The following is an 88429-nucleotide window of genomic DNA, read 5'->3' on the forward strand; positions in this document are numbered from 1 at the left end:
ATCTGTCGTCGCTATCTCGGCTGGATCCGCAGCTTCGTGAGCACCTGGTTCACAAAGAGGCGGCGTCCAATAAGGCGTCGGTGTCGATTGGCGTCCACGGGCTTGGTGTCGATTTTCCGGCAGGTCATTTCGACATCCATGGTCCTAAGCTCGCTGGCAGGCCGGCACTGGACGCCGTTCTGACCAAGCACTTCTCAGAGCGCTGCTACTTGGCGCAATCCACGCTGGCGAGACTGCTGGAATTCTACGAGGACAAGGGGGTAAATGGCACGGCGTTGACCCGATTCGTCAAGGAGTTGCTGGGGCTGGATGCGCTGGATGCGCTCATTGACGGCCTGCACGATGCAGGTAACGTTCGCCGGCTTCGCGGCCACGCAGTGAGCTTCTGGGACATTCGCGAGCAGCTCCCGAGTTTGGACGACGAATTGAGCCGCCTAGCCAAAGAACTCGCAGCCGCTGAGGGTCAAGTGGCCCAGCTGATGCAGACAGCGGAGCAGCTACTTGCACCACACTGGCCAGAAGTTGCCAATTTCTCGGCAGAGGCAATGCTTGACCTGCTGAAGGATCAATCACAGGAGCGCGAACTGCAACGCTTGACGCAGCTCAGACGAGAGATCAACGACACGGTTTCGCAAACTCAGAGGGTGGTATCAGGTGATGCCGCCCAGCAGCGGGAGGCCGTCGAATCAGCCGCCGGTTCCGCCGACGCGGCACTCCGAGGCTGGCTGGAGACCAGCGGCAAGCGCATGACTGAGCTCTTCGAGAAGCTCGGTGGCTACTTTTCTGATTTGCCGTCACCAATTCAAAGCCGACCAGAATACGCCCGCGCCCACACGCATCGGGCAGTTACTGCTGAGGTGACGAGATGCGCACAGGTTCAGCGCAAGGATCAAGCGGCACGAGAGCGGGTTTCGTCCATTCAAGTGGACCGTCAAGGCCTCGCCAAGCGGTTGGTAGAGATCGACAAGCAGATCGTGGAGCATTCGGGCGAGGCAGGCCAGCTCGCGCACGCGCTTTCTGCCCTGGTGCCACATGTGCATACGGAGGAATGCCCGGTCTGTAGTCGGAACTTCGGTGAAGTTTCGTCGTCACCATTGCTCGGCCATCTCACCGCCCGGATTGCGTCCCTGACCCAGTCGGCAGGCCTTCTCTCGGCGTTGTCGCAGGAGCGGGCGAACACGGTGAACGCGATCGCGGGCAGAGATCGAGAGATCAGTGTCGCTCAGGCGCAAGTACTCACGGCCGAAGCGAGAGCGGAGTATGGGCAACGGCTTGCATCCCTTGAGCAGGCCTTGCTGGCACTGTCTGCCCTGGAGGCGGAAGCCAAGGTTGGAGAAGCTCTGTTCGGGCAAGCTGCCAACGCCGCACAAGCTCTAGCATCGATTAACGCCGGCGATCAGCAATCAGCAGCCATTCGTGACTCTGCTGGTCGGTATGCCACAGTGCTCTCGATGGCTTCCATTGGCGCGAGTGAGCCCTTGGAAGCGGCGCTGGAGCGATTCCTGGCTGAAGTGCTTGCTCGGCTGGCGCGGTTGACGGCAAAAGAGTCGGCACGCCGCGACGGCGAGGCAGCACTAAGGGAGCTGCAGCTGAAGCAGCAGCACACTGCAGGGATCAAGGTGCGGCAGCTAGAGCGAAGCAATGCTCGCCGAGGTCTGCATGCGGCGAAAGAAGCGGGGGAGCGCGCAATGGAACAGGCTCGCGAGCTACTCAAGCTCGCTCAGATCGAGCGGTCCCGTGTTGTGGGTCAGGTCTTCAACGATTCATTGAACGCGGCATGGAGGGACCTCTTCGTCCGCTTGGCGCCGGATGAGCCATTCATCCCGGCCTTCGCTTTGCCCCAGGCGATGAAGGGCGAAGTCGAAGCAAAGCTGGAAACCCATTACCGAGACGGGAGTAAAGGCGGAAATCCAAGGGCCATGCTCAGCGCCGGGAATCTCAACACGGCAGCGCTGACGCTTTTCCTTGCGCTTCACCTGTCTGTGAAGCCGCAGCTGCCGTGGTTGATCATTGATGACCCGGTGCAAAGCATGGACGAGGTTCACATCTCGCAGTTCGCTGCGCTGTTGCGAACACTCTCCAAAGAGCATGGACGCCAGGTGATCATTGCTGTGCACGAAAAGCCCCTCTTCGACTACCTCTGCCTGGAGCTCAGCCCAGCGTTTGAAGGGGACCGATTGATCACAGTAGAGCTCGGGCGTACGGCCACCGGAGACTCGGTAGCAAACACTGTGGTTAGAGACTGGAAAAAGGATCTGGCGATTGCGGCGTAGCTATCTGTCCGCACACCATACTTCCCGAACTCTGAAGTGGCCGCATGGATGAGGCGTTATGTCGAGCTCGACGCGATCGCCCGGTTTGAGTGCACCAACGACCGGTGTCAGTGGGCTTGCTGAATGGGTGCTTCTGGCCGGAAGCGGACCCTAGTCCAACGGGTAGGGCAAGGGGGCTACTATCCAATATTGGGACTAGAGATGTTTATCAGGGGTAGGGAGGAGGGGACTCCGACCCCAGGCGGGCATCCAGTGTGCGTGAGAAACTGACCGGTCCAGTGCACCCGCGCCAGTCGCGGCTAATGTGGTGAATAACCTAAGGGGGGCGACATGCAGGCCAATCCACGAACTATTCCCTTCCTGTTCGGCTCACAGCTGCGCTACGTGGTGCCGATGTTCCAGCGCAAGTATGTGTGGCAGGAATCGCCGCAGTGGCAAACGCTATGGGAAGACATCACCGAAAAGGCCTTGCTCCGCCTCGAGGGAAAGGAGCAGCGGCCGCACTACTTGGGAGCGTTGATTATCGAGGGGGTCAAGCCAGAATCTCCGCAAGAGGTCAAGCGCTTCTTGGTCATTGATGGGCAGCAACGCATGACGACACTTCAGTTGCTGCTGTGCGCTTTTCGCGACTACGCGCGTCAGCAAGAATGGCGCGCTATTGAAAAGCCGCTGACTCGCTTCGTGGAAAATCCTGATCGTGAGGTAATGGAAAAGCCTGACGAAGAATTCTACAAAGTTTGGCCAACCACCATAAACCGTGAGGTCTTCTGCTCGGTAATGACGGCCGGCAGCCGCGCAGAAGTAGAGAAGCGCGAGCCGCTGCAGTACCTGCCTAGAAAGCGAAAGCCTGAACCACGCAGCGCTTTGGTCGAGGCTTACCTTTATTTCTCCAAGCAAATCCAAGCCTGGATTGAGTCCACGGCGACCAGCAGCGGCAAAGAATCGTCTGCCTGCGCCTTTGCGCTGCTACAGTGCCTGCAAGAGGATTTTTGTGTCGTGGAGATCGCCCTGTCGGACGGCGATGACTCGCAAGAGATCTTCTACTCGCTAAACTCCCAAGGCTCGCCACTATCCCAGTCAGATCTGCTGCGCAGCCTCATCTTCATGCGTGCCGAGAAGGAGAAGCAGAATCGCGACGAGATCTTCAACGACTACTGGAGCCGGTTCGAGACGCCTTTTTGGAGCTACGAGTCCACCCGTGGTGGCCGCACGTTCTCGCGGCTGGACTTAGGCTTGCGCTTTTTCCTGATCGCCAAGACTGGGGCGGCGGTCGATGCTCGACGCGTAAACGAGGAGTATCGACGGTGGGTTCAGGGCGAACCTTCCAAGTACGCCACAGTGCGCGAGGAGCTGTCGGACTTTGCCAAGCACAGCCAAGTTTATGAATATTACACGCTGCCGACTAACACGGCGCTACCCTCGACCGATTTCCGGCGCGTGATCACCGACCTGGACGTTTCCACCGCCTTGCCACTGATCATGTTCCTAGAGGCCGAAGCCGGGCTGGATGCGGCCCAGAAAATTGTCTGTTTGGCCGCGCTCGAGTCGTACATTGTCCGTCGGTATTTCACCGGCGAGGAAAATAAGGAATACAACAAGTTGTTCGCCGACTTGGTCTACCACCTGCGTGGCAAGAGCGGTGACGAGGTCATGTCGGCCTTGAACCATCGCCTGCTGGCCGGCGCAGGCACCACCCGTGTGTGGCCAAGCAACGACGAGATGATCGACGCAGCCATAAATCGCAACGTTTACCACAACTTGTCGCGCCCAGGCCTACGGCTTTTGCTCGAGCGCGTGGAGTTGCGACTTCGCACCAAGAAATCGGAAGAAACCGATATCGCTCTAAACCTGCAGATTGAACACATCCTGCCACAACAGTGGTCGACGCACTGGCCGCTGGAAGGCAAGCAGGTGCCTAACCTGATGGCGATGTACCCGCACACGGCCAACGACGAATTTCAGCCCCTGCAGGACGCCATTCGCCGGCGTAATGCCGCCTTGCAGACGATCGGCAACCTGACTTTGCTCAACCAATACCTCAACCCGGCAGCGAGCAACGGCGGCATCGATTTGAAGCTCGACGAGTACCGTAATTCCGTTCTCCGCCTGAACCGCTACTTCGCAGATATGGCCAACTGGGACGAAGCAGCAATTGCCAAGCGCAGCCAGAGCATCGGTGAAGCCCTGTGCGCGATCTGGCCGCGCCCTGAGTCAATGGCCGTACCGGCTAGCCCGTCGCCGCCGGCGCAGATGTCACCATGAGCCGCCTCGGGGGATAATTCATGTCACCACATGGAAAGCTGATCTTAGTGCTGGGTCTGGCTGGCTCAGGAAAGAGTCATCTGATATCTCTCCTCAAGAATGAGTTTTGCATTGAGGAGGGGTTCGCTCTTGATGAGGAAAATAATATACAAAAACTATTGAATGGACTGTCGGAGGGGAAGTGCTGCGTCGTATCAGAGCGGAAATATCGCTCAACCAAAGAGAGGGATGCGTTCCTCCGAAGAATAGTTGATGCATCGTGCCCCGCTCCGGAAGTCCAGATAATTTGCTTTGAGAAAGACCTGGAGTCAGCCAATCACAACTGTAGATTTCGAACAAATAAGAGCCGCGATCGGAATGGGGAGGATCATATCCAGCGGAACGCACGTGATTACGAAGCCTACGAAATCCCAGTAGATGCGATTGTTGTGAGGATCCACCGAATCAGCGAGTACTTAAGCGGGCCGCGTCCCACCCCGCCGCCGGTCGTTTCACTGTGTCAAGTAAGTTAGATCGTGATTAAAAATTGGCTTAGGCCGAAATAATCTTTCGGCTCGGCATAATTTAAGTGCTAGACGGAACCAGAGAGGCAAAGCGTGTCGCCTCCTCTTTTGCGGTGATCGTTGCTCCTGCCCGGAAGAATTTCCTGGAGTGAGGCTAAAATCGACCCGGTTGCTAGTGCTGAGACCGGCAGAGCCTAAGTTTACCGGCTCCTCCTGGGGGCTGGGTTGAGGCTTGCCGCCGAGCGTAGACGCAACCGTTCATTCTGACGCTCGCAGGTGGCGAACCGTGTGTCGGTGCATGTCCCGCATCTATCGCAGACAAGCCGGCCGCAAGCGCAAGTCTCCTTCGCACCAAATATTAACGGACGGTTTCCACACTCTGCACCGTTTTGGAATCTGCCACCGCAGTGCGCCAACAGTGTCTTGCGCTGACCATCAGGGAACGTCCCAACCAGTATGCCGTTATAGAAATGGGTGATGTCAGATAGCGCCACGAACTTATCCTGTGGCAGCCGCTTCTCGAGGACGCCTAGGGAGTCTATGAGGCGCGATAATGTATTTGCTGGATCGACAACTCCACTTCCCGCGACTGCTGACGGGGTATTTATTGACCGCGCCAAGGCCCCGAAACGTGTGGGGATGCCATCCGCGTCGAGCTCACTGCGGTCCAATGAGCTGGCTCTAATATTCGCGGCGGCCTTCGCAGCATCACTAGGCGAGTGCGCATGCCACTGGAATAGACGCAGCAGACCTTTGGTATCCGCTAACGCATTTCTGCTTCGCCAGCTCGCCCACAGGTGGAGAATGAACAGGTAAAGCCACGGTAGGCGGGGAACACAGCCGCCCGGTCGGTCAGATCGTTGCTCGAATAGGGAGGTGCGCAACCGCTCCAGAAAGTCGCGCTGTTGTGGATTGAACTGCCCCAGGCTTGGGGCCGGAAGGTCCCAGAAACTGAAGAACACCGGCGGCAGCGCAGCGAGAGTGCGCCGGCCGATCACTGTGGATTGCAGCGAGCCCAGTGTCTCCCGAAGCACAATCATGGAATGATTGCGTATATGGTATTGGGCGTGTGGGTAGTCCCAAGCCCAAGCTGGTAGCTCGAGCAGCTTCGACGCAGGGTTTGTCCGCAGCGCAAATATCGAGGTGAATCGTCGTGCCAGCGAGGTGATCTCGGTAGCGGTGGTTACGCCCAGCACCCTCATGTCCTCGCCATCCTCGCAGGTCAGCTTGCTGTTGCTAAAAAAGGTGTATGGGCTGCTGACGCCGCACAGCGTTACCTTCGTGCCTGCGGCGTCCGTCTTGAATGACTTCACCTTCCAGCGACTTGATTGCATGCCGCCGTGAATGGTTCTACGCAGGCATTTGACGTCAATGCCGTGCCGCCCATTGATCCGAAGATCCATTTTCTGCCAGTCTCCGCCGTCTGCACCCAACTGCTCGCTAGCGATGTCCTCGACCGAGAGTTTTAGCTTCCGAAAGTAAGCTCCTGCGCAGTTCTCAGCGGCGCGTGCAGTCCACATCTGGGCGCGCACAGCATCTATCCTTTCCTTGCTATTCTCGCCGTCAAGTCGCGGAGCCCAAAGCTCTGCGAGCAAGCAGTCCCGCTCGTCCAATGCCGACAGCTGTTGACCTGCAGTCATGCACCCAATGTCCCCAGAATGAGCTGCTGTTTCCTCAAGTGCCGCTATTGCCTGTAGCACATTCTTCGATTCCCACCGCTTTAGGGCGATCTTGACCAGAGGCCAAGGCGCCTGTCCCCATCCGCTCCACTCCTGCCAGCTTGTGTCGAGGGTGAAACTGCTCTCCATTGCCTTCTGCAGAACGCTCCACCAACCGGCGACCGTTGCGGGATCAGCGGATGTACCAAGAGCAGCGTTGTGGTCTATTGCCGTTCGAGCCCAAGTTGCTGCCTGCAGCGCGGTAAGCCTGCTGCTAACGGCGTACGCAGTGTTCAAGACATCGCCGCGCTGCGCGGGTAATGCATCCCACAGCAGCTTTAACCAGGTCGAGGGACAGTACCTGTCGATGGTGCGATGGACCTCCCGTTGCAATGCACGTAGAGCCCGCGCCGGCTCCGCCAAAATGTGGCGCGGGAACGCTCTCCGCCAAGCGGTAGGTGGACATAGCTCCATGACTTTGAGCAGGGACGGCGAGCACCACGCATCATCTGGCAGTGCCAGGGCAACCGGGCCGACCTTGCGATCCACGGCCGGGTCAAAACCCCATAGTAGCTCCAGCAAAGGTGCCGGCAATGCAGCCGCTTCCGGCGATCCAAGCTGGCGTGCCAAATGCCGGCGCGCTAGGTCCACGGTTCCGGGCGCGGTAAGATCGAGCCTCCACGCGCGGGTTGCAGACCATCTGCCATCAGCCTGCTGCGTCGTGCGCATTTGGATGAGCAGACCGTCGGCTTGAGGCGAAGAAATGTCAAGGTGAGCGATCCGAGTTTCGTTCAGGAACACATTGCGTGTTCTGTCGCCGGTGAGGCTTGTGGCGAAGCCAAACCCTTTAGCGGTGATCACTTGCAGAAGGCCGATATCGTCCAAGTTGGCATCGTTGCTTCGTTTGGTCGTCTTCCCTGAGCTATCGCGCATACTTGATCACGCTCTAAGTGTCTAAACGTCATTGTAGGTGAATCTGACGGGAGTCGAGGGCGGCAAGGACATGAGAGGCTAGGCCAAGATTCCTCTTTTCATTCGCGTAGCCCGTAACCATGACAAGGCCGAAGTTAATGCATAGAATTAAATAAGGTCCGCTTATGGCCGGAAGCGGACATCAGCACTACGTCGGCATTAGTCCGGTGCTATTCTCCGCTTCCTACCCAAAGCAGACATTCTCCTCCGATGCCGAGAGCTGTCATAACTGTCCTGTTCGGTAATGGTGACGACGCCGGATCCGAGGCTACGTTCAATGCCGAGTGGGAGCTTGTCGAGCAATGGTTGGACCGCTGGCGAGACAATATGGCTACCTGCCCCGAAAACTTTGAGGGGTGCGGTTGTTGCTTCGTGTATTGGGAAGTGGATGCACCGCAGTGTGCGCTAGAGGAGCTTCCTTCTCATCTCTTGACTGGCAAATTGGTAGCCGACAACCAACGTCCGCTTCTGGCCGGAAGCGGACATACGCGCAGGCAACGTCAATTGCGCAACGGCAGCCACAGGCTCTCGGGCTCAAGCGTGTCCACGAGGTACATTCCCGCCAACTTGCTGTCTTTGGTGCACGGCCAGACACGGTCCCGCCCCTCTTCGTGCCAGTACATGCCGCTGCCACCGCCACCATAATGGCGCCGCTTGCTGCCCTCCATGAACGTAGCAGTGCTCCGACCTGCAATGGCCGAAATCAGCATCGGCGCGTTGCAGGCACGTGCCCATGCCCGAAGCGGCTCGGTCCAATACGGTGTGCGCAAATCACTGCCAAACGTGGAGACGATGATCGGGCACGAAGGACCGGCACCCAATGAGGCAGCCTCTCCCAGCATCTGCGCTGCACGGCCATCAGGTTCATTCCACGGGACGCAGACGTCTGCACAGATAAGTGGAATGACCTGATGCCCATTCCAGCTCCACCTCAGCAGGGCTGTGCCAGGCTTGAAGGGCTCGTCCAACCAGGGAATGCGCTTGAAGTAAGGTGCGTGCACCTTCCCATCATGGACAAAGAAGCTAGCGTTTCGCTGGTCGCCTCCCTCCAGGATGTGTCCGCCAACGATGAAGGCCAGCGACGGAGGCGGGATTTTCCGCAGTCCGGATATGGCCTCGTCGAGCGACGGCGCGGCGGCTGCCTCATTTCCAGCTATGAACGGGAATCCCTCAGGGAACACAGCCAGGTCGGCGTCATAGTCTTCTGCCATGCTGAGTAACTGCGATATGCGATCGGTGGGCACGCCGGTGCTCGCACAGGCCTCAACCTCGTGCGCATCGAGCTGGAACAAAGCGATCTTCATTGCTTTCCAAGGTGGCAGAGAGCTTAAAGTTGATGCTTTATAAGCGACTTCGTCAACTCTCGCTCAAGTACGCCGATTCCTGAAATACCGCTCGCCTGAGGTGACCAAACGCGATCTGTTGGCAGAGCTTTGAGCCTTTGACCTCCCCGGTGCTCATGCCGCGCACAATTACGCGAGAAAACGGACGGGCGCCTTGGCAGCGCTCCGCCCTCGACCGGACTTGATCAGGTCAGTTTGTAGCGACCTTCGATTATGGCGAACAGCTGAGCAGCCTCCTTTGTTGCGCGCGTGTTCTCCTCGGCCGCGAGTGGCGCCAATTCGATTCCGTCGTGGCCCCCAACGTACGCTGGTCCGCCGACGTCATCGTCATACTCGCTACCGTCCTCGGTGATCGCTACATGTCGGTCCTGGCTCAGATCACGACCCAGAAGGCGCGAGAGGTGCATCCAGACCCAAGCGCGGAAGAGTGTCTCACTGCGGTCTTCAATGAGCGCACGCATGGCGTATACATCACCCTCTTCTGCGAGCACGGTCAGCCATTGGTAGGCCAGCTCGGGTCGGCCATGCGCATCGGCTAGGTCAGCCATCTCGTACGGATCCATATCATCCGACGGCTCAAGGTCGAGCACACCAGGATCACTGTAGCTTTCAGCCGTAAGCAGCATTGCGCGCCTATCCCCACCTCGTGCCGCTGCAAGGAGGTGGTACCGATGTTTGGCCACCACCCGAACGAACCTGTCGGTGCCTGCGGCGATCTCCGCGAAGCCTACGGGCTCGGCCGACCACTGACCACGCCGGCGCAGTTCCTGGCCGAAGCGGCGATCATCCTCGTGTGACAGACCCGCATACGGCTCGACCAGGTAGGCGATCGCAAGGTGCGCAGAGGCTACGCCCCGCGCTGCGGCCGCCTCCAACCCTTCGAGCAGCAAGGGGAACTCGCCGAGCATTGCATCAAACCCTTGCTGTATACGCCCCACAAGGTCGGTCGACACCCAGTCGGCAGCGACGGCGGGGCCCGGTTCCTCAGCCTCCTCCCAATCGTCTCCATCGCTTGCGAACGCGGCAATCAGCTCCTCCAAGCGCACCGGGGCGTAGCCGGATGCGCTGAGGAAGCTGACCAAGCCTTGGGCTGAGCGCTCAGCCTCATCCGGCGACATCCCAAAGTGGAGACACCTCTGGATGACCCCGTACTCATCCGGCGTAGGGCCTGTATCGCGCCATGCCACATCGCACCACACGGCTTGGTGATGGAACGCAGCATGGGTGGCAAATCCGGCAGCGGCGGCCAGCAATTCATGGATCTGGCTGCGGGTAAGTGACGTGGAGCCCTGCGCACTAAGGTGCGCATGGGCAAGAAACGCATATTGCTTGATGGTCATGACTGATCCTCGATGGCCAAGCCGATCCGGGTCAGGCGCACACGTTTAAGTCCCCGGCAGCTGGCCAGAAGAAGAGTCGATCAGGGAGTACGGCCTGTTTTTGCTCGTGTGCAAGCAAGGCGGGCGCCGCGGCTAGTGTATGCGCTCTGCTGCCCTGATTCCAAGGGTGCGCTGAATCTCCGTCGCGGGTTCCCTGAGACTCGTCCCCGCTGTGGGTGACTCGAGCAAATCCGGCCGACGAAGCCCGATTCTGAAGCGAAGGGGGCGGCGCATGAGTCAACTGCAGATCTCAGCTGGAGCCGACCTACCCATGGTGCAATGCGGCTGCGTCGCCGCTGGAGGGCGATCATTGCAGGCCGAGCTTCGCAGCCTCGTAGTAGCGAGGTCGGCTGAAGCCATGATCTGGTTCGATATGCGGCTGTAAGTCGCAATAATTCGTAGCAAATGTTCTGTCGCGTTAAAAAGAATGGGATCGCTTGAGTCGTAGCGTGACATCCCACTTCCCTATCCCAGTACTTGGCGGAGACTCCATGGCAACCTTCACGCCGATCACGCTGAACGCCGATGCTCTGTCGCTACTGACAGCGGCGGGGTTGCCGGTGGCTGACCTGGAAGACGGCATGTCCCGGGTGTTTGTTGGGGGTTACGAAGAGGATGAGCTTGTTGGTGTTGTTGGTGTTGTTGGTGTGGAGCTTCATTTGCCAGCAGGCCTGCTGCGTTCTTTAGCGGTCGCCCAGAGCCACCAGGCACTGGGCACTGGCGCCGCCCTGGTGGGCCTTGCGGAGCGTTTGGCAGCCGATGCGGGTGTTGCGGAGTTGTTCCTCCTGACTGCAACGGCAGCGCCCTTGTTCGAGCGCCGCGGGTACCGTCATGTGGCACGGATCGAAGCGCCGGAATCAATCAGACGCTCACGCCAATTCGCAGGGATATGTCCTGACACTGCGGCGTTTATGGTCAAGCGCCTTTAGCGAAAATGTCTGCTATTGGCCGGAAGCGGAGGTCTGGCTCGGACGATATCCTCGAGCTCTTTTCAAAGTGATCAGTGAGGAGCGAGTCGCCTTTGAGCAGCAAGTGGGCGTCGGCTGCGCTACTGCAGATTGAGAGTTTGGTTCTGAGAGCGGAGGCGTCAATGAGCAGTCTGAGTCGCATCAGGAGTGCAAGTGTTTCCGACGCAGCCGCTGAACCGCGCAGGCCGTTCATGCCTCTATGGATTGCCACCACCGGGCAGATTCGAATCCCATGGGGCCAGCGGCAGGAAACAGTCCAAAAGTTCATCCACTGTCACCCGGATTTTTGGGGCGAGATTGCGTGTCAACGGCCACATAGCCTGTATTGGAGGGCCTCGTACACCCTGGGCAGCCAGCACGGCCACAAGTGCGCCGCTCCTCAGCTCATCGGCTACTAGCCAGGTTGGCAGTTGCGCAATGCCCAGCCCATCGAGGGCGGCTGAACGTAGCGCCTCTCCGTCACTGATGGTGTGCCGGCCGTCGATCATCAAATTTGTAGCGCCTGCCGATCCTTCCGGCAGCGTCCAAGGCAGCACGCCGCCAGCGCTCGCGAACGTGAGGCAGTCGTGGGCAGCAACATCGGACGTGCATGCAGGCAAGCCGCGGTCCGCCAGGTAAGCAGGCGAAGCACAGGTCACGATCCGCTGATGCCCTAGGCACCGTGACGCAAGGAAGGCACTGTTACCTGGCTCGCCCAGCCTCACCACCATGTCGATGCCTTCCTCGAGAAGATCGACAACCCGGTCGGAGAACCGTACATCCAAGTGCAGCTGGGGATGCTGCTTTGCGAGGTTGAGCAATGGAGACATCACCCATCGCCTGCCAAAACTCACCGGCAAGCTGATTCGCAGGGTGCCCGCCACCTCCCGCCGGCGCGACGCTGCCCGTGCCTCCGCTTCGTCCAGTTCGGCCAGCACCCGGACACAGCTTTGATAAAAGTCCGCGCCTTCCTCTGTGAGCGATAGGCGGCGAGTAGTGCGCTCCAGTAGCCTGACACCCAGCCGCTGCTCCAGCGTCGCCACGCTCTTGCCAACCGCTGATTTGGTCACGCCGAGCCGTTGGGCGGCCGCAGTGAAACTGCCGGCATCCACGGCGTGGACAAACACGCTGATTCCTTGAAGCCGTGAAGCGCTGTACGTCGTCATGCGCTGTCGAATTGGGGAAAGAAGGTTGTCAGTCTATCGCCAATAAGTCGGCCAGGGGTAATGCATATCGCCAATAAACTAGTGGCTCGTGAACGACCGAGCCACCTGAGAGCCGATGATGAGTGAGCTGATGAGCGTGTGGCAGCTGCCGCGTATGGGAATGGCGCACCTAGAGATAGCGCACCGACCGGTGCCGCAGCCGGGACCTAATGAACTGCTGGTCAGAGTCGCCGCGGTGTCGTTGAACTATCGCGATGCACTGGTCATCAGCGGCGCTCTGCTGCAGACGCCCCCGGCGATGCCCTTCGTACCGGTCTCCGACGTGGCGGGTACGGTGGTGGTGACGGGGCCGGGCACAACGCGGTTCAGGGTCGGGGACAGAATCATTGGGAACTTCTGGACCCAGTGGCTGGACGATCTGCCGCCCGCTGAGATGCTTCGACACGGACTCTCGCTCGGCGGCCCGCTGCCGGGCATGCTCGCAGAGTACGTGGTCATCCACGAAGATGTTGCCGTCCGCGCGCCCTGCTCGCTCACCGATGAAGAGGCCTGCACCTTACCGGTCGCTGCGCTCACCGCTTGGTTTGCACTGATCGAGGCCGCCCATGTAAGTGCAGGGCAGACCGTAGTCGTCCAAGGCACTGGAGGCGTATCGTTATTCGGCCTGCAATTCGCCACCGCACTGGGCGCACGGGTAATCATCACATCGCGTAGCGAAGAAAAACTGAGCAGGGCGGCGGGCCTTGGCGCGTGGGCGACCATCAACACCCTGCGGACGCCCGAGTGGGCACGCGCGGTGGTTGAACTGACAGGCGGCGAGGGCGCTGACCATATCCTGGAGATGATCGGCGGAGACAATCTGCGCCAGTCGGTGGAGGCGCTCGCTGGTGACGGCCACATCCTCCAGATCGGCTTCTTGGAGGACACCGAGATTCGCCTGCCGGCAATTCCGCTTCAGCTGCGGCGTGCCACATTACGTGGCGTCTCTGTTGGACATCGGCGGGCGTTGGAAGACATGAACCTTGCCTTTGATACATTTTGTATCAAGCCCGTGATCGATCAAGTGTTCTCCTTTGATGAAGCACCGAATGCATTCAATCGGCTTCAGGAGGGACCGTTTGGGAAGGTCGTAATTCGGGTTGCTTGAAGTCTTTAGATCGTAGGCAACCCCAGGCTGGCCGAGAATAGGTAACGCGAGCAGGGCGAGAGAGGTTTCCTGCTGTGGGAGGTCGATGCTGACAGCGCGGCTTTCCAACACGTGCCCACCCCGGCGCGGCTTACGTTGAATCTATGCTTCGAAGGCAAGCCCGAGCTGGAGACCATCTGCTGCGCGGTTGCCGAGCAGGAAGTCGCCGGCGTGTACGTGCGGGTGCGCTGGAGCATCGCCGAGAAGGATCGCCATGAGGTGGATCGCGAAGCGACTGCGCGCCTGCTGGCCGGCGCGGACGAAACCACGCTGGAGGGTGGATCGTGCCGGTGATGCGAAGCCGGGCCGCCGGCATCGCCGGACTGGCGGGCTTACCGGAGAAGATCCGGGTCTTGGACCAAGGCGACTGAGGTCCGGCTAGAGCCCCTGCTGGCTTGCTTGGCGGCGCTGGAGCAGCAATCCCCGGAGCAACTGGTCCACGCGGTGCTCCAGGACGAGGGGCGACGGGGCAGGGGCCTGAATGGTTAGCGCCACCTCCCAGATGGCTCAGGGGAGGTGAGGCGCTGTGCTATTGACTGTTCTAAAACTGTGCGTATATTGTGCAATTAAAGTCGGAAGGAGGATGCTATGTCCGCAGTCAGCTATGCAGAGTTTTCCGAGTCCCTGCGGGAGCCCGGAACCACGGACTTGTCCCCGACGGCGATCGGCGAAGTGCTGGGCTTGGGGCAGCAGGAACTGGCGCAACTGGCGGGGGTGCATCGGAACACCATGCGCCTGCACCCGGATTCGCCACGTGTGCAGGCTTTGTTGCGCAATTTGGCGCGCGTGCTGACCGCGATGACGCAGATCCAGCCGGATATCGTAACGGCGGTCTACCACATCAAGAACACGCCCATCCCGGCGTTCAAGTACCGGACGATGTTCGAGGTGATTGTTGCCGGTCGGACGGAAGACGTGTTGACGTATGTGCGGTCGGCGTCCTCGGGGGCGGCCGGTTGAAAACGTCCGGGTTGGCCTCGGCGACCACCCTGTACCGGGCATTCACGCCGCGCTGGGCGGCCGAACCGCTGAGTGGCGCCGGGGCGGCGCTTTCCGGTGGCCGGTTCAACCGGTACGACGTTCCCGCGCTGTATCTGTCGTTGGAGCTGGCAACCGCAGTCGCCGAATATCAGCAGGCCGCTCCGTTCGTTCCGCCCTTCACGATGGTGACCTACCTGGCGACCCTGCCGGCGCTGGTGGATGTCCGCCTGCTGGACGCGGAGTGGGACGAGCTTTGGATCGACTGGGACGACGATTGGAGGGCGCTGCTCGTCAGCGGCATCGAGCCTCCCAGTTGGGTGTTGGGCGACATGGCGCGGTTCGCCGGGTATGCCGGGATCATCTTCCCGAGTGCCGCCGCGGCGGGCGGCGTGAACCTGGCGCTGTTCATGGACTCAGTGACGGCAGCCGATGTGCTGATGATCCAGGACGACGGGCGGCTTCCTCGCGACGGCAGCAGTTGGGAGTCTAACAAGGGCTAAGCAAGAGTTGGCGGCGAACGGGTCGCGTGTCCACCGCCAAACCAGTGCCGATGCGGGGCGCCGGCGATCAGTTACTCGCCACCGAGACCAGGATCTGCGCAAGCTCCAGTGGCCGTGAGTAGAATGCCGAGTGGCCCGAATCCAGCGTGTGGACTTCAGTCTTGCTTTTGACGCTGGCATCTACCGACGAAATCATGAAGTCCTGGGCCGGAAGCGGCACGACTCGGTCTTGTGCGGTGCGGATGTAGTGGCGAGGGACTCGTCCAAAGCCCTTGTCCGTTGACCGTGCCCCGGCCATGAACACGCTGACGGGCTCGTCGCAGTGCAGATGCGACACCGCCTCCATCATGGCCGTAACCTCCACATCCGCATACAGCGTTTCTCTCACCTTTTCGAGATAGTCCAGATCGCCGCTCCTGGGGTTGACCCGCAGCGCGCCCACGGTGGACGGATCGGCCACCAGCAGCGATGTGATTTGGCTCTGCGCCATGGATTCATGCCGGACTATGTCCAGGACCGAGAACGTCTTCGGCAGCATGAAGGCGGCAAGATAGACGGCTGCACGCACGCGATCCGGCGCCGATTCCGAGACCTCGGCAACGGTGACGCCGCCGAGCGAATGGCCGACAAGCACGACCTCCCCGCCGAGTTCATCAATGGCGCGGATGACCGCCTCATTGCGCTCGTCCTGGCTAACGCCTGCATTGGGCGAGGGTTCAGTGGCGAAGGCGCCTGGATCCACCGGCGTCTGGAAATAGGCTTCCGGCGCCCGGGCGTGCGCACCGGCGCCTGGCAGGTCGAGCACACTGACGCGACAGCCCTGCGATTCGAGTATCGGCGTGACTTTGGACCATGTCGATGAGTCGTGCCATGCGCCATGGATCAATAGGAAAGTTGGTCTACTGCTGGACATCATCGTTTCTCCCTAAGGCAGGTGTGCGGAGCAGGCGGCTTGATGCGAACGAGGGGGCACCGTCGGCCTGCGCGGCGGCGAATTCCGGAGTACTTGGCGGAGCGAAGAAAGGGCGTCCGGCTGGGTCAACCGCACAGGCATCTCGTAGCGGCTACATGCTAGAAGCGAAACACGACGCCGGAATGGACGAGCAGCGGTTTGATGTCGATGTCCGCTTGCACGGGCAGGTCTCCCAACTGCCCGTGGGCCTTGGTGCTCAATTTCCCTTTGGTGGCCGCAAGAAACAGACCGGTATGGGCGGAGAGGCGATACTCGGCCCCGACCTGTAGGGCGCTGCCCCAAGCCCCCTCGATATCAAAATTCTGCAGAGCCCGATCGGAGGTGCTGAACACGATCAGCCGCACCACGCCAAACCCGACGTAAGGCGTGAATTTGCCTCCGGCGTTGAAGCGGTATTGAACGCTCAGGACAACCGGACCGTACTTGGCCTGGCTGAGTTCACCGACGTCACTGATCGAGCCGGTGCCGCTGAAGCGAGCCTTCAGCGGTATGCCGAAGGTGAGGCCCACTGACCACTGTGGCGTTGCCTGAAACCCGACCTCCGATATCAAAGAGGTGTCATTGGTCATGCTGGCGTGCGCTTGAGGCAAGGTCTGCCCGAACACCGAGATGTCGATACTCTCGTTGAGATTCAGGTGACCCGGTCCCAACCGTAGATACCATCGGGCATCATCGGCCGCAAGCGCGGCGCCTGACTGACCCAACAAACATATTCCCGCTGACACTGACAAGCCGACTGCTGACAGTCTGTTCTTGATTGCATCTGCCCTCCCGGGGAATGCCTAGTTGTTGTTCCATCGCCTCACTTCGACAGCATCCTCCCGCCGGGTGGCCTGATGGTGTGGCTTGCTTACTGCATGGTTACTACTCTCCTCGTGGAACACTTGTGGGATCGCTGGATTTCAGCGGCCTTTGAACTCGAATACGGGGCGCGGCCGGCCCGCCTTGAATGCCTCGACCGAAGCGGGAAGCGCCAGTTGCACGTCCTCGCTGTCGAACAGCGGCAGAGCGATGTCGAACATCGCCTCGTCGGCGGCGCTCACGCCGCCCGTGGCCCAGATTCGCAGCAGCGCCTTGTGGGCCGCGTGCGCCTTGGTCGGGCCACTGGCGAGCTTTTTCGCGAAGGCGGCCGCCTCGTTGGTCAAGTCCACGTCGGGGATGACGCGGTTGACTACGCCGAATTGGGCCATGGTTGCCGCAGGAACTTGCTCGGAGGTCAGTGCCCACTCGATCGCTTTCGAACGACCCGCGCGCTCTGCGACGCGATAAGTGCCGCCAAGCAGGGTCACGATCGCCAGCGATTGTTCGGGATGGCCGAAGCGCGCGGACTCGGCGGCGAAGATCAGGTCGGCGCGCACCGCCAGCTCGAGTCCCCCCCCGAAGCAGAGGCCGCGAACCGCTGCCACGGTCGGGATCGGAAGGCGTTCAAACCGATTGAACGCATTCATGTAGTTCTCAAACAGCGAGCGCAGTTCGCGGCGGGTCATTTCCGGCCACGGAACGATGTCCCCGCCGAAGCTGAAATCATCGCCCTCGGCCGATAGCAGCATCGCCCTCGCTTCACTTTCCTCGATGGCATCGAGCGCTTGGTTGAACTCGTCGAGCATCTGCGGGGACAGACGATTTTGGGGCGGATTGGTCAGCTTGATGGTGGCGACGCCATCGCTGATCCCGTAGGTCAGATGCGGCATGTCCGGGTCTCCAAAGTTTAGGCGAGGTGCTGCTGAAACCAGGCCAGGGCGGCGCCGCTGGAGGTTTCGAACTGCGACAGGTATGGATCGAAGTGGCCGCCGGCAATCGTAACCAGTTGCTTGGGATGCAGCGCGCGTTCGTAGGCGGCCAGCGCGAGGTCGGTGACGGTAATGGTGTCCTGCAGGGCTACCACCATCATCAGCGGCGTTGGCGATACGCGCGGAACCCAGAGGCCGGGCTCGTACATCCGCGCGGCGCGGGTAGAGCGGATCGTCACCGAGTTCTCCCATGTACCCTGTGGAACCGGCTGCAGGTAGAAGTCAATCGCGTCCCGACTGCGATACGAGGCAGGAACGGTGATGTCGTCGCTGACGATCAACTGCCGGCGCGGCGGCTCGCCTCGCAACTGGGCGCGATCCTCCTCTGCGAAGGCACGCTCCAGCGCGGCAATCCCGTCCGGTGGAATGCGCCGCAGCCCCTGTTCGAAGCCGCTGATTGTTGGAACCTGCGCGACGACCGCGCGCAGGCGGCGGTCGGTGGCGCCCAGAACAATGACGTGGCCGCCTGCGTAACTGGTACCCCATATGCCGATGCGCTCAGCATCTACCTCCGGGCGGGATTCCAGATAGGAAATGGCTTGGCGCCAGTCCGTGATCTGTTGCCAGGGATCGACATCGCCGGGGGTCTCGCCCTCGCTTGCACCGAAGTTGCGATGGTCATGCAGCAGCACGACGAAGCCGGCTTCGGAGAAGCGCTTGGCGAAGCGCTCGATGCCGTGTTCGCGGGTGCCCGCGTATCCATGCGCCATGGTGATCGCCGGGAACGGTCCTTTGCCCTCGGGTACGAATAGCCAGCCGCGCAGTACCAAACCGGACTGGACCTTGAACTCGACATCGCTGCGTGTAACCACGTTCGTCTCCTAGTTGCAAATACAGGCATATGAGTCTAATTTAGATCACGATGCAGCGCGACGCAATGATGGTGTGCGTTTTGATCAGAACGGGAGGCGACGAAAATGGGGGGGCAGCCCCTACAAGCCACAATTCCGTGGCGGGAACACGGTGAAGGCGCCATCGTCTTCATCGACGGCTTTCTCGACGCCAGCGCGCTCTGGGACGATGGGATATCACTGCCCGCGTCCGTCGAGTTGTTCAAGGCTGGCAAGCCGGATATGAAATTTGCCCTCAAAGGACGCTAGAACTTCGGCCAACAGCGCCCCCAGCGCGGCCGCAGCGCCTTCTCACTGCAACTTGAACGCCGCAAGCCGGCGCGAGCAATATGGGAGAAATGCATCATGATGACGCCAACTAAGGCAGCTTTACCTACGAATGTCTGCGGTGAGGGGCGTCCCGTCGCGCTACTCATTCACGGATTTCTCGACGCTGGACAAATCTGGTCTGAGGTTGCAGAGAACCTCAGCGGCGAGGGCATAACAACCGCCGCCATCGATCTGCCAGGCATGGGGGGATCGGAGGCAGAGCCCGAGTCGATCAGTCTCGACTCCTATGCGCAGGACCTCGCTTCGGTTGTCGATTCAATCGACGGCGAACTCGTGATCGTCGCCCAGAGTATGGGCGCGCAGGTGGCTGAGCTCGTCGCGCGACTTCGCCCGGCCGCCGTTAAAGGACTGGTTCTTATAACCCCCGTGCCGCTGGCGGGCGTCGGCGCGCCTGACGAGGTAGTCGCGCCCTTCCGCTCCTCTGGCGGGCAAGCGGATATTCAGCGTCAGCTGCGCACTGCACTGTCGCACGGTCTGTCAGACGATCGGCTGGACATGCTCGCCACGCTGGGGCTTCTGGTCCGCCCCGATGTCGTCGCTCGTCTGGTCGACGTCTGGAACGGCGGCCACGAAACGGGCCAATCCAAGAGCGACTTCCCTGGCCCCGTACTTGTAATCCGGGGGGCTTCGGATACGTTCGTCACCGAAGACATAGCGTCTCTGGTGACGGATCACTTCGAGCATGGTGTGCTGGAAACAGTGGCCGAGGCCGGCCACTGGGCGCATGTCGAGCAGCCGGCCGAAATCGCACGGCTCGTGGCATCCCTGATCCGAAGCGTCGGCCTTGCCGGAGGTGAGGTTCATGCCTCGGCTGCCGATTGGCGCTCTGCCTTCGCCAAGAAGACGCAAACGGCCTTCGGGCAAGCCCTTGCAGCCAATGTCGTGCTCGAGGCGGTAACGCTGATCAAGCCGGTCCAGGGCCGCGAGAACGTGCAGCGCGTGATGGAGACGGGAAGCAAGATCTACAGTTCGCTGACCTTCACCGATCAGAGCTCGGCCGGAAACAAGCAGTATTTAGAATGGACGGCCGAGGCCCATGAAGGGATGAAATTCGCCGGGATCACGATCCTGACGCGTGATGATGATGGGGCAATCGCCCATATCGCCATCCACCACCGGCCGATGGAGGCTGCGATCTTCTTCTCCAAGAAGATGGGTCAGACGCTCAAGCCCTTGCTCGGCCCCGGCTATTTCCTCGAAAGCGAAGACGCTCAGGGAGAGGTCGCGTGATCATCAACGCCGACGATCTGGATGTCGAACACACCTACAAGCTTCTGATTGCGACGATCGTGCCCCGCGCCATCGGCTGGGTCAGTACGTTGTCGCGCGATGGCGTGGCCAATCTCGCTCCGTTCTCCTTCTTCACCGTGGTCGGCCGCAAGCCACCTGTGCTCTCGCTCACTATGCAGCACCGCTCGGACGGCGTTACGCTCAAAGATAGCTTCGTCAACATCCGCGATACGGGCGAGTTTGTTACCAACCTCGTTACGCTTCCGCTCGCCGGCGCGATGCACAAGACGGCTATGGAGTTTCCATCCGAAGAGGATGAGTTCGAGAAGGCCGGCCTCGAAAAGGCCCAGAGCGAAGTCGTCAGAGTGCCGCGTGTGGCGCTCGCCCCGATATCGATGGAGTGCAAGCTCGAGCGGTACTTCACGGTCGGCGACTATGAAGATCATGTCGTCTGGGGCCGCGTTGTGCGCTTCCACATCCGCGATGACGTCTATCTCGAAGGCGGACGCATCGACACCGCCGCGCTGGCGCCGGTCGGTCGGCTCGCTGCGGAATATTCGCTCGTCAATAACGTGTTCACCACGCCGCTTGATCCGCAAGCCATCGACGTTTGGTCCACGCGCCGGATGGAGCGGCTCGACGGCAAGCCTTCCGATTTTTCGGCGGTCGCCCAGAAGAACTGGTCCGCGTCCGGGAGTGTGCTCAGTGATCAAGAAGCCCCATAGGAGAGGAACTATGCGCTCCTACCAGCTCGTGGAATTCAATGGCCCCATCGTCTGCAACGAAATCGCGGACCCGACGCCGACAGGATCGGAGATCGTGGTGGACGTCATCACCTGCGGTCTCTGTCACTCGGATTCCCACTTCCATGAGGGGCATGTCAGTCTCGGGGGCGCGGGCAATTTGCCCGTAGCCATGCTCGGCATCAATCTTCCCACATCGCTGGGCCATGAGATTTTCGGGCGGATCGCCGCTTTCGGCCCGGACTCGGGTTACACGCAGGCCGATATCGGCAGACCAGTCGTGGTCTACCCATGGATCGGCTGCGGTGAATGTCATGCCTGTCTTGCTGAACGCGACAACGAATGCCCTGTGCCGCAATCCCTGGGCATGCAGCGCCCGGGCGGGCATTCCGAGAAGCTGGTCGTGCGCGACCGTAAATATCTGGTTCCAGCCGAGGGCCTGAGCGAAGACTACGCAGGGATCTTCGCGTGCTGCGGCCTGACCGCCTATGCTGCGCTCGCCAAGCTGCCTCGGCGGGATGGCTGGATCGGAATCATAGGTGCTGGCGGCGTCGGCACGATGGCGCTGTCCATCGAAAAGGGCTTGAACGAAAGCAAGGTCGCGATCTTCGACATTGACGATGCGAAGCTGGCTACCGCGACCAACAACTTCGGGGCGGACAAGGCGGTCAACAGCCGCGCCGAGGGTGTCGGTGAGCGGCTTCTCGCCGATACCGGCGGGTTTATCGGCATCGTCGACTTCGTCGGCTCTCATCAAACAGTCGAGCTAGCGCTCTCTCTGCTCCGCAATGGTGGCGCCTATGTGGGCGTTGGTCTGTTCGGCGGCCTGATCGAGCTGCCTGTCGCCGCGCTCTCCTCGAGGCAGCTCAGGATCCAGGGCTCATATTGCGGTTCGCCCGCCGAGCTGCGCGAGCTCGTGGACCATGCGCGGGCCGGGCGCATCAAACCAATCCCGACTGCCGTCGCACCGATCGAGTTGCTGAACCAGGGCCTAGCCGAACTGCGGGCGGGGAAGATCGATGGAAGGCTGATCCATCGTCATATCCGGGCGATAACGGCCTGATCAACGGGTCCCGGTGCATAACATGCCGGGTCCAGCTCACACCTGAGGTCTGGGAGAAGTAGCGTGGCGAATTTGTTCGATCCTCTGCGGCTGGGCGCAATCCAAGTCCCCAACCGAATTTTGATGGCGCCCCTGACCCGCGGGCGTGCCACCCGAGCACACGTGCCGACCCCGCTGATGGCCGACTATTATCGACAGCGCGCCGAGGCCGGACTCATCATCAGCGAGGCGACAGGTATCAGTCGTGAGGGGATGGGCTGGCCCTATGCCCCGGGTCTTTGGGAGGAGGAACAAGTCGAAGGGTGGAAGCCCGTCACCCAGGCGGTGCATGACGCCGGCGGCCGCATCATCGCCCAGCTCTGGCACATGGGCCGGGTCGTCCATCCAAGCTATCTGGACGGTACGAGCCCGGTTTCCTCATCGGCGACCACCGCACCTGGGCAAGCCCATACCTATGACGGCAAGCAAGACTATGCCTCCGCACGACCGCTGGCCGTCGCTGAAATGCCACGCCTGCTCGATGACTATCGCCGTGCGACCGCTAACGCGTTGCGCGCGGGGTTCGATGGGGTGCAGCTCCACGCCGCCAATGGCTATCTGATCGACCAGTTCTTGCGCGACAGCAGTAACCTGCGCACGGACGACTATGGTGGCCCCATCGAGAACCGCATTCGGCTGCTCGGCGAGGTCACGCGAGCGATCGCCGAGGTCGCCGGTCCCGGGCGCACCAGCGTTCGGCTTTCGCCCAACGGCGAGACGCAAGGCGTCAATGACAGCCATCCCGAACCTCTCTTCACGGCCGCTGCCGAGCTCCTCTCGGATATCGGCATCGGCTTTCTCGAACTGCGGGAGCCGCAGGGGGAGAGCACCTACCGGGCGATCGCAGCGCCGCTGATAGCCCCCGCTATCCGGAAGGTCTTCTCAGGCCCGCTCGTGCTCAATTCCGATTTCACCGGCGAAAGCGCGCTTCGCGCGGTCGAACGCGGCGAAGCCGATGCAGTCGCCTTTGGCCGTCCCTTCATCGCCAACCCGGACTTGCCTCGACGAATTGCCAAAGGATATGCCCTACGCAAACCAACCGTGGAAAACTACTATAGCCGAGGAGCGGAAGGATATTCTGATTATCCCGGGATCGGCGGCGCGTGAGCGGTCGTACTCTGCCCCAGGCAGAATGATGGGCGGTCATTTTGGAGCGTAGGGATCCGCGTGAGCTGTACCGCGCGCGACTCCGGCGTGAGTCTCCACGTTGCGGCGGACTGCCCTTGGAACGTGTTCACCGCGCCGTTGGACAAAACGCTGATCGAGGCGAGGAAGCACTCGTGAATGCGGCCGCTGGACGGGCGTGCCGGCGATTATTCCGTGGTGGATCAGAAGAACTTGTCGGTTTCCGGAATCGTGTTGAGCGAGTAGTATCGCGGGGATGAGGCCGCAGTCCGGCCGCTCCCCCATAGCGCTGATTCATGATTGACAAAAACTACATTCCTGCCCGCTGCAACTGTGCCAACATAAGGAAGGCTGCGCGGCACATCACCAAATTCTACGATGCCTGCCTTGCACCGGTAGGTATCCGTGCCACGCAATTTACGATGCTCGGACACCTGAAGCACGGGGGGCCGGTGACGATGCTGCAACTTGCGCGATTGATGGTGATGGATCCTGCGACTATCGGTAACAACTTGCGGCCGCTGCAGCGGGATGGGCTGGTGAAGATCAGCGTCAGCAAAGCGGACCGCCGGGCGCGTATTGTCGAGGTGACGGAAGCCGGATTGGATAAGGTCGCCGCGGGCCGCAAGGAGTGGGATCGTGCGCAAGCCGAGTTTGAAAAAAAATTCGGCAAGACCCAAGCCAAGGCATTGCGCCAACTCATGGACAGCGTGGTCGACTGTGAGTTGATCGCATAGCAATCGATACATGCCAGGGCGTCCCGGGAGCCCTGCCGCTGCTGCACTTAAGTAGCCGTTGTCCTTCGGTGCTGACTGAGCGGCATCTGGTGCCCGTTTGGAACCAACTCCCCCAGGCCCCGCGATGCGATGTCTTTCCGGCTTCGCCCTTGTCGTCGAACCGGCCGTCCTAGTAGTCGAGCACTCGTAAACGCTATGGCGAGGAGTTCAAGGTGCAGACTCTGGAGCGCGCTCGGCGCGATGGTGCAGCCCAGACCGCACAAGATCTCGGCCTGCAGGCTCAGCAGCTCTACACGCGGCGAGCCCGCCTACAAGAGATTCGCTCAGCGAGGAGCAACGCACGGCCCAGGCGGACCTGACCAAGCTCAAGCGCGAGGTGGCGCGGTTGTCCGAAGAGAACGACTTCCTAAAAAAGTGTTGGCACATTTCGCGTAAGGTTCCAAGTGAAGTGCGCCATGCTCGCCGACCATATTGGTGAGCACTCGGTAGCGCTGATGTGTCGTGTGCTTGAGGTTTCTCGAACCGGCTTCCACACATGGCATCGCCGCAAGCCCTCGACCAGAGCAAGGCGACGACCAACCCTCGGCACAATCTTCCGGTGGCTGAAAACCTGCTCAATCAGAGCTTCAGCACCGAGCGGCCTATCTAATCCTGGGTCAGCGACATCACCTATATTCACACCGACGACGGCGGGATGCACCTGGCCGTGGTGCTGGACCTGTACTCCCGCAAAGTCGTGGGTTGGGCTTCGGAGCGCTCTCGACTCACAGCGCGTCGTTCAACACCTTGGCAGCCACGTCCGGCCGCTCGAGGACGATGAAGTGACCAGCACCAGGCACCTGGAGAAAATCGGCCGCGGGCAGGAGCTGCTTGTTGGCTTGCCGGTCGGAGAGTCTTGACCAATCCGTCTCTCCGTAAATGAGATGGATGGGCGCCTTAACTTCGGGATAGCGAGCGCGGGCCGCGATAAGGCTTGGCAGGTTGCCGTACACGGCGCGGGCGACGACTGGATAGCCGGGCCGTCTTCCGACCTTCAACAGTTCATCCAGGTAGTCATCGCGCAGGGCGGCCTTCTCGCCAAGGCCCGCACGGAGCACGGCGCGCACAATCGGCTTGGGTTGGACGCCCGCGATGGCCTGGCCGACGACCGGCGCCAGCGCGCCGGTCACGACGAACCGGGCCAGCAGGCTGGAGCGCTTGATGCCGGCGGCATAGTCATAGGCATTGATCGCCACCACACGCCGCACTCTCTCGGGCAGATCGGCCGCGGTGGTGAGGGCGAGTGTCGCGCCCATCGACTCGCCGAGCAGCGTTACGTCACGCAAGTCGAGTCGGGTGATGAGGCTCTTGACCGCCTCGCGCATGGCCGGCTCCTCGTAAGAGGCGCCCGGCACGATCTGCGAGTAGCCCATTCCAGGGAGGTCGAGCGCATATACCGTGTACCGCCCTTGGACCAGCGGGATTAGGTGACGGAAGTGCTCGGCCTGGGTGCGCACGGTGTGCAGCAGGACCAACGGCGGCCCCATTCCACCCGAGAGATAGCGCAATTGCCCCAGGTCTCTCCCGTTTGATCCGAGCGGATCGAGAAAGTTTTCCTGGGTCCCGGGAATCGTGATTGCGGAAAGTGAGTCATTGCGGGTAATTGACACTGGGGCTTCCTTGAACTGTCTGAGGGACGTGGCCCAGGGGCCATGGATGCGGGCATGCTTACTGGCGCACCATGCGCCTTCATGCTGATGTCAGCGCAAGGGTTGGTAGCGAGATGCCGCTTCGTTGCTCGACAGGTGCGGGGCCATCGCCTTGCGCGCGCCTTCGTAGGCATCCCAGAGGGCGCTGTCCTGCAGTGCAGGGAGCGTCACCGACTCGCCGCGCTCGAAGCCCTGCAATGCGGCATCCACCAGGTCTTCGGCACGCATCACGATCTGCGCGGGTAGGTGCTCCACTGGAAGGCCGCCGCGTGCCCAGAACTCGGTGGCCGTCGCACCTGGCAGCACGGCTTGCACCCGCACGCCCTTGCTGGCCAATTCGTGCTGTAGCGATTGGCTGAAGGCCAACACGAACGCCTTGCTGCCGCCATACACGCCATTCAAGGTCTCCGGCGAGACGGCTGCGAGGGAGGCGATGTTGATCAACCCACCGTTGCCGCGCGCCACAAAGCCGGGCACCGCCGCGTAGCTCAGCCGGATCAGCGCAGTGACGTTGAGCTCGATCATGCGCGTCATCTGGTCCACGTCGCTCTCCAAAAGCGACGTGTGCGTGCCGATGCCTGCGTTGTTGACCAGCAGGGTGACGCTGGCATCGCGCTTGAGCTTGTCCTCCACGCTGCGCAGGGCCGTCGGATTATTCAGGTCGGCCGGGAAGACCTCCACCGCGCGTCCGTGGCGGCTGCTGATCTCCGCAGCCAGCGGGTTCAATCGCTCGCGGTTGCGGGCCACGAGGATGAGGTCATAGCCGCGCCGCGCCAGGCGGTCGGCGTAGAGGGCCCCGATGCCGGAGGAGGCTCCGGTGATGAGGGCGGTGCCTGGGTTCGTCTGTGTCATGGTGGCATTTGGTTGGTGGTTGCGGTGAGCCTATCTTTCGCCTCCCGGCGCGTGGCGTAAATGACGCGTATAGTCATGTTTTATGCCATTGGCTACGGAGATGGAGAATGCATAGAGTGGGGTACGTCCTGCCGGCCGGCTTCCAGATGATGGCGCTGGCCACGCAGGCAGTCTTTGAGTTCGCCAACTTTGTGGCGGGCGAGTCCTTCTACGAGGTGACTTGCCACTCGGTGCCCGGCGGCAGCGTGAAGACATCGCTAGGCACGGCATTGCAGACGCGTCCCTTCACCGCACGCAGCACGGCCGACACCTGGCTGGTTGTGGGCGTGATCGACCCGTTGGCCGAACCCTCTCCATCCGAATTGCTGCATTCGTTGCGAAAGTGCAGCGCTCGGGCACGTCGGACGGTGGGGCTGTGCACCGGAGCCTTCGTATTGGCCCAGGCCGGCCTGCTGGCAGGGCGACGCGCCACGACCCACTGGGCCTATGCGGACGCACTGCAACAGCGGTATCCCGATGTCCAAGTCGAGCCAGACCGCATCTTCATTGCCGATGACCCAATCTGGACCTCGGCGGGCATGACGGCCGAACTGGACCTGGCGCTCGGCCTCGTCGAGAAAGACCTGGGCGACGACGTGGCGCGATCAGTGGCGCACCGCCTGGTCATGCATCAGCGCCGCTCGGGCGGCCAGTCGCAGCATTCGGAGATCCTGAATCTTGCGCCGCGCTCGGACCGCATCGCACGGGCGCTGGAGCATGCACGCAGCCACCTGGCGCAGTCGCTGAGTGTGGAAGAACTCGCCGCGGCCGCGAACCTCAGCCCCCGCCAGTTCAGCCGTGTGTTCACGGCCGAGACCGGCCAGTCACCAGCCAAGGCGGTAGAGCGTCTGCGCTTGGAGGCGGCGCGTTTGATGATCGAGCGCAGCCGTTATCCGCTGGAGGTGGTGGCACGCGAAACGGGCTTTCGCGATCGTCGCCATCTTCGCGAGGCGTTCATGCGGGGCTTCGGCAAGCCGCCTCAAACACTTCGTCGCGACGCCCGCTAGCCTGGGATCTTGAAACCTGTCGAGACGACGGTGCTGGTCAGACACGGGGGTCTTGGCACGGACCCAATGGTTGAACATGATCAGCGGGATGCCTTCCCGCGAACCCAAGGTGCGATAGGTGAATGGATTCTGCCAACCTCATGCCTCCAGTGTGTGGGCACACGCAGTGGCTTTACGTCAGCAGCGGAGGTGGCTGCTCTGGCGCAGGGGGCCACTTGATTCCTAGTGTCGAGAGCGAAGGCGGCTGGCGGCTTTCGCCGCCAGCCTACGGACGCGGGAGGGGACCCGCCCGGTTCGTTAGAAGTAGTAGGCAGCTGAAAACGCCACGATGTCCGTGCCGACATCGTATTTGCCTTTCAGCGTGCTGCCCGTCGCCGACACCAGCGACACCTTAGGCTCGTCGAGGAAGAGGTGTGTGTAGCCAAAGCTGTATTCAGCCGACTCGGACGCCCGATAGGTCGCTCCCAGGGAAACCCATTTGCGGTCGGTATCTGGTACGCGGACATCGCGGATGTCGTCGGTAACGGGGCTTTGATCAGTCGCCAAGCCCGCGCGCAGCGTCAGCTTCTCGTTGTAGCGATACTCTGCGCCGATCGAGGCGAAGGTCGTATCGCGATAGCCGAAGTCTAGCGTCCGCGTCGGCTGGGCTGAGTCAAAGTCCAGCCGGACTTCCGCAAACTTGGACCAGCCTGTGCGGGTGACATCGGCCATGACCGTCCAGCGATCATTGACTCGATGACTGATGCTGCCGGTCAGCGTGGCGGGAAGATTGAGCGCTGTGCTGGCTTGTGTGTCGACAAACCATCCCGGGCGGGCCGCTGCCAAGAACGGGGCGGCACTGCCTGGAACGCCGAAGCTGATATCCGCATCGTTGAGCTTATGGTCGACCTTGGACCGGTAAGCAATACCGATATTGGTTCCTTCCACTGGCGTGAAAAGACCGCCCAGCGTGAAGCCAACGGCATCGTCCTTGGCCTCGATGCGGGTGTAGCCATCGGCACTTCCTGGAGAAAATCCAGGCGCTCTCGCACCGGCCAAGACCGCACCAAAGTCGACGGCATCGTAGAGCTCGGCTTCTGCGCGTTCGAGGAAGACAGAGGCCCCGAAGGACACGTAGGGATTTACGTCATAGGAGAACGAGACGCCTAGGTCGACGGCCTTGATCTCCGTCTTGATCCCGTTGTATCGGCCAATCCAGTTGCTGTCGTATTCGGTCTTGAAGCCAAAAGGTGCCGTCACCGAAAGCCCAAGGTGAGCCTTTTCACCCAAAGGGGTGTGAAAATACAGTGCAGGGACCGGACTCGTGTCACCCGCGTCACCCCCATCACTTCCCGATTGAGGACGGCCCAGCGCGTCGCGGCCTTGGCCCTTGAAGTCGATCGTGTAGTTCACAACGCTTGCATCGGCTTGAAATACCCGACCATCCAGCAAGCGCATTGCTGCAGGGTTGTCGGCAATGACCGATGCGTCCCCTGGCGCGCTGATAGAGCCCGCGAACGCCCGTCCTAGCCCCTTGGCGCTCTTTTCTTTCAACTGAAATGCAGCGGCGCTTGCGTTGTCAGACACGCTGGCCAAAGCACCCAACAACGCGAGTGCGAGTATCGTTTTCGTGGTCATTGCTTGCCCTCCACAGGCAAATGTCGGTCCGACAGTTCGCGCGTGAGGAGATATCTGGGACCCAGACGTCATTCCTACCGGCGTGATTGGCCCGGCGTAGTGTCGAGGATTGCCTGATGTCAGGTTCCCGTCATCCAGCAGGGTTTCCCGGATTTTTCGTCGAGTGACCAAGGAAGTCAAGGGTCACGAATTTCCGGCCTGGTGTGAACTGATTCCCGAATGGTCACCATTTGCTCGCGTCCCCGCGCGGCGATGATGATGCGGTCGCCATCCAGGCGGTTCTCCGGCACGGTCGGCTCGGCACCGACGCCCAGTAGCGTCCTCATCGCCGCGCCGGCGAAGATGCGGCCGCAGCGGTAGTCCACGTCGTCTTCCAGCCCGGCATAGCCGGCCGCGCCGCCACCCACCTCATCGGATTGCGCGAACTCCAGGTCGTGCAGATCGTCATGCAGTCCCTTGATCTGCTGGGATAGCGGAATCTCGAACAGCCGCGTCTCGACCTCAGGTTCTTCCTGCCGACAAAGTGCAAGCAAAGCCGGCAGGCGCGAGGGCGTCATGCCGTCGGACAGGGCAACGCGCAACTGGCGGCGGAAACCGTTGACGGCGGCCTTTACGCTGTCGCGGGCCTGTTGCAAGGCAGAGAAGACGCGAGGCACATGCTCAAAGAACAGCTTGCCCGCACGGGTCAGCTGTGTGCTGCGCGTCGTTCGTGCGAACAGCACCACGCCCAGTTCTTCTTCCAGTTCCTTGATGGCCCGTGACAGTGGCGATTGCTCGACATGCAGTTTCTCCGCCGCACGGGCGCAGTGCAGTTCTTCGGCAACCGCGTGAGAAAAATGCAAATGCTGAAGCTCCATCATTCACCTATCCATGAAGTCTTCCGGCCAAGAACGCGGGACGCCGCATCTGCCAGAGCATCCAAGCGATACCCAGCCCCACCGCAACCGCACCGACCCAGGCGGTACAGGTCAGGCCCATCATCTCCGGACTGCCCCCTCCAGTAGCGGACCCAGCGCGATACCACCATTGAAGCCGGCGATGTTCAGACCTGCGGCCACTGCTGGCGCTTGCGGCGCGTGGATATGCGACAGTCCGATCCCCCGTGCTTGCAAGGCTGGCACCGCCGCATAGGTCAGCGCACCCAGCAGGCCCGTCAGCAGTACCATCAAGGGCAACGACGGTGCCGATGCCCAGATCGCCGGCAGCACCACAGCCAGGCCCACCAGTACGGTCATCACCGCGAAGTCCGCGCCCTTGCGGTCGGTCAGACATCCGCCCCAGATGTTGCCGATGGCGGCCATCACGCCGTAGCCCAGCATCAGCAGGCTGGCCGTGCTTTCGCTGACGTTCGTCTCCTGTAGCAGGATCGGCGAAATGTAGGTGTAAAGCGCGAACGACCCCGCATACGCCAGCACGGTAATGCCGGCTCCGGCCAGCAGGCGCGGATTGAACATGGCTTTCAGGCCATCCATCGCGTTGGCCTGCGCCGAGGCGTCGTCCCGATCCGTCGGCATCAGGGCCAGCAGGCCCAGGAAGCCAATCGCGCCACTCGCGGCCACTGCCATGAAGATGACCTGCCAGCTCAACACGCTGCCCAGGTAGGTGCCGAGCGGAACGCCGAGCGCCAGGGCCAGCGTCAGGCCGCCAAATACCACGGCCACCGCCGCACCGGCACGATGGCGTCCCGCCGGTTGGGGGGCGACACTGGACGCCACGGCGAGAAAGACACCATGTCCCAGGCCCGCCGCGAAGCGGGCCACCAGCATGGGCGTCAGCGCATCGGACAGACTGACTACCGCGTTGCCCAGCGTGAACAGCGCCTCCGCCACCAGCAGCAGCCGCTTGCGCGGCCAGCGCGTGGCCAGCGCCAGAAAGCCCGGCGCACCGATCACCCCGCCCAGCGCGTAGGCCGTGACTGCCGTGCCCACCTGGCTGACGCTGGCGTGCAAGTCAGCGGAAATAGTGGACACCAGTCCGATGGTGACGAACTCGGTGAAGCCCAGGGCGAACGCGCACAGCGCGAAGACATAGATGACGAAGGGCATGCGCTCGTTCATGGCTCAGGCCCGACCCGCTGCCAGCAGGGGTAGCATCGCCTCGGCCACGCCCTTGGCCGAAGCCGGATTCTGGCCCGTCACCAGCCGCTCGCTCACCACCACCTGCGTCTGGAAGTTCGGTGCCGGGATATGCCGGGCGCCGCGCTCCTGCAAGGCATCGGCCAGCAGGAACGGCACGGTGTCGTACAGGCCGACCGTGCGTTCCTCGTCGTTGGTGAAGGCCGACACGTCCTTGCCATCGACCAGATAGCGGCCGTCTGACAGCTTGACGTTCACCAGCCCGGCCGGGACGTGGCAGACCGCCGCGATGGCCACCAGTTCGGCGTTGTCTGGGAAGTTCCACGTCGTCGCGTGGCCGCCGGCGTAGAAGATCGCGGTGTAGGCATCGGCATCCACTTGGGACGGTGCCAGGGTGGTTTCGGTGGCAGCGCGCAGCGCCGCATCGTTCCAGAACGCGGCATTGATCGGATCATCCAGGTCGAGTCCATCAACGTGCGGTTTGCGGCATTGCTGAGCATCAGGATGGTGAAGGCGACGAAGTACAGACCCGCCAGGGTTTCCGGTAGCCGCTCGTAGTCACGCGCCAACCGCCGGAAGCGATTGACCCTGCCGAAGCTGCGTTCGACCACCCATCGGCGCGGCAGCAGCACGAAGCCCTTCTTCGCTTCGGCCAGCTTGATGATGGAGGTCGATGCCTTCTTCCCGAGCCGCTTGCGCCGGCTCCTGGCCGGTATAGCCTTGATCTGCGAAGGCGACCTTTACCGTCTGACCGCTGACATGCTGCACTTCCTGCGCCAGTGCACGGACCTGGGCACGCTCCTGCTCGTTGGCGGGCGTGACCTGCGCGGCAGGCAGGTGGCTAGCGTATCCACCGCCATGTGCACCTTGCTGCCCTTCTTGAGCTTGTAGCCGTCATAGCCTGCGGGTGGTCCGCTCTCGCGGGTCGACTGCAGGGTACGGCCGTCCAGGACCACCGCGTTGGGTTGTCCTTGCTTGCCTTGGGCCACCCGTAGCACCGAGCGCAGATCGTTGGCCATCGCCTCGAAGCATCCGGACTGAAGCCAGCGCTGGGTCTGCTGGTAGACGGCTTCCTAGGGCGGGAAATCATTGGGAAGCAGTAGCCAAGGCGCTCCGGCACGTGCCATCCAGCGCAAGGCATTGAACATTGCTCGCAGTTCATACTTGCGCTGTGGGGCTTTCTCTTCCATCAGCGTCAGGTAGGGCGCGGCAAAGGCCCATTCTTCGTCGGAAATCTCGCTCGGATACGGCCTGCGTAAGGTCATCCGCATACACTAGCCCGACCGCCTCAAAGTTCATAACACGCTCTAGTCCGCCCCAATGAGCGCGGCACGGCAGGCCCACATCACCCAGCGCAAACTGTCGGCTGGATGGTGTCTGATGCGCTTTCCTTCGGAGACACCATAGAGCGCTTCATCGGCAGCGCCCTCGTCTTCGTGGTTGGTGTGCTTGCATGGCCGGTTTTCAGCATGACCGGCGTATTTAGAGCGCTCGCGCTATTATTCGTCATACGCCCACTGGCCGTATGGATAACCACCATCGGTTGACGCCTTCCTTGGCAGCGGAGATTGCTATTTGGATGGTTTGGGATTCGTGGCCTTGGAAGTCTTAACTATCTCGCCTTTGCCCTCACGCATCACCTGATTGGCATCGTAGGAAAGTCCGTGGCCGACAGCGTCATTACAGTTGTTGCCCTCAGTATCGCTACCCACATGTCCACGACGCCTCTGATGAACTGGCGGGCGAATGCCCTGGCGCAGCACCGATAATCGTTCCATTAAGCACGGTCAGGAAGGATAGATCTGAGGACTGTCCCGGTGACGCTGGCATTGTGCGTGACGCGTAGGTTTCCGACAATTTTTTCCGTCTATCATGGCTGGGTACATGAATATTTATTAAGTTTGTCAGGGGCGATCTCAGTGCTGGTTGCCCAGGTACGCATCGAGGATGCCTGCGACCAGCTTATAAGGCTGCGATGCCTGGAGATTCGTCAGCACGATTACCGTCAGTTTTCGATCGGGGATCGTGGTGATCCAGACGGCCGCGCCGCCTCCGGTGTGTATCGTTACACGTCCCTGCTGGCTGTCGTGCATGAGCGCAAGGCCGAAGTCGCCGGTTTTACCGTCCGTCATCACGTAGGGTTTCGCCATCAAGGCAAGGCTTTCCGGCTTGATGATCCTGCCGCTCCATAGCGCGTTCTCCCAGGTGGCCATCGCCTCGATATTGCCGCTCAGTCCTGCGGCGGGTAGCAGCCATTCCGTCGCTACTTTCGATCCGAATGGGTGGATGCCGTCGGTGGAAAGTACGGGCGAACCCTTCGCATCAAGCTGGAGCTTCGAGTGATCGGCCGTCGGCTGCAGGGCGGTATACAGCGAAGCACGACCCGGCACGAGCGTCCACGTATCACCCCATCTCAAGCCGGTGATGCCCAGCGGCTTCAGCAAGCGGTCGTCGACATATTGCTGGTAAGGCATGCCACTGACACGCGCGATGATGTCGCCGAGCAACATGTAGCCGGTCTGATTGTAAGCCATCGACGTGCCTGGCGCCTTGACCGGCTTGCTGGCAAGCAAGGCCATGAGGTCCGCACGCGTACCCGCCAATGGCAGCACGTTGACGGTATCGTCCACCACATTGTCGGGAAGGCCGGATGTGTGGGAAAGGCAGTGGCGGATCGTGACGGGCATCCATGAGGCGGGGAGTTCCGGAAGATACTTCCTGACCGGATCGTCGAGCGCGAGCTTGCCTTGCTCGACCAGTGTCATGATCGCTACGGCAGTGAATTCCTTGGTCGTGGAAGCGAGCGGATACAGCGTCGCGTTCGTCGCTGGCACGTTCAGTTCGACGCTGGCGAGCCCATAGCTCTTCTCGAGCACCACCTTACCGTCTTTGATCACGGCGACAGATGCACCAGGCGTATGGCGAGCCGCCATATCCTTGGCCACGACGACGTCCACCTGGATCGCCATGGAGGTTTCCGCGTGTGCCAGCGGCGCCTGCGACAGGACGACGACGGCCACCAATAGACCCGCGAGATGCTTTGCCATGGCGCCCGCTGCTCCAATGAATGAATGGTTGCATCCTAAAGAGGGCTAAGCCCAGGTGTACGTGCCGGTCGGCCTCGGTACTTGTAGCCTATCGCGAATCGGCTGGGCACCGGTCAGTGGTCTGCGAAGGCCAGCCAAATAGAAAGTACACCTGCGCGTTCTGGCATCGGGTCCAGGTCGTCGCCGAGCCGCTGGTAGGTCCGGCATTTACTCGCGATTTGAGCGGAATGTCGCATTGGGCTGAGGAGACCCGGTGGAACAATCGTTCCTATCGCTCCTGCTGCGTAAAAGGAGCTATGCGATGCTCGAACGTGCCACAGCGATGTCGGGAAATTCAAACGGTGATTGGATCATCGCGTTACTCGCAGTCGAAGTCATTTCAGGCGTATATTGTTCAAGCAACGAATCGCTCATGAAATACGCGTCGCTCGTCCGTAACGCGTCCTTGACCCAATGAGGACTAAATAAATCGATACCTTGAAGCCCCAGAAGGGCTGGCCTCGGTCCTCGCCACCGATGGGGCGTCGGCAAGGGATGCGCGCGTGGAGCACTCCGGTCCGCACTATCGGCGAACGGGTCGGCTCGCGGCTCGTTGCGGAAGGCCCGCCAAGCAGGACCCGGCCAGCAAACGGGACCTAGTGAAAGATTTCCGCCAGACCCGGCGGGTGCCTGTCGCTGCCCCACCGATTGAGCTGGAGAGTATCTGGAAAGTATCCCCGAGCGGAGCGGGACCTTTTTCCTGCCATCAGAACGTTACCGCCAGGGCCTGCCAGATGATCACGTCAAGCTCCGTCCGCGTGAACGGCTTGACCAGCCGGATGGCACCGGAGGGCGATTTCCTAGCGCTTTCTTCGCGGTCTGACAGCATAACCACTGTACTCAGCGTTGAGTTGAACTCACGTGCTCGGGCGAGATATGCGCCAGTTCGGTCTTCCCCGGGTGCCGGGACGGCTGCAATGAGAAAATTGATCGTTACGTGGTCAAGCGTGGTCTTCTCTCTACCGGCATGGATGGCAGTGAGAAGAAAGTCATAGTCCCGTACGCGTAGTGCGTCTGCGACGGTATCTGCCAGCACCGCGTGCGGCTGAATGACAATGGAGTTGGGGTGCGGTGTTGATTACGGAATGGGAGCGGTCTGGGGTGATGTGGGGAAAGTCTGCAGCAATCGAGTAAATGGGTGATCTCTGCGAACGCTATGATCGACAGCAGCGATCGTTCTCCATAAATGCTTGACTTCGGTGCCCATCCGACGTCCCCTCAGCTGTACGCGCCGTCCTGCTAAACAGGTAATAGCCTCGTCCAACGTCCATTTCGCATAGGCAGGCATCACTTTGGCAAATAAGTCTACGCCAACTGAAACAGGCATGACGCACAGCTCGCCCACGTAGTCATCCTTGGCGAGGTCACGACAATAGCGGTGCGCGCGCAGGAGCAACGAAATTGGATGGCGCACACTTGGTCGGACTTCTGGTGGTTGGCAGCGGCACGGGCACAGACGCTCGTTAGTGGCAGGATGAAGGCTTGGATATGCCGTGGCGACATACCTGAACGAGGCTGCGATTCCTTACACTATGGTACGCCCCCATGTCTGGTTGTGAACTGATACCCGAATGGTCACCATTTGCTAGCGTCCCCGCGCGGGGCTACTCTTGCCCGATGTCTACTTCAATTCCCGCAGTGCTTGATGCCGGGCGTGGCCCCGCTGAGCATGACGTACGCACCCAGATCATAGAAGCTGCCACCGCCCATTTCAGCCACTACGGCTACGACAAGACCACGGTCTCCGACCTGGCCAAGGCCATCGGCTTCTCCAAAGCCTACATCTACAAGTTCTTTGCCTCGAAGCAGGCAATCGGGGAGGTGATCTGTGCCAATTGCCTGGCCCAGATCGAAAGCGATGTGCATGCCGCCTTGCAGGGGGTCGCAGCTGCGCCGGATCGGCTACGGGTGCTCTTTACCACCATCGTGGACGCCAGTCTTCGTCTGTTCCTCCAGGATCGCCGGCTGTATGAAATTGCCGTGGCGGCCGCGACGGATCGATGGCCGTCGACCCAGGCCTACCAAGGGCGCATCCGGCAACTTGTCGAAGAAATCCTGGAAGAGGGACGCGCCTCCGGGGCGTTCGAGAACAAGACGCCGCTCGATCAGACCAGCCGCGCGGTCCACCAAGTGTTGGTCCCTTACCTGAATCCAGTCACGCTTCCTCACTTGTCAGAGCTGCATGAGGAGGCGCCCAAAGCAATGCAGGAGCTGGTTCTGAGGAGTCTGGCCCCATAAAGTGTGACGATTGACTATCGCGGTCACTAGGAACAGAATGCGTCCGGATACCCCACTCCGGAAGGCCATATGCGTCGCCGCTTTGTAGTCCTAGCCATCTCCTGCGTTGCTCCGTTGTTCCTCGTGGCCTGCGGCAAGTCGGACGACATCGACCCCCGCACCGCGCCCCCCATCGTCCGGGTTGCCCAGGTCCAAACGGGCGCTGGGAACGCACGCACGTTTACGGGCACCATCGCCGCACGGGTGCAGAGCGACCTGGCGTTCCGAGTGGGAGGCAAGGTCACCGAACGCCTCGTCGAGACCGGGCAGACCGTCAAGCGTGGTGACGTGCTTTACCGGATCGATCCCATCGATCTGAATCTGGCAGCGGCGTCCCAGCAGCAAGCGGTGATTGCGGCCCGGGCGCAGAGCGTCCAAGCCATTGCCGACGAAGCGCGGTATCGCGATCTGGCCGCCAAGGGTGTCGTGTCCCGGTCGGCCTATGATCAGATCAAGGCGGCGGCAGAGGCGGCCTCAGCGCAGCTCAGAGCAGCCGAAGCGCAAGCCCGGGTAGCGCGTAATGCCAGTCAATACACCGCGCTCGTTGCCGATGCTGATGGGGTGGTCATGACCATCTCCGCTGAGCCCGGTCAGGTGGTGGCGGCAGGGCAGATCGTCGCCCGGCTTGCCCGTGCAGGCAGCAGGGAGGCAGTGGTCCAACTGCCCGAGACGCTGCGTCCCCAGATCGGCTCCGTGGCCTCGGCGTTCTCGTTCGGGGGCAGCGGCAAGATCCCCGCACGGTTGCGCGTGCTCTCTGAATCGGCAGACCCTGCCACCCGGACTTTCGAAGCCCGCTACACGCTGGAAGAGGGCATCCCGCTGCCGTTGGGTTCTACGGTGGCGATCGAGCTTGCAGGCACAGCACCTGCCGGTGGCTCGGCCGGATTTGAGGTTCCGCTGGGCGCGCTGTTCGATCCCGGCACCGGAACCGGCGTATGGGTGATCAGCGGTGAGCCGCTCAAAGCCAGCTGGACGCCGGTAGCCGTCAAGCAGCTGGGCGATGACCAGGCCTGGGTCGAGGGCGCCCTGAAGGCCTCCGATCGCGTGGCGGCCCTGGGCGCACATCTGCTTCGCGAAGGACAGGTGGTTCGTCTGGCTGACACGGCCAAGGGCGCCACTGCAAACGGAGCCCATCTGTGAGTGGGTTCAATCTATCGGCGCTTGCAGTGCGCGAGCGCGCGATCACGGTCTTCTTGATTTTTCTGATCTCCGTGGCTGGCATCGTCTCGTTCTTCCAGCTCGGCCGGGCAGAAGACCCCGCGTTCACCGTCAAGGTCATGACCATCGTGACGGCCTGGCCAGGTGCCACGCCCACGGAAATGCAGGACCAGGTCGCCGAGAAGCTGGAAAAGCGCTTGCAGGAGCTGCGCTGGTATGACCGCAGCGAAACCTACACGCGGCCTGGCTTGTCCTTCACCACGCTGACCCTGAAGGACGGAACGCCCCCTTCGCAGGTGCAGGAGGAGTTCTACCAGGCGCGCAAGAAGATGGCTGATGAAGCCGCAAATCTGCCAGCAGGCGTGATCGGCCCGATGGTCAACGACGAATACGCGGATGTCACGTTTGCGCTTTTCGCCTTGAAAGCGAAGGGCGAACCGTTCCGGCTGCTTGCGCGTGATGCCGAGACGCTGCGTCAGCGATTGCTGCACGTGCCGGGCGTGAAGAAGGTCAACATCATCGGTGAGCAATCCGAGCGCATCTATGTGGAGCTGTCTCACGAACGCTTGTCGAACCTCGGCATCACGCCGCAGGAGGTGTTCGGGGCGCTGAACGGGCAGAACGCCCTGACGCCGGCAGGCTCGGTCGAGGCCAAGGGCCCGCAGATATTCATTCGCCTCGATGGCGCGCTGGATCAGCTGGACAAGATCCGCGATACACCCATCGTTGCGCAGGGCAAGACCCTGAAACTGCAGGACATTGCCACCGTCAAGCGTGGCTATGAGGATCCGTCGACCTTCATGATCCGCAACGGCGGTGAGCCGGCCATGCTGCTGGGTATCGTCATGCGCGACGGCTGGAATGGCCTGGATCTTGGCGCCTCACTCGACGCGGAGGTCAAGAAGATCAATGACGGGCTTCCTGTCGGGATGACGCTGGACAAGGTCACCGATCAGGCGGTGAACATCAGCTCGTCGGTGGACGAGTTCATGATGAAGTTCTTCGCCGCGCTGCTGGTGGTGATGCTGGTCTGCTTTGTCAGCATGGGCTGGCGCGTGGGTGTGGTGGTGGCGGCCGCGGTGCCGCTGACGCTGGCTGCTGTGTTCATGGTGATGGCCGCAACCGGCAAGAACTTTGACCGCATCACGCTCGGCTCGCTGATCCTGGCACTGGGTCTGCTGGTGGACGACGCCATCATCGCCATCGAAATGATGGTAGTGAAGATGGAAGAGGGTTACAGCCGGGTCAAGGCATCAGCCTACGCGTGGAGCCATACGGCAGCGCCGATGCTCGCCGGCACCTTGGTCACTGCGGTGGGCTTCATGCCCAATGGCTTTGCACGGTCCACCGCGGGCGAATACACCAGCAACATGTTCTGGATCGTGGGCATCGCGCTGATCGTGTCGTGGGTGGTCGCGGTGTTCTTTACGCCGTACCTGGGGGTGAAGCTTCTGCCTGAACTCAAGGTTGTGGAAGGCGGTCACAGCAGTCTCTACGACACGCCGCGCTACAACCGTTTCCGTTCGATCCTTGCGCGCGTGATTGCGCGTAAGTGGCTTGCCGCAGGTTCGGTGATCGGTCTGTTCGTGCTTGCTGTGGTGGGCATGGGGTCGGTCAAGAAACAGTTCTTCCCCATTTCCGACCGTCCAGAGGTGTTGGTCGAGGTGCAGATGCCCTACGGCACCGCAATCGAACAGACCAGCCTGGCAACCCGCAAGGTCGAGAAGTGGCTGTCGCAGCAGGACGAATCCAAGATCGTCACGGCCTACATCGGCCAGGGCGCACCGCGGTTCTACCTCGCCATTTCACCGGAACTGCCGGATCCGGCATTTGCCAAGATCGTGGTGCGCACCGACAGCCAGGAACAGCGCGATGCCCTGAAGGCCAAGCTCCGTCAGGCGGTAGCCGAGGGCCTGGCGCCCGAGGCGCGTGTGCGCGTGACGCAGCTGGTATTTGGGCCTTACTCGCCCTATCCGGTGGCCTACCGTGTCAGTGGTCCGGATCCGGACGTCATCCGTGGCATTGCGGCCAAGGTCGAGCAGATCATGCACGCCAGCCCGATGATGCGCACGGTCAACAGCGATTGGGGCGTGCGCACGCCGACCCTCCACTTCACCTTGGATCAGGACCGCTTGCAGGCGATGGGCATGACCTCGGCGTCCGTCTCGCAGCAACTGCAGTTCTTCCTGAGCGGGGTGCCGGTCACTGCCGTGCGCGAGGACATCCGCACGGTCGAGGTTGTCGCTCGGTCAGGCGGGGACACACGCCTGGATCCTGCGCGGATAGCCGATTTCACGTTGGTCGGCGCTGCTGGCCAGCGCGTGCCCTTGTCCCAGATCGGCACGGTAGAGGTTCGAATGGAAGAGCCGGTGCTCCGTCGTCGTGATCGGGTTCCGACCATCACCGTGCACGGTGACATTGACGATGCATTGCAGCCACCGGATGTATCCACGGCGATCAGCAAGCAGCTTGAGCCGCTCATCGCCTCGCTGCCGGAGGGCTACGCCATTGCGCAGGCCGGTTCCATTGAGGAGTCGGGCAAGGCAATGAGCGCCATGCTGCCGCTGTTCCCGATCATGCTGGCGGTGACCCTGCTGATCATCATCCTGCAGGTGCGGTCCATCTCCGCGATGATCATGGTCTTCATGACCAGTCCGTTGGGCCTGATCGGCGTAGTGCCAACGTTGCTGGTGTTTCAACAGGCGTTCGGCATCAACGCGCTGGTGGGATTGATTGCGCTGTCGGGCATCTTGATGCGCAACACGCTCATCCTCATCGGTCAGATTCATGAAAATGAGCATGCAGGCATGGATACCTTCCACGCCATCATCGAGGCGACGGTTCACCGGGCGCGTCCGGTGATCCTGACCTCATTGGCTGCGGTCCTTGCCTTCATTCCACTGACCCATTCGGTGTTCTGGGGAACGCTTGCCTACACGCTGATCGGCGGGACCATTGCCGGCACCGTGATGACACTGGTGTTCCTGCCGGCGATGTATGCCATCTGGTTCAAGGTCCGAGCGGAAAAGACCCGCGGCGCCTGACATTGGCCCGGACCTCTTCCATATGAGAGATAAGCTATGAAAATCGCCGACAAAGATCGCATCGTGGTGACCGGAATGGGCGTCGTGAGTCCACTCGGCTGCGGGGTTGAAACCGTCTGGTCGCGCCTCTTGGCGGGACGCTCCGGCATCGGGTCGCTGGGTCGTGATCTCGCGGCGGGAACCGGATGCGAAGTCGGCGGGCGCGTGCCTGATCGCATTCAAGATCCTGAGGCGGGTTTCGATTCGACCGGCATCATCGCGCCGAAAGACCTCAAGAAGATGGACCGGTTTGTTGAGTTCGCGCTGGTCGCCGCCCACGAAGCCCTTGAGCAGGCCGGTTGGCGGGTAGCCGATGAGCGTGGGCGGCTGCGAACGGCAACCGTGATTGCCACCGGGATCGGCGGGTTTGGATCCATCGTCAATGCGGTCCACACCACCGAAAGCCGAGGGCCTGGCCGGTTGTCGCCCTTCACTGCCCCCACCTTCCTGGCGAATATGGCGGCTGGGCAGGCATCGATCCGTTACGGGTTCAAAGGTCCGCAGGGCGCTCCCGTCACGGCCTGCGCGGCGGGTGTCCAAGCCATTGGTGATGCGGCGCGTCTCATTCGGTCCGGTGAGGCGGACATCGCGTTGTGCGGTGGGGCGGAGGCGGCGATGCACCGGGTCAGCCTGGGCGGCTTCGCGGCTGCCAAGGCACTAAGTACGTCATTCAACGGCTCACCCCGGGCAGCCTCTCGCCCGTTTGATGAGCAGCGGGACGGATTTGTCATGTCCGAAGGGGCGGGGCTGCTGGTGATCGAGCGGCTGGATCACGCCTTGGCGCGTGGCGCCAATCCGCTTGCCGAGCTGGTGGGCTACGGTACGACGTCCGATGCCTACCATCTGACAGCAGGGCCCGACGACGGCAGTGGTGCGCGGCGGGCGATGGAGATCGCGCTAGCGCAGGCAGGCATAACGCCGGCGCAGGTGGATCACATCAATGCGCATGCGACGTCCACGCAGGTAGGTGATCGGGCAGAGCTCGCGGCGATGCGCGCCCTGTTTGGATCCCGCCCCGATCTTCTGATCTCTGCCACCAAGTCGAGTACCGGGCATCTGCTTGGGGCGGCTGGCGGCATAGAAGCCATCTTCACCGTGCTCGCCCTGCGTGATCAGGTCGCGCCGGCCACGCTCAATCTCGTTCGTCCGGATCCGTTGGCGGAGGGCCTTTCAATCGTGGCCGGAAAACCTCGGAAGGCCACGATGAGGTTCGCGCTGACTAATGGCTTTGGCTTTGGTGGCGTGAATGCCAGCGCGCTGTTCCGGCAGACATGAGTACAACCGGACCCCAGCGCACGGAGAGTAGAACGGCGTTGCGCTGGGAGACAGCCCGAGCAAAGACTCGACTCTGCATTCTGGATGCAGCCGGTGCTGTGTTCGCTGAAGAGGGCTTCGAGCGCGCGACGATGAAGCGGATCGCAGACACCTGTGGCGTCACGAAGGTGACCGTGTATGCCCACTTTCGCGATAAGGAGCGTCTCTACAAAGCGGTCATGGAAGATCATCTGGCTTCGATGCCGCCACCGAAGTTTGAATCACGGCGGTCGGTCGGGCTTAGCGATTCTCTGAACAGCATCGCAGAGGGTCTCGGAACGCTTGCGACGCATTCATCTTGTCGGAAGTTCTGCCAAACGCTAATGCGGTCTGAATTGAGTAGTGCTGTTTACTTGGAACACTGGAACTCGATTCTGCGACCGTACAGCGACGGCGCAATGCAAGCCTTTGCAAACGCTTCGCCAACCTCGGACAGCGCAGGCGACGGCGAGAAGTTTCTGAGGCTAATCTTGGCAGAGCATGGCTTACTTCAACGGCCATCGCCGGATTCCGGTAGCGACAAAACGGTCGCGCTTTTCTTGCGGGCCTACGCGTCGGCTGAGAGCAAGTAGCGCGCGGGAAGTCATCGATCGACTAGAGTTTATTGGCAGGTGCTTCACATTCGTAGAAAATCCCTTCTGTGCAATGATTAGGCGCATCGGAGGCAGGGGCGATCCCAGGAGTCCAAATGGGTAGAGCCTCATTGGCGCGCCGAGGCGCAAGCAGGGACATGCGGTCCATACTCTTATGAATCATCTTGACAAGCGTATTACCTTACAGGGCTCGATCGTTCTTCTAGGGACGTTTTCTGCTTTAGCGATGCTCTTCAATGCCCTGGTCGCCAACTACCAAGTTCAGAAGTCAATGCTTGTCGAGAACACCTTGGAATCGAACAGGGTGTACGCGGCAAAGCTTGCGCAAACGACTAGCTACGTTATCTCTTCCGCGCGAGAGAGGCTGGCATACAGTGCTTCGCTTATGGCATCGAACTTCAATTCGATGTCATTCCAGTACGACGAGGTAAGGCGCTTAAAGAACCAAGGAGATGTTTTCAATTCTGTTGTTGTCGTTAGCCACGAGGGGCGCGTTCTTTCGAGTTCGCCGCAAATGGAACAGTTGAACGGAAAATTGCTGAAAAGCTCAGCAAGTGAGGCTGCGCTTTCGAGGCGAATTCCGATGGTTAGCGATCCTTTTGTGTCGGCCAGCGGTAGGATGCTGTTGGTCATTTCTCATCCAATCTTTGGCGAGAATGGCCAGTACAGCGGTTATATTGCAGCAACGATATATCTTAAAGAACGTAATATTCTGCACGAAATGCTAGATGCCCACTACTACAGAGACGGGTCTTATGTCTACGTAATAGACAAATCTGGCAAGATTCTCTATCACCCCAACTCTATGCGGATTGGCGAGTCGGTCTCGGACAATCCAGTGGTGGATGCGGTCGCAAAAGGACGTGCCGGTGCTATGCAGATACTCAATAGCGAAGGGAAAGCAATGCTCTCTGGCTTCGCGCCGGTTCCGGAAGCCGGTTGGGGTGTGGTTACACAACGCCCGCTGGAACTAACGCTTCAACCGCTTAAGCAGCTTATGATCAGGGTAGTTCTGCGAACTACCCCTTTTGCCGCATTGACTCTGCTCTCGATATGGCTGCTGGCGCGCTGGCTTTCTTCTCCGCTTTCGCAGCTTGCGTTGAACACGCATGCCCGCGATGTTGGTCAAGCCATCGTCAAAGTTAAAGCTGTGACGGCTTGGTATTTTGAGGCCGCTCAACTCAAGCTGGCCGTGTTGAATAGCTTCAAATTTCTACAAGAGCGTATCGGGAAGCTGAACCTGGCAACGCTCACCGATCCTCTGACGGGACTGTTCAATCGGCGCGGCTTGGAAGAAGGTCTCGCCGATTTGAAGGATACGGAGGCAAGCTTCGCCGCCATCGCGATCGACATTGATCACTTCAAAGCAGTGAACGATGTTCATGGCCATGCCGCCGGCGACACTGTCATTGCTGAGCTCTCATCTATGATGCGTTTGAGTTCTCGCGAAGGGGACTTGCTCTGTCGGGCCGGTGGAGAGGAATTTCTGATGCTACTTCCTCATGTAGTGCTCAGAGATGCGGTAAAAATTGCCGAGCGCATTCGATCCCAAGTCAATCTTCATCATTTTTCAGTGGCGGGATGCATAACTGTCTCAATTGGAGTTAGCCATTACCCAGGAACCAACTCGGATCCAGATCTCACCATTCGCCAAGCCGACAAGGCGCTGTATCTGGCGAAGAGCGCGGGTCGAAATAGGGTTGTTACACACCCTGCGGACTCGTGAAAGGGCCGAAATACATGACCCTAAATCGCCAATGCCGGCATGTGATATGCGTCCGTCGTCTATGTCGGACGCCAGCGCTCGCGGAAGAGCTCCTCTTGTATGCGCTCTCTGAAGGAGCTTGCTTGAGGAATCTAGTTGGGTTTGCAGGGGGGGTAACATTTCGAGTATCTGCCCTCCAATGAGGCAGCTCGACCGTAGTCTTGAAGCAGAAAATCGTCGCCGATTACGGTCTTGACCATGTACTGAAAGCAGAGCTGAACGAGTAGCATGTATAGTGCCTGGATAACTGCGCCTGGGGACAGCCCGCCTTAGCTCGATAGTGGGGGGTTCGAGGGTTGCGTCGTCGACAACAGTCAGTTGCCGTTCCTCGGGACGCCCGATACCCCTTCGCCGGGAGCGAATCTGCTCGCGAATGGACCGGTGCCGGAGCATCGGACCCTGGGGCTCTCCGCACTAGAACTCGGTCGTCATCGGGTCTGTCGTCCTGTAGCCGACTGTGGGCAGGGGATTGGACGGCAAAGTGCTGGACATCGGTACCAATCAACCGTAAGGTAGGCAAATGTTGATTGCCTCCCACACCCGACCAGTCGAATCGACTCGTGCGCAGATCGTTGGCGCCGCGCGTCAGCTGATTCAGACACGGTCGTACCTGGGCTTCAGTTTTCAGGACTTGGCTGATCAGGTCGGCATCCGCAAAGCAAGCCTCTATCACCACTTCCCGACGAAGGAAGCGCTCGGTATCGAGGTGCTGCGTGAAGTGGGTCAGAGCTTTCGCGAATGGGCTGCGGAGCCGCGCGCTGCCGATGTCGCGCTCGACGCTTACTTCCGCATGTGCCGTCAAGTGATGAAGGCCGGCGCCGCAGTTTGTCCTGCTGGCGCGTTGGCGCCGGGCTGGGACTGCATCAACGAAGACCTGCGTCAGACCGTGCGCGAACTGCGCAGCGCGCAGGTGATGTGGCTCACCGGCGTGCTCGGCGCGCTGCTGCACAACGCGAAGCCGTCGGTGTCGGCCAGTGCGTTGGCTGCCTATGTGTTCGCTGCTTGCCAAGGCGCACTGCTATCGGCGCGAATGACCGGTCAAATCGAGGATTTCGACGAAGCCATCGTGTATATCAAGCAGTCGATTCCGTATTGATGCCGTCGTAACCCGCACGCTCCGGCGTGCTTTTCTGTGCCCCAAAAAACTACCGATCGGTCGGTAGGTTAATGAGGAGGAGTTGGATGAAAGCCGTCATCGCTGCCTACGCGCGCACCCCGTTTCACTTTGCCCGCAAGGGCGCGCTTGCCGAGGTGCGTCCCGACACTCTTGCCGCACAGGCAGTAAGCGGCTTGTTAAAGCGCACCGGCGTTGATCCCACGCTGGTCGAGGATGTGATTCTGGGTTGCGCCTACCCCGAAGCCTCGCAGGGCAACAATTTGGCGCGCATCGTTGGCCTACTGGCTGGCTTGCCGCAGGAGGTGGGCGGTATGACGGTCAACCGCTTCTGCGGCTCGTCGATGCAGGCGGTGCATATCGCTGCCGCGCAGATTGAGGCCGGCATGGGCGACGCCTTTCTATGCGTGGGCGTGGAGTCGATGACGATGGTGCCGCAGGGTGGCTTCAATTTCTCGCCCAACCCTGAGTTGCTGGCTTATACCCAAGCTTACACGTCGATGGGTGAGACCGCCGAGAACGTCGCCGCGCGCTGGAATGTGAGTCGTGCCGACCAGGAGGTGTTCGCCGTCGAATCACACCGCAAAGCAGCGGCCGCTCACGCCGCAGGCCGACTTGCCGAGGAGATCGTTCCAGTGCGGCTGGCCAACGGCGACGTGGTCGATGCCGACGGCTGCATTCGTTCGGCTACGTCCTTGGAGGCGCTGGCGGGCCTAAAACTCGCCTTTCGGGCCGACGGCTCCGTGACGGCCGGTACCTCGTCCCCGTTAACCGACGGCGCATCCGTGGTGTTGGTCACTAGCGACGCCTTCGCCGAGAAGCATGGGCTGGCGCCGATGGCGCGCATCAAGTCCTTCGCGTCGGTGGGCGTCGATCCGGCCATCATGGGCATCGGCCCGATCCCCGCCACGCGCAAGGCACTAGAGCGTGCCGGTATCACGGTTGCGGACTTGGATGTGGTCGAGATCAACGAAGCCTTCTCGTCGCAGGCACTCGCGTGCGTGCGCGACCTCGGCCTAGATCCGGCCACCGTCAACCTTGACGGTGGGGGCCTCGCCATCGGTCACCCGTTGGGCGCCACCGGCGCGCGAATCACGGGTAAAGCGGCGTCGTTGCTGGCGCGACAGAACGGGCGCTATGCGCTCTCGACGCAATGCATCGGCGGTGGTCAGGGAATCGCGACCGTGCTCGAACGCTTCTGATGCCAAGATTGGCACTTCGAGGGCTGAAATTGATCGTAATCGGCGACCGGGCTTCGATGATTTCCACTGGGCTTTCATTTAGGCGGTTCGAATGCGCTGCGAGTGCTCAGCTCAGCATCTATCCCGATATCGGACACGGCGGAGTGTTCCAATACCACGAAGTGTTCTTCGGCCAAGTGATGTCGTTCTGGCGAAACCAGCAGCGCCTGTCCAATACGCCGTTAGCGCGATTTCAGGAGAGGAGGGTAGACGGTTCACTCTTTCTCCTCCTGAAGGCAGATGCAGGCAGCGAATCGAATACGCTTGAAACTGCAAACTTGCGACGATCTAGAGGCAGGACGGGTATGGTGATATTGCTGCCCCCCAGCGACTGCGCGGACGGCAACGAGTTGGCGACGCAGAAGTTGCATGGTGTCAAGCACCTGGGTGGTCGGGTACGCCGGGTGGCGGAAGGGAGCCAGAGGAGGCTGATCGATACTTCGGAAGGGTATCCGTGTAGCGCTCTCATGAGGTTGCGGAAGGTCAGTGTCGCTCCGAATGCACAGCATGCAGAGGCGGTCAGCAATGGGTGTTAGAACTAAAACTGCGGTGATCGGTGTGCCCCAAACAGGCAGTCAGCCATTGACCGGAAAGATCGTTGCGCTACTTGCAGGCTTAGCCGCTATCGGCATGCTATCGACGAACATCATTCTCCCGTCCTTCCCTGATATCGGTCGGGAGCTCGGGGTGAGTGCTCGCGAGCTTGGTTTTACGCTTTCGAGCTTCTTCATCACATTTGCCCTGGGTCAGTTGTTGGTCGGTCCTCTGGCGGACCGCTACGGGCGCAAGAAGCTGGTGTTGGGCGGGCTTTGGGTTTTCGTATTGGGTACGGTGCTGGGAGGCCTGACGAGCACGCTGGAGATGCTGATCATCGCGCGGGTGATTCAGGCGCTCGGCGTATGTGCAGCGTCGGTGCTTTCGCGCGCTATTGCGCGTGATCTTTTCGAAGGAGAGGCTTTGGCGCGGGCCCTTTCGCTGACGATGATTGCCTCCGCCGCAGCACCTGGTTTTTCCCCGCTCGCCGGAAGCATCTTGTCGGTCACGCTCGGGTGGCGCGCGACATTCGTTCTGGTCGGCGCGGCAGCGGCGGTGCTAGCTGTGTTCTATGCCCGGGAGCTGGGTGAGACCCATCCGGCTGATCGCCGGAGCCGCCATTCTGCCGGCCAGGTTGTCCTTGCCTATGGCAGGCTGGCGCGGGATAGGCGATTCATCGTGCCGGCACTTTCGATGAGCCTGCTGATGAGTGGCTTGTTCGCTTCATTCAGTGCAGCGCCGGCCATTCTCATGAGCGGAATTGGCTTGTCATCATTAGAAACCGGGGTGTATTTCGCCTCCACTGTGTTCATCGTGTTTGCCGCTGGTATCACCGCCCCGCGCCTAGCCCATCGTTACGGTCCCGCACGCATCGCCACCTTCGGCATCGCCTGCGCTATGGCGGGCGGGATACAACTGCTCGCGGGTCCGGCACATCCAAGCCTGTGGTGGTATGCGGTGTCGATGGTGATGTTCCTGTGGGGGATGGGTCTAGCCAATCCTCTTGGCACAGCGATCGCAATGGGGCCCTTTGGTCGCGAAGCTGGCTTGGCCTCGGCACTGCTGGGCTTCCTCACCATGAGCGCGGCAGCGATGACGACCTGGCTGGTCTCGGCGATAGATGTCACGCCCGTTACGGTGCTGGGCGGCATTCAATCCGCCGCCAGCCTGATAGCGCTCGTCCTCTTCCTTCTTCGGGGCGCGTCGGCAAAGCCGCGTGGGACTGGGACCTGACGGCGACAAGCATCTTGGTAAGCTCACTTCACATAAAGTGAGAGCACGATCATGATTGCTACACAGTTATTCTGTGGGCGAGAGCGTGATCCACCGGATGTGGTTGCGGGGCGGAAGAGGCCCTCCGTGGCTAAGAGGGGCTTGGGAGATGGCCCATGCCGACGTCCGGAGCCAGGGAGTGAGCGACGTGCGCCATGACCATAAAGGCTGGGCGTGTATCTGGCGGCCCTTGTACCGCTCGCGTCATGATGGTGCCTTTGAGGCGCCCACCCATTGAGGCCTGGACCGTGCCGGGTGGGCCTAACTCGGACAACCATGGAAAAAGCTATGCATCAGACCATCATCATGACGGGAGCCAGCGACTGTATCGGTGTAATGACCCACCGGTTTCTGCTCAGGTCATGCGGTTAATGTAGCGGCATAGGCCGCATCCGCGGTCATCATCTTCAGCGCCTAATGCGCGCGCCGTTGGTTTTGGAAGGCGATCCAGTCAGCGATCACGCGCAAGGCATGCACCTGGCTCTCGAAGTGGTGCCGATGCAAGGACTGCTCCTTCAGCGTCCGGATCACCCGCTCGACCATCCCGTTCTGTTGCAGGAAGTGCGGGATGATGAATTCCTGCTTGAGGCCGTAGCTGCGCACCAGCCGCGTGTACTCGCGACTGGTGAGCGCCAGGCCATTGTCCGACCGCAGGAGGAAGGGTTCCCGGACTCGCCCAAGCTTGCCGTAGCAGGTGATAAAGGCCTGGTCGAGGGCGGCAGAGGCCGTGCTGGTCTTCCCGGTTCGTGATAGGTGCCAGCCGAGCAGTTGGCGCGCGCTGCAGTCGATCGCCAGCGCCAAGCTGAGCCAGTCATCCTTGCCGCCCCAAACGCGGCACAGGTCGGTCGCCCAGCGTTGGTCCGGCATTCTCGGCCCGCGAGACCTTGGTCTCGATCCTCGGCCGCTGGCCAAAGGCGCGCTTGCGCACCTGCCAGCCCTTGAGCTGGAAGATCCGCTCTTGTTCATGCGAAGCAGCGCAGCGACCGTGCGGTAGCCGAACGACGGTTCGGCCTCGATCATTTCCTTGATCGGCTCGGCCAGCTCCTGCTTGGCCTGGGCCGGTGCCCTAGTGGGCTTGTAGCACGTGGTGCGTCGGACCACGCCAAACCACTTGCACAGCTTGGTGGTCGGCACCACGAAACCTTCGTCCTTCAGGCGCGGCTGGACCGAGCGCATCAGCTCTCGACCTTTCCCAGCAGGGACGCCAGCTTTTTTCGGACGCGGATCTCCAGCATCGCCTCGCCTTAGGCTTCCTACAGGTCCTTGCGTTGGCGCTCGTACTGCTCGCGGACATTCGGGGAAAGTAACACCTGAGCAGGAAATCAGTGGGTGATTACAGTGCTGCTGTCGCCAACCAGTCGCGCGATTTCGCTGCGATCCGGACGTGGCAAGATAACAGTCGGATATCCATTTACGCTGAAGCGCTCGCCTCAGGCTTGGGCTTCTTCTAAGTCTCTGTCTAGTTGCACCGCTATGAATTGCTGCGTCTGTGCGATGAACCCTGGATCCTTAAATGTGGTGGCCTTTGAGCCAGTTGCATGGTGTGCACCAGATAGCGCCCCAATACAACAGGAGGGGTTTGCCGATTTTCTTGGCTTCTTCCGGGGCCTCCTCTACATCTCCCTCATGCCAAGCGATGTCAGGCGCCTCTGCGGGCCGTGTTGCTGCTACTGGCGGCGGGGGGTGTTGCGACGGCGTTGATCTTTGACAGACGGCTAGCGCTTTGAGCAGAACGGAAAGAGCGTTGAGCGTGGGAGGCGGCGAACGAAACAGTGGTGCCATGGCAAGCCTTTGCTTGACAGGGATTGGCCGGACCTTTTTCTAGAAAAACGTCCACGCCTGCTAAATTTATCGAAATTTTGCTCTTCTTGACGCTGCTCCGAGGGAAGACTGCGAACTGACGTCACGCCGAACGCAGCATTGGTCGAAAGTGCGTGCGGTAGAAGGAAATTTCTCAGCCGATCCTTCGGGCAATTCGAGGCAGGGAAAGGCCGACCAGGGGGCAGTGAGCTTTTACAGCAATCACTGAGCCTCCTAGATGTCCTGGTTTTCCGCCCCTACGGTCAGCGGCGGACAAGGAGGTCAGGGCGGGGGCACGGCGAGGTATAGACCTCCTTTCGCATCGGCATCGGCTATTGATCCGACCGTCTTCGCTCGCATCTTTTGTCTGCCAAGTTATCGGGCCAATTGAGCGGACCTGTTACAGCCAACAGGCTGAAATGTTGCAAATCAGTCAAGCAAGAGGACACACGCTGGACTTGCCGGTTGGGGTACGCAACGCCGAGGATGGGTTTGTGAGGTGGACATGCATGCCAACGGCGGCGTTAGTGGCGTTGGGCCGTGATGATTGGAAGGGTGTCCCGCGCTGGTACGGTGCGGTACATCCTTCCGTTCTCCGAGTCTCGATTCATTGAGAGATTTTGTTTTGAGCTGAGAATTTTTCTCGATCCTTTGTCAATGTCGTGCTGTTTGAGCATTAATTCTTAGGAACAGGTCAAGCTTCGTAGCAGACCGCCGGCTTCAGTCCCGGCTCGGTTTGCAGGGGAGAGGCCGCGTAACGCGAAGCAGACATCAGCCAGGAGCGAACCTTGAAGCGCAGTCGTGTTGTAGTCCCACTACTAGTGGGTTGGGTGCCGCTGCCGGCTTCGGCGGCAGTGGGGTCTGGATTGACGCATGACCTGACGGTCGCGGCGATGTTCCTGCAGGCGGACTGGGTGGTGAAGGCGGTGATGGGCGTGCTCATGCTGGCCTCGGTCGCCACGCTGAGCATCTGGATATTCAAGGGCTGGGAGATTGTCAGCCACCGTCGAGCCATTGCCAGCGCGTTGAAATCTCTTTCGGGAGGCGGCGAGCTGGCCAGCTTCACGCAGTTGCCGGACCCGGCCGCCGCCGCGATGATCCAGGCTGCGATCGGGGAGTTGGAACGTTATCCGGCCGGCGAGCGCGACGGGTTCGCAGATGGCATCAAGGAACGCGTGGCCGCCCAGATCCTGCGCGTGGAGGCCGGGCAGCAGCGCAAGCTCTCGCGCGGCGCTAGCGTGCTGGGCAGCATCGGTGCCGCCGCACCGTTCATCGGCCTGTTCGGCACGGTTTGGGGCATCATGCACAGCTTCATCGGCATTGCCCAGTCGCAGACCACCAACCTTGCAGTCGTTGCGCCCGGCATCGCCGAAGCGCTCTTGGCAACAGCCTTCGGGCTGGTCGCGGCGATCCCGGCGGTGCTGGTCTACAACGCCGTTACGCGTGCAATTGCGGGCTACCGCGTGCGCATGAAGGATGCCGCGACCCAGGTGATGTGCCTGCTGAGCCTGGAGCTGGAAGGAGACCTGAGCGCGCGACGCAGGGTGGAGCCGCCCCATGGCGTTTAAGCTCGACTCCGGCGACGAGCAAGAGGCCGGCCTGCATGAGATCAACGTAACCCCCTTCATCGACGTGATGCTGGTGCTGTTGATCATCTTCATGGTGGCCGCGCCGCTGGCCACGGTGAACGTGCCGCTGGACCTGCCGGTGTCCAGCGCTCAGGCGCAGCCGGAACAGCAGGAGCCGGTGGTGGTCAGCCTGCGGGCGGACCTGCGCGTGTTCGTGGATGAGACAGAGGTGGAGCGGGCTGCACTGAGCGGTGCGTTGCACAGCGCGCTGGGCGGTGATCGCGATGCGCGCGTGCTTCTGCGCGCCGACAAGACCATCCCCTATGGCGAGCTGATGCGCCTGATGAATACGTTGAGCGAACAGGGCTACCAGAAAGTGGCGTTGGTCACGCTGGACCAGACGGAGACTTAGGCACTATGGGCCAGCGCGGGGTGTCCGATTCAAGCCGATGGGCGGGCAGTATCGCCAGCGCGCTGCTGCTGCATAGCGGCGTGGCGGCGCTGATCTTGATTGATTTCGGTAGGCAGCCCTCTGTGGCGGACGTTCATGCGATGGCGGCCATGACGGTGGAGCTTGCGCCGCTGCCTGCGGCGCCGGAACAACAACAGACCGAGAAGCCCGTCGGCCCAGAGCAGGTTGAGTCCCGTGTGCAGCCCCAGCTCAGACCGCGTGCGTTCGACCCGCCGCCGGAGATCAGGACGCAGCCGCCTCCCGATGCACTGGCCGCCACGCCGGAAGAAAAGCCAGAAGCCGGGCAAGTGGCAGCGGCCGACCGCACCACCGCGGCACCTTCGAGCTTGGCAGCCACCGAAGCGGCGCTACAGGCGCCGGTACAGGGCGCTTCCAGCGAGAATGCCACGGCTACCGTCCAGACCTGGGAGAACCGGTTGTTGACCCACCTGGAGAAGCACAAACGCTATCCCGGTTCCGCGCAGCGGCGCCGGCAGGAGGATGTGGTCTACCTGCGCTTCACGATGGATCGCAGCGGCAATGTGCTGCAGTGGAACATCTGGCGCAGCCGTGGCTATGTGCTGCTCGATGAGGAAGTCGAGGCGCTGATCAAACGCGCCGCCCCGCTGCCCCCCCCGCCGCCGGAGATGGGCGGCAGCACCATCGAGATGGTCGTACCTGTGGAGTTCTTCCTGCACCGCCAGACAACTCCGGGAGGCGACGATGAAGTGGGGACGTCACCAATCGCCGATGCCCGCGCCGAGCGCAGCGAATGAAACGGTACTGACTGCCGTGCTGACTACAGAAGAACTCACGCGCATCTTCATCGAGATCCGGCCGAGTCTGGAGCGCGTCATCGAGCGCCGTATCCTCGATCGGCATACCGCGCAGGACCTCGTGCAGGACATCTACCTTCGACTTGGCCGGGTTTCAAGCCTGCTGTCAGGCGAAGAAGACGCGCGCCGCTACCTGATGCGCATGGCAGTGCATGCGGCGCTCTACCACCTCCGCAGCGAAAGCAATCGAGCGCAATTGCTCGCAGGCTCAATGATCCTGTTCGAAGGGCATGTCGCCGAGCCGGAAGAACACGCACATGCGCGCGACCAGATGAGCCTGATCGAGGCGACGCTCGCCGAGCTGCCTGCCAAGTGCCGGGACGTGCTGTATCTGACGCGCGTGGAGGGCTTGCCGCGCGAGGAGGTGGCGGCCCGTCTTGGCGTTTCGCTGAGCCTGGTGAATAAGTACGTGCTGATGGCATTGAAACGTTGCGCGCAGAAGCTGGAGGAGAGATGAACGTACAGGTGCCCGTTATTGTCATTTTCGGACTCGCCGGGCGTTAGAGGGACAGGTAATGAGCGACGACGACACAATGCAGCTGAAAATGGAATTGGACCCCAACGATCCTATGGACCAGGCGCTCGTGTGGGTCTCCCGTATCGCCACCGGAGAGGCCGACGTCACTGCGCTGGCCGAATTCGAGCAATGGCGCGATGCAGATGCGCGCCATGAGAAGGCAATCAACGAAGCCAGGCGACTGTGGTTGATGCTCGGCGCGCCACTGGAGCAAGAGTACGCGCCGGTAATGGCGAGCCTTCCTGCCAGCGCGGCACATCGGCAGCAGACCAAGCGCAGACGTGCATGGCGTCCGGCGTTGGCGACCGCTGCGGCGTTGGTAGTCGCTATGGCGTTAGGCGAGCAGTGGCATCGTGACTGGCGATTCGACCAGGCCACTGGTACCGGCGAGCAACGCACCATCGCATTGGCCGACGGCAGCACGATGTGGTTGAACATCGACAGTGCCGCCGACCTGCAGGTCGATGTGGAGCGGCGCCATATTCACCTGGCGCGCGGCGAAGCCTACTTCGACGTGGCGCACGATCCGCAGCATCCGTTCACCATTGATGCAGGCAACGGTCAGGTCAAGGTGCTGGGGACGGCCTTTGGGGTGCGCCGCGAGAGCGAGGATGTCGTGGTAGTCGTGCAACGAGGTAAGGTGCAAGTTGCCAGCGCGGAGGGGCCCGCTGTGTTCGTCACCGCAAACGAAAAGATCCGCGTCAACCCGGGGAAATCAATGCCGCGCATCGAAGCGGTCAGCGCGGAACAGGTGCTGTCTTGGCGCACTGGACGCCTGCAGTTCGAGAACCGTCGTTTCGGCGAGGTGCTGGAAGAACTCAAGCGCTACGACCGGCGTCTGGTGCTGGTCACCTACCCGCAGGCGGATCAGCAGCGTGTGAGTTCCATCGTGGATCTGGCGCGTCTGGACGAATGGTACGACACGCTCGAGCTGTCGATGCCCGTCAAGGTGACCCGGATTGGGCCGATCGTCTGGATTCGCGCTTCCTGATGCACTGACCGCGCGCCTTGGTATGCGTGATGCTGTTTTCTTGCATCGAGCGAAATGTACGTTTGCTGCGCATTCGATCTGCCGTGCATTTGATTGACGCTGTTCGCGCCGCGCAGTGCCAGCGACTTTCCCGTTGCGCACAGTCTAGTTGAAGTGTTTCTGTCAACTTCTGCGTTCTCGAGCATTACCCCTTAAGAGATCCCGTCCACGCGTGGGGAGGTGCGCGGAGGGGACTCGGGTTCGTCCTGTCGCAATGCGCAGGGCGGCATCGACGACAACCATGGGGAATAGGGAATGAGATGCTCGGTTCTGAATATTTCACAGGTTTCGATTCTTGAACAGGCGCTGCGGCGCTGCAAGGCTGGTGCGTTGATGGCGGTCACCGTGGGCGCTTTTTCCTGGGTGGGCTTGGCACCAATGGCCGCTGCGCAGCAGGCACCGGCGCAGGTGCGGCAGATGCATGATTTCGACGTTCCGGTTGGTCCATTGAGCGCGTCATTGTTGCGCTTCGGTGCGCAGTCCGGTCTGCAGTTCAATGTTGACAGCCGGCTGACCGACGGCAAGCGGACCGATGGCGTTCGAGGAAGGTATTCGGTCGAGGGGGGCTTGAACCAGTTGTTGGCTGGAAGCGGCCTGACCTTTCGTTATGCAGGCCCGCGGACGGTCCTGATAGAGGCTGTTCCGGATGCAGGCAATGCGCGCGTGCTTGGTCCATTGAGGATCGAAGGATCCACTGGCGATTTGCAGATTAACAACGCCAATGGCAGCGGTGATACAACTGCCACCGAGGGCAGCGGCAGCTATACCAGTGGCGCTTTGAACATTGCGAGTAAGACGCCGCTGTCGTTGCAGCAAACACCGCAGTCGGTGAGCGTGATCACGCATCAACGTCTGGTCGAGCAGAACATCACCGACTTCTCCTCGTTGATGAACCAGTCCACGGGCATCAGCACCGTCACCGGTGCCAACGGTCCGTTGCAGGCGGAGTTCTACTCGCGCGGCTTTCGTATCCAGCGCATCCAGATGGATGGCGGCGCACCGATGGACATTGCCAACCCCGATTACGGAATGGTGCCGCAACTGGACATGGCGATGTACGACCATGCCGAGATCCTGCGCGGTGCCGATGGCCTCTACAACGGCTATGGCCAACCAGGCGGTGTCATCAGCCTCGTGCGTAAGCGCGCGCTCGATCATGCGCAGGTGATCGTCGAAGGTCAGGCTGGAAGCTGGAACAACTATCGCACGATGTTCGACGCCACAGGGCCGCTGGCGCTCGACGGCTCCCTGCGGGGGCGAGGTGTAGTGGTCTGGCAAGACCAGGACTATTTCTACGACATCGCCCACAACGAAAAAAAGATGGTGTACGGCGTCGTGGACTGGGATGCCACTCCCTCGACCGTGATCGGCATCGGTGCCAGCCGCACCTGGCAGGATGCATTGCCTTTTGCTGCCGGCCTGCCACGCTACCGCACCGGCGCATCGCTCGATCTTTCTCGCGACACCTGCCTGTGCGTGCCCTGGGGGCAGTACGACATCGACACCACCGAGATCTTCGGCCGTGTAGAGCAGACGTTTGGCGAACACTGGAACCTGACGATGAACTGGGGCCGCACCAAGCAGGAGCGGGTGCAGGTGCAAGGAACCGTCAATGGTCCCATCAACGTGATGACAGACGGAGGAGGCAATCTCTATCAAGGACGCGAACAGGGTGTCAGCACCCAGGTGACCGGCGACCTGACACTTGCTGGCAGCTTCAAGCTGTTCGGCCATGAGCAGACCTTGGTCGTCGGCACGAACTACGCCGAGGCCGATGGCGCCGGAGCGACGCGTTACACTTCGCCTGCGCCGATGCCCACGCCGGTCCGCAACATCCGGGAATTCGACCCCTATGATCCGGCTTACGCCAGGGGCAGCGAGGATGTGCGACAGTCGTATTCTCCAGAGGACCTCAGTCGGCAGTTCGGCGCTTACGCGTCGCTGCGGATGACGTTCTGGGAGCCACTGCATCTGAACATCGGGATGCGGTACAGCAAGCGCAAGTCCAGCAGCATCAGTCAGTTATTCTGTGCACAGGTGGGAGGCTGTCAGGACTTCGACACCGGCGAGGCCTGGGCGCAGGGTGAGCTCTTGTTTACCGGCGCTTATCGCGTCAAGACCCGTGATCTCAGTTGGCCTCCGCAGGTCTCGCTGGTCTACGACATCCGCAAGTCGCTGTCGGTCTATGCCAGCTACACCGACGTCTATCTGGAGCAGTCCGGTCTGCTTGGTCGCGACGGCAGTGAGGTAGAGCCGATCACCGGCAGCAATATCGAGGGCGGCATCAAGTGGGCCGGTCGCGATGGCCGCCTCAATGCTTCGTTGGCGGTCTACCGCATCGAGCAGAGTAAGTTCGCGCAACTCGACGGCGATTTCGGAAATCCGGACGACTACTTCAGCCCTGATGGTGGGACGCGCTACTGCTGCTATACGACCGACGCCGATCTGCAGCGCGTGAGCAGCGGCGTCGATCTGGAGGTGAACGGTGAGATTCTGCCTGGTTGGCAGCTGTCCTTCGGTTACACCAGCAACAAGAACGAAGAGACAGGCACGCTGTCTTTCCAGAACGGTGCGCCCCTGGAGTCACGCCTGCCCAGGCACCTGCTCAAGGTCTGGACCAGCTATCAGTTTCAGAATGGAGAATGGCTCAGGCGCCTGAGCATCGGCGGCGGTGCGAATGCCCAGAGCAGCGGTTATTTCGAAGGCAATGCCTGCCTGGCCTACGACATCACCGGAAGCACCTGCACGGGTGGCTTCGCTCCCTTCCAGTTCACGCAGGGTGCGTATGTCGTAGTTGCCGCGCGTGCGGCCTATCAAGTCGACGACCACTGGTCGGTCGCTCTGAACCTCAACAACCTGTTCGACAGGACGTACTACCAGACTGTGCAGAACAGCGTATCGGGCAACTGGTATGGCGAGCCGCGCAACCTCATGTTGAGCATTCGCGGTCAGTTCTGACGAGTGGCTGGCCCGTTTGTCTCCCCCACGGCCTTTTGGCACTTACTTAAGATTTCAGATTTCGTCACGGAGCACATCATGAAGCGACATTCCTTCCTGCTCGTTCTTTGCCTGGCCTGTTTTGCCGGGTGGGGCAGCGTTGCGGCGGCCCATGCGGGCACCGCGCTGCCGCCCGGCGTCAGTGCCGGCGCCAGTGTGGAAGGGATCAGCGAGTACCGCCTGGACAATGGCCTGCGGGTACTGTTGTATCCCGATGCCAGCACACCGACCATGCTGGTCAATGTCACCTACGCGGTGGGCGCAGCGCAGGAAAACTACGGCGAGAGCGGTATGGCCCACCTGCTGGAGCACCTGCTGTTCAAGGGCACGCCCTCGGTAAAGAACATCTCCGCAGAGTTCAAGAGGCGTGGCATCACCTATAACGGAACGACCTCGCATGACCGGACCAACTACTACGGCTGGTTCCCGGCCAATGAGCAGACGCTGGACTGGTTGCTGACCGTGGAGGCCGACCGCATGGTCAATGCCAACGTCGCCAAGCAGGACCTGGACAGCGAGATGACTGTGGTCCGCAACGAACTGGAGATCGGCGAGAACAAGCCTTCGCGCATCCTGTTGCAGCGGATGACCGCGCAGGCGTTTCTGTGGCATGCCTACGGCAAGAGCGTGATCGGCAATCGCGATGATGTGGAGAACGTGCCGATCGAACGGCTGCAGGCGTTCTATCGCACCTGGTACCAGCCGGACAACGCCACCGTAATCATTGCCGGGAGCTTCGATTTGGCGCGTGCGCTGGCCACCGTGAAGCGCACCTTCGGCGCGCTGCCGCGTCCGACGCGCAAGCTGCCGGGTAGATACACCCTGGAGCCAGCCCAGGACGGCGAGCGTGAGATCAACATTCGCCGCGTCGGCGAGTTGCACATGATCGCGTTGGGCTACCACGCTCCGGCCGCCGGGCATCCGGATGCTGCAGCGATGGAGGTGATGGACAGCATCATGGGAACCGTCCCGAGTGGGCGCCTGCACAAGGCGCTGGTCGTCACCCGCCTGGCGGCCAACATCGATGACGGGGTCGACAGTTTCCTCGAGCCGGGATTGGCCGGCTTCTACGCGACGCCGGTTGCAGGAAGCGATCCTGCACAGGTTGAGAAGATATTGTTGGAGCAGGTGGAAGGCCTGGCTGCCCATCCATTCACCGAAGAGGAAGTGACTTCGGCCAAGCAGCGCCTTGCCAACCTGCACGAGCGCGTGCGAAACGGAAGCGTCATCGGCATCGCCAACGGGCTGTCCGAGTCCATCGCCGCCGGCGACTGGCGGCTTGACTTCGTGCGGCGCGATGCGATCGGTCGGGTCACCGCCGAGGACGTGAACCGCGTCGCCAGAACCTACCTGGTCCGCGACAACCGCACGCTCGCCCGCTTCATTCCGACGGCCAAGCCGGGATTGGTGAAGATCTCGCCGGCACCGCCCATCGCCAGTCTCGTGGGCGGCTATACAGGCCTCCCGGCGGTTGCGACAGGCGAGGTATTCGACGGCACCCCTGAAAACATCCAGGCGCGCACCGAGACGCTGATCATCGGCAATGGCCTGAAAGTGGCGCTGCTGCCCAAACGGTCTCGCGGCGACCGGGTCGATGCGATCTTGACCTTTCATTTTGGCGACGAAGCCTCCCTCAGCGGGCGCGCCGACGCGGCCATGTTCGCAGGCAGACTGTTGATGCATGGAAGCAAGACGATGAGCCGCGAGCAGATCGCCAAACGTTTCGATGATCTGAAGGCGCGGGTCCAGATCGTGGGCACCTCGCAAATGACCTATGTCTCGGTGAAGAGCAGTCGTGAAAACTTGGTTCCCGCCCTGCGTGTGGTTGCCGATGTGCTGCGCAATCCCGTGTTTCCGGAGAGCGAGTTCGCACAGCTGCGCACTCAGTCCATCGCCGGCCTGGTAAGCAACAACAAGGAGCCTGGCTACATCGCTGACCATGCGATGCGTACGCACTTCGATCCCTACCCTGCGGGGCACCCGGAGGCAGTGCGCTCGCAGCAGCAGGAGTTGGCGGATATCAACGCGTTGACGCTGGAACAGGTGCGTGCTTTCCATCGCGACTTCTACGGCACCTCCGTCGGTGAGGTGGCGGTGGTGGGGAACTTCGATCCGGAGCAGATGAAGCAGGAGCTGCGTACGCTGTTCGCCGGCTGGTCGTCGCCCAAGCCTTTCGTGCAATCGAAGAAGCCGTATTTCCAGCCGTCCAGGGTCGTCCGCGAGCAGTTCGAGTCCCCCGACAAGGCCAACGCGGTCGTGGTGTCGCGCAGCAACTTCCCGATCCAGGTCGAGGACCCAGACCATGCGGCGCTGCTGGTGGCCGGTCGCATCTTTGGCGGTGGCGCCATGTCTTCCCGGCTGGGCGACCGGGTTCGCGGCAAGGAAGGACTCAGCTACTACGTCGGTGCCGGGGTGATCGTCGATCCGTTGGATGGCAACGGTACCTTCTACATGCAGGCCACGGCCGCGCCCGAGAACGCGGCCAAAGTGGAGAAATTGATGAGCGAGGAATTGCGCCGTTTCGTCAGCAAGGGCATTACCGAACAGGAACTGGTGGACGCCAAGTCGGCCCTGCTGGAGTCCTTCCGGGACGGCCGCTCCACCGACGGTGTGATCGCCTCCAATCTGCGCCAGAACCTGTATCTGGGCCGCACCATGCACTGGGATGCGGAGTTCGAGCGTCGAACCGCCAATCTGACGGTCGATCAAGTCAGTGCAGCGATCAAAAGACGCCTTAAACCCGAGCTCCTGAGCACGTTTGTAGCGGGTGATTTTGCCGGCTCTAAGCGACGGATAGTCACCTCTCCATGAGAATAGGCCCTCCCACTTGAAATAAGGTGCTAAGTGGCTAACGACTTCCCCCAATTTTGAGTAACGCCCCCAGTTTGGAGTCCAGTTCCCTGTCCGAGGAGATTGGACGTGAAGAAGCGTTTTTCCAAAGAACGGATCATGGGCGTCCTGCGTGAGGCCGAAGCCTGCGTGGCAATCAAAGACCTGTGCCTGCGTTATGGCTTGAGTGAGGCTCCGTACTATCTGTGGAGCAGCAAGTCCGGCGGGATGAGCGTGCCCGATGCCAAGCGGCTCAAGGAGCTTGAGTCCGAGAACGCGCGACTGAAGAAGTTGCTGGCCGAGTCCTGGACCAGCACGTGGCGGTCTAGGCGTGCCGAGTAGAACACCCGCACGACCGGCTTGAGCAGCAAGCCTGCATTCTGCTCGATCACCACGGCCAGCTTCTGCGATGCCAGCCGCACCAACGAGCCGACCGGGTAGATGCCCGGGCAGCGGACAAAGGCATTGAAGAGATGGGGTCGAAGTGGCCCTTCCACGAAGCCATCTGCTTGAGCGATTCGGCCGGATCCCAGCCACGCTTGTACGGGCGATCGGAGCTGATCGCGTCGTAGACGTCGTAGACGTCGCAGATGGCGCTCATCCGCGCCATCAGGGAGATCTCTTCCCCGGCAAGCCGATGCGGATAGCCGGTGCCGTCCATCTTCTCGTGGTGGTGCAGCGCGATCTCGAGCACCACGGCTCTCGACGCCGCCCTGGCCGAGCAGGCGATGGCCATCGAGCGGATGATGGCGCACGACCTCCATCTCCTGGTCGGTGAGCCGGCCAGGTTTGTTGAGGATCTCCAGCGGCGTCGAGACCTTGCCCATGTCGTGCAGCAGTCCTCCCATCGCGGCGTTCAGCACCTTCGGATCGGACAGGCCGAGCTGGTGCGCGAGCAGGCTCATCAGGGCCGCGACGGCCATCGAGTGCAGGTAGGTGTAGTCGTCGGCGGTCTTGAGTCTGGCCAGGCTGATCAGTGCCCGCGGGTTGCGCAGCACCGAGTCATTGATGGCTTTCACCAGCGGCATCGCGGTTGTTGGATCGACCGTGCGGCCCAGCCGCACTTCCTGGAACATCGCCTCGACCGTGTCGCGACCCTGTTCCAGGATCTGCTTTGCGCGCGTCATTTCCGCGGTCAGGCTGACGGTCTGTGCGGCCTCGTCCGCCTCTTGCGGGCCAAGGCGTGCGGGGTCCGCTGTGGGCACCTCGTCCACCGGCGCAGCATCGGCGACATCCAGGCCGCGGCAGGTGTCGATCACCAGCTGGGTCACGCGGCTGGCCCGGACGCGTTCGACCTCCGACGCCTCGGCCAGGAACGCGCTGCGCCAAAAGGGATGCTCCACCCAGGAGCCGCAGAACTGCTGGACGTACATGCCGGGACGAAGTTGCTCAGCCCTGATCGTTTTCAACATGCGGGTGCATTTCCTGAACGGGTGCAGGGGCTGCTTGCGCAGATGCCAAAGGGTGCTATCGGCCGCGCGCGCGATTGTTTGACGGTCAGGGCATTCAGATTGGCCAACGGTCAGCTTGAGCGCGCATGCATTGGGCGAACGCCGGGCTGGGCCGGGGGAGTTCCCGGCCCCATGCTGCCGGCCAGGCATGGTGAGATGATGAACAGGGCCGCCGGTCTTGCCGCCCGCAACGCCTCGCCCAGTTTTCAGTCCAGGTCAGGCATGTCCGGCCGCAGGACCGTCAGGCCTGGACTGGTCTCGGTGCCGGCGAAGACCTGTGCATAGCGCAAGGTGGCGTTGGCATGTTCACGCATCAGCGCCTCGGCGCGCGCCGACTGGCCCGAGCGCATGGCATCGACGATGGTGTGGTGCTGCATGTGCGAAAAGTGGAAGCGGGCGTACTCGGCGGGCAGATTGTTGCTGTCGAAGGCCAGCGCGCTGACCGAGGCAAAGGGCAGGTGGTCGTTGCGGGCGATGGCCGCGGCAATGGCGGCGTTGTCGCTGGCCTGCAGGATCGCCCGATGGAAGCGCATGTTGAGCGCGTGGTAGACCTGCATGTCATCGACCACGATATGGCCTTTGGCGAACAGTGCATCGCCCTGGGCCAGGCAGTCCTGCAGCGTCTCCAGGATCTGCTCGGACAGGCCTTGCTCGGTGGCTTGGCGCGCGGCCAGGCCCTCCAGCACCCCGCGCACCTCCACCGAGTTGGCCAGACCGGCCTGGCTGACCGCCGGCACCATGTAGCCGCGCGCCCCGCAACGGACCAGCAGGCCTTCCTGCTCCAGCACGCGGAAAGCCAGCCGCACCGGGGTGCGCGAGACGCCCAGGTCCTGTGCGGTCTGGATCTCGGCCAGGCGCTGGCCGACCGGCAGGGTGCCGGCGGCAATCATGCTGCGCAGGGAAATCAGCACCCGTTGGCCGGGCTTGATGGGGGGCATAGGCGATGCGTGGCGTCAGGTGTGGAACCACATGATAGCCCGCAGCGGAAAATTGAATAGTGGATCCATTAAATGAAAAAAACGATGAATTATTTCTAATGCAAAGACCAATTGGATCCAATAAGATGGGCTGGCCCGCCAATCCGCCAGCCGAGAACACATCATGTTTCCCAAGAACACCTGGTATGTCGCCTGCATGCCCGAAGAGCTTGCAACCGGCCCCTTGGGCCGCCGCATCTGCGGTGAGGCCATCGTCTTTTATCGTGATGCCAGCGGCACCGTGCAGGCGGTGGAGGACTTCTGCCCACACCGCGGCGCGCCGCTGTCGCTGGGCTTCGTGCACGATGGCCAGCTGGTCTGTGGCTATCACGGCTTGGTTATGGGCGCCGACGGCAAGCCGGCGGCGATGCCCGGCCAGCGCGTGCAGGGCTTTCCCTGCAACAAGGCCTATCCGGTGATCGAGCGCTACGGCTTTGTGTGGTTGTGGCCGGGCGATCCGGCCCAGGCCGATCCGGCCGCGCTGCATCACCTGGCCTGGGCCGAAAGCCCGGATTGGGCCTACGGCGGCGGCATGTACCACATCCAGTGCGACTACCGGCTGATGATCGACAACCTGATGGACCTTACCCACGAGACCTACGTCCACGCCAGCAGCATCGGCCAGAAGGAAATCGACGAAGCCCCGGTGCGCACCCGCATGGAAGGCGAACAGGTGGTCACCAGCCGCTTCATGGACAACATCATGGCCCCGCCGTTCTGGCGCGCAGCGCTGCGGGGCAATGGCCTGGCCGACGATGTACCGGTGGACCGCTGGCAGATCTGCCGCTTCAGCCCGCCCAGCCATGTCTTGATCGAAGTGGGCGTGGCCCATGCCGGCCACGGCGGCTATGAGGCGGCGCCCGAGCACAAGGCCAGCAGCATAGTGGTGGACTTCATCACGCCCGAGACCGAAACCTCGCACTGGTACTTCTGGGGCATGGCGCGCAACTTCCGCCCGGACGATGCCGAGCTGACCGCTTCCATCCGCCAGGGCCAGGGCAAGATCTTCGCCGAAGACATGGAGATGCTCGAACGCCAGCAGCGCAACCTGCTGGAGCACCCGCAGCGCGATCTGCTCAAGCTCAACATCGATGCCGGTGGCGTGCAGTCGCGGCGGATCATCGAACGCCTGCTGGCCAGCGAAGGCCAGGCCGCGGCCGGAGCTGGCGCATGATCCAGGTGCGGGTGCACGCGCTCAGCGATGAGTGTGCCCAGATCCGCAGCCTGGAACTGCGCAGCGTCGATGGCGCGCCGTTGCCCGCCTTCAGCGCCGGCGCACACGTGGACGTGCAGTTGCCCGGTGGCTTGATCCGCCAGTATTCGCTGTGCAACGCGCCGCATGAAAACCATCGCTATGTGATCGGCGTGCTGCATGCGCCGGACTCGCGCGGCGGCTCACGCGCGGTGCACGCCTTGCAGGCCGGCGACATGCTGGAGATCAGCGCACCGCGCAATTTGTTCGCCCTGCATCCGCAGCCGGTGCACAGCCTGCTGCTGGCTGGCGGGATCGGCATCACCCCGTTGCTGGCGATGGCCGAGCACCTGGCCGCGCAGGGTGCGCCCTTCGCCCTGCATTACGCGGCGCGCTCGGCCGCCCACGCCGGCTTTTTGCAGCGGCTGGCGCAGGCGCCTTGGGCCGCGCAGGTGCACTTGCACTTCGATGACGGCCCCGCGCAGCAGCGCCTGGACATGCCGGCGCTGTTGGCCGCCGCGCCGGCCGATAGCCACCTGTACGTCTGCGGCCCGGCCGGCTTCATGGCCCATGTGCTTGAGGCCGGTGCCAATGCCGGATGGGAGCAGGCGCGCCTGCACCGCGAATACTTCGGCGCGGCGCCTGCCCAGGCCCAGGCGCTGGCCGTGACCAGCTTCGAGGTCCAGATCGCCAGCAGCGGACAGGTGTTCACCATTCCCGCCGAGCAAAGCATCGCCCAGGTGCTCGACCAGGCGGGCGTGTTCGTGCCGGTGTCCTGCGAGCAGGGCATCTGCGGCACCTGCCTGACGCCGGTGCTGGAGGGCGTGCCTGAGCATCGCGACCAGTTCCTCAGCTTCGAAGAACACGCTCGCAACGACCAGATGACCGTGTGCTGCTCGCGGGCGCGCAGCGCGCGCCTGGTGCTGGACCTGTAAGGCATCGACCCTGGCCGTGCACGCTGCCAGGGTTCGGTAGGCGCTAAGACCCAGCCGTTGCCAGATCCAGATGCCTGCTAAGGAAGGCTGCGACCTGCTCCATCGCTGTCTGCGTTGCCGGTAGCACCCCGGCCATTTCGATGAAGCCATGGACCATGCCCGGGTACTCGATGTACTCCACGGGCACGCCGGCCGTAAAGAGCGCGTCCCGGTACAGTCGGCCATCATCCAGGACGACATCGCACTCCGCAGTGATGATTAGGGCTGGTGGCAGTCCGCGCAGGTCAGGCGCAAGCCGTGGCGACACGCGCGGATCACGGGTGTCGAAACCACCGGAAAGGAACGGGGTGACCATGGCCCGCATCGCTTCCAGAGTCAGCGGCGGCACCGCGCCGTTCTTGCGCCGCGAGTCGAACGCATCCCCTGCGGGGCTCAGGTCGGTGGCCGGGTAGATCAGCACCTGTGCGCGCAGTGTCACCTCGCTGCCACGCAATTGCTGGCAGACCACTGCCGCTAGGCTGCCGCCGGCACTGTCGCCGGCAACGGCTAGCCGGCTGGCATCAAGCTCCAAGGCCGTGGCCTGCGCCGCGACCCAGCGCGCCGCGGCCACCACGTCGTCAGGTCCCGCTGGTGCCGGGTGCTCGGGGGCGAGTCGATAGTCCACCGCGACCACCGCGCACCCGGCGGTGTTGACCAGCCGTCGGCAGACCTTGTCGTGGCTGTCCAGGTCGCCTAGCGACCAGCCGCCGCCATGCAGGTAGATCGTGGTGGGAAATGGCGCGATGCCAGTCTTGGGCAGATAGAGCCGCAATGGAATCGGGCCGCCTGGGCCGGTGGCCTGCAAGTCCAGTGTTTGTCCAACCGGGATGGGCTCACCGCCCAGGAGCGCGCCCACCTGTAGGTAGGCCATGCGCATTTCGGTGATCGGCAATGACTCCAGCGCCGGTGCTCCGGTGCCCGCCATGCGGGCTAGCACCGCCAGGACGTCCGGGGCCAATCGGGTTGGGTCGAAGGGATCTGCTTGCATGGAAATCTCCAAAATTTGCGGAGCGCAGAATCGCGCGCCGGTCAATCGATGAGCATCAGTGCATCCAGCGCCACCACGCCATGTCCTCGCCGATACAGCACCACCGGGTTAAGGTCGATTTCGCGGATCCGGGGCGTGCCGCGCAGCAGGGCTCCCAGGCGCACCACCAGGGTAGCCAAGGCGGTCACGTCCAACGCAGGGGACCCCCGGTAGCCGTGCAAGAGCGGGGCGGCCTTGAGCTGGTCCAGCTCAGCCATCACTGCCTCCACCGACAGGTCAGGCGGCAGCAGGCGCACGTCGTGCAGGACCTCGGCGGTGACCCCGCCAAAGCCGACCAGGATCACCGGTCCCCACTGGGGATCATTGCGAGCGCCGACGATCATCTCCATGCCGCGCTCACCCATGGCCTCCACCAGCACCCCCTCGATCGGGACCTGCGCGGCGTGCTCGGCCAGATTTGCCCGCAGTCGCTGCCAACCCTGGGCCAGGGCGTCGGCGCCATCAAGCCCGAGCACCACGCCGCCGACATCGCTCTTGTGGCTCAGCTGCTCCGATTGGACTTTCAACGCGACCGGACCGCCCAGCCGCGCTGCCGCGGCCTGTGCTTGCTCCAGCGTGGTGACCAGCTCGCCGCGTGCGAAGGCGACGCCCGCCGGGCCCAGCAGTTGCTTGGCCCGGTATTCGGGGATCACGCCTGCGCCTGATGGCAAGGCCAGGGGCGTCAGCGAGGGCTCGGCCTGAGCGTGCGCGGCCTGGCGTGCAACAAGGGCCGTCAACCGGGTGAGCGCGCGCAGCGCGCGTTCGGTGGTGGGGAAATAGGGAATTCCCAGCGCCCGCAGTTGGACCAGGTACTCGCTCGGGAGCACCGCGCCTTCGTCCAGGCCCGCACAGATCACCGGCTTGTCCGGGCGCAGCTCGCGCGCAGCGCGCAGCACCGGTGGCAGCTTGATCGCGCAGGTGACCGGGTCCGTCTGGATGAGCCCCACTACGATCGAACCGAAGCGCGTGTCCTGTAACAGTGCCGCCAGGGTGCGGGTGTACAGATCTGGATCGACCAAGCCCTGGGCAGTCAGATCCAGGGGATTGCTGACGGGCACGAAAGGCGGCAATGCAGCACGCAGCGCTGGGGAATCGGTGTCGTCCACCGCTGGCAAGCTCAGCCCCAGGTCCTCGGCAAGGTCCAGGCACAGCGCCTTGAACGCACCGGATTCGCCGACGATGGCCGTGCCCAGTGCCGGCAGGGTCGGACACCGCAACGCGATTTCAGAAATGTCGCCCAGTTCTTCCAGGGTTTCGGCTATGACCACGCCCGCGTGCTCGACCAGGGTGCGCATGACCGCGTAATCACCGGCCATCGCGCCGGTGTGGGTCGCTGCCGCGGCGCGTGCCGCGCCACTTTTGCCCGGATGCAGCAGGACCATGCGCTTGCCCAGACTGCGGGCGCGCCGGGCCAGAGCCAACATGCGCTGTGGCTGGCGGAACTGCTCGGCAATCATCGTGATCACCTGAGTGCCAGGGTCATCGAGTAGGAACTCGGCGTAGTCCTCCAGGTGGCTGGCGGCTTCGTTGCCGGTGGAGACCGCATAGGATAGCGGCAGGCTGCGGCTTGCCAGGGTGGTGTTCAGCACGGCCATCATCGCCCCGCTCTGGGAGAGGATGCCGATGGCCGCCCCTTCACGTGCAGCACTGGCCTGCTCGGGCGCGATGTCCACTTCGATAAAGGTCAGCGGGATGCGCTGCCGGTAGTTGATGCTGCCCAGGCAGTTGGGCCCCTCCACCAGCATGCCGGCCTGTGCGGCAATCTCCGCGATCTCACGCTGCTGGGCCAGCCCGGCCTCCCCGGCCTCTGCAAAGCCGGCGGAGAAGATCACCGCGGCGCCCACCCGGCGCTCGGCCAGGGCCCGGACCGCCTCCAGCACCGCCGGTTGCGGGATGGCCAGCACCGCCACGTCCACACCCTCGGGCAGGGCCTGGATGGAGTGCAGGCAGGCCCGCTTGCCAATCCGGTCGCGCTTGGGGTTGATCAGATGGATGTCGCCGGCATAGTCATTGCGCTCCAGGTTGGCCAGCACCGAGGCGCCTAGGGAGCCCGGTGTCGGCGAAGCCCCGACGATGGCGATCGAACGCGGCATCAGCAGCCGCTGTACCGCGTGGTGGCGCACGCCCAAGGGCGTCGGCCGGGTCGTACTCATGTCCATCGCTTCCTCCAGGTCGGCGTTTCAGACGCGCTGCTTGGACAAGTCGTAAGCGCCCAGCCCAGGCTTGTAACTCTTCTCGTCCAGGAACTGCTTGAGTCCTTCCTTGCGGCCGTCGTCGTAGCTGTTGGCCGCTTCCTGTGCGCGGACCAGATAGTCCTCGGCATTTTCGTAGGTCATTTCACGCACCCGCCGCACTGCATCCTTGGTGGCTTTCAACGCCACCGGGTTCTTCTTGCGCAAAGCCTGTGCCACGGCCGTCACGCGCGCATGCAGGGCGTCACCAGGCAGCGCCTCGTTGACCAGGCCCCAGTCGGCGGCCACGCGACCATCGATCGGCTCGCCCAGCATGGCGTGGTACATCGCGCGGCGGAAGGAGAGCAACTCGGCCGCCACCTTGGAGGCGCCGCCGCCGGGCAGGATGCCCCAGTTGATTTCCGACAGGCCGAACTTGGCGTCTTCGGCGGCAAAGGCCAGGTCACAGGCAAAGAGCGGGCCGTAACCACCGCCAAAGCACCAGCCGTTGACCATGGCGATGGTCGGCTTTTGGTACCAGCGCAGGCGCCGCCACCAACCGTAACTCTCGTGCTGGGCCTTGCGCGTGCCCTTGAGGCCGTCGGCCTCGGTGTCGCGGAAATATTCCTGCAGGTCCATGCCGGCAGTCCAGGCGCTACCCTCGCCGGTCAGCACCAGCACGCTGACGCGCGGGTCGAATTCAAGTTCATCCAGCACCTGGAGCATGCGCCGGTTCAAAGCCGGGCTCATTGCGTTGCGCTTCTGTGGGCGGTTGAATTTCACCCAGGCCACGCCGTCTTCGACGGAATAGGCGACGGTGTCGTGTTCGCTTTCGTTGCTCATAATGATGTCTCGATCTTCTTAGGGGGAGGAGATGTTGCGCTGTCCTGTCCCGGCCGATGGCCACACGGCCGGCAGGCCAGGCGAAAGTCAAGCCCGAGGCTTCAGTAGGGGTACTGCGGCACTGCGTCCCTGATCGTGACCCACTGCCAGTGGGTGTATTGCTCCCAGTCGGCTGGACCGCCGACGCTGGTGCCATTGCCAGACGCGCCGGTGCCGCCAAAGGGATTGACCACTTCATCGGCCACGGTCTGGTCGTTGATGTGCAGCAAGCCGGTGTGCAGGCGCTCGCCAATGGCCATGGCGCGGCCCACAGAGGCCGAGATCACGCCGGCCGCAAGCCCGTACTCGGAGTGGTTGGCCAGCTCGACGGCCTGGTCGTCGTTGTCGAAGCTGACGATGTTGGCCACCGGGCCAAACACTTCCTCGTCGAATGCGCGCATGCCGGGTTGGACGTTGGACAACACCGTGGCCGCATAGAACAGACCCTCATGTGTGCCGCCGGCTTCGACCACCGCACCGGCAGCAACCGAGGCATCGACGATGTCCTTGATGTGCTGCAGTTGGCGCTTGTCGATGATCGGGCCAAGTGCGACCTGGCTGGTGGCCGGATCGCCGGCAGGCAGGTGATGTGCCTTCTCGGCCAGGCGCTTGGTCAGTTCGGCCGCGATACTGTGTTGGACCAGCACCAGACCGGTGGCCATGCAGATCTGGCCCTGGTGGAAATACGCACCAAAGGCGATGGCTGAGACCGCCAGGTCCAGGTCGGCATCTTCCAGCACGATCAGCGAGTTCTTGCCGCCCAGCTCCAGCGAGACCTTCTTCAGGTGCTTGCCGGCCAGCTCGCCAATCTTGCGCCCGGCCCCTGTGGAGCCAGTAAAGGCGATCATCGGCACGCCTGGCGCCTCGACCAGTGCCTGTCCGGCTTCGGCGCCGCCGGGCAGCACCTGCAGCACGCCCTTGGGCAGGCCAGCAGCTGCCAGCACCTCGGCGATGACAAAGCCACCGGCATACGGGGTGCGCGGATCGGGTTTGAGCACCACCGCATTGCCCACCGCCAGCGCCGGGGCCACCGAGCGCAGCGACAGCACCACCGGGAAGTTGAACGGGGAGATCACCCCGACCACGCCCAGCGGCAGTTGCCGGGCGATGCTCAGCCGGCCCGGCACGCTGGGCAGGACCTGCCCGCAGGCCTGCAGCGGCATGGCCGCCGCACGCTGCAGCAACACGATGGCTTCGCGTACTTCATGCTCGCCCTTGGCCAGGGTGCCGCCGGTCTCGCGCGCAACCAGCGACCCGGCCGCCGCTGCATGCTGTTCCAGGATCGCAGCTGCGCGGTGGAAGACCGCCGCACGCTCGCGCGGGTGGGTCGCCGCCCACGCGCGCTGGGCCACGCGTGCTTGCGCGACGGCATTGGCCACGTCCTGGGCATTGGCCTGGCCGACCGTGTAAAGCGGCAGGCCATTGCCCGGTTCGATGACCTCCACGGTGCCGCCCAGGGCATCGATCCAGTCACCGTTGAAGAGCTTGCCGCGCCAGGTGTCGACGTGGGCCAGGGAAGCAGTGGTGATGTTCATTGATGTTCTCTGAAAGATCGGGAAAAGAGTGGTCTAAATTGCGGCGGCGGCCAGGCCGCCGTCCACCGGCAGGTTGGCGCCGTTGATCCAACGCGCCGAGTCAGAAGCCAGGAACACGATGGCCTCGGCCACCTCGTCGGCGTAGGCCGGGCGCTTCATCTTGGCGCCGTCGGCGGCGACCCGCTCCGGCCCCAGCATGGCCACGAAGTCGCCCAGGATCGGAGTAAATACCGGGCCAGGCGCGACGCTGTTGACCCGCACGCCGTGCTGCGCAAACCAGTCTTGCGAGCGCAGCGCGCTCCACACGATCAGGGCCTCCTTGAAGTACTGGTAGCAGGTGGCCTGCGCGACCGGATGCTGGGCCAACCACTGCGCGCCTGCGGCATAGTCGGCGGTCTGCGCCAGCTCGCGGTGCAGCTCTCGGCGCTGCGGCCACTGCGCGCCCAGAATCGAGGCGACGTTAACCACGCTGCCGCCAGGCACGATGCGGGGCAGCAACGTCTGGCTCAGGTGGCGCAGGCCTAGGTAGTTCACTTTAGCCACCAGCTCCACCGGCGCGGTGCCGGGCACGCCGGCGATATTTGCCAGCGCGTCGATGCGCTCGGGCAGCTGTGCAACCAGCGTGTCGATCGCGGTCGGATCACCCAGGTCAGCTTGGTAGAAGCCGTCCAGGGTCATGCTGACTGGATTGCGATCCACGCCGATCACGTGCGCGCCATGGAAACGCGCCAGCCTCGCGACTTCGCCGCCGATGCCCGAAGACACGCCGGTGACGATGATGGTTTTGCGATGAAGGCTCATGAGCGTGATTCCGTTTTTAGAACACGTGGGTAAATTGGAAGTTGAGGTTGTTGCCGGCGGCTGCGTTCTCCACCTCGACCGGCATGTAGAAATTGACGAACAGGATGTTGTTCTGATCGATCTGCCAAGACCCGCCCGGCCCCAAGTAGAACTGGCGCTGCTTGCTGTCGGCTACGCGGATGCCGTTGGTCCGGTTGTCGCGGAACTGCTGTAAGTAGTAACCGTTGATCCCCAAGCGCACGGTGGGTGCGACCGAATAGGAGGTTGCGAAATTGATCCAGCCCGCATCGCCGGCCTTGCCGTTGCGAAACACAAATCCGGGGATGGGCGGCGGATTGGCGGCCTTGTCGGCGCGGAAGTTATAGATGTAATTCAGTCGCGCGCTGATCTCCCAGTTGGGCGTGGGCAGCACGGTAAATGCCCAATTGGGCGTCACCGACCAGTAGCCCGAGCCCTGGTTGAGATCGAGGTTGCGGTCGAACTTTCCGACCGGCGCGATCAAATCCAGCTCGAAGCGCTGTACGAACACCGGACGTCCTTGGCGCATCACCGGCAACATCTGCAGGTAAGGGCCAAAGGTGACATCGCCCACGCCGAAGCCGTTGTCGCGCAGCCGTACCGGGCTGTTGGCGGCAAACGATGCGTCAAGGTTCACCAGCGGCACCAGGGCGTTAAAGCCCAGCACGCCACCGAAGGGGTGGTAGTCGGTGGCATAGGCTATCTGGGTCAGCAGCAGGGTCGAATTGATGCGCGGGCGGTTGAAGGCCGGCGAGTCGTCACCGTTGGCGTCCTTCATCGCATCCAGTCGGCTGAAACGCAGGTAAGGGATGACCGCCCAGCCTGGGGTGGTGCGAGAGAAGCCGTCGAGGTAACTGGTGCCGCCAGTGTTCAAGCCACTGGGCAGCTGGGCGGTCTGGGGCACCTGCTGTGCAGCCGCCGGCAACGCGAACGGGCAGGCGAGCACGGCCAGTAAGAGGGGCCGCACAGAGGTGGGTGCGCAAACGTGATTCACGGTGAGATCTCCTGAGCAACAGGGAAGGACCGGGCGCGGGGAGCAATGGACGCGCGCACGCCGAAGGCCGCCAAGGAGGCGTCAGGTGGCGTGACAGCGTGAGGCCGGGCCGCCATGGCATCGCCATGGGGCAGCGGCAGGGAGGTTAGTTCAGTTCGACCTCGACGCGCGCCAGCAGATCCAAGGCGCGCAGCAACAACCCGGACTGGGTCTTGCCCAGTGCGTTGGCCAAGGCCGCTTCCATCTGCTGGATCCGGCCTTCTGCCTGTTCCAACAGTGCCTTGCCGGCAGCGGTCAAATGCAGGTGCTGCATGCGACGATCCTGACGCCCGCGCACCTGGCGCAGCAGCCGGCGCTTGACCAGCCGTGCGATCACGATGGCCAGGTTGGGCGGTGAGACGTCCAGCGCTTCGCACAGCAGTCGCTGGTTGGTGCCAGGATTGGCATCGACCAGCACCAGCAGCGAGAAATCCACTGGCTTGAGGTCGAACGACTGCACGCACTCGACGAAGATCCGCCGAATACGCAACTCCGCCCTGGTCAGCCTGAAGCCGAGCAGTTGGGTCAGCCTGGTCAGGTCGAGTGGATCGAGGGACTCGCTGGTATCGACGGGGGACGGACTGCTCAAGTGCGCGGGGCCAAGCATGGGAAGGGACTGATGGCACAGCATAACCGTTTCGCCCGGAGCCCGTGCGCAGTGAGTTGGATGATGCCTGCAGGCAACCGCTGATGATTTCATGCATTGGATCACTCCGCTTGCGCATCGTGGCGTAGGGGTCTTGGCCGGGGTGTCGGACTAGGTGCCGCAACGGTCAGCCCGTCTGCGTCAATCCACCTAGCTAGGACAATTGAGTCAGTGCGATAAAAGTTATGGGGAATAACTATTATGGTCAAGCTGCACTGCAGCATCCCGAGCTGCGCGTAAGCTCGGCTGCTCCGGCTGTGGAGGAGCCGTATGCAAGCACCAGGTGGGAGGGCTGTGATGGATCGCCCGTGATCGCTGGCGGTCTTGCGATGGGGGCTTGGACTTCGCGGCATGGGCCGGGTCGGGGCCAGAGCGTTGGCTGACGAGGGCCGCTTGAACACCTGCGTCCTGCCATCCAGGTTGGCGGCCTTGCGCGCAAGGATCACTAGGCAAGGTGTCTGGTGCGCTGCATTGATCTTGCGGTGCCTGGAGCCTGGTGTTGGAGGCCAGGATCAGTGGCTTCTCAGTGCGGTTGGGGGCGACGCGTTGGTTCTAGTGGTGGTTGATCGGACGGGCTGGTGGCACTGGGGCGACTTTGAGCGTGCTTCAGCGTCTTTGCGGGCCAGTCATGCCCCTCTGGAGTCGGGATGTCGCTTGCCCGTGGCTGCTGGCAACGGTGTTCAGGCGTGCGCTTCAGATCGCTCCTCTTTCTGATGCCTCATCGTTGCGGCAGTCTTTAGGTCAGGCCAATGTGATCGTTGGTACTACGTCGGCCTGTAGCTGATGCTGGAAGGTAGCTAGGTGTATATGGTCGTTTGCTACGCGTGTGAGACTGAGGCGACCAGCGCGGAACATGTTCCGCCAAAATGTATTTTTCCTGAGCTCAAGGATTTTCCCCGCAAGGATGTTAGGAAAAATCTCATCACTGTCCCGTCTTGTGACAAGCATAATTCTGCCAAGGGCAAGGATGACGGGTCGATCGAGTCCTCCGGAGAACCTCATCCAAGTTTCTCGAGAGCGTATTCGTTGCAAATAGAAGAGGGTTTGGCGACGATGCGAAAACTACGGGCCAGCAACGTCGGCGCCCTTGGAGAGTCTCATGTCTGTAGGCATGGGCATGACGAAATCGCCCCAGGCCTGCATCATCGACCGGCGGTGCTCCAGCAGGTCCGTGCGGTGATAAGCGGCTTCAACTTGGTTCCTAACTGTGTGGGCCAGGGCTCGCTCAGCAAGATCCCTGGCGTACCCATGTTCGCTGCACCAATCCCGGAAGCTCGATCTGAACCCATGAGCTGTAGCTACTCGGCCATCCGCATCGCTCGGAGCGTCCAGTCGGCGAAGAAGAGACGTTAGCGCCATATCTGACAGGACGGTCCTTGCTCGAATAGACGGGAAGACGAGTTGATCGTGCTCCCCGCGTTGACTGGCGAGGATCAATAGTGCTTGGTCGGAAAGAGGTACACGATGAGCCACCTGGGCCTTCATTCGCGAAGGGGGTATTGTCCAGACTCTCGAATCCAGATCGACTTCTTCCCATGTCATGGCTCGCACTTCTCCCGAACGAGCCGCGGTCAAGATGAGAAGCAGCAGAACGCGCCTGGAGACGTCATCGGGGCTCGGCCAGCGGAGCTCTTCGCGGATGAAGTCCGGCGCTACCTGCCAAGGCATCGCTGGTTGATGCTCCTGGCGAATAGTTTTACTGGGTTGTCCCGGAAGTAGGTGGGTGACCACATCGACAGGGTTAGCCTGATTGAAACCATGCGCCCAGCCCCAAGCCATTACGGCATGAAGGCGCTGCTTCAGCCTCGAGGCAGTCTCTGCCTTCTCGAGCCAAATTGGGCGTAATACTTCGGCAATGTGGCGCGGGCTGATCTGATCCAGAGGGGTAGAGCCGATCCTTGGGAAGACATACTGCTCTAGTGTGTTGATCCACTGTTGGGCGTGCTTGGCGTTCCTCCATCCGGGCTTGAGCTCCGCATGCACCTGGCTAGCTGCTTCCTTGAACGTCGGAGTTTTCTGCTTCGCTTCTTCTGTAGCCTTCAAGTCAAGCGGATCCAATCCTCCTGCGATCTGCTCGCGCATCTCTCTCGCAATCTTTCCGGCGGATGCTATCCCAACTTCGGGATAGCCCCCAAGCCCGGCGTTGCGACGCTTGCCGCTAACGGGGCTCACATAGCGAAGTACCCATTTCCCATGGCCCTTCTGGCTCGATGAGGGCAGTAGCGTCAAGCCAGTAACGCCGCCGTGAGCCACTGCGGGACCGCCCGGAGATATCTTTCGGGCTTTGAGGTCTGTAAGGAGAGACATGCCGTTGCACTGGTTTCCGGTATGCCATCCAGTATGCCATTTGACCCGAGGTTACGGTGGTCGCGGATGGACTCTTCTGGACTGAACCTTATGCAAGATGCTGAAATCAAATGATATAAAATTCATCTTTGGACTGTTCTGAACGGTGGATTGGCGGGCACTCTCTCCGCCAGTCTTTGCAAAAAGCTCCTAGAAATAGGGGCTTTTTCTTTGCCTCAGCTATTGCTACCCGCCCGCTTACCCATCCACCTGCGAAGGCCGATTCAGCGCTATCTGCTGCCGAACCCAACCCTGCACCTCGGATTGCATCCACAGTGCCCGCCGCCCGATGCGAATTGATCGCGGGAATCGGCCGGCCTTGATCTCGCCGTAAATGAAGGTAGTGCCCATGCCGGTCATCAGCCGCACGCGGTCCAATGACAGCAGCTCTTCCAACTTTTCAGCCGCGCCCATGGTTGCCTCCTGCCGCGCGCTGCGGCTTTGGTAGCTGCTCGGCCAGACCCAGCTTGAACTGCACGATGTTGCCGGGAGCGGTCGGCACGGCGCGCGGGCTCCGCGCTGGTCGGTTGATCCGCCGCCACTCGGCCAGCGCTGCATCGGCGTCCGCGTTCTTGCTGGTCGACCTGCAGCAGCATTCGACCAGGTGGCCACCACCGGCGCTCGCGCGCCGCTCGTCGTGAATGTGGCGCGCGCGATGCCCAGCGGCGCAGTTGGGCAGGCCTTCGGGATGGCTGATCTGCTTCTGTGTCATGGCTTTTCGCACTCCTCGATGTAGGCATTCAGTTGGTCACGGAGGAACGCCGCTTCCTTGGCCCTGGAACGCCTGTCAAAACTGTTGATGGGGATAGGTCCGGCGTCGATCAGCCACTGCAGCGGCTGCAGCAGCCAGCGCGGATCGAACGGAAGGCGGCTGCGCGGATCGACCGGCAGCGCCGGCGGCATGCAGTCAGGGCCGGCCCAGTCTTCGGAGTCGCCACACCTGGTGCATGTGCGGTTCTTGAACGCGTGTTCCCTTTCCGGCTGCGGCACGCGCGGTTTGTCGAACAGGGCGCGGATGACCAGCCCACGCGTATTCGCGTAGCAGACATGCGCGGCATCGGCTTGCATCCAGCAGGCGGGGCCGACGTCGTCCTGGTGGCGGTATTCCCAGCGAGCCACATGGGACGAGTAGAGTTCGTCTTTCAGCGCATGTCCAAGTGCGTGGGCGCGGTCGGCGGGCATCGGTGGGCCGGCCGGATCGACATGGCAAAGCTCGGAGACAATGGCTGCGGTCCGCGACGATGCCTTGGTGGCGTCGACCACTGCGGCCGGGCTGCCGGGGAACGATGTAGCTGTCATACGAGCAGGTCCAATTGAGCAGGCAGAGGCCGCAGTGCCGGTGGCAGTTGCTGGGGTGTAGCACGTTGGCGCGCGAGCTGTGCAGCGTTGAAGGCGAACCAGAAGCGGTGGCCGTGTCGGTCTGCGCGGCATTCCCAGAGGAATATGCGCGCGGTGTGATTCGCTTGGGTCATCTGATCAGGCACCGACCAGCGCTCCGTGCGCAGCGGAGCCATGGCAGAATGCCTGCCATTCCACAGGGAGGTGTGTTGATGGGATCTATCTCGCAGTGCTTCGTGCTAGATGTTGATTGGTCGGCCTGGTCGGCAATTGCGACGTTTATCGCGGCTGGAGTGGCGTTGTATGTCGGTGTACTTCCGATGTTGAATGCACGGAAGGCGCATAGACTTCGCGCGCAGGCAATGGCGGAAGTACTCTTGACGTCGCTGAGCATCCAAGGCCTGCATGTGGCCGCGACTTTGAATGTCATGCGTGGTGTGTTGACACCGCAGCTCTACAATGTCGCAGTCGAAAATGTGAAAGTTGTCGACATTGAGCTCTGCAGGTCCTTCATCCCTTACCTCGATGCCTTCCCCGTTTCCACTGCTAAGGCTATCGGCAGTTGTCTGGCTCAGATGGATGTAGTTCTGCGATCGCAAAAGCGCCTGCTGGTTGCGCAAGAAGGGGAGGATGTTGTGGGGGATGGTTTCTCTCCTTTGTACGTAAGCTTTCTGCAAGTGATTGATCACACAAGGAGAGAACTTGCCGAACAGTTGGGGCTGCTTCCTCTTCCGGAGTACGAGCCAGCTGCCAGTGCGCTTGTGACCCAGATGCAAGACATGGCCGCAGGCCGAAGTCCCGTTGTTGAGTCCCCAAGACCTGAAGGTAGATAGCCTCCGAGCGAAGACATTGCTCAATTTTTTGCCGGTGGAAGTAGTGGGCAACGGTGACACTTTGAATGCCTCCAGCTTGAGTTAATTCATACGACACTGGGAGATTGCTGGTGTACGGAAATCCGGCCGGGCGGTTGCTCAGTGAGTGTCGTCTGCAGGCATCGTCGCGCGCTGCCGCTCTGCGCCGCGCTACCGCATTTGCTCGCGAAATGCGGGCCAGCTCTGTACTAGGTCGCCCACGCCGCACCAGGTGAAGTAGGCGATAACTCCACCGACGGGCAGGAGGATCGACGCGGCGTCGATGTAGATGGCGCGCACGAGCAGCGCCAGCAGCAGGCCGACGATGATGGTGCAGTAGAAGGGCAGGGCCAGGTGGCGCATCAGCGAATGCCCTCCGCGTCGCGCCGCGGCATCGAAGCTGAGTGATTCAGCGACCACGTCCCTTCAAAACTGTGACGTTGATCCGCCCTCCATTTTTGACGGTAGGATCGCTGTTCGCTGATCCACAGGGGAGGAAGGATGTACGTTGAGGTGTACTGTCGTTCTGGTGTGTGGGCTCGACTGACAGGAACTGATGGGTGGCGGTGGCGCCTAAGGACGATGGATGGTGTGACCTTGGTCGACGCGCGCGAGACGTTTGTTGATCGACGTTCTTGCTTGGCGCTCGTATGGCTGCTGATTGCAGGCGTGAACGCTCGTGTAGTGGATTCGCAAGCGAACCGCGTTCTCCGTCGAATCGGTGACAACTGGGCTGAGGGCGAAGAGTTCAAACCTCTCGCTCGCTGATCGACTCGGCCGCACTGATGACGATCGCATTTCATGCGGCACCGCCTTGGTCGCGGGCTGCGCGACGAACGGCAGCGACGGCGCCTGCGGCGCTCTGGCCGTGTCGCAGGACGGCATTGGCGGCGATGCTGGCAGCGACGACGACCTGATAGGGAAGAAGGCCCCATCGGCGCCCGGCGCGGGCGACGATGCCTGCGGCGGCAGCGGCGCGCTGTGCCTGGGAGTGGCTGGCGATGACGGCGCTCATGCGGCGGCGTCCTGGCTTTCGCCGCGCAGCTGCTGGGCAGCGCGCTGCAGCTCGACGGCCAACTGATCGGCTTCTGCCGGATCAAGGTAGAGGGATGCGAAACCGAGCTTTGCAGCGGATCTTGCTCAGGTCGGGCATCGCGATGACGGTGGGCGCCACCTTGTTGGCGCCGAGGGACAGGCTGGCCATGTGTGATCTCCTGCGCCGCTTCCCCAGGGAATGGGGGAAGGATCCAAGCGCATGAGCGAGACTGCAGAATACTGTAGTTTCAAGTCAACAGAATTCTGTAATTTTCAGATGGCGAAGATCGACGGCGGACCGTCGATCTCGTTGCTACGCACTCGAAGCACAGGCGGCCGCGCGACTTCCTGTGCTTCGCTGTGGGGGTGTTACGAGGACATCGCTTCCTTCAGCAAGTCCCAGGCCTTCTTCAGCAAGTCCCACGCCTTGGCTCGATTGCTCCATAGCCACACTGCTGCCTTGAAGACAACAAAGCGCCAAGGGATCTTGTCCCATAGCGAACGCCACCATGTCTCAGAGGCAGCATTCTTCTTGGCCCTGGGCCTCTCGCTCGACCAACGTCGGCCTAGGAGTGACAGGGTGGAACGGCTGTTGCCTTTGCTCTTGCGCTTCTTCTTTGTACTGCGTTTCGTCATTTGGGTTCTCCTCTATTGACGGGACTTTCAGGTTTGGCCCATTCACTAGCGAGAACCCACAACGAGCATTCATCTTTAGATTTGCAATCCTTAAGAATTAGGCATACAGTTGCTTTACAAGATTGGTTCCAGCAACTCGCTCAGGCTGTCAACGAGTTGATTTAAGGTTAAAGATTGCCGTCTCTAACCTCTTCGCTAGACTAGAACGCTCAGACGACTCAAAGTTGTTTGGGCGTTTGGCGTTCAAGTTCAGATAGTTAACCATAGGCTGACCCCCTATGTCAAGCGACCTTGAAATGCAAGACTTATTTTAAAAAGATTTTTAGCTTTCGTTTAATTTCCATTCATAAAAAAAGCCCCTCTGTTAGGGGCTTTTTTTGTGCTCAGAATTTCCGCAGACCAGCATGAAGTAGGGCTTTCCCAAGAATCGAAACGTCGCCTGAGTCTGGTCTGAAGGCAGGAAAATCAGTGTTCACACTCACCACGTAAAGCCCATCACCGCGCTTCTGGAGCATCTTGATCTGCGTCTCGCCACCGATGTTGATCAGGTAGTAGTCGTCGCCATCGAAGTAGTCGCAGCTGGTGTCTATCCAGACGATGTCGCCGTCTTCCAGCTTGGGACGCATGGACGGACCGCGGCCGGTGATGATCTGGATCCGACCAGGCTGTGGCAGATAGCCGAGCTTGCGGCGGACCTCCCATTCGGCGACCTCTATGGTCTTTACGACTTCGGGGTAGTCCTGGTTGACCATCCCTGCGCCCATTCCCGCACCCCCTTCGAACAAGTCGAAGCGAACATAGCCGGGAGGCGTCTCAATCTCCGCGACGTATGAGACGGGAGGTTCTTGCACGCCACCGTGCATCGCCCCTTTGCCGGTCTCTAGCCACGCAAGGGATACGCCGAGGGCGTCGGCCAGAACCCGCAACTTGGTACTGGACTGCATGCCTCCCCGCTCCAGCTCGGAAATCGTGCTGTAGCCCACGCCCGAAGCCTGCGACAAGGCGGATCGGGAAGTGCCCTTCCGGGCGCGCGCTTCCTTTACTCGGTCACCAATCGTCTGCATCCCGGAATGCTCACAGAAATCTGTAACATAATGCTGTTGATGCAAATTACAGAATCCTGTAGTTTCGGCATCCATGGACTGGAAATCACATATCGAAGGGCTGTTGGGCGCCGGCGCCACCGTTGATCAGTTGGCCAGCGGGATGGGCGTCACGTCCAATGCGATCAGAGAAATCCGTGCTGGCCGAACCCGCTCGCCTCGAGCAGATGCCGCTTTCCGGCTGGCAGCTATGAAGACGGAGCAGTTCAGCCACAGTCCCGGCAACGCAGTGGTCGCATCTACTCTAACCAAGCACGCGCTGCTCGATTGCTTGGCCATGAGCAGCCCGGCCCACCTGGCGAAGGTGCTGGACCTGCCAGTGAGGCAGGTCGCCGGTTGGGCGGATGACGCGCTAGTCCCGGCCTTGCCGCAAGTTCTTCGGCTGATCGGTGTTGCTGACCAGGCGCCGCCGGCGCCCGTCAACGACGATCCCGATTTTGATCGCATCGGCCCAATTGAGGTGGCCTGAAATGCGCGTGTCCGACAAGTGGAACCCGCGGCTGTGGCTGAGGGCTTGGCTCTTGGCTCCGTCAAAGACTGAGGCCGCGCAGGCAGCGCGGATTCGTGCCGGAGTTGAGGCTGCCTGCGCGGCGTGGGAATCAAGGCGCGCCGCTATCAGTTCACGGGCGCGTCTGACTGACGAAAGTTCGCGATGAACTCTTCGATCTCCCCGAGCTCCTCCAGTGCGATTTCCAGGCTTGCCTTGAATTTCAAGCGCGTCGGGTCCTGTGCACTCACATCGTCTGGCGTGCGCGCATTCCCTACCACCGTCATCAAATCCCGTGCGCGATTTGCGACCAGCGCTGCGTGGATCCCTCGAACGTACTTCTCCATATCGCCCTCCTTGCGGGCTGTGTTGTTGACACATCCAGCGTAGCGCAAGGAGGGCGACGCCCGTCGACCGTGAGTTGTTGATCTCCATGGCGCCCATCCTGCGCCGCTTGGGCACAGCCCGAAACCTTGAAAAACCGTCCCTCCCAAGGTGACCCATGACCTGCCGCACATCCGCTCTCAACTGGCTCGACGTTCTCTACAACTCCGTGCGCAAGACGCCTGGCGGTGTAGTGGACGCGGCCGTCTTCCTTGCCGACCGTCGCGGAAAGTCGATGCACCCCGAGACCCTACGCGCGAAATTGCGCGGGCTTGAGGGGGAATCGGTGACGATGGAAATCGCCGAACTGCTGACTGAGTGGATGCAGGAGAAGGCAGGCGGCAGCGATTACGCGCTGGACTGGATGCAGGCGCTGAGATGGGAGCTCTCCATGCCGATGCGTTGAGGGAGGAGGCAGGGCGCACCAGAGCCCAGGCAATCCAACTCCAGCCGCAGGAACGTATCAATGAGCTGGAGATTCGCGCGCTGTTCGGTGAGCCGTTGTCCGCCCTTGAAAGCAGCGAGGCTCAAACTGGCATTGAGCGGGTAGGTGGGGCCGCGAGCTGAGGGTGAACGCGAAAGCAGGAGAGGCCAAGGCAGACCTTGGCCTCCCCCAAGTGCCGATCAGGCAGCCACAAGCCTGATTTCCGCGGATTCAGAGGCCTGCTCAAGGAGGCCGCGACGACGGATTTCCAAGTCGATGACGTCGGCTTGGTAAGCCAGCGCCGGGGCCATCTCCTTCCCAGACTTCAAGAACGAGGTGATCTCGCTGAAATCGCTCTTGCGTACCTGTGTTGCAACTTCGCTGCCAAGCATTGCTTCGATGCGCTTGGCGTTGAGGGCGCTCACGGTCTCGGCCAGATTGACGAGCGATGCCTTTCCATAGTATGGAGAGCCGCTCTTCAGTTGAACATGAGTCAAGCCAAGGCCAAGGTGGATCAAGCGTTCCTGCAGCAACTGAATTTCGCCGAATCGATCCAGATTGCTGCTGCCGATGGGAGCATGACGCTCGAGTATGAGCTTGGTGAACTCGTATTCCTCGTGGAACCTGGGGATCAACGTCCGGAGTTGATGCGTGTCACCCTCACCACAAAACTGTTGGGCGGACAGAAGGAGGGAGCGGAACCTTGCTTCATCGTTCAGCAGGCTTCTCTCGTGCACCTCGCCCACCAAGTGAAGTGTCCGCGCGATGCCTTCGGACTGCTCTTGTATCTGGGCGCTGATCTTGTTCAATTTCTTGCATACGACCACGAAGCCGGCTGTCGTGACCGCAAGATTCAACCCCGTCATGGCCAAGTTCGCGACCTGCAGGCCCTGTAGAACATTCATGCTCTGCTGGAGGCCATCCATTCCGGTTTGGATGCTGCTCATGCCCTTGGACAAGGCTGACTGGAGCTCTTGAAGTCGCTGCTGTGTCTGGAGCGCATCTCCTGGGAAGATCAAGTGGCCTACGATCTGTCCTCCTCTGCCAGTGCCGGCTGCGTGGCGAATGACGCCGCCATGGAGCGTGTAAGTGCCATCGGTCAGCTTGGCCAACACGTCGGGAAACTCGGGCAGAGCCCGAGAAAGGTCGGGATTCACTTGCATGCTAGTAGAGCCTCGCGGTAGGAAGCCAGGTCAGAATCGAACTGGCGGCGACGGATGACAGCAATTTGCAGGACGGCTGGCACCGTGATGCGGAAGGCTGGCGTCGGCGCTTGAAGCGCAGTCGCCCCAACCGCAGTGGCCGCCAAAGGGACCAAAACTAGGGGGGCAACGCGAGCGCCCAAGAACCCAGCAATCCCAGAGGCTCCGCCACTGGCGAGGGCGCTCCAAGCCGATCCTGCCTCTTTGATCATTCCGTTGATGGTTGGCCGCATGAGGTCCGCCAACTGCGCACCACTTTTCTTGGAGACATCGACGGAGACCTCCTTGAAGGCCTTCTTCACCGCTTGGATCAACGCGATCTCTTCAAGATTCCATGGAGCAAGCCCGTTGGAGGGCTTTCCACCCAACTGCTTGGCCACGTCCGATGCCAGTTCTTGATAGGACACCCCGCCTTTGCGCACGGCATTCACAAGGGTGTTGCCACCGAATGCCGAGATCTCTCCGGCAAGAAGTTCCGAGATGTCTTGGAGGCGACCTCGCTCCTTACAGGCCAGAATCTGAGACTTGACCGAGCCATCCAAGGCGACTCGGCCCTTGCCGAAGTCGGTGATGAGGTCGGCGAGCACATTGAGATCGCCGGATGGAGCACGTGAAAGCAAATCGGGCAGCTCCCGATCGCGCGGAACAACCAAATCCATGTTTCCCCCTGTATCCATCGCTAAGCCTGGCCGTCTGAGGCCAAGCGAGGCCAGTATCCACGGCCTCAGTCTCAATTCTAGCGAATGGATTGCCCTGTAGATCGATTCAAGGCTTGCCAAATTCCCATCCTGTCGCATGCTGAAACCATGACCGCTTCCAATGCCTTCGCGGATAACAGCATGGACCGCCAAGACGCCTTGGTGGCGTCCCCACGTTTCACCGTGCAACGAACCCCCGAGGGTTGCCCATGAACCCCACGACGGGCAAGAGCTACCGGGGCGGAAACCTGCTCCACCTGTGGGCCCTTCAGAGCGCCTGGGACACCCAGGACAACCGGTGGATGACTTACAAGCAAGCCGCGGCCGTGGGCGCTCAGGTGCGCAGAAGCGAGAAGGCCAGCGTGATTGAGTATTGGGATTGGTCGCCGGTGGAAGAGGCCAAGAAGAGCGGGGACCCCGATCTCATCGCCAAGGCTCGCCCCAAAGTGTTCTTCCCACATTTGTTCAACGCGATGCAGATCGATGGGTTGCCGGCGTTGGTCCTGTCACCCCCGCGGCCAGAGCCCGATGTCCATCAGGCCTGCGAAGCGGTGCTCAAGGGCAGCGGGGCCGAGATCCACCACGACGGGGGCAGCCAGGCCTTCTACCGGCCGATGACGGACAGCATCCACTTGCCCCAGCGCAGCAGCTTCCACTCGGCCAGCGACTACTACGCCACCGCGTTGCACGAACTGGGCCACTGGACCGGCTTTCCCACCCGCCTCAACCGCGATCAGAAGGGGGCTTTTGGGAGCATCGATTACGCCAAGGAAGAACTGGTCGCGGAGGTGTCATCCATGCTGATGGGCGAACGCCTGGGCATTGGCCACGATCCCACCCAACACGCGGCTTACGTGAAGTCGTGGATCCAAATCCTCCGGGACGATCCCCGGGAGCTCTTCCGAGCCGCCGCGGCGGCCGAGCGGGTGGTGGAGTTCCTGAAGGTGCCCGAGTTGGTTCGCGAGCCGCTCCCGAAGGTTGAGCAGGAGCGGCAGTCCGTGGCGGGCAATCGGCAAGAGCTTGAGAAACCTGCTTCCAACGTCCGGCAGTGTTCCCGCCCCAAGACGAAAGCCAAGGGGCGCGACATGGTGGCCTAACTAAACGTTGTAGTTCCCTTTGGTCGAGATAAGCTTTTGACGAAGCTCTTCAATTCTGGACTTTCGTTGCCCGCACAGCTCTTCAAGGGTGTATTCGTAGATTTCGAAGGCATCCAGTAGCGCCTCGCGCCGAACACTTTCGCCGTGAGAACCAAGGTTGCCAACCATCCTAAGGGCTGTCAGAGACGATGCATGTTCAGCGTTAACCTTCCCATAAAAGGCAATTCTTGCGTTCAAGTCCAGGCGTCTCGCCTTGCCATCTTGCATGCTTTCCCTTGGGACTTCGAGGAAGTCCAGCAGAAACTCGACGCTGGCACGCAGACGATTGGCCGATGAGCTCGGGTCCATCCAGTAGAGGGACGACGCGAGGCGGATGTTCTCCCTGACTTCTGGAGGCGCCAGCTCAGGGATGGAGATGAGCACAGGCGCGGGAAACATGGCTCTGGGATGGAGATGGGCGAAGAAGACTTGACGATTGTCTTCTTCGTCGAAGCATTCAGTTAGCGACGTATCTCCGGAAACAACCGAGATCTCGCCGCACTCCGGATCATCGCACGTCAGCTTCAGGCTAAATCGTTCAACGTCCCAGCATGGCTCCCAGTCGGCATCCTCTCGATTCTTCGCAGAATAAGCCGGTTCCTTGACATCAATGCTCTCTTGATTCAGCCTCGCGTTACCGGTGAGGCACATAGGGCAGGGGAAGCTGGGAAAGTGGTCTTTGTCATAGGTGCCAGACCATAGATCGCGCTTGAACGCCATGCTGTGAGCTCTTGGGATTTTTTGTGAATACTTTCAGTGGCGTTGCTTCGATAGGGTGATATCGAACGCGACTGCATCGATTCAGGTTTTGGAAAGGTAGTCCATGCGTAAAAGCATTTGCTTGAGAACGTCGATGACGGAAACCTCGTCAGCATCCTTGGCCGGAGTCAAGGCAAGTGCCCAGTTGCGGACCGAAGGGCTCAAGTCCTCTCCCAGTTCCACCACCAAGTCCTGAAGGTCATCCAACGGGAGATAGGCCGTCGCAGCCAGGATCTCATCGAGCTTTCCCGACAAGTTTTCTTCGTGTGCCTTCCGAAGGTCTCGCGCGGTGGCTCGGCGCTTTCTAAGCTCGGCGGCGTGCTCCACCTTGATTTCTTCAATCTTTGCTTTCGCTGATTTGCTCTTCTTGCGAACGGCGCCGCGAACAATGTCACGCACCAGCTTGGCGTCGTGCGTGTCTGTAAGGCTGGCAATGAGTGTGTCACTTTTAACGCGCGCCGGTCGGTAGATACGGACCTTGCTGACCTCATCACCCAGCACTCGCTGCGTCCACTTCTCCATCGTCTCCTTTGCCTTTTTCTGACCGGTTAGAGGCGACGGAACGTTCTTGAGGCGTGGCTTACCTTCGAAGTCCACCAGCAGGCCATAAGTCTTGAGGATGCGGTGGCTGTAGATAGTGTCGGACATCCAATTCCCCCTGTGAGTGATCCTCCAATTTTGCCACTTTCGTAGACGGTTTGGCAGGTTGAGGGGGAGCGTTCCCACATCATCGCAGGTTGAATGTCGATCAAGGTCATTGCACGACAGGAGAGCTTCCGGTTTCAGATTCTTTGCCAGACGCGAAGGGGCGAGAGAGAAAGGAAAAGAAATGGCCAGTCTGATCTAGGTGGACCAACGGATATTTTTATCTGTGTGCTATCGAGCATGCGCGAACCCATCGTGCATCCCAACGTGTAGGCGCGGACTACACCGCACTCCGCCGGCTGCTAGCCCTGCATGAACGGCCTCGGTGCGCTCGGGTTTGCGCGTCACGCTCGCACTCTGGCCGCGCCAGCGGGGCATTGAGGTCAACGTGGCCTTCTGGTCCAAGGGCTTGAGCCACAAGTTGGTAAGAGCGGCCACCAAGGCTGCTAGCTTGGATGGCCACTTGCAGACATTGACGAAGCCTGCGCGACGCAGAGGGAAACCGCTTGTGGCAGCGGGCAAGGCAGAGCAGTTACTTCTTGGATGCCATGCGCTGGTAGAGCTTGTAGACGCCGAACATCGCCGCACCACCCGCAATTGGTGCGGCCGCGACCACCCCCAGTCCAGCAAGCATGCCACCGCCCACAACGCTCCCGACGGTTGCCAGGCCGGAGGTCACGGCGGCTGCACCGGCGGTTCCGGCCGCTGCACCACTGGTTACGCCGAGGATTGCAGAGGTCGCACCAGCCACAGCTCCGCCACCGGTCGAAATCGCGGCGCCTGCGGCCGATGAACTCCTCTTCCTTGCCATACATTTCCCTGTTGGTTTTGAGTGGTGAGCAGAATCATCGCCTGAGCATCAATCTCTGTCCATATGCATCATCTTGTCGCTTCTCCGTCAATTTAATGACGCGGACTAAAGTTTGTGTAGCCGAGCTCCGAAGCACCCCCTTGCGCATTTCCAGAATCGATCTATGCATAGGTGAACCTACTCATGAAATGGAGGTGCACCTTGAAAGCCATTGTTCTGGCCCTTGCGCTGGCGTTGTCTGCTCCGGCCGCCTTTGCCGCCGATTCCACCTCCGCTCGCCGTTACGGTTCGTCCGAGGCCCTGTCCGTCCAGGACGCCCGACTGGGCGAGGTCCTGATGGTTCGCACGGTTCAACTGAAGTCCGACCAGCATCTGAACGCCGGTTCTGCCATCGGCGCCGCTGTGGGCTACGGCGCGGCTCGCAAGGTGGACGGTGACTACCGCAATGCAGCCCGGGTGGCCGGTGGCGTCATCGGTGCGGTTGCCGGAACCGCAGTTCAAAAGGGCCTCAGCGGCCGCCCGGCGGTGGAGATCTACGTGCGCGATCTGTCCGATCGCCGCCAGCGCATCCTCGCGGTGGTCCAAGACGCCGACGTGGACGTGCGCGAAGGTGATCGGATGTTCCTGGTGGGGAAGGGCAGCAGAATCCGGGTGGCGCAGATAGCACGGATTGAAGTGTGGGGTGGTGGTGAGAATGCATCGTCATGCAACGAGCGCACCTGCGGTGCCAATGGTTTGACCGATGGGGAGCGCTAATGAAATGGTTCCCCTTTTCTAGCAAGCGCTCACGCCCTGCGCTGTCCATGGAGACGTTCAAACACTCACCGGGCGCCGCGAACTGTCAGCCGAATGGCGTTGGGCCGCCAGGTGGAGGCATGAGCACTGGGATCCTTCGTCCGCTGGTTGTCAGGCGGCACCATGCTGTCCGAGAATGGCGATCCTTCAAGGGGTGTGGTGGTCAAGTACTTCTGGACACTCCCAAAGGGAGTTCAGGCCACCTGCACTTCACGGAGCGCAGGTGGCACAAGGCCGTTGGCACTGTGCAGCCGACGGTGGTTGTACCAGTTCACAAA

General features: G+C 61.5%; 74 protein-coding genes and 7 pseudogenes (1 of these 81 cut by a window edge). 39 read left to right on the forward strand and 42 right to left on the reverse strand.

The genetic code is table 11. From position 1 onward, the window contains the following. On the forward strand, positions 1-2273 hold the 3' portion of the coding sequence (locus HFK18_RS13180; RefSeq protein ID WP_180166582.1) for an AAA family ATPase. 157 nt of this gene lie to the left of the window's left edge; only the last 2273 of its 2430 coding nucleotides appear in the window; its start codon lies beyond the left edge, outside the window; its stop codon occupies positions 2271-2273. A gap of 330 nt (positions 2274-2603) precedes the next feature. Next, entirely contained in the window at positions 2604-4535 is a 1932-nt protein-coding gene (locus tag HFK18_RS13185; RefSeq protein ID WP_180166583.1) for a DUF262 domain-containing protein, read from the forward strand. A gap of 703 nt (positions 4536-5238) precedes the next feature. Here the strand turns inward: HFK18_RS13185 and HFK18_RS13190 are convergent. The 3 genes from HFK18_RS13190 to HFK18_RS13200 all read right to left on the reverse strand — a co-directional run bounded on the left by HFK18_RS13190 (position 5239) and on the right by HFK18_RS13200 (position 10351). Beyond that, positions 5239-7581 (reverse strand): hypothetical protein, encoded by a 2343-nt coding sequence (locus HFK18_RS13190; RefSeq protein ID WP_180166584.1) that lies wholly within the window; start codon positions 7579-7581, stop codon positions 5239-5241. Positions 7582-8168: 587 nt separating this feature from the next. Continuing rightward, positions 8169-8972 carry a hypothetical protein gene (locus HFK18_RS13195; RefSeq protein ID WP_180166585.1) on the reverse strand — a complete coding sequence of 268 codons (804 nt, stop codon included), beginning with the start codon at positions 8970-8972 and terminating at the stop codon, positions 8169-8171. 224 nt (positions 8973-9196) lie between these two features. Further along, positions 9197-10351 (reverse strand): hypothetical protein, encoded by a 1155-nt coding sequence (locus tag HFK18_RS13200; protein ID WP_180166586.1) that lies wholly within the window; start codon positions 10349-10351, stop codon positions 9197-9199. A gap of 530 nt (positions 10352-10881) precedes the next feature. Here HFK18_RS13200 and arsN2 point away from each other — a divergent pair. Next, positions 10882-11319 carry an arsenic resistance N-acetyltransferase ArsN2 gene (gene arsN2, locus HFK18_RS13205; RefSeq protein ID WP_180166587.1) on the forward strand — a complete coding sequence of 146 codons (438 nt, stop codon included), beginning with the start codon at positions 10882-10884 and terminating at the stop codon, positions 11317-11319. 236 nt (positions 11320-11555) lie between these two features. Here arsN2 and HFK18_RS13210 read toward each other — a convergent pair whose 3' ends face one another. Continuing rightward, positions 11556-12503 (reverse strand): LysR family transcriptional regulator, encoded by a 948-nt coding sequence (locus HFK18_RS13210; protein ID WP_180166588.1) that lies wholly within the window; start codon positions 12501-12503, stop codon positions 11556-11558. A 118-nt stretch (positions 12504-12621) separates the two neighbouring features. Here HFK18_RS13210 and HFK18_RS13215 point away from each other — a divergent pair, with 118 nt between their 5' ends. The 4 genes from HFK18_RS13215 to HFK18_RS13230 all read left to right on the forward strand — a co-directional run bounded on the left by HFK18_RS13215 (position 12622) and on the right by HFK18_RS13230 (position 15170). Further along, complete coding sequence (locus HFK18_RS13215) at positions 12622-13650, forward strand: NAD(P)-dependent alcohol dehydrogenase (protein WP_180166589.1); 1029 nt, start codon at positions 12622-12624, stop codon at positions 13648-13650. 135 nt (positions 13651-13785) lie between these two features. Next, the gene (locus HFK18_RS13220; RefSeq protein ID WP_180166590.1) at positions 13786-13983 is read left to right on the forward strand and encodes a hypothetical protein; all 198 of its coding nucleotides are present in this window, start codon (positions 13786-13788) and stop codon (positions 13981-13983) included. A 294-nt stretch (positions 13984-14277) separates the two neighbouring features. Then, a complete protein-coding gene (locus HFK18_RS13225; RefSeq protein ID WP_180166591.1) occupies positions 14278-14649 on the forward strand; it encodes a DNA-binding protein in 372 nt (123 codons plus the stop codon). Positions 14650-14660: 11 nt separating this feature from the next. Next, the gene (locus HFK18_RS13230) at positions 14661-15170 is read left to right on the forward strand and encodes an RES family NAD+ phosphorylase (RefSeq protein ID WP_180166592.1); all 510 of its coding nucleotides are present in this window, start codon (positions 14661-14663) and stop codon (positions 15168-15170) included. Positions 15171-15237: 67 nt separating this feature from the next. Here HFK18_RS13230 and HFK18_RS13235 read toward each other — a convergent pair whose 3' ends face one another. The 4 genes from HFK18_RS13235 to HFK18_RS13250 all read right to left on the reverse strand — a co-directional run bounded on the left by HFK18_RS13235 (position 15238) and on the right by HFK18_RS13250 (position 18745). Continuing rightward, positions 15238-16083, reverse strand: coding sequence for an alpha/beta fold hydrolase (locus HFK18_RS13235; RefSeq protein ID WP_180166593.1), 846 nt, complete (start codon positions 16081-16083; stop codon positions 15238-15240). Positions 16084-16241: 158 nt separating this feature from the next. Further along, positions 16242-16847 (reverse strand): OmpW family outer membrane protein, encoded by a 606-nt coding sequence (locus tag HFK18_RS13240; RefSeq protein WP_180166594.1) that lies wholly within the window; start codon positions 16845-16847, stop codon positions 16242-16244. 198 nt (positions 16848-17045) lie between these two features. Beyond that, positions 17046-17834, reverse strand: a complete 789-nt coding sequence (locus tag HFK18_RS13245; RefSeq protein ID WP_180166595.1) for an enoyl-CoA hydratase/isomerase family protein — start codon at positions 17832-17834, stop codon at positions 17046-17048. Positions 17835-17851: 17 nt separating this feature from the next. Beyond that, entirely contained in the window at positions 17852-18745 is an 894-nt protein-coding gene (locus HFK18_RS13250) for a CocE/NonD family hydrolase (RefSeq protein WP_180166596.1), read from the reverse strand. A gap of 384 nt (positions 18746-19129) precedes the next feature. Between HFK18_RS13250 and HFK18_RS13255 the strand changes: the two genes are divergently transcribed. The 6 genes and pseudogenes from HFK18_RS13255 to HFK18_RS21885 all read left to right on the forward strand — a co-directional run. Then, the gene (locus HFK18_RS13255) at positions 19130-20344 is read left to right on the forward strand and encodes an alpha/beta hydrolase (protein WP_180166597.1); all 1215 of its coding nucleotides are present in this window, start codon (positions 19130-19132) and stop codon (positions 20342-20344) included. After that, positions 20341-21069, forward strand: a complete 729-nt coding sequence (locus HFK18_RS13260; protein WP_180166598.1) for a flavin reductase family protein — start codon at positions 20341-20343, stop codon at positions 21067-21069. The genes HFK18_RS13255 and HFK18_RS13260 overlap by 4 nt, the downstream gene beginning before the upstream one ends. Positions 21070-21079: 10 nt before the next feature. Continuing rightward, positions 21080-22150, forward strand: a complete 1071-nt coding sequence (locus HFK18_RS13265) for an alcohol dehydrogenase catalytic domain-containing protein (RefSeq protein WP_180166599.1) — start codon at positions 21080-21082, stop codon at positions 22148-22150. Between the two features lie 63 nt (positions 22151-22213). Then, complete coding sequence (locus tag HFK18_RS13270) at positions 22214-23296, forward strand: alkene reductase (RefSeq protein ID WP_180166600.1); 1083 nt, start codon at positions 22214-22216, stop codon at positions 23294-23296. A 314-nt stretch (positions 23297-23610) separates the two neighbouring features. Continuing rightward, positions 23611-24051: a MarR family winged helix-turn-helix transcriptional regulator gene (locus HFK18_RS13275; protein WP_180166601.1), complete on the forward strand. Its 441-nt coding sequence runs from the start codon at positions 23611-23613 to the stop codon at positions 24049-24051. A gap of 649 nt (positions 24052-24700) precedes the next feature. Continuing rightward, positions 24701-24823 (forward strand): annotated as a pseudogene (locus HFK18_RS21885) (IS3 family transposase); the annotation flags it as partial. Here HFK18_RS21885 and HFK18_RS13280 read toward each other — a convergent pair. Together HFK18_RS13280 and HFK18_RS13285 are read right to left on the reverse strand one after the other, a co-directional pair. Beyond that, positions 24816-25577 carry an alpha/beta hydrolase gene (locus tag HFK18_RS13280; protein ID WP_257216234.1) on the reverse strand — a complete coding sequence of 254 codons (762 nt, stop codon included), beginning with the start codon at positions 25575-25577 and terminating at the stop codon, positions 24816-24818. The pseudogene HFK18_RS21885 and the gene HFK18_RS13280 sit on opposite strands and share 8 nt — an antisense overlap. Positions 25578-25790: 213 nt before the next feature. After that, positions 25791-26591 carry an SDR family oxidoreductase gene (locus HFK18_RS13285; RefSeq protein ID WP_180166602.1) on the reverse strand — a complete coding sequence of 267 codons (801 nt, stop codon included), beginning with the start codon at positions 26589-26591 and terminating at the stop codon, positions 25791-25793. Between the two features lie 107 nt (positions 26592-26698). On the opposite strand from HFK18_RS13285, the gene HFK18_RS13290 reads away from it, so the two are divergent. Continuing rightward, positions 26699-27637 carry a GlxA family transcriptional regulator gene (locus HFK18_RS13290; protein WP_180166603.1) on the forward strand — a complete coding sequence of 313 codons (939 nt, stop codon included), beginning with the start codon at positions 26699-26701 and terminating at the stop codon, positions 27635-27637. Between the two features lie 297 nt (positions 27638-27934). Here the strand turns inward: HFK18_RS13290 and HFK18_RS13295 are convergent, their stop codons facing one another. From HFK18_RS13295 to HFK18_RS13320, 6 genes and pseudogenes are all read right to left on the reverse strand, one after another. Beyond that, positions 27935-29254, reverse strand: a complete 1320-nt coding sequence (locus tag HFK18_RS13295) for an outer membrane protein transport protein (protein ID WP_180166604.1) — start codon at positions 29252-29254, stop codon at positions 27935-27937. A 401-nt stretch (positions 29255-29655) separates the two neighbouring features. Further along, positions 29656-30111, reverse strand: a pseudogene (locus HFK18_RS22035) (LysR family transcriptional regulator); the annotation flags it as partial. Positions 30112-30231: 120 nt separating this feature from the next. Further along, positions 30232-31299 (reverse strand): MFS transporter, encoded by a 1068-nt coding sequence (locus tag HFK18_RS13305; RefSeq protein ID WP_218946705.1) that lies wholly within the window; start codon positions 31297-31299, stop codon positions 30232-30234. Between the two features lie 15 nt (positions 31300-31314). Further along, positions 31315-31707, reverse strand: coding sequence for a type 1 glutamine amidotransferase domain-containing protein (locus HFK18_RS13310; RefSeq protein ID WP_218946756.1), 393 nt, complete (start codon positions 31705-31707; stop codon positions 31315-31317). Positions 31708-31838: 131 nt separating this feature from the next. After that, positions 31839-32594: pseudogene (locus tag HFK18_RS13315) on the reverse strand (IS5 family transposase); the annotation flags it as partial. A 651-nt stretch (positions 32595-33245) separates the two neighbouring features. After that, entirely contained in the window at positions 33246-34376 is a 1131-nt protein-coding gene (locus HFK18_RS13320) for a serine hydrolase domain-containing protein (protein WP_180166605.1), read from the reverse strand. A gap of 1656 nt (positions 34377-36032) precedes the next feature. Here HFK18_RS13320 and HFK18_RS13325 point away from each other — a divergent pair. The 9 genes from HFK18_RS13325 (at position 36033) to HFK18_RS13365 (ending at position 48727) form a co-directional block, all read left to right on the forward strand. Beyond that, entirely contained in the window at positions 36033-36653 is a 621-nt protein-coding gene (locus HFK18_RS13325; RefSeq protein ID WP_180166606.1) for a TetR/AcrR family transcriptional regulator, read from the forward strand. Between the two features lie 69 nt (positions 36654-36722). Then, positions 36723-37832, forward strand: a complete 1110-nt coding sequence (locus HFK18_RS13330; protein ID WP_180166607.1) for an efflux RND transporter periplasmic adaptor subunit — start codon at positions 36723-36725, stop codon at positions 37830-37832. Beyond that, the gene (locus HFK18_RS13335; RefSeq protein WP_180166608.1) at positions 37829-40894 is read left to right on the forward strand and encodes an efflux RND transporter permease subunit; all 3066 of its coding nucleotides are present in this window, start codon (positions 37829-37831) and stop codon (positions 40892-40894) included. Before HFK18_RS13330 ends, HFK18_RS13335 begins: the two co-directional genes overlap by 4 nt. A gap of 36 nt (positions 40895-40930) precedes the next feature. Next, positions 40931-42208 (forward strand): beta-ketoacyl-ACP synthase II, encoded by a 1278-nt coding sequence (gene fabF / locus HFK18_RS13340; RefSeq protein WP_180166609.1) that lies wholly within the window; start codon positions 40931-40933, stop codon positions 42206-42208. Continuing rightward, positions 42205-42819 (forward strand): helix-turn-helix domain-containing protein, encoded by a 615-nt coding sequence (locus tag HFK18_RS13345; RefSeq protein WP_257216211.1) that lies wholly within the window; start codon positions 42205-42207, stop codon positions 42817-42819. Before fabF ends, HFK18_RS13345 begins: the two co-directional genes overlap by 4 nt. Before the next feature lie 175 nt (positions 42820-42994). Continuing rightward, the gene (locus tag HFK18_RS13350; RefSeq protein ID WP_180166611.1) at positions 42995-44566 is read left to right on the forward strand and encodes a sensor domain-containing diguanylate cyclase; all 1572 of its coding nucleotides are present in this window, start codon (positions 42995-42997) and stop codon (positions 44564-44566) included. 559 nt (positions 44567-45125) lie between these two features. Further along, positions 45126-45701, forward strand: a complete 576-nt coding sequence (locus tag HFK18_RS13355; protein WP_180166612.1) for a TetR/AcrR family transcriptional regulator — start codon at positions 45126-45128, stop codon at positions 45699-45701. Positions 45702-45787: 86 nt separating this feature from the next. Next, the gene (locus HFK18_RS13360; protein ID WP_180166613.1) at positions 45788-46921 is read left to right on the forward strand and encodes a thiolase family protein; all 1134 of its coding nucleotides are present in this window, start codon (positions 45788-45790) and stop codon (positions 46919-46921) included. A gap of 621 nt (positions 46922-47542) precedes the next feature. Further along, entirely contained in the window at positions 47543-48727 is a 1185-nt protein-coding gene (locus HFK18_RS13365; protein WP_257216212.1) for a multidrug effflux MFS transporter, read from the forward strand. 453 nt (positions 48728-49180) lie between these two features. Here the strand turns inward: HFK18_RS13365 and HFK18_RS13370 are convergent, their stop codons facing one another. The 3 genes and pseudogenes from HFK18_RS13370 to HFK18_RS13375 form a co-directional block, all read right to left on the reverse strand. Further along, the gene (locus HFK18_RS13370; protein ID WP_257216213.1) at positions 49181-49942 is read right to left on the reverse strand and encodes a DDE-type integrase/transposase/recombinase; all 762 of its coding nucleotides are present in this window, start codon (positions 49940-49942) and stop codon (positions 49181-49183) included. Next, positions 49942-50061: pseudogene (locus HFK18_RS22040) on the reverse strand (DUF1153 domain-containing protein); the annotation flags it as partial. The pseudogene HFK18_RS22040 and the gene HFK18_RS13370, both read right to left, overlap by 1 nt. 33 nt (positions 50062-50094) lie before the next feature. Further along, a pseudogene (locus tag HFK18_RS13375) lies at positions 50095-50548 on the reverse strand (thioredoxin family protein); the annotation flags it as partial. Between the two features lie 884 nt (positions 50549-51432). Between HFK18_RS13375 and exbB the strand changes: the two are divergent. The 8 genes and pseudogenes from exbB to HFK18_RS21895 form a co-directional block, all read left to right on the forward strand. Continuing rightward, entirely contained in the window at positions 51433-52134 is a 702-nt protein-coding gene (exbB, locus tag HFK18_RS13380) for a tonB-system energizer ExbB (protein ID WP_257216214.1), read from the forward strand. Continuing rightward, positions 52124-52546, forward strand: a complete 423-nt coding sequence (gene exbD / locus HFK18_RS13385) for a TonB system transport protein ExbD (protein WP_180166615.1) — start codon at positions 52124-52126, stop codon at positions 52544-52546. The genes exbB and exbD overlap by 11 nt, the downstream gene beginning before the upstream one ends. Positions 52547-52551: 5 nt before the next feature. Further along, positions 52552-53361 (forward strand): energy transducer TonB, encoded by an 810-nt coding sequence (locus tag HFK18_RS13390; protein ID WP_180166616.1) that lies wholly within the window; start codon positions 52552-52554, stop codon positions 53359-53361. Beyond that, entirely contained in the window at positions 53309-53878 is a 570-nt protein-coding gene (locus HFK18_RS13395; RefSeq protein WP_180166617.1) for a sigma-70 family RNA polymerase sigma factor, read from the forward strand. Before HFK18_RS13390 ends, HFK18_RS13395 begins: the two co-directional genes overlap by 53 nt. 58 nt (positions 53879-53936) lie before the next feature. After that, positions 53937-54929 (forward strand): FecR domain-containing protein, encoded by a 993-nt coding sequence (locus tag HFK18_RS13400; RefSeq protein ID WP_180166618.1) that lies wholly within the window; start codon positions 53937-53939, stop codon positions 54927-54929. A 294-nt stretch (positions 54930-55223) separates the two neighbouring features. Next, on the forward strand, positions 55224-57926 hold the full coding sequence (locus tag HFK18_RS13405) for a TonB-dependent receptor (protein WP_180166619.1): 2703 nt from the start codon (positions 55224-55226) through the stop codon (positions 57924-57926). A 78-nt stretch (positions 57927-58004) separates the two neighbouring features. Next, complete coding sequence (locus tag HFK18_RS13410; RefSeq protein WP_180166620.1) at positions 58005-60776, forward strand: pitrilysin family protein; 2772 nt, start codon at positions 58005-58007, stop codon at positions 60774-60776. Positions 60777-60914: 138 nt separating this feature from the next. Then, positions 60915-61097: pseudogene (locus tag HFK18_RS21895) on the forward strand (transposase); the annotation flags it as partial. A gap of 85 nt (positions 61098-61182) precedes the next feature. Here the strand turns inward: HFK18_RS21895 and HFK18_RS22070 are convergent. The 3 genes and pseudogenes from HFK18_RS22070 to HFK18_RS13425 all read right to left on the reverse strand — a co-directional run bounded on the left by HFK18_RS22070 (position 61183) and on the right by HFK18_RS13425 (position 63183). Continuing rightward, positions 61183-61530, reverse strand: a complete 348-nt coding sequence (locus HFK18_RS22070) for an HD domain-containing phosphohydrolase (protein WP_343202962.1) — start codon at positions 61528-61530, stop codon at positions 61183-61185. Continuing rightward, a pseudogene (locus HFK18_RS22075) lies at positions 61523-62395 on the reverse strand (DUF3391 domain-containing protein); the annotation flags it as partial. The pseudogene HFK18_RS22075 and the gene HFK18_RS22070, both read right to left, overlap by 8 nt. Before the next feature lie 56 nt (positions 62396-62451). Beyond that, positions 62452-63183, reverse strand: coding sequence for a GntR family transcriptional regulator (locus HFK18_RS13425; RefSeq protein ID WP_180166621.1), 732 nt, complete (start codon positions 63181-63183; stop codon positions 62452-62454). Positions 63184-63346: 163 nt separating this feature from the next. On the opposite strand from HFK18_RS13425, the gene HFK18_RS13430 reads away from it, so the two are divergent. After that, positions 63347-64396 carry an aromatic ring-hydroxylating dioxygenase subunit alpha gene (locus tag HFK18_RS13430; RefSeq protein ID WP_180166622.1) on the forward strand — a complete coding sequence of 350 codons (1050 nt, stop codon included), beginning with the start codon at positions 63347-63349 and terminating at the stop codon, positions 64394-64396. Continuing rightward, on the forward strand, positions 64393-65349 hold the full coding sequence (locus HFK18_RS13435) for a PDR/VanB family oxidoreductase (RefSeq protein ID WP_180166623.1): 957 nt from the start codon (positions 64393-64395) through the stop codon (positions 65347-65349). Before HFK18_RS13430 ends, HFK18_RS13435 begins: the two co-directional genes overlap by 4 nt. A 43-nt stretch (positions 65350-65392) precedes the next feature. On the opposite strand, the gene HFK18_RS13440 is transcribed toward HFK18_RS13435, so the two are convergent. The 11 genes from HFK18_RS13440 to HFK18_RS13490 form a co-directional block, all read right to left on the reverse strand. Beyond that, positions 65393-66376 carry an alpha/beta hydrolase gene (locus HFK18_RS13440; RefSeq protein ID WP_180166624.1) on the reverse strand — a complete coding sequence of 328 codons (984 nt, stop codon included), beginning with the start codon at positions 66374-66376 and terminating at the stop codon, positions 65393-65395. Positions 66377-66417: 41 nt separating this feature from the next. Continuing rightward, positions 66418-68508, reverse strand: coding sequence for an acetate--CoA ligase family protein (locus HFK18_RS13445; RefSeq protein ID WP_218946706.1), 2091 nt, complete (start codon positions 68506-68508; stop codon positions 66418-66420). 87 nt (positions 68509-68595) lie between these two features. Continuing rightward, positions 68596-69429: a p-hydroxycinnamoyl CoA hydratase/lyase gene (locus HFK18_RS13450; RefSeq protein WP_180166626.1), complete on the reverse strand. Its 834-nt coding sequence runs from the start codon at positions 69427-69429 to the stop codon at positions 68596-68598. A 101-nt stretch (positions 69430-69530) separates the two neighbouring features. Next, positions 69531-71003, reverse strand: coding sequence for a benzaldehyde dehydrogenase (locus tag HFK18_RS13455; protein WP_180166627.1), 1473 nt, complete (start codon positions 71001-71003; stop codon positions 69531-69533). Positions 71004-71036: 33 nt separating this feature from the next. Continuing rightward, positions 71037-71804 carry a coniferyl-alcohol dehydrogenase gene (locus HFK18_RS13460; RefSeq protein ID WP_180166628.1) on the reverse strand — a complete coding sequence of 256 codons (768 nt, stop codon included), beginning with the start codon at positions 71802-71804 and terminating at the stop codon, positions 71037-71039. A gap of 16 nt (positions 71805-71820) precedes the next feature. Beyond that, positions 71821-72789: a transporter gene (locus HFK18_RS13465; protein ID WP_343202963.1), complete on the reverse strand. Its 969-nt coding sequence runs from the start codon at positions 72787-72789 to the stop codon at positions 71821-71823. A 172-nt stretch (positions 72790-72961) separates the two neighbouring features. Next, positions 72962-73444, reverse strand: coding sequence for a MarR family transcriptional regulator (locus tag HFK18_RS13470; RefSeq protein WP_257216216.1), 483 nt, complete (start codon positions 73442-73444; stop codon positions 72962-72964). 1119 nt (positions 73445-74563) lie between these two features. Continuing rightward, on the reverse strand, positions 74564-75808 hold the full coding sequence (locus HFK18_RS13475; protein ID WP_180166629.1) for a tyrosine-type recombinase/integrase: 1245 nt from the start codon (positions 75806-75808) through the stop codon (positions 74564-74566). A gap of 237 nt (positions 75809-76045) precedes the next feature. Further along, the gene (locus HFK18_RS13480) at positions 76046-76261 is read right to left on the reverse strand and encodes an AlpA family phage regulatory protein (RefSeq protein ID WP_180166630.1); all 216 of its coding nucleotides are present in this window, start codon (positions 76259-76261) and stop codon (positions 76046-76048) included. Beyond that, positions 76248-76559, reverse strand: coding sequence for a hypothetical protein (locus HFK18_RS13485; RefSeq protein WP_180166631.1), 312 nt, complete (start codon positions 76557-76559; stop codon positions 76248-76250). The genes HFK18_RS13480 and HFK18_RS13485 overlap by 14 nt, the downstream gene beginning before the upstream one ends. Then, the gene (locus HFK18_RS13490; RefSeq protein ID WP_343202959.1) at positions 76556-77110 is read right to left on the reverse strand and encodes a hypothetical protein; all 555 of its coding nucleotides are present in this window, start codon (positions 77108-77110) and stop codon (positions 76556-76558) included. Before HFK18_RS13490 ends, HFK18_RS13485 begins: the two co-directional genes overlap by 4 nt. 257 nt (positions 77111-77367) lie before the next feature. Between HFK18_RS13490 and HFK18_RS13495 the strand changes: the two genes are divergently transcribed. Beyond that, positions 77368-78018, forward strand: a complete 651-nt coding sequence (locus tag HFK18_RS13495; RefSeq protein WP_180166633.1) for a hypothetical protein — start codon at positions 77368-77370, stop codon at positions 78016-78018. A 189-nt stretch (positions 78019-78207) separates the two neighbouring features. Here the strand turns inward: HFK18_RS13495 and HFK18_RS13500 are convergent, their stop codons facing one another. Then, the gene (locus HFK18_RS13500) at positions 78208-78399 is read right to left on the reverse strand and encodes a hypothetical protein (RefSeq protein WP_180166634.1); all 192 of its coding nucleotides are present in this window, start codon (positions 78397-78399) and stop codon (positions 78208-78210) included. Between the two features lie 436 nt (positions 78400-78835). Further along, positions 78836-79051 carry a hypothetical protein gene (locus HFK18_RS13505; protein WP_180166635.1) on the reverse strand — a complete coding sequence of 72 codons (216 nt, stop codon included), beginning with the start codon at positions 79049-79051 and terminating at the stop codon, positions 78836-78838. A 240-nt stretch (positions 79052-79291) separates the two neighbouring features. Between HFK18_RS13505 and HFK18_RS13510 the strand changes: the two genes are divergently transcribed. Continuing rightward, the gene (locus HFK18_RS13510; protein WP_180166636.1) at positions 79292-79726 is read left to right on the forward strand and encodes a hypothetical protein; all 435 of its coding nucleotides are present in this window, start codon (positions 79292-79294) and stop codon (positions 79724-79726) included. A 364-nt stretch (positions 79727-80090) separates the two neighbouring features. On the opposite strand, the gene HFK18_RS13515 is transcribed toward HFK18_RS13510, so the two are convergent. Then, positions 80091-80846 carry a S24 family peptidase gene (locus tag HFK18_RS13515; RefSeq protein WP_257216217.1) on the reverse strand — a complete coding sequence of 252 codons (756 nt, stop codon included), beginning with the start codon at positions 80844-80846 and terminating at the stop codon, positions 80091-80093. On the opposite strand from HFK18_RS13515, the gene HFK18_RS13520 reads away from it, so the two are divergent. Beyond that, entirely contained in the window at positions 80845-81279 is a 435-nt protein-coding gene (locus HFK18_RS13520; RefSeq protein ID WP_180166637.1) for a hypothetical protein, read from the forward strand. The two genes, HFK18_RS13515 and HFK18_RS13520, sit on opposite strands and share 2 nt — an antisense overlap. A 146-nt stretch (positions 81280-81425) precedes the next feature. On the opposite strand, the gene HFK18_RS13525 is transcribed toward HFK18_RS13520, so the two are convergent. After that, positions 81426-81644: a hypothetical protein gene (locus tag HFK18_RS13525; protein WP_180166638.1), complete on the reverse strand. Its 219-nt coding sequence runs from the start codon at positions 81642-81644 to the stop codon at positions 81426-81428. A gap of 155 nt (positions 81645-81799) precedes the next feature. Here HFK18_RS13525 and HFK18_RS13530 point away from each other — a divergent pair, with 155 nt between their 5' ends. Continuing rightward, complete coding sequence (locus tag HFK18_RS13530; protein WP_180166639.1) at positions 81800-82087, forward strand: hypothetical protein; 288 nt, start codon at positions 81800-81802, stop codon at positions 82085-82087. Between the two features lie 218 nt (positions 82088-82305). On the opposite strand, the gene HFK18_RS13535 is transcribed toward HFK18_RS13530, so the two are convergent. Together HFK18_RS13535 and HFK18_RS13540 are read right to left on the reverse strand one after the other, a co-directional pair. After that, complete coding sequence (locus HFK18_RS13535; RefSeq protein WP_180166640.1) at positions 82306-83268, reverse strand: hypothetical protein; 963 nt, start codon at positions 83266-83268, stop codon at positions 82306-82308. Beyond that, positions 83259-83966, reverse strand: a complete 708-nt coding sequence (locus tag HFK18_RS13540; RefSeq protein WP_180166641.1) for a hypothetical protein — start codon at positions 83964-83966, stop codon at positions 83259-83261. The genes HFK18_RS13535 and HFK18_RS13540 overlap by 10 nt, the downstream gene beginning before the upstream one ends. A 242-nt stretch (positions 83967-84208) precedes the next feature. Between HFK18_RS13540 and HFK18_RS13545 the strand changes: the two genes are divergently transcribed. Next, positions 84209-85102, forward strand: coding sequence for a zincin-like metallopeptidase domain-containing protein (locus tag HFK18_RS13545; RefSeq protein ID WP_343202960.1), 894 nt, complete (start codon positions 84209-84211; stop codon positions 85100-85102). On the opposite strand, the gene HFK18_RS13550 is transcribed toward HFK18_RS13545, so the two are convergent. The 3 genes from HFK18_RS13550 to HFK18_RS21705 all read right to left on the reverse strand — a co-directional run bounded on the left by HFK18_RS13550 (position 85103) and on the right by HFK18_RS21705 (position 87224). Beyond that, complete coding sequence (locus tag HFK18_RS13550; protein WP_180166643.1) at positions 85103-85861, reverse strand: DUF4145 domain-containing protein; 759 nt, start codon at positions 85859-85861, stop codon at positions 85103-85105. Between the two features lie 81 nt (positions 85862-85942). Further along, positions 85943-86548, reverse strand: coding sequence for a hypothetical protein (locus HFK18_RS13555; protein ID WP_180166644.1), 606 nt, complete (start codon positions 86546-86548; stop codon positions 85943-85945). Positions 86549-87077: 529 nt separating this feature from the next. Next, positions 87078-87224 carry a hypothetical protein gene (locus HFK18_RS21705; protein WP_218946757.1) on the reverse strand — a complete coding sequence of 49 codons (147 nt, stop codon included), beginning with the start codon at positions 87222-87224 and terminating at the stop codon, positions 87078-87080. A gap of 333 nt (positions 87225-87557) precedes the next feature. On the opposite strand from HFK18_RS21705, the gene HFK18_RS13565 reads away from it, so the two are divergent. Then, a complete protein-coding gene (locus HFK18_RS13565) occupies positions 87558-88112 on the forward strand; it encodes a hypothetical protein (RefSeq protein ID WP_180166645.1) in 555 nt (184 codons plus the stop codon). Positions 88113-88429: the final 317 nt, after the last annotated feature.

The organism is Stenotrophomonas sp. SbOxS2 (assembly GCF_013416715.1).
Taxonomy (GTDB): Bacteria; Pseudomonadota; Gammaproteobacteria; order Xanthomonadales; family Xanthomonadaceae; genus Stenotrophomonas; species Stenotrophomonas lactitubi.

Coding starts and splice junctions, on each gene's coding strand:
- HFK18_RS13185 (WP_180166583.1), top strand. CDS start 2,604: ATGCAGGCCAATCCACGAACTATTCCCTTCCTGTTCGGCTCACAGCTG.
- HFK18_RS13195 (WP_180166585.1), bottom strand. CDS start 8,972: ATGAAGATCGCTTTGTTCCAGCTCGATGCGCACGAGGTTGAGGCCTGT.
- HFK18_RS13200 (WP_180166586.1), bottom strand. CDS start 10,351: ATGACCATCAAGCAATATGCGTTTCTTGCCCATGCGCACCTTAGTGCG.
- arsN2 (WP_180166587.1), top strand. CDS start 10,882: ATGGCAACCTTCACGCCGATCACGCTGAACGCCGATGCTCTGTCGCTA.
- HFK18_RS13210 (WP_180166588.1), bottom strand. CDS start 12,503: ATGACGACGTACAGCGCTTCACGGCTTCAAGGAATCAGCGTGTTTGTC.
- HFK18_RS13215 (WP_180166589.1), top strand. CDS start 12,622: ATGAGTGAGCTGATGAGCGTGTGGCAGCTGCCGCGTATGGGAATGGCG.
- HFK18_RS13225 (WP_180166591.1), top strand. CDS start 14,278: ATGTCCGCAGTCAGCTATGCAGAGTTTTCCGAGTCCCTGCGGGAGCCC.
- HFK18_RS13235 (WP_180166593.1), bottom strand. CDS start 16,083: ATGTCCAGCAGTAGACCAACTTTCCTATTGATCCATGGCGCATGGCAC.
- HFK18_RS13245 (WP_180166595.1), bottom strand. CDS start 17,834: ATGCCGCATCTGACCTACGGGATCAGCGATGGCGTCGCCACCATCAAG.
- HFK18_RS13255 (WP_180166597.1), top strand. CDS start 19,130: ATGATGACGCCAACTAAGGCAGCTTTACCTACGAATGTCTGCGGTGAG.
- HFK18_RS13265 (WP_180166599.1), top strand. CDS start 21,080: ATGCGCTCCTACCAGCTCGTGGAATTCAATGGCCCCATCGTCTGCAAC.
- HFK18_RS13275 (WP_180166601.1), top strand. CDS start 23,611: ATGATTGACAAAAACTACATTCCTGCCCGCTGCAACTGTGCCAACATA.
- HFK18_RS13280 (WP_257216234.1), bottom strand. CDS start 25,577: ATGGGGCCGCCGTTGGTCCTGCTGCACACCGTGCGCACCCAGGCCGAG.
- HFK18_RS13285 (WP_180166602.1), bottom strand. CDS start 26,591: ATGACACAGACGAACCCAGGCACCGCCCTCATCACCGGAGCCTCCTCC.
- HFK18_RS13290 (WP_180166603.1), top strand. CDS start 26,699: ATGCATAGAGTGGGGTACGTCCTGCCGGCCGGCTTCCAGATGATGGCG.
- HFK18_RS13295 (WP_180166604.1), bottom strand. CDS start 29,254: ATGACCACGAAAACGATACTCGCACTCGCGTTGTTGGGTGCTTTGGCC.
- HFK18_RS13305 (WP_218946705.1), bottom strand. CDS start 31,299: ATGCCCTTCGTCATCTATGTCTTCGCGCTGTGCGCGTTCGCCCTGGGC.
- HFK18_RS13320 (WP_180166605.1), bottom strand. CDS start 34,376: ATGGCAAAGCATCTCGCGGGTCTATTGGTGGCCGTCGTCGTCCTGTCG.
- HFK18_RS13325 (WP_180166606.1), top strand. CDS start 36,033: ATGTCTACTTCAATTCCCGCAGTGCTTGATGCCGGGCGTGGCCCCGCT.
- HFK18_RS13330 (WP_180166607.1), top strand. CDS start 36,723: ATGCGTCGCCGCTTTGTAGTCCTAGCCATCTCCTGCGTTGCTCCGTTG.
- fabF (WP_180166609.1), top strand. CDS start 40,931: ATGAAAATCGCCGACAAAGATCGCATCGTGGTGACCGGAATGGGCGTC.
- HFK18_RS13345 (WP_257216211.1), top strand. CDS start 42,205: ATGAGTACAACCGGACCCCAGCGCACGGAGAGTAGAACGGCGTTGCGC.
- HFK18_RS13350 (WP_180166611.1), top strand. CDS start 42,995: ATGAATCATCTTGACAAGCGTATTACCTTACAGGGCTCGATCGTTCTT.
- HFK18_RS13355 (WP_180166612.1), top strand. CDS start 45,126: ATGTTGATTGCCTCCCACACCCGACCAGTCGAATCGACTCGTGCGCAG.
- HFK18_RS13360 (WP_180166613.1), top strand. CDS start 45,788: ATGAAAGCCGTCATCGCTGCCTACGCGCGCACCCCGTTTCACTTTGCC.
- HFK18_RS13370 (WP_257216213.1), bottom strand. CDS start 49,942: ATGCGCTCGGTCCAGCCGCGCCTGAAGGACGAAGGTTTCGTGGTGCCG.
- exbD (WP_180166615.1), top strand. CDS start 52,124: ATGGCGTTTAAGCTCGACTCCGGCGACGAGCAAGAGGCCGGCCTGCAT.
- HFK18_RS13390 (WP_180166616.1), top strand. CDS start 52,552: ATGGGCCAGCGCGGGGTGTCCGATTCAAGCCGATGGGCGGGCAGTATC.
- HFK18_RS13395 (WP_180166617.1), top strand. CDS start 53,309: ATGAAGTGGGGACGTCACCAATCGCCGATGCCCGCGCCGAGCGCAGCG.
- HFK18_RS13400 (WP_180166618.1), top strand. CDS start 53,937: ATGAGCGACGACGACACAATGCAGCTGAAAATGGAATTGGACCCCAAC.
- HFK18_RS13405 (WP_180166619.1), top strand. CDS start 55,224: ATGAGATGCTCGGTTCTGAATATTTCACAGGTTTCGATTCTTGAACAG.
- HFK18_RS13410 (WP_180166620.1), top strand. CDS start 58,005: ATGAAGCGACATTCCTTCCTGCTCGTTCTTTGCCTGGCCTGTTTTGCC.
- HFK18_RS22070 (WP_343202962.1), bottom strand. CDS start 61,530: ATGGCCATCGCCTGCTCGGCCAGGGCGGCGTCGAGAGCCGTGGTGCTC.
- HFK18_RS13425 (WP_180166621.1), bottom strand. CDS start 63,183: ATGCCCCCCATCAAGCCCGGCCAACGGGTGCTGATTTCCCTGCGCAGC.
- HFK18_RS13430 (WP_180166622.1), top strand. CDS start 63,347: ATGTTTCCCAAGAACACCTGGTATGTCGCCTGCATGCCCGAAGAGCTT.
- HFK18_RS13435 (WP_180166623.1), top strand. CDS start 64,393: ATGATCCAGGTGCGGGTGCACGCGCTCAGCGATGAGTGTGCCCAGATC.
- HFK18_RS13440 (WP_180166624.1), bottom strand. CDS start 66,376: ATGCAAGCAGATCCCTTCGACCCAACCCGATTGGCCCCGGACGTCCTG.
- HFK18_RS13445 (WP_218946706.1), bottom strand. CDS start 68,508: ATGCCGCGTTCGATCGCCATCGTCGGGGCTTCGCCGACACCGGGCTCC.
- HFK18_RS13450 (WP_180166626.1), bottom strand. CDS start 69,429: ATGAGCAACGAAAGCGAACACGACACCGTCGCCTATTCCGTCGAAGAC.
- HFK18_RS13455 (WP_180166627.1), bottom strand. CDS start 71,003: ATGAACATCACCACTGCTTCCCTGGCCCACGTCGACACCTGGCGCGGC.
- HFK18_RS13460 (WP_180166628.1), bottom strand. CDS start 71,804: ATGAGCCTTCATCGCAAAACCATCATCGTCACCGGCGTGTCTTCGGGC.
- HFK18_RS13475 (WP_180166629.1), bottom strand. CDS start 75,808: ATGTCTCTCCTTACAGACCTCAAAGCCCGAAAGATATCTCCGGGCGGT.
- HFK18_RS13480 (WP_180166630.1), bottom strand. CDS start 76,261: ATGGGCGCGGCTGAAAAGTTGGAAGAGCTGCTGTCATTGGACCGCGTG.
- HFK18_RS13485 (WP_180166631.1), bottom strand. CDS start 76,559: ATGACACAGAAGCAGATCAGCCATCCCGAAGGCCTGCCCAACTGCGCC.
- HFK18_RS13495 (WP_180166633.1), top strand. CDS start 77,368: ATGCCTGCCATTCCACAGGGAGGTGTGTTGATGGGATCTATCTCGCAG.
- HFK18_RS13500 (WP_180166634.1), bottom strand. CDS start 78,399: ATGCGCCACCTGGCCCTGCCCTTCTACTGCACCATCATCGTCGGCCTG.
- HFK18_RS13505 (WP_180166635.1), bottom strand. CDS start 79,051: ATGAGCGCCGTCATCGCCAGCCACTCCCAGGCACAGCGCGCCGCTGCC.
- HFK18_RS13510 (WP_180166636.1), top strand. CDS start 79,292: ATGAGCGAGACTGCAGAATACTGTAGTTTCAAGTCAACAGAATTCTGT.
- HFK18_RS13520 (WP_180166637.1), top strand. CDS start 80,845: ATGGACTGGAAATCACATATCGAAGGGCTGTTGGGCGCCGGCGCCACC.
- HFK18_RS13515 (WP_257216217.1), bottom strand. CDS start 80,846: ATGGATGCCGAAACTACAGGATTCTGTAATTTGCATCAACAGCATTAT.
- HFK18_RS13525 (WP_180166638.1), bottom strand. CDS start 81,644: ATGGAGAAGTACGTTCGAGGGATCCACGCAGCGCTGGTCGCAAATCGC.
- HFK18_RS13530 (WP_180166639.1), top strand. CDS start 81,800: ATGACCTGCCGCACATCCGCTCTCAACTGGCTCGACGTTCTCTACAAC.
- HFK18_RS13535 (WP_180166640.1), bottom strand. CDS start 83,268: ATGCAAGTGAATCCCGACCTTTCTCGGGCTCTGCCCGAGTTTCCCGAC.
- HFK18_RS13540 (WP_180166641.1), bottom strand. CDS start 83,966: ATGGATTTGGTTGTTCCGCGCGATCGGGAGCTGCCCGATTTGCTTTCA.
- HFK18_RS13550 (WP_180166643.1), bottom strand. CDS start 85,861: ATGGCGTTCAAGCGCGATCTATGGTCTGGCACCTATGACAAAGACCAC.
- HFK18_RS13555 (WP_180166644.1), bottom strand. CDS start 86,548: ATGTCCGACACTATCTACAGCCACCGCATCCTCAAGACTTATGGCCTG.